The 115,343-nt window shown below is 53.8% G+C and carries 94 protein-coding genes, 2 pseudogenes and 1 riboswitch (2 of these 97 running past the window's edge); of the genes and pseudogenes, 58 read left to right on the top strand and 38 right to left on the bottom strand.

Annotated features, from left to right (window positions below; translation table 11 throughout):
• The 5 genes from ileS to dapB all read left to right on the top strand — a co-directional run.
• On the top strand, window positions 1-2,186 hold the 3' portion of the coding sequence (gene ileS, locus K6K13_RS18230) for an isoleucine--tRNA ligase (RefSeq protein ID WP_222158247.1). The gene continues 628 nt to the left of window position 1, outside the view; only the last 2,186 of its 2,814 coding nucleotides appear in the window; the start codon falls outside the window, past its left edge; the stop codon is at window positions 2,184-2,186.
• The gene (gene lspA, locus K6K13_RS18225; RefSeq protein WP_222158246.1) at window positions 2,186-2,698 is read left to right on the top strand and encodes a signal peptidase II; all 513 of its coding nucleotides are present in this window, start codon (window positions 2,186-2,188) and stop codon (window positions 2,696-2,698) included. The genes ileS and lspA overlap by 1 nt, the downstream gene beginning before the upstream one ends.
• A complete protein-coding gene (gene fkpB, locus K6K13_RS18220; protein WP_222158245.1) occupies window positions 2,695-3,168 on the top strand; it encodes an FKBP-type peptidyl-prolyl cis-trans isomerase in 474 nt (157 codons plus the stop codon). The genes lspA and fkpB overlap by 4 nt, the downstream gene beginning before the upstream one ends.
• Window positions 3,149-4,099, top strand: a complete 951-nt coding sequence (gene ispH, locus K6K13_RS18215; protein WP_222158244.1) for a 4-hydroxy-3-methylbut-2-enyl diphosphate reductase — start codon at window positions 3,149-3,151, stop codon at window positions 4,097-4,099. The genes fkpB and ispH overlap by 20 nt, the downstream gene beginning before the upstream one ends.
• 297 nt (window positions 4,100-4,396) lie before the next feature.
• On the top strand, window positions 4,397-5,215 hold the full coding sequence (gene dapB, locus K6K13_RS18210) for a 4-hydroxy-tetrahydrodipicolinate reductase (protein ID WP_222158243.1): 819 nt from the start codon (window positions 4,397-4,399) through the stop codon (window positions 5,213-5,215).
• A gap of 13 nt (window positions 5,216-5,228) precedes the next feature.
• Here dapB and K6K13_RS18205 read toward each other — a convergent pair whose 3' ends face one another.
• Window positions 5,229-5,528 (bottom strand): hypothetical protein, encoded by a 300-nt coding sequence (locus tag K6K13_RS18205; RefSeq protein ID WP_222158242.1) that lies wholly within the window; start codon window positions 5,526-5,528, stop codon window positions 5,229-5,231.
• Window positions 5,529-5,660: 132 nt separating this feature from the next.
• Between K6K13_RS18205 and carA the strand changes: the two genes are divergently transcribed.
• The 3 genes from carA (at window position 5,661) to K6K13_RS18190 (ending at window position 13,214) form a co-directional block, all read left to right on the top strand.
• Complete coding sequence (gene carA, locus K6K13_RS18200) at window positions 5,661-6,809, top strand: glutamine-hydrolyzing carbamoyl-phosphate synthase small subunit (protein ID WP_222158241.1); 1,149 nt, start codon at window positions 5,661-5,663, stop codon at window positions 6,807-6,809.
• Between the two features lie 14 nt (window positions 6,810-6,823).
• Window positions 6,824-10,048, top strand: coding sequence for a carbamoyl-phosphate synthase large subunit (carB, locus tag K6K13_RS18195; RefSeq protein WP_222158240.1), 3,225 nt, complete (start codon window positions 6,824-6,826; stop codon window positions 10,046-10,048).
• Window positions 10,049-10,259: 211 nt separating this feature from the next.
• Complete coding sequence (locus K6K13_RS18190) at window positions 10,260-13,214, top strand: OspG family effector kinase (RefSeq protein ID WP_222158239.1); 2,955 nt, start codon at window positions 10,260-10,262, stop codon at window positions 13,212-13,214.
• An 82-nt stretch (window positions 13,215-13,296) separates the two neighbouring features.
• Here K6K13_RS18190 and K6K13_RS18185 read toward each other — a convergent pair whose 3' ends face one another.
• Window positions 13,297-13,911 carry a LysE family translocator gene (locus tag K6K13_RS18185; protein ID WP_222158238.1) on the bottom strand — a complete coding sequence of 205 codons (615 nt, stop codon included), beginning with the start codon at window positions 13,909-13,911 and terminating at the stop codon, window positions 13,297-13,299.
• Between the two features lie 232 nt (window positions 13,912-14,143).
• Between K6K13_RS18185 and K6K13_RS18180 the strand changes: the two genes are divergently transcribed.
• The 3 genes from K6K13_RS18180 (at window position 14,144) to folA (ending at window position 15,969) form a co-directional block, all read left to right on the top strand.
• The gene (locus tag K6K13_RS18180) at window positions 14,144-14,920 is read left to right on the top strand and encodes a threonine/serine exporter family protein (protein WP_222158237.1); all 777 of its coding nucleotides are present in this window, start codon (window positions 14,144-14,146) and stop codon (window positions 14,918-14,920) included.
• Window positions 14,911-15,381 (top strand): threonine/serine exporter, encoded by a 471-nt coding sequence (locus K6K13_RS18175; RefSeq protein WP_222158236.1) that lies wholly within the window; start codon window positions 14,911-14,913, stop codon window positions 15,379-15,381. The genes K6K13_RS18180 and K6K13_RS18175 overlap by 10 nt, the downstream gene beginning before the upstream one ends.
• Before the next feature lie 108 nt (window positions 15,382-15,489).
• Window positions 15,490-15,969, top strand: coding sequence for a type 3 dihydrofolate reductase (folA, locus tag K6K13_RS18170; RefSeq protein ID WP_222161169.1), 480 nt, complete (start codon window positions 15,490-15,492; stop codon window positions 15,967-15,969).
• 45 nt (window positions 15,970-16,014) lie between these two features.
• Here the strand turns inward: folA and apaH are convergent, their stop codons facing one another.
• The 6 genes from apaH to lptD all read right to left on the bottom strand — a co-directional run bounded on the left by apaH (window position 16,015) and on the right by lptD (window position 22,835).
• Window positions 16,015-16,872 (bottom strand): bis(5'-nucleosyl)-tetraphosphatase (symmetrical) ApaH, encoded by an 858-nt coding sequence (gene apaH, locus K6K13_RS18165; RefSeq protein WP_222161168.1) that lies wholly within the window; start codon window positions 16,870-16,872, stop codon window positions 16,015-16,017.
• A gap of 2 nt (window positions 16,873-16,874) precedes the next feature.
• Window positions 16,875-17,252 (bottom strand): Co2+/Mg2+ efflux facilitator ApaG/CorD, encoded by a 378-nt coding sequence (gene apaG / locus K6K13_RS18160; RefSeq protein ID WP_222158235.1) that lies wholly within the window; start codon window positions 17,250-17,252, stop codon window positions 16,875-16,877.
• A gap of 14 nt (window positions 17,253-17,266) precedes the next feature.
• Window positions 17,267-18,085, bottom strand: a complete 819-nt coding sequence (rsmA, locus tag K6K13_RS18155; RefSeq protein WP_222158234.1) for a 16S rRNA (adenine(1518)-N(6)/adenine(1519)-N(6))-dimethyltransferase RsmA — start codon at window positions 18,083-18,085, stop codon at window positions 17,267-17,269.
• Window positions 18,085-19,086: a 4-hydroxythreonine-4-phosphate dehydrogenase PdxA gene (gene pdxA / locus K6K13_RS18150; RefSeq protein WP_222158233.1), complete on the bottom strand. Its 1,002-nt coding sequence runs from the start codon at window positions 19,084-19,086 to the stop codon at window positions 18,085-18,087. Before pdxA ends, rsmA begins: the two co-directional genes overlap by 1 nt.
• Window positions 19,083-20,390 carry a peptidylprolyl isomerase SurA gene (gene surA / locus K6K13_RS18145; protein WP_222158232.1) on the bottom strand — a complete coding sequence of 436 codons (1,308 nt, stop codon included), beginning with the start codon at window positions 20,388-20,390 and terminating at the stop codon, window positions 19,083-19,085. Before surA ends, pdxA begins: the two co-directional genes overlap by 4 nt.
• 78 nt (window positions 20,391-20,468) lie before the next feature.
• Window positions 20,469-22,835 carry an LPS assembly protein LptD gene (lptD, locus tag K6K13_RS18140; RefSeq protein WP_222158231.1) on the bottom strand — a complete coding sequence of 789 codons (2,367 nt, stop codon included), beginning with the start codon at window positions 22,833-22,835 and terminating at the stop codon, window positions 20,469-20,471.
• A gap of 185 nt (window positions 22,836-23,020) precedes the next feature.
• Between lptD and djlA the strand changes: the two genes are divergently transcribed.
• Window positions 23,021-23,926: a co-chaperone DjlA gene (gene djlA / locus K6K13_RS18135; RefSeq protein ID WP_222158230.1), complete on the top strand. Its 906-nt coding sequence runs from the start codon at window positions 23,021-23,023 to the stop codon at window positions 23,924-23,926.
• A 37-nt stretch (window positions 23,927-23,963) separates the two neighbouring features.
• Here djlA and rluA read toward each other — a convergent pair whose 3' ends face one another.
• From rluA to K6K13_RS18115, 4 genes and pseudogenes are all read right to left on the bottom strand, one after another.
• Complete coding sequence (rluA, locus tag K6K13_RS18130) at window positions 23,964-24,617, bottom strand: bifunctional tRNA pseudouridine(32) synthase/23S rRNA pseudouridine(746) synthase RluA (RefSeq protein WP_222158229.1); 654 nt, start codon at window positions 24,615-24,617, stop codon at window positions 23,964-23,966.
• 50 nt (window positions 24,618-24,667) lie between these two features.
• Window positions 24,668-27,572 (bottom strand): annotated as a pseudogene (rapA, locus tag K6K13_RS18125) (RNA polymerase-associated protein RapA).
• Window positions 27,573-27,734: 162 nt separating this feature from the next.
• Entirely contained in the window at window positions 27,735-30,122 is a 2,388-nt protein-coding gene (locus tag K6K13_RS18120) for a DNA polymerase II (protein ID WP_222158228.1), read from the bottom strand.
• Between the two features lie 85 nt (window positions 30,123-30,207).
• Window positions 30,208-31,782 carry a sensor domain-containing diguanylate cyclase gene (locus K6K13_RS18115; RefSeq protein WP_222158227.1) on the bottom strand — a complete coding sequence of 525 codons (1,575 nt, stop codon included), beginning with the start codon at window positions 31,780-31,782 and terminating at the stop codon, window positions 30,208-30,210.
• 818 nt (window positions 31,783-32,600) lie between these two features.
• On the opposite strand from K6K13_RS18115, the gene K6K13_RS18110 reads away from it, so the two are divergent.
• The 8 genes from K6K13_RS18110 to K6K13_RS18075 all read left to right on the top strand — a co-directional run bounded on the left by K6K13_RS18110 (window position 32,601) and on the right by K6K13_RS18075 (window position 40,731).
• Window positions 32,601-34,133, top strand: coding sequence for a carbohydrate porin (locus tag K6K13_RS18110; RefSeq protein ID WP_222158226.1), 1,533 nt, complete (start codon window positions 32,601-32,603; stop codon window positions 34,131-34,133).
• Window positions 34,134-34,756: 623 nt separating this feature from the next.
• Window positions 34,757-35,839: an ABC transporter substrate-binding protein gene (locus K6K13_RS18105; protein WP_434064618.1), complete on the top strand. Its 1,083-nt coding sequence runs from the start codon at window positions 34,757-34,759 to the stop codon at window positions 35,837-35,839.
• 24 nt (window positions 35,840-35,863) lie between these two features.
• The gene (locus tag K6K13_RS18100; RefSeq protein WP_222158224.1) at window positions 35,864-36,772 is read left to right on the top strand and encodes a branched-chain amino acid ABC transporter permease; all 909 of its coding nucleotides are present in this window, start codon (window positions 35,864-35,866) and stop codon (window positions 36,770-36,772) included.
• A complete protein-coding gene (locus K6K13_RS18095) occupies window positions 36,772-37,815 on the top strand; it encodes a branched-chain amino acid ABC transporter permease (RefSeq protein ID WP_222158223.1) in 1,044 nt (347 codons plus the stop codon). Before K6K13_RS18100 ends, K6K13_RS18095 begins: the two co-directional genes overlap by 1 nt.
• Window positions 37,805-38,584, top strand: a complete 780-nt coding sequence (locus tag K6K13_RS18090; protein WP_222158222.1) for an ABC transporter ATP-binding protein — start codon at window positions 37,805-37,807, stop codon at window positions 38,582-38,584. The genes K6K13_RS18095 and K6K13_RS18090 overlap by 11 nt, the downstream gene beginning before the upstream one ends.
• The gene (locus K6K13_RS18085) at window positions 38,577-39,272 is read left to right on the top strand and encodes an ABC transporter ATP-binding protein (protein WP_222158221.1); all 696 of its coding nucleotides are present in this window, start codon (window positions 38,577-38,579) and stop codon (window positions 39,270-39,272) included. Before K6K13_RS18090 ends, K6K13_RS18085 begins: the two co-directional genes overlap by 8 nt.
• Before the next feature lie 200 nt (window positions 39,273-39,472).
• Window positions 39,473-40,246 (top strand): DedA family protein, encoded by a 774-nt coding sequence (locus K6K13_RS18080; RefSeq protein WP_222158220.1) that lies wholly within the window; start codon window positions 39,473-39,475, stop codon window positions 40,244-40,246.
• Window positions 40,247-40,380: 134 nt separating this feature from the next.
• Complete coding sequence (locus K6K13_RS18075; RefSeq protein WP_222158219.1) at window positions 40,381-40,731, top strand: DUF2511 domain-containing protein; 351 nt, start codon at window positions 40,381-40,383, stop codon at window positions 40,729-40,731.
• Between the two features lie 64 nt (window positions 40,732-40,795).
• On the opposite strand, the gene ilvN (K6K13_RS18070) is transcribed toward K6K13_RS18075, so the two are convergent.
• The 7 genes from ilvN (K6K13_RS18070) to sgrR form a co-directional block, all read right to left on the bottom strand.
• Window positions 40,796-41,089 (bottom strand): acetolactate synthase small subunit, encoded by a 294-nt coding sequence (ilvN, locus tag K6K13_RS18070; protein ID WP_222158218.1) that lies wholly within the window; start codon window positions 41,087-41,089, stop codon window positions 40,796-40,798.
• Between the two features lie 4 nt (window positions 41,090-41,093).
• Complete coding sequence (ilvB, locus tag K6K13_RS18065) at window positions 41,094-42,758, bottom strand: acetolactate synthase large subunit (RefSeq protein ID WP_222158217.1); 1,665 nt, start codon at window positions 42,756-42,758, stop codon at window positions 41,094-41,096.
• 113 nt (window positions 42,759-42,871) lie between these two features.
• Window positions 42,872-42,952, bottom strand: coding sequence for an ilvB operon leader peptide IvbL (ivbL, locus tag K6K13_RS18060; protein WP_222161167.1), 81 nt, complete (start codon window positions 42,950-42,952; stop codon window positions 42,872-42,874).
• Window positions 42,953-43,074: 122 nt separating this feature from the next.
• On the bottom strand, window positions 43,075-43,824 hold the full coding sequence (gene thiQ / locus K6K13_RS18055; RefSeq protein ID WP_222158216.1) for a thiamine ABC transporter ATP-binding protein ThiQ: 750 nt from the start codon (window positions 43,822-43,824) through the stop codon (window positions 43,075-43,077).
• The gene (thiP, locus tag K6K13_RS18050; protein ID WP_222158215.1) at window positions 43,808-45,436 is read right to left on the bottom strand and encodes a thiamine/thiamine pyrophosphate ABC transporter permease ThiP; all 1,629 of its coding nucleotides are present in this window, start codon (window positions 45,434-45,436) and stop codon (window positions 43,808-43,810) included. Before thiP ends, thiQ begins: the two co-directional genes overlap by 17 nt.
• On the bottom strand, window positions 45,412-46,398 hold the full coding sequence (gene thiB / locus K6K13_RS18045) for a thiamine ABC transporter substrate binding subunit (protein WP_252120542.1): 987 nt from the start codon (window positions 46,396-46,398) through the stop codon (window positions 45,412-45,414). The genes thiP and thiB overlap by 25 nt, the downstream gene beginning before the upstream one ends.
• 71 nt (window positions 46,399-46,469) lie before the next feature.
• Window positions 46,470-46,599: riboswitch (TPP riboswitch) on the bottom strand.
• Between the two features lie 24 nt (window positions 46,600-46,623).
• Window positions 46,624-48,297, bottom strand: a complete 1,674-nt coding sequence (gene sgrR, locus K6K13_RS18040; RefSeq protein ID WP_222158213.1) for an HTH-type transcriptional regulator SgrR — start codon at window positions 48,295-48,297, stop codon at window positions 46,624-46,626.
• Window positions 48,298-48,387: 90 nt separating this feature from the next.
• Here sgrR and sgrT point away from each other — a divergent pair, with 90 nt between their 5' ends.
• Window positions 48,388-48,552 (top strand): glucose uptake inhibitor SgrT, encoded by a 165-nt coding sequence (gene sgrT, locus K6K13_RS18035; RefSeq protein ID WP_222158212.1) that lies wholly within the window; start codon window positions 48,388-48,390, stop codon window positions 48,550-48,552.
• Window positions 48,553-48,636: 84 nt separating this feature from the next.
• Here the strand turns inward: sgrT and K6K13_RS18030 are convergent, their stop codons facing one another.
• Window positions 48,637-49,266: an NADPH-dependent F420 reductase gene (locus tag K6K13_RS18030; RefSeq protein WP_222158211.1), complete on the bottom strand. Its 630-nt coding sequence runs from the start codon at window positions 49,264-49,266 to the stop codon at window positions 48,637-48,639.
• Between the two features lie 104 nt (window positions 49,267-49,370).
• Here K6K13_RS18030 and K6K13_RS18025 point away from each other — a divergent pair, with 104 nt between their 5' ends.
• Complete coding sequence (locus tag K6K13_RS18025) at window positions 49,371-50,273, top strand: LysR family transcriptional regulator (protein ID WP_222161166.1); 903 nt, start codon at window positions 49,371-49,373, stop codon at window positions 50,271-50,273.
• A gap of 33 nt (window positions 50,274-50,306) precedes the next feature.
• Here the strand turns inward: K6K13_RS18025 and leuD are convergent, their stop codons facing one another.
• Genes leuD through leuA form a run of 4 tightly spaced genes read right to left on the bottom strand, consistent with a single transcriptional unit; the run spans window position 50,307 to window position 55,010 of the window.
• Window positions 50,307-50,909 (bottom strand): 3-isopropylmalate dehydratase small subunit, encoded by a 603-nt coding sequence (gene leuD, locus K6K13_RS18020; RefSeq protein WP_222158210.1) that lies wholly within the window; start codon window positions 50,907-50,909, stop codon window positions 50,307-50,309.
• Window positions 50,910-50,923: 14 nt separating this feature from the next.
• The gene (leuC, locus tag K6K13_RS18015; RefSeq protein ID WP_222158209.1) at window positions 50,924-52,336 is read right to left on the bottom strand and encodes a 3-isopropylmalate dehydratase large subunit; all 1,413 of its coding nucleotides are present in this window, start codon (window positions 52,334-52,336) and stop codon (window positions 50,924-50,926) included.
• A gap of 2 nt (window positions 52,337-52,338) precedes the next feature.
• Window positions 52,339-53,433 (bottom strand): 3-isopropylmalate dehydrogenase, encoded by a 1,095-nt coding sequence (gene leuB / locus K6K13_RS18010; protein WP_195312045.1) that lies wholly within the window; start codon window positions 53,431-53,433, stop codon window positions 52,339-52,341.
• Window positions 53,433-55,010, bottom strand: a complete 1,578-nt coding sequence (leuA, locus tag K6K13_RS18005) for a 2-isopropylmalate synthase (protein ID WP_222158208.1) — start codon at window positions 55,008-55,010, stop codon at window positions 53,433-53,435. Before leuA ends, leuB begins: the two co-directional genes overlap by 1 nt.
• 278 nt (window positions 55,011-55,288) lie before the next feature.
• On the opposite strand from leuA, the gene K6K13_RS18000 reads away from it, so the two are divergent.
• The 5 genes and pseudogenes from K6K13_RS18000 to cra all read left to right on the top strand — a co-directional run bounded on the left by K6K13_RS18000 (window position 55,289) and on the right by cra (window position 61,020).
• Window positions 55,289-55,453 carry a hypothetical protein gene (locus K6K13_RS18000; protein ID WP_222158207.1) on the top strand — a complete coding sequence of 55 codons (165 nt, stop codon included), beginning with the start codon at window positions 55,289-55,291 and terminating at the stop codon, window positions 55,451-55,453.
• Window positions 55,454-55,509: 56 nt separating this feature from the next.
• Window positions 55,510-57,311 (top strand): annotated as a pseudogene (locus K6K13_RS17995) (AMP-dependent synthetase/ligase).
• A 313-nt stretch (window positions 57,312-57,624) separates the two neighbouring features.
• Window positions 57,625-59,343 (top strand): acetolactate synthase 3 large subunit, encoded by a 1,719-nt coding sequence (gene ilvI, locus K6K13_RS17990; RefSeq protein ID WP_222158206.1) that lies wholly within the window; start codon window positions 57,625-57,627, stop codon window positions 59,341-59,343.
• Window positions 59,344-59,345: 2 nt separating this feature from the next.
• Window positions 59,346-59,837, top strand: coding sequence for an acetolactate synthase small subunit (gene ilvN, locus K6K13_RS17985; RefSeq protein WP_195312050.1), 492 nt, complete (start codon window positions 59,346-59,348; stop codon window positions 59,835-59,837).
• A 190-nt stretch (window positions 59,838-60,027) separates the two neighbouring features.
• The gene (cra, locus tag K6K13_RS17980) at window positions 60,028-61,020 is read left to right on the top strand and encodes a catabolite repressor/activator (protein WP_222158205.1); all 993 of its coding nucleotides are present in this window, start codon (window positions 60,028-60,030) and stop codon (window positions 61,018-61,020) included.
• Window positions 61,021-61,112: 92 nt separating this feature from the next.
• Here cra and K6K13_RS17975 read toward each other — a convergent pair whose 3' ends face one another.
• Window positions 61,113-61,553: an L-alanine exporter AlaE gene (locus tag K6K13_RS17975; protein WP_222158204.1), complete on the bottom strand. Its 441-nt coding sequence runs from the start codon at window positions 61,551-61,553 to the stop codon at window positions 61,113-61,115.
• 857 nt (window positions 61,554-62,410) lie between these two features.
• Here K6K13_RS17975 and mraZ point away from each other — a divergent pair.
• The 16 genes from mraZ (at window position 62,411) to lpxC (ending at window position 80,280) form a co-directional block, all read left to right on the top strand.
• Window positions 62,411-62,869, top strand: coding sequence for a division/cell wall cluster transcriptional repressor MraZ (gene mraZ, locus K6K13_RS17970; protein ID WP_222158203.1), 459 nt, complete (start codon window positions 62,411-62,413; stop codon window positions 62,867-62,869).
• Window positions 62,870-62,887: 18 nt separating this feature from the next.
• Window positions 62,888-63,829, top strand: coding sequence for a 16S rRNA (cytosine(1402)-N(4))-methyltransferase RsmH (gene rsmH / locus K6K13_RS17965; protein WP_222158202.1), 942 nt, complete (start codon window positions 62,888-62,890; stop codon window positions 63,827-63,829).
• Window positions 63,826-64,146 carry a cell division protein FtsL gene (gene ftsL, locus K6K13_RS17960; protein WP_222158201.1) on the top strand — a complete coding sequence of 107 codons (321 nt, stop codon included), beginning with the start codon at window positions 63,826-63,828 and terminating at the stop codon, window positions 64,144-64,146. The genes rsmH and ftsL overlap by 4 nt, the downstream gene beginning before the upstream one ends.
• A gap of 37 nt (window positions 64,147-64,183) precedes the next feature.
• Complete coding sequence (locus K6K13_RS17955; protein ID WP_222158200.1) at window positions 64,184-65,947, top strand: peptidoglycan glycosyltransferase FtsI; 1,764 nt, start codon at window positions 64,184-64,186, stop codon at window positions 65,945-65,947.
• Window positions 65,934-67,421, top strand: a complete 1,488-nt coding sequence (gene murE, locus K6K13_RS17950) for a UDP-N-acetylmuramoyl-L-alanyl-D-glutamate--2,6-diaminopimelate ligase (RefSeq protein WP_222158199.1) — start codon at window positions 65,934-65,936, stop codon at window positions 67,419-67,421. The genes K6K13_RS17955 and murE overlap by 14 nt, the downstream gene beginning before the upstream one ends.
• A complete protein-coding gene (gene murF / locus K6K13_RS17945) occupies window positions 67,418-68,779 on the top strand; it encodes a UDP-N-acetylmuramoyl-tripeptide--D-alanyl-D-alanine ligase (RefSeq protein ID WP_222158198.1) in 1,362 nt (453 codons plus the stop codon). Before murE ends, murF begins: the two co-directional genes overlap by 4 nt.
• Window positions 68,773-69,855, top strand: a complete 1,083-nt coding sequence (mraY, locus tag K6K13_RS17940; protein WP_222158197.1) for a phospho-N-acetylmuramoyl-pentapeptide-transferase — start codon at window positions 68,773-68,775, stop codon at window positions 69,853-69,855. The genes murF and mraY overlap by 7 nt, the downstream gene beginning before the upstream one ends.
• A gap of 4 nt (window positions 69,856-69,859) precedes the next feature.
• Window positions 69,860-71,176, top strand: a complete 1,317-nt coding sequence (murD, locus tag K6K13_RS17935; RefSeq protein ID WP_222158196.1) for a UDP-N-acetylmuramoyl-L-alanine--D-glutamate ligase — start codon at window positions 69,860-69,862, stop codon at window positions 71,174-71,176.
• On the top strand, window positions 71,176-72,378 hold the full coding sequence (gene ftsW, locus K6K13_RS17930) for a cell division protein FtsW (protein WP_222158195.1): 1,203 nt from the start codon (window positions 71,176-71,178) through the stop codon (window positions 72,376-72,378). The genes murD and ftsW overlap by 1 nt, the downstream gene beginning before the upstream one ends.
• Complete coding sequence (gene murG, locus K6K13_RS17925; RefSeq protein WP_222158194.1) at window positions 72,375-73,439, top strand: undecaprenyldiphospho-muramoylpentapeptide beta-N-acetylglucosaminyltransferase; 1,065 nt, start codon at window positions 72,375-72,377, stop codon at window positions 73,437-73,439. The genes ftsW and murG overlap by 4 nt, the downstream gene beginning before the upstream one ends.
• Before the next feature lie 89 nt (window positions 73,440-73,528).
• Window positions 73,529-74,989 carry a UDP-N-acetylmuramate--L-alanine ligase gene (gene murC / locus K6K13_RS17920; protein ID WP_222158193.1) on the top strand — a complete coding sequence of 487 codons (1,461 nt, stop codon included), beginning with the start codon at window positions 73,529-73,531 and terminating at the stop codon, window positions 74,987-74,989.
• A gap of 2 nt (window positions 74,990-74,991) precedes the next feature.
• A complete protein-coding gene (locus tag K6K13_RS17915; RefSeq protein WP_222158192.1) occupies window positions 74,992-75,912 on the top strand; it encodes a D-alanine--D-alanine ligase in 921 nt (306 codons plus the stop codon).
• 1 nt (window position 75,913) lies between these two features.
• On the top strand, window positions 75,914-76,789 hold the full coding sequence (gene ftsQ / locus K6K13_RS17910) for a cell division protein FtsQ (protein WP_222158191.1): 876 nt from the start codon (window positions 75,914-75,916) through the stop codon (window positions 76,787-76,789).
• The gene (gene ftsA / locus K6K13_RS17905) at window positions 76,786-78,042 is read left to right on the top strand and encodes a cell division protein FtsA (RefSeq protein ID WP_222158190.1); all 1,257 of its coding nucleotides are present in this window, start codon (window positions 76,786-76,788) and stop codon (window positions 78,040-78,042) included. Before ftsQ ends, ftsA begins: the two co-directional genes overlap by 4 nt.
• A gap of 66 nt (window positions 78,043-78,108) precedes the next feature.
• On the top strand, window positions 78,109-79,260 hold the full coding sequence (ftsZ, locus tag K6K13_RS17900; RefSeq protein WP_222158189.1) for a cell division protein FtsZ: 1,152 nt from the start codon (window positions 78,109-78,111) through the stop codon (window positions 79,258-79,260).
• 102 nt (window positions 79,261-79,362) lie between these two features.
• Complete coding sequence (lpxC, locus tag K6K13_RS17895) at window positions 79,363-80,280, top strand: UDP-3-O-acyl-N-acetylglucosamine deacetylase (RefSeq protein ID WP_222158188.1); 918 nt, start codon at window positions 79,363-79,365, stop codon at window positions 80,278-80,280.
• A gap of 44 nt (window positions 80,281-80,324) precedes the next feature.
• On the opposite strand, the gene K6K13_RS17890 is transcribed toward lpxC, so the two are convergent.
• The gene (locus tag K6K13_RS17890) at window positions 80,325-80,855 is read right to left on the bottom strand and encodes a DUF721 domain-containing protein (protein ID WP_222158187.1); all 531 of its coding nucleotides are present in this window, start codon (window positions 80,853-80,855) and stop codon (window positions 80,325-80,327) included.
• 34 nt (window positions 80,856-80,889) lie between these two features.
• Here K6K13_RS17890 and secM point away from each other — a divergent pair, with 34 nt between their 5' ends.
• From secM to mutT, 3 genes are all read left to right on the top strand, one after another.
• Entirely contained in the window at window positions 80,890-81,402 is a 513-nt protein-coding gene (gene secM, locus K6K13_RS17885) for a secA translation cis-regulator SecM (RefSeq protein WP_222158186.1), read from the top strand.
• 176 nt (window positions 81,403-81,578) lie between these two features.
• Window positions 81,579-84,287, top strand: a complete 2,709-nt coding sequence (gene secA / locus K6K13_RS17880; protein ID WP_222158185.1) for a preprotein translocase subunit SecA — start codon at window positions 81,579-81,581, stop codon at window positions 84,285-84,287.
• A gap of 271 nt (window positions 84,288-84,558) precedes the next feature.
• Window positions 84,559-84,957: an 8-oxo-dGTP diphosphatase MutT gene (gene mutT / locus K6K13_RS17875; protein WP_222158184.1), complete on the top strand. Its 399-nt coding sequence runs from the start codon at window positions 84,559-84,561 to the stop codon at window positions 84,955-84,957.
• Window positions 84,958-84,993: 36 nt separating this feature from the next.
• On the opposite strand, the gene yacG is transcribed toward mutT, so the two are convergent.
• From yacG to coaE, 3 genes are read right to left on the bottom strand one after another with little or no spacing between them, the layout of a single operon-like run.
• Complete coding sequence (gene yacG, locus K6K13_RS17870) at window positions 84,994-85,194, bottom strand: DNA gyrase inhibitor YacG (RefSeq protein ID WP_222158183.1); 201 nt, start codon at window positions 85,192-85,194, stop codon at window positions 84,994-84,996.
• 24 nt (window positions 85,195-85,218) lie between these two features.
• Complete coding sequence (zapD, locus tag K6K13_RS17865; RefSeq protein ID WP_222158182.1) at window positions 85,219-85,971, bottom strand: cell division protein ZapD; 753 nt, start codon at window positions 85,969-85,971, stop codon at window positions 85,219-85,221.
• A gap of 2 nt (window positions 85,972-85,973) precedes the next feature.
• Window positions 85,974-86,591 (bottom strand): dephospho-CoA kinase, encoded by a 618-nt coding sequence (coaE, locus tag K6K13_RS17860; RefSeq protein WP_222158181.1) that lies wholly within the window; start codon window positions 86,589-86,591, stop codon window positions 85,974-85,976.
• A 185-nt stretch (window positions 86,592-86,776) separates the two neighbouring features.
• On the opposite strand from coaE, the gene K6K13_RS17855 reads away from it, so the two are divergent.
• The gene (locus tag K6K13_RS17855) at window positions 86,777-87,823 is read left to right on the top strand and encodes a GMP reductase (protein WP_222158180.1); all 1,047 of its coding nucleotides are present in this window, start codon (window positions 86,777-86,779) and stop codon (window positions 87,821-87,823) included.
• Between the two features lie 43 nt (window positions 87,824-87,866).
• On the opposite strand, the gene hofC is transcribed toward K6K13_RS17855, so the two are convergent.
• From hofC to ppdD, 3 genes are read right to left on the bottom strand one after another with little or no spacing between them, the layout of a single operon-like run.
• On the bottom strand, window positions 87,867-89,069 hold the full coding sequence (gene hofC, locus K6K13_RS17850) for a protein transport protein HofC (RefSeq protein ID WP_222158179.1): 1,203 nt from the start codon (window positions 89,067-89,069) through the stop codon (window positions 87,867-87,869).
• Between the two features lie 10 nt (window positions 89,070-89,079).
• Complete coding sequence (gene gspE / locus K6K13_RS17845; RefSeq protein WP_222158178.1) at window positions 89,080-90,513, bottom strand: type II secretion system protein GspE; 1,434 nt, start codon at window positions 90,511-90,513, stop codon at window positions 89,080-89,082.
• Window positions 90,514-90,515: 2 nt separating this feature from the next.
• Complete coding sequence (gene ppdD / locus K6K13_RS17840; protein WP_222158177.1) at window positions 90,516-90,962, bottom strand: prepilin peptidase-dependent pilin; 447 nt, start codon at window positions 90,960-90,962, stop codon at window positions 90,516-90,518.
• Between the two features lie 277 nt (window positions 90,963-91,239).
• Here ppdD and ampD point away from each other — a divergent pair, with 277 nt between their 5' ends.
• Together ampD and ampE are read left to right on the top strand one after the other, a co-directional pair.
• Window positions 91,240-91,815: a 1,6-anhydro-N-acetylmuramyl-L-alanine amidase AmpD gene (gene ampD, locus K6K13_RS17835; RefSeq protein WP_222158176.1), complete on the top strand. Its 576-nt coding sequence runs from the start codon at window positions 91,240-91,242 to the stop codon at window positions 91,813-91,815.
• Window positions 91,812-92,666 carry a beta-lactamase regulator AmpE gene (gene ampE, locus K6K13_RS17830; RefSeq protein WP_222158175.1) on the top strand — a complete coding sequence of 285 codons (855 nt, stop codon included), beginning with the start codon at window positions 91,812-91,814 and terminating at the stop codon, window positions 92,664-92,666. Before ampD ends, ampE begins: the two co-directional genes overlap by 4 nt.
• A gap of 108 nt (window positions 92,667-92,774) precedes the next feature.
• On the opposite strand, the gene K6K13_RS17825 is transcribed toward ampE, so the two are convergent.
• The gene (locus tag K6K13_RS17825; RefSeq protein WP_222158174.1) at window positions 92,775-93,566 is read right to left on the bottom strand and encodes a helix-turn-helix transcriptional regulator; all 792 of its coding nucleotides are present in this window, start codon (window positions 93,564-93,566) and stop codon (window positions 92,775-92,777) included.
• A 689-nt stretch (window positions 93,567-94,255) separates the two neighbouring features.
• Window positions 94,256-95,626 (bottom strand): amino acid permease, encoded by a 1,371-nt coding sequence (locus K6K13_RS17820; RefSeq protein WP_222158173.1) that lies wholly within the window; start codon window positions 95,624-95,626, stop codon window positions 94,256-94,258.
• A 460-nt stretch (window positions 95,627-96,086) separates the two neighbouring features.
• Here K6K13_RS17820 and K6K13_RS17815 point away from each other — a divergent pair, with 460 nt between their 5' ends.
• The 8 genes from K6K13_RS17815 (at window position 96,087) to K6K13_RS17780 (ending at window position 108,360) form a co-directional block, all read left to right on the top strand.
• On the top strand, window positions 96,087-97,190 hold the full coding sequence (locus K6K13_RS17815; RefSeq protein WP_222158172.1) for a hypothetical protein: 1,104 nt from the start codon (window positions 96,087-96,089) through the stop codon (window positions 97,188-97,190).
• Between the two features lie 425 nt (window positions 97,191-97,615).
• A complete protein-coding gene (pdhR, locus tag K6K13_RS17810) occupies window positions 97,616-98,380 on the top strand; it encodes a pyruvate dehydrogenase complex transcriptional repressor PdhR (protein ID WP_196907846.1) in 765 nt (254 codons plus the stop codon).
• A 133-nt stretch (window positions 98,381-98,513) separates the two neighbouring features.
• Window positions 98,514-101,177, top strand: coding sequence for a pyruvate dehydrogenase (acetyl-transferring), homodimeric type (gene aceE / locus K6K13_RS17805; RefSeq protein ID WP_222158171.1), 2,664 nt, complete (start codon window positions 98,514-98,516; stop codon window positions 101,175-101,177).
• Window positions 101,178-101,190: 13 nt separating this feature from the next.
• A complete protein-coding gene (aceF, locus tag K6K13_RS17800; RefSeq protein ID WP_222158170.1) occupies window positions 101,191-103,074 on the top strand; it encodes a pyruvate dehydrogenase complex dihydrolipoyllysine-residue acetyltransferase in 1,884 nt (627 codons plus the stop codon).
• 216 nt (window positions 103,075-103,290) lie between these two features.
• Window positions 103,291-104,715: a dihydrolipoyl dehydrogenase gene (gene lpdA / locus K6K13_RS17795; protein ID WP_222161165.1), complete on the top strand. Its 1,425-nt coding sequence runs from the start codon at window positions 103,291-103,293 to the stop codon at window positions 104,713-104,715.
• 305 nt (window positions 104,716-105,020) lie between these two features.
• Window positions 105,021-105,791, top strand: a complete 771-nt coding sequence (locus K6K13_RS17790) for a class I SAM-dependent methyltransferase (protein ID WP_222158169.1) — start codon at window positions 105,021-105,023, stop codon at window positions 105,789-105,791.
• Between the two features lie 334 nt (window positions 105,792-106,125).
• Window positions 106,126-107,109: a Gfo/Idh/MocA family protein gene (locus K6K13_RS17785; RefSeq protein WP_222158168.1), complete on the top strand. Its 984-nt coding sequence runs from the start codon at window positions 106,126-106,128 to the stop codon at window positions 107,107-107,109.
• Between the two features lie 117 nt (window positions 107,110-107,226).
• Entirely contained in the window at window positions 107,227-108,360 is a 1,134-nt protein-coding gene (locus K6K13_RS17780) for a dienelactone hydrolase family protein (RefSeq protein WP_252120540.1), read from the top strand.
• 49 nt (window positions 108,361-108,409) lie between these two features.
• Here the strand turns inward: K6K13_RS17780 and K6K13_RS17775 are convergent, their stop codons facing one another.
• Both K6K13_RS17775 and K6K13_RS17770 read right to left on the bottom strand, forming a co-directional pair.
• Window positions 108,410-109,741, bottom strand: coding sequence for an MmgE/PrpD family protein (locus K6K13_RS17775; protein WP_222158166.1), 1,332 nt, complete (start codon window positions 109,739-109,741; stop codon window positions 108,410-108,412).
• A 368-nt stretch (window positions 109,742-110,109) separates the two neighbouring features.
• Window positions 110,110-111,090, bottom strand: a complete 981-nt coding sequence (locus K6K13_RS17770; protein WP_222158165.1) for a helix-turn-helix transcriptional regulator — start codon at window positions 111,088-111,090, stop codon at window positions 110,110-110,112.
• A gap of 382 nt (window positions 111,091-111,472) precedes the next feature.
• Between K6K13_RS17770 and K6K13_RS17765 the strand changes: the two genes are divergently transcribed.
• A complete protein-coding gene (locus K6K13_RS17765; RefSeq protein ID WP_222158164.1) occupies window positions 111,473-113,767 on the top strand; it encodes a TonB-dependent siderophore receptor in 2,295 nt (764 codons plus the stop codon).
• 73 nt (window positions 113,768-113,840) lie between these two features.
• Here K6K13_RS17765 and K6K13_RS17760 read toward each other — a convergent pair whose 3' ends face one another.
• Both K6K13_RS17760 and K6K13_RS17755 read right to left on the bottom strand, forming a co-directional pair.
• Window positions 113,841-115,160 carry an anaerobic C4-dicarboxylate transporter family protein gene (locus tag K6K13_RS17760; protein ID WP_222158163.1) on the bottom strand — a complete coding sequence of 440 codons (1,320 nt, stop codon included), beginning with the start codon at window positions 115,158-115,160 and terminating at the stop codon, window positions 113,841-113,843.
• A 119-nt stretch (window positions 115,161-115,279) separates the two neighbouring features.
• Window positions 115,280-115,343 carry the final stretch of a fructoselysine 6-kinase gene (locus K6K13_RS17755; protein ID WP_222158162.1) on the bottom strand. 782 nt of this gene lie beyond the right edge of the window, so only the last 64 of its 846 coding nucleotides appear in the window; its start codon lies beyond the right edge, outside the window; it ends in the stop codon at window positions 115,280-115,282.

Raw genomic sequence — 115,343 nt, 5'->3', positions numbered from 1 at the left:
TTGATGTGGCTTTTACGGCCGTTGATGCGGCGGCGGTGGCGGCGAAATTCGGTGTCGCTTCTGTGGCAGGCCCGATTGCACTGGTTATCTGGACCACCACCCCATGGACGCTGCCCGCGAACCGTGCGATCTCGCTAAATGCTGATTTCGTTTACCAACTCGTACAGATCGAGGGTAAAGCTCTGATCCTGGCCGCTGAGTTGGTAGACAGCGTGATGGCGCGCCTGGGTGTCACCAACTGGACCGTGCTGGGCGACTGCAAGGGTTCCGACCTTGAACTGCTACGCTTCAATCACCCGTTCCTGAATTTCGATGTACCTGCAATTCTGGGCGACCATGTCACGCTGGATGCCGGTACCGGTGCGGTGCATACCGCGGGCGGTCACGGTCCGGATGACTACGTCATCAGCCAGAAATACCAGCTCGAAATCGCTAATCCGGTGGGACCGAACGGTTGCTATCTGCCGGGCACGCACCCGAATCTGGACGGCAAGTTCGTCTTTAAAGCCAATGACCTCATCGTTGAGATGCTGCGTGAACGCGGCGCGTTGCTGCATGTGGAAAAACTGCAACACAGCTATCCGTGCTGCTGGCGTCACAAATCGCCAATCATCTTCCGTGCCACGCCGCAGTGGTTCGTCAGCATGGACCAAAAAGGACTGCGTCAGCAGTCGCTGTCTGAAATCAAAGGCGTGCAGTGGATCCCCGATTGGGGTCAGGCACGCATCGAGTCCATGGTGGCCAACCGCCCAGACTGGTGTATCTCGCGCCAGCGTACCTGGGGCGTGCCGATGTCGCTGTTTGTCCACAAAGAGACCGAAGAACTGCACCCACGCACGCCGGAGCTGATCGAAGCGGTGGCTAAACGCGTTGAGCAGGACGGCATTCAGGCATGGTGGGATCTCGACCCGGCCGATCTGCTGGGCGCTGATGCTGCCAATTATGTCAAAGTGCCGGACACGCTGGATGTATGGTTCGATTCCGGATCGACCCACGCCTCCGTGGTGGATGTACGACCGGAATTTGCCGGGCATGCGGCCGATATGTATCTGGAAGGCTCTGACCAGCATCGCGGCTGGTTTATGTCTTCGCTGATGATCTCTACGGCGATCAAGGGTAAAGCCCCGTATCGTCAGGTGCTGACCCACGGCTTTACCGTTGATGGTCAGGGCCGCAAAATGTCCAAATCCATTGGCAACACCATTGCGCCGCAGGACGTGATGGACAAGCTGGGTGCGGATATTTTGCGTCTGTGGATCGGTTCCACCGACTATTCCGGCGAGATCGCGGTGTCCGATGAAATCCTCAAACGCTCTGCTGATGCCTATCGTCGTATCCGCAATACCGCGCGTTTCCTGCTGGCGAACCTGAATGGGTTCGATCCGGCGTTGCATAGCGTGAAACCGGAAGAGATGGTGGTGCTGGATCGTTGGGCGGTAGGCTGCGCGCAAGCCGCACAGCAAGAGATTGTTGAAGCCTATGAAAGTTACGATTTCCACCGTGTGGTGCAACGCCTGATGCAGTTCTGCTCCATCGAAATGGGGTCGTTCTATCTGGACATCATCAAGGATCGCCAGTACACCGCCAAGCATGACAGCGTGGCGCGCCGTAGCTGCCAGACTGCACTGTTCCACATTGTCGAAGCGCTGGTACGCTGGATGGCACCGATCATGTCCTTCACCGCCGATGAAGTCTGGGGCTACTTGCCGGGCGAACGCGCACAATACGTGTTTACCGAAGAGTGGTATGACGGCCTGTACGGACTGGCGGAAGAGGAAACCCTGAACGATGCGTTCTGGGCCGACATGCTGAAGGTGCGTGCCGAAGTGAACAAGGTGATTGAGCAAGCGCGTAACGACAAGCGTATTGGCGGTTCGCTGGAAGCAGCGGTAACGCTGTATGCCGATGCAGATCTGTCCGAGAAGCTGGGTCGTCTGCAACAGGAACTGCATTTTGCACTGCTGACCTCCAAGGCGCGGGTTGAACGCTATGAGGATGCTCCGGCGGATGCGCAAGCGAGTGAACTCTCTGGCCTGAAAATTGCCTTAAGCAAAGCGGATGGGCACAAGTGCCCGCGTTGCTGGCACTATGAGTCCGATATCGGTGTGGATGCTGCACACCCAGAGGTATGCGGACGCTGTGCCACGAATGTGGGCGGTAATGGCGAAGAGCGTAAATTTGTCTGATGAATAAATCGATCTGTTCAAGCGGGTTGCGCTGGCTGTGGCTGGTGCTGGTAGTGTTGGCGGTGGATCTTGGTGTCAAATACTGGGTGCTGGCGAATTTTGAACTGGGTGAGACCTGGGCGCTGTTTCCCTCGTTAAACCTACACTATGCCCGTAACTACGGTGCAGCATTTAGCTTCCTGGCAGATAAAGGCGGCTGGCAGCGCTGGTTCTTTGCCGGTGTCGCCATCATGATCGTGGTGGCGCTGCTGGTGATGATGTACCGTAATCGCGCCGATCAGAAGCTGAGCAATATCGCCTATGCACTGATTATTGGCGGTGCACTGGGGAACCTGTTTGACAGAACCTGGCACGGCTTTGTGGTCGATTACATTGACTTCTACGTCGGTAACTGGCACTTCGCGACGTTCAATCTGGCGGACACGGCTATCTGTATCGGGGCCGGTCTGGTGGTGTTGGAAGGCTTTCTGACACCTCACGACGCCTCGGCCAAGCCGAAGGGGCAGGCATGACGCAAAGCGTACAGAATACCAGTGCCGTATTGCTGCATTTTATGCTGACGCTGGAAGATGGTAGCGTTGCGGAATCGACCCGCGAACGGGGTAAACCTGCACTGTTTCGCCTGGGGGATGAGAGTCTGTCTCCCGCGCTGGAACAGCAACTCCTCGGCTTGCGCCGGGGCGATAAACACCGTTTCACGTTGCCCCCGGAATCGGCTTTCGGGCCGTCCAATCCGGATTTGATTCAGTTCTTTCTGCGTCGCGATTTTGCTGAAACTGGCGTACCTGACGTGGGCACTATCATGCTGTTCAGCGGCGTGGCAGGTAATGATATGCCCGGTGTGATTCGTGACGTGGCGGAAGAGTCGATTACGGTCGATTTCAATCATCCGCTGGCGGGTCATCACGTTAGTTTTGATGTTGAGGTAATGGATATCGATCCTGTCGCGCAGGAGGTTGAGCGTGCAAATCTTACTGGCTAACCCACGTGGTTTCTGTGCGGGCGTCGATCGCGCAATCAGCATTGTCGAGCGTGCGCTGGAAATTTATGGTACGCCGATTTATGTACGCCACGAAGTGGTGCATAACCGCTATGTGGTGGATGGCTTGCGTGACCGCGGTGCGATCTTTATTGAAGAGATTGGCGAAGTGCCTGACGGCGCAATCCTGATTTTTTCTGCGCACGGCGTGTCTCAGGCCGTGCGGGCAGAGGCGAAGAATCGCGATCTGACTGTCTTTGATGCCACTTGTCCGTTAGTGACCAAGGTCCATATGGAGGTGGCGCGTGCCAGCCGCAAAGGGGTAGAAGCTATCCTGATCGGTCATGCGGGCCACCCTGAAGTAGAAGGCACCATGGGGCAGTACAGCAACGATGACGGCGGCATGTATCTGGTGGAGTCGCCGGAGGATGTGTGGAATTTGCAGGTCAAAGATGAGGGTAACCTCTGCTTTATGACGCAAACCACGCTGTCGGTGGATGACACCTCTGCGGTGATCGATGCACTGCGTGAGCGTTTCCCACAAATTATCGGTCCGCGTAAAGACGATATCTGCTACGCCACCACGAACCGTCAGGAAGCGGTGCGTTATCTGGCGGAACGCGCCAACGTAGTGCTGGTGGTTGGGTCGAAAAACTCGTCCAACTCCAACCGGTTGGCTGAGCTGTCCCAGCGAGCGGGCATCCCCGCTTACCTTATCGACTCTGCGAATGATATTCAGGAGCGTTGGCTGACCGACGCCGCATGCGTGGGGGTGACGGCGGGTGCTTCTGCGCCGGATATTCTGGTTCAGCAGGTAATAGAACGCCTTAAATCCCTGGGGGGAAAAGTCGCGCTTGAGCTTGAAGGCCGTGAAGAGAATATTGTCTTTGAAGTACCGAAAGAGCTGCGCGTGGACGTGAAGCAGATCGATTGATACTGGAATGAGACAGGTAAAAATAGCAGGGTGATATCCCTGCTATTTTTTTGCCTGAATCTTCACCTTTTTCGAATGCATAAAAACTGCATGATTATGCGTCATTACCTCTCTGGCATATTCGGTTGAATTTGCCAGCCACTGTGCTTCGAACGCCTTCTGAGGGATAGCTTTTACTGATTATTCCTCCTTTTTGTCAGTAATTTCTAATCCTGTGTGAAATCCACTGGCAGCCGTCGCGTTGGATCGCTAACCTGAGAACGTTTTTACGGCGCAAGTGAAAAAAGAGAGATAACGATGAAGGATGCAATACGTGTAGCGATTGCCGGTGCCGGCGGTCGAATGGGGCGTCAACTGATCCAGGCTGTTTCGCAGATGGAGGGCGCTGTGCTCGGTGCGGCGTTGGAGCGTGAAGGCTCATCACTGGTTGGGGTCGACGCCGGAGAACTGGCTGGGCTGGGAACGTTGGGCGTTACCGTGCAGGATTCGCTGGATGCGGTGCGTGATGATTTTGATATCTTCGTCGATTTCACGCGCCCGGAAGGCACATTGGCGCATCTGGCATTCTGTCGCCAGCATGGCAAAGGCATGATTATCGGTACCACGGGTTTTGATGATGCAGGCAAAGCGGCTATTAGCGCTGCTGCTCAGGATATTGGCATTGTGTTTGCCGCCAATTTTAGTGTTGGTGTCAACGTGATGCTGAAATTGCTGGAGAAAGCGGCCACGGTGATGGGTGACTACACGGATATCGAGATTCTGGAAGCGCATCACCGTCATAAAGTGGATGCCCCGTCAGGAACGGCGTTGGCAATGGGCGAAGCCATTGCGGGCGCGTTAGGGCGCGATCTGAAAACCTGCGCGGTCTACGCGCGTGAAGGCCACACCGGTGAACGTGTGCCAAACAGTATTGGGTTTGCCAGCTTGCGTGCCGGGGATATCGTCGGTGAGCACACTGCCATGTTTGCGGATGTTGGCGAGCGCATTGAGATTAGCCACAAGGCTTCCAGCCGCATGACATTCGCTAATGGTGCGGTTAGGGCTGCAATTTGGTTGAGGGATAAGAAATCAGGTCTTTTTGATATGAGAGACGTGCTTTCTCTCAATGATCTTTGATTTTATCTTGTTTTTAACTTATTGAATTGGGTGGCTTATCCGCCATCCTTTTTCTATTTACTGTTGTTTTTGTTTTTATTGAGTTGTAATTGGTATAATTTGTATTTACCCTTCTTTTTAAAGCATTTGCTGACGTTTTTTTAACCGCGCATTGCCTTGTCAGGCACTCACTGGCCAAATATTTCCCTCTGGCTAATAATGTCACCAGGCAACCGTTTACTTTGCCTTTTTGATGGCTGTTTTTGTGGCTGTGGTAGGTCAGTGGCGCTGTAAGCCATAAAAAATGGAGAAAAATAGCGGTTGGAGTGGACAAGTTGAACGACCATCATTAAAATGCGCGCAATTTGCCAAAAGTTTACCGAAAAGGTAATTTTTGCATTGATTTGGAGTGGCAAATCTGAATTAATATGCAGATAACATGATTTTTTATTCCTTGGGGGGTGTTTTGATTAAGTCAGCGCTATTGGTTCTGGAAGACGGAACCCAATTCCACGGTCGTGCCATCGGGGCAGAGGGAACGGCAGTGGGGGAAGTGGTCTTCAATACGTCGATGACCGGTTATCAAGAAATCCTCACTGATCCTTCCTATTCTCGCCAGATTGTCACTCTCACTTATCCCCATATTGGTAATGTCGGCACTAACGCCAGCGACGAAGAATCCCCCTCTGTTCATGCTCAAGGCCTGGTTATTCGCGATCTGCCTCTGATTGCCAGCAACTACCGTAATGAAGAGAGCCTCTCGGATTATCTGAAACGCAATAACATCGTTGCCATCGCCGATATTGATACGCGTAAGCTGACGCGCTTGCTGCGTGAGAAAGGGGCGCAGAATGGCTGCATTATTGCTGGGGATGCGCCGGATGCGGCACTGGCTTTGGAAAAAGCCAAAGCGTTCCCTGGTCTGAAAGGCATGGATCTGGCAAAAGAAGTGACGACGCAGGAACGTTATGGCTGGACGCAAGGTAGCTGGACGTTGACCGGCGACCTGCCTGCTGCCAAAGCGGAAAGTGAATTGCCGTACCACGTGGTGGCTTACGACTACGGTGTGAAGCGCAACATTCTGCGTATGCTGGTCGATCGTGGCTGCCGCCTGACGGTTGTGCCTGCCCAGACGTCCGCAGAAGAGGTGCTCAAACTGAATCCGGACGGTATTTTCCTCTCCAACGGCCCTGGCGACCCGGAGCCGTGCGACTACGCCATCAAGGCAATCAAAGCCTTCTTGGAGACCGACATTCCGGTGTTTGGTATTTGTCTGGGTCACCAACTGCTGGCGCTGGCAAGCGGTGCTAAAACGGTCAAAATGAAATTTGGTCACCACGGTGGCAACCACCCGGTAAAAGATTTGGATGCCGACTGCGTGATGATCACCGCGCAGAACCACGGTTTCGCGGTGGATGAAAACTCACTGCCTGCGACGCTGCGCCCGACGCATAAATCGCTGTTTGACGGCTCCCTGCAAGGCATTCATCGCACGGATAAAGCGGCATTCAGTTTCCAGGGACACCCGGAAGCAAGCCCGGGTCCGCACGACGCGGCCCCTTTGTTCGATCACTTTATCGAACTGATTCAATCTTTTCGTGCCAATGGTAAATAATCGGGAGCAGAAAAATGGCAAAACGTACTGATATTAAAAGCATCCTGATCCTTGGTGCTGGCCCGATCGTTATCGGTCAGGCCTGTGAGTTCGACTACTCGGGTGCGCAAGCGTGTAAAGCGTTACGTGAAGAGGGGTATCGCGTCATCCTGGTGAATTCCAACCCAGCGACTATCATGACCGATCCGGAAATGGCCGATGCGACCTATATCGAGCCGATACACTGGGAAGTGGTGCGCAAAATCATCGAAAAAGAGCGCCCGGATGCGGTACTGCCGACCATGGGCGGTCAGACGGCGCTGAACTGTGCGCTCGAGCTTGAGCGTCAGGGTGTGCTGGCGGAATTTGGCGTTACCATGATCGGTGCCACCGCTGATGCTATCGATAAAGCGGAAGATCGTCGCCGTTTCGATATCGCCATGAAGAAAATTGGTCTGGAAACCGCGCGTTCCGGCATTGCACATACCATGGAAGAAGCGCTGGCCGTGGCCGCCGATGTGGGCTATCCCTGCATTATCCGTCCCTCCTTTACCATGGGCGGCAGCGGTGGTGGTATCGCGTATAACCGTGAAGAGTTTGAAGAAATTTGCGCACGCGGTCTGGATCTGTCACCGACCAAAGAGCTGCTGATTGATGAGTCCCTCATCGGTTGGAAAGAGTATGAAATGGAAGTGGTGCGCGATAAGAAAGACAACTGCATCATTGTCTGTTCCATCGAAAACCTGGATGCCATGGGGATCCACACTGGTGACTCTATCACCGTTGCGCCAGCGCAAACCCTGACGGACAAGGAATACCAAATCATGCGTAACGCCTCCATGGCGGTGCTGCGTGAAATTGGGGTAGAAACCGGCGGCTCTAACGTGCAATTTGCGGTTAACCCAAAAACCGGTCGCCTGATCATTATTGAAATGAACCCGCGTGTATCGCGCTCCTCGGCACTGGCTTCCAAAGCGACGGGCTTCCCGATTGCCAAAATTGCCGCCAAGCTGGCTGTGGGCTACACGCTGGATGAGCTGATGAACGACATCACCTGCGGTCGCACCCCGGCGTCGTTCGAGCCGTCCATTGACTATGTTGTTACCAAGATCCCGCGCTTTAACTTCGAAAAATTTGCCGGAGCTAACGATCGCCTGACCACCCAAATGAAATCGGTCGGTGAGGTGATGGCGATTGGCCGCACCCAGCAAGAGTCGCTGCAAAAAGCGCTGCGCGGTCTGGAAGTCGGTGCTACCGGCTTTGACCCAAAAGTGGATCTGGACGATCCGGAAGCGTTGACCAAAATCCGCCGCGAGCTGAAAGACGCGGGTGCTGAGCGTATCTGGTATGTGGCGGATGCTTTCCGCGCTGGCATGTCTGTGGATGGCGTGTTTAACCTGACCAACATCGATCGCTGGTTCCTGGTGCAGATTGAGGAACTGGTGCGTTTAGAAGAGCAGGTTGCTGAGAAGGGCGCGACGGCGCTGACGGCTGATTTCCTGCGTACCCTGAAACGCAAAGGCTTTGCCGATGCGCGTCTGGCGAAGCTGGCCGGTGTGTCTGAAAACGAAATTCGCAAACTGCGCGACAAATACGATCTGCACCCGGTCTACAAACGTGTGGATACCTGTGCGTCAGAGTTCGCTACCGATACCGCGTATATGTACTCCACCTATGATGAAGAGTGTGAGGCTAACCCGAATCAGGATCGCGACAAGATCATGGTGTTGGGTGGTGGGCCGAACCGTATCGGACAGGGCATTGAGTTTGACTATTGCTGTGTGCATGCGGCGCTGGCGCTGCGTGAAGACGGTTATGAAACCATCATGGTCAACTGTAACCCGGAAACGGTTTCAACCGATTACGATACCTCTGACCGCCTCTATTTCGAGCCCGTCACGTTGGAAGACGTGTTGGAAATCGTCCGTATTGAAAAACCGAAAGGCGTCATCGTGCAGTATGGTGGTCAAACACCGCTGAAACTGTCGCGTGCGCTGGAAGCTGCGGGTGTGCCGGTGATTGGCACCAGTCCGGATGCGATTGACCGTGCAGAAGACCGTGAGCGTTTCCAGCAGGCGGTGAATCGTCTGGGTCTGAAACAGCCGGAAAACGCCACCGTAACCTCCATCGAACAAGCGGTGGAAAAAGCGCGCGGCATCGGTTATCCGCTGGTGGTTCGTCCTTCCTACGTGCTGGGTGGCCGTGCGATGGAAATCGTCTACGACGAAATCGATTTGCGCCGTTACTTCCAGAATGCGGTCAGCGTGTCCAACGATGCGCCGGTGCTGCTGGACCGTTTCCTTGATGATGCCATTGAAGTGGACGTGGACGCTATCTGTGACGGCGAACGCGTGCTGATTGGCGGCATTATGGAGCACATCGAACAAGCAGGCGTGCACTCCGGTGACTCTGCCTGTTCATTGCCGGCTTATACGCTGAGCAAAGAAATTCAGGATGTGATGCGCCAGCAGGTAGAAAAACTGGCGTTCGAACTGAGCGTGCGTGGATTGATGAACGTGCAGTTCGCCGTGAAGAACAACGAAGTCTACCTGATTGAAGTGAACCCGCGTGCCGCGCGTACCGTTCCGTTTGTCTCCAAGGCGACCGGCGTACCGTTGGCGAAAGTGGCCGCACGCGTGATGGCGGGCAAGACACTGACGGAGCAGGGTGTCACCAAAGAGGTTATCCCACCGTATTACTCGGTGAAGGAAGTGGTGCTGCCGTTTAACAAGTTCCCCGGCGTTGACCCGATTTTAGGGCCAGAAATGCGCTCTACCGGCGAAGTGATGGGTGTGGGCCTTACCTTTGCCGAGGCGTTCGCCAAGGCGATGCTGGGCAGCAACTCACCGATGAAGAAATCCGGACGTGCCTTGCTTTCGGTTCGTGAAGGCGATAAAGCACGCGTTGTGGATCTGGCGGCCAAGTTGCTAAAACACGGCTTTGAGCTGGATGCGACGCACGGTACCGCCATTGAGTTGGGTGAAGCGGGCATCAACCCACGTCTGGTGAATAAGGTGCATGAAGGACGTCCGCACATCCAGGACCGTATCAAGAACGGCGAGTACACCTATATCGTCAACACGACCGCAGGGCGTCAGGCGATTGAAGATTCCAAGCTGATTCGCCGCAGTGCGTTGCAGTACAAGGTGCACTACGATACGACCATGAACGGTGGCTTTGCCACGGCGATGGCGCTCAATGCGGATCCGACCGAGAAGGTAACCTCGGTGCAGGAAATGCACGCGCAAATTAAAGGTTAATCTACGCTAACCCAGAAAAAGCCAGCGTGCGCGCTGGCTTTTTTATGGGCGGAAATAATAGAACTGTTCATATCTATATCGTATTATTAATAATAAGCCTATCTTAAAAGGAAGCGAGAAAATAGTCTGATTCCATCAGCGATGATTATTTTTTTATAACGATGGCATAAACGTGATGCCTATAGTCCATTCTTTTTGAATGGAGTCAAAAATGCCTGTTTCAGCTATACAGCATCGTCTATCTACAGCATGTTATCTTGATAAACCGTGCAAGAATAAGCGTGAGAAAGTTTTAGAATCAATTAATTCAAATTCCTCTGTAAGTGTTCATGATTTTAGTTCCCACATTAGCCACGTTCAAAACTCACCGAGAATTTTTAGCCCATCACCAGCCCCAGTTTTTGCCCGAAAAGGATCAATGGTAACGACCCTTCAACTCATGTTGTTGTTTAACGTTTTAAACCGAACTGGCGCTGCCTCTTTTGCTTATAAAGAGAATTTATTGTCCATTATGGATAATGACTCCGCACTTGCTAAACGTAATTATTTTATTGACAGCAATCCGGTTTCTGTGTCTTTTGCTGACGATGGGCCGGTTTCCTCTCGGTCCTTGTTGTTGCCAGAAATAGAACAGGAAAGGGCATCATATGCTAATAGCAATAGTATTGTTTTTATTAATCAAAATAGTCATATTCTCTTTGACGATCAAAAAAAGAATGCGCTGATTGCAGCCATTAAACACTATCTTGTGTCTGATGGGCAGTTAAGCCTTGAGGAAGGTCAGGACCTTGAACTGTCATTGCAGCAATGGGCAAAAGCCGGTCCAGTCTTTATTGCTCCACTAAGGGAGAGTACCGATAGAATAAAGCGAGCGTTACTGCCTGAGTTTGATCCTCGAACCGGAGAACATATAAAAGAACACTGCGCCTTTGAGGAAGAGATACTCAATGCTAGCGGTGAGAACGAAGGAAAACTGCTTTTATTTCAAGCCCAGAGAGCAGAGAACCCCTTTAGGATGATTTATGATGACACCGAGGGGGGACCGTTGCCTGAAGCCAGGGGCGCAGCTGCGGGATTAAATTTTGTAACCGATCTGCTGACGCTGGGGATAAAACCGTTAATTGGTAAGCTCATTGCGAATGCAAAACGCCGTGAGTACTATAAAAATCAAGGTGATGAAATTTGTGCCGAGCGGTTTCGTCGGTTGAACATTGCTGAGATAGCAACATCTCTTGATGTTGGTGGTATCTCGTTCAAATTCCGCGGTGTTACCCGAAAAGTGAAACCGACTGAATTGCTGCATACCACTCCGGGTCAGCAAAGAGCAGCTTATTATGTTCGCAATCCGCAAAACGGGATAAAGAAAGAAATTTTACTTGAACTTCAACCGGGTAATACCGCTATCCATACCGAAGGCCGAGAGATCTTCCTGAAACCAACGGATAAACCCAATGAATTTATGACATATCACCCTTATGCGATAAAGCCTGAGTTATTGCAGAGAAAGGTGATTGTCGATGAGGAGACGCTTGCGTGGCGATATGCTGACACTTTCGATACCGCCAACCTTAATGTTGAGGTGAGGGAAGGGAAAAAGCAGATACCGTTGTACGGCGAATATTACGATCTGAACAAAAATGGCGAGGGAAAGTTTGAGATCGTGCTAAGAAAAGCCTCAGGCTCCCACGAGTTTGTGCCGGTATACCTTGAACCATTATCCAACACCTGGCACATGCGTACGCATAACCAGCATCCAGTGTTTACCCACGAACAGGAAAATATAATTAACACGCTCCGCATCGAACCAGACAGGGGGTTCAACTATATTCCCTGCACCAATAATAACCCACGGTATTATGGTTCGGGAAAGATATATCGTGCAGAAAAAATTGACGACACTTCACATTACACCTGGGGACGGTATATTGAAATGAACGGAGACATTGTGCCGGTGAGAGAAGTCGTTTCTCCCGGGCGAGGCGTTCATTATGAGGTATACAACAGTCATTATCCGGATAAGGAACATTATTTGATATCCTGGGACGGTAGGCGCTGGGTATTTGAGCGTCCAACCTCTGTTCATGTATCCCGTTCGCTTGAAAAACAGATCACCGCAGATATGTTTACGCAGAATATTGATGTAACGCATCTCTCTTCTCCAGATAAGAATGGGTTGCTATGGAACGAGAGTAACCAGAGTTATTTGAATATCAACAGCCAATTTATTCGTGTCAAAAAGGTGGGCAATAACCGTTTTCTGCTGATTAAAGCGGTGCATGACCCTAAGATGGTTCTTCGACTGAAGAATAATACCTTTTACAAAGAGAATATCGCCGAAAGGTTGCAGAATATTATGGCGGTAGGTATGGGGGGGAGAAAAAGAAAAACGGCGCTCAGCGTACTTAAAGAGGTTGACGGCTTTAGCGAGGCTTCAGCGGAAAAATTACTCTCTGAGTATCGTTTTCAGGAGAAGGGGCTCTTTAATGACTATGCCTTTGCATTGGAGGTTGAACAAACGGGTAAGATTCCCCCTTGGGCTAAAAGGTTAAAAAAAGACTATCCGCCAGAGCCAGGGACTTCACAGGTTATGGATACCATTACCTTAATGAGGCCCGATTTCCCAGAGCTTAAAGTTGATTTTAATGTAGGTAAGCTCGTCGGTGAGGGGACCAACGGGGAAGTGTTTATTGATGCGGATGATAACGCATATCTGATAAAGGTTTACCTGGAAAATGAGGGGGAATCTATCGCAGAGGCCGTCAAACATGAGGCCGAGGTCTTTAGACGCTATTACGGGGAAGACGCCGCCATGCACCTGGTGGATGAGGAAGGCGTTTCTTATGTCAGAATGTATAAAATTCCTGGGGAAACACTGAGCGCCTTGCCTCCCGGTTCGTTACCGAATAATGCCGAGGAAAAGTTTGTCGATATGATAGAGAGGCTTAACAAGCTGGGCATTATGCATGATGACCTGCATTCTGAAAATGTGCTGTGGGATTCGAGCTCACAATCCTTTTTCCCGATAGATATCAATAATATTAAAGAAAAATTCTTCAAGTCAGATATCAATGAAAAAATAGCCATAAATAACTATGATGAAAAGAATTGGTCTTCAGTATTGAACGATATCGCGGCGAAGAAAAGAAAGCAGCGTAATGCGGAATAAGTGTGGGATGAGTGGATAGGCTATAAAAAAACCAGCGCTTGCACGCTGGTTTTTTTTACTGTCCGTTCGATGAGGGAATGTGTTACCCCAACGCTACCTTGATGCCGAGTGCAATCAGCACCGTACCCAGCAGTTTATCTACCAGTTTTTGCGCTTTTTCCAATGCACGGCGCACCGGGCCGCTTTGGAACAGCAGTACCAGCAGGGGCCACCATACCGCAGCCAGTCCCCAAATAATAAAGGCATACCACAGCTTTTCTCCCACGCTGGAGTGGGTACTCAGCACCTGAGTGAACATGGCTAGAAAGAACAGCGTGGCTTTGGGGTTAAGCAGGTTGCACAGGTAGCCTTGCAGGAAGGCCTTTTTCAAGCTGACTTCCTGGCGCGGGAGCGAAGCAACATTGAGCTTGCTGCCACCCCGAGAAAGTAATGCCTGAATACCGATCACGATCAAGTAAAGCGCGCCGGCATATTTTAAAATGTTAAACAGCCACGGTGTGGTGGTGATCACCACGGCTAATCCAGCGACGCAATAGGCCATATGCGTTGCGACACCGGTGATGACGCCCAACGCGGTCATCATGGCTGGCAGACGCGCATAGCGGGCCGCGTTTTTAATCACCAGAAAGAAGTCGGGGCCGGGCGAGAGCATACCCAGCGTCGCGATGGTGGCGACAAACAGTGAGGTTTCAAGCATCAACAGCGTCCAAATGGGTGACGAAGCGGAAAAGGGTATGTGGCCGATCTTAACGCGCTAACGCGCGTGATGCACTCATAAGATTTTATTCTTATCGGCAATATTGGCAATCAGAGCGCGTTGTGTTAACAAGTCTCCTTGCTTTATTTATGGTTATCTACCCGTAGGGTATATATCCATCATTATTTCAAATTATTCAGAGTCTCTTAATTTTATCAGTCAGGGTCTTCGTATGGTCAGCGAAACACCACAGCAGCGGGAAATTACCCGGCTGTGTATCCAATGCGCACTGATGCTGTTACAGCACGGTGCGGAGAGCACGGTAGTTGAGCAACTCTCTTCGCGCTTCGGGCTGGCGCTCGGGGTGGATAGCGTAGAAAGCTCCATTTCTGCCAACGCCATCGTCCTTACCACCATCATGAATGGACACTGCCTGACCTCGACGCGCAAGAACGTCGATCGTGGCATCAACATGCATGTGGTAACGGAAGTGCAGCATGTCGTGATCATGGCCGAGCACAAGCTGCTGGATGTGGCTGGCGTTGAGAAACGCCTGACGGGCATCAAGCCGCTGCGCTATCCGCGCTGGCTAGTGGTGACCATTGTTGCCCTCTCGTGTGGTTGCTTCAGTAAGCTCAACGGCGGCGGTTGGGATGCTTTTGTGGTCACCATGCTTGCCAGCGGTGTCGCAATGTATGTGCGTCAGGTATTGACCTCGCGCCATCTCAATCCCTTGATCAACTTCTGTATTACTGCTTTTGTCGCCACGTCGGTATCCGGGCTGCTGCTGCGCGTTCCCACTTTTCATCAAACCTCGACGGTGGCGATGGCGGCCAGTGTGTTGCTGCTGGTGCCCGGTTTTCCGCTGATTAATGCGGTAGCGGATATGTTTAAAGGGCATGTGAATACCGGACTGGCGCGCTGGGCGGTTGCCAGCCTATTGACGTTGGCAACCTGTATTGGCGTAGTGGCGGCAATGGCAATATGGGGGTTACGCACATGGGCTTAATGCTGCTGTGGGGGCTCTTGCAGGATATTTTGCTGGCGGCAGTGCCTGCGCTGGGCTTTGCTATGGTATTCAATGTACCGGTCAAGGCGTTGCCGTATTGCGCACTGCTGGGTGGCGTGGGGCACGGCGTGCGTTTCCTGTGCGTGCAAATGGGTATGCCCATCGAATGGGGATCGTTTCTGGCGGCCATATTGATCGGTGTGATCGGGATTCGTTGGTCGCGCTGGCTGTTGGCGCACCCGAAAGTGTTTACCGTTGCAGCGGTGATTCCGATGTTCCCCGGTATCTCAGCGTATACGGCGATGATCTCGTTGGTGGCGCTTTCCCATCAGGGCTACAGCGAAGCGTTGATGCGCGTGCTGATCACGCATTTCCTCAAGGCCTCTTTTATTGTTGGTGCACTGTCAATCGGGCTGTCGCTGCCGGGGATTTGGTTGTATCGCAAACGCCCCGGCGTGTAGCGGCATTAAGATTTTGCTTATTTTGTCCATCAGAAAATCGCCGTATCGACGTACCCATCACCTTTCCGTATAGTGTCTGCAATTTTTGAGCTATAGGGCTTTACCATGGTGATTAGTTTGATTGCAGCACTGGCGGTGGATCGTGTTATCGGCATGGAAAACGCCATGCCGTGGCATTTGCCTGCGGATCTGGCGTGGTTTAAGCGCCAGACGTTAAATAAGCCCATTATTATGGGACGTAACACGTTTCGCTCTATCGGCCAGCCATTGCCGGGGAGAAAAAATATTGTTGTCAGCAGCCGCGCTGGCGACGATGAGCGTGTGACCTGGGTGTCGACCTTGGAGGCGGCGCTTGAGGCTGCTTCAGACGCGGAAGAGGTGATGGTTATCGGTGGCGGCAGTATTTATCAGCAAATGCTGCCCCAGGCTTCCCGTATGTATCTGACGCATATTGATGCTGAAGTAGAAGGGGATACCCATTTCCCTGAGTACGAGCCGGATGCGTGGTCATCGGTATTCAGCGAGTTTCATGATGCGGATGAAAAGAATTCGCACAGCTATTGCTTTGAGATTCTCGAACGGCGTTAACCCAATAGATGCACGCGCGGCACAGTCAGGTCGCGCGTGCTTTATTTATTCTGCGCCGACGGCTGTCATGTCCTGCGCCAACGATGGCTGAGTGAAAACCTGCTTATCCTCCCAGCGCAACATTGTCAGTTCGCCTCCCCAGCAGCACCCCGTATCCAACGCATAAATGTTATCTGGCGTCCCTTTTCCTTCCAAAGAGGCCCAGTGGCCGAATGCGATGGCGTAGCCCGGTGTTTCAGCATTCCCTTCCACGATAGGGCTGGGCAAGTAAAACCACGGCTTGAGCAGTGAAGGCGCCTGAGAAGGGGCTTCTTTGCATATCATGTCTAGCTGTCCGCCAGAGAAGCAGTAACGCATACGGGTAAACACGTTGGTGCTAAAGCGCAGACGCGGTAAACCACTCAGCTCCGGGCTCCAGTGATTGGGCATATCACCGTACATCGCGTCCAAGAACAGCGGATAGCTGTCACTGCTGAGTATGGCTTCCACTTCACGTGCACACAGTTGTGCCGTCTCCAAATCCCACTGCGGCGTTACACCGGCATGGGCCATCACCAGTTTAAGATCGTTGTCGACCAGCATCACCGGTTGGCGACGCAGCCAGTTGATCAGGGTATCAACATCCCGTGCGTTCAGCAGATCGTTGAGCCTGTCTTTCGGCTTGTTCCTGCTGATGCCAGCATAAACCGCCAGCAAATGAAGATCGTGGTTGCCCAGTACCATCTGTGCAGCGGGGCCTAACGAACGCACATAGCGCAGCACCTCCAATGAGGCCGGACCGCGTGCTACCAGATCGCCGGTAAACCACAGTCTGTCGTGCGCCGGATTGAAAGAAACCTGTGCCAATAGCGCCATTAGCTCGTCAAAGCAGCCGTGAACATCGCCAATTAAGTAGGTAGACATCATCAATGTATCAGTGAGGGGATCGCTAAACGAAAAACAGAAATAGGAACCTGAAAGGCATCGCCCTGGTGATCGACCATGTGGTAATGGCCTTCCATGGTGCCCAACGGCGTTTCCAGCACCGTACCGCTGGTGTACTGAAATTCACTGCCAGGCTCGATCACCGGTTGTTCCCCGATCACGCCTTCGCCCTGAACTTCGGTTTGACGCCCGTTGGCGTTGGTGATCATCCAGTAACGCCCAATAAGTTGGACAGGATTACGCCCCAGATTGCGGATTGTGATGGTGTAAGCAAAGACAAAGCGGCTCTCATCGGGCTCGGACTGCGCTTCAACATAAAAACTCTGGACCTGAACACAAACACGGGGCGTATTAATCATCGCGACACTTCCAGTTATTCCTGCGTTGGCGGATGCTCAGACAGCCAGTTGGCCAGCCGGCAGTATTGCTCTACAGAGACATTTTCCGCACGGGCAGCGGGATCAATCTTTAACGCGACAAGCTGCTCGACGCTGAACACATTACCCAGGCTGTTGCGCAATGTTTTGCGGCGCTGGTTAAAGGCGGCTGTCGTAATACGGCTCAGTACGCGGACATCAGCAACAGGATAAGGCTGTACGGCATGAGGAACAAGACGTACGACAGCAGAATCCACTTTGGGCGGTGGTGTAAACGCGGTAGGTGGCACTTCAAGCACCGGGATCACCTGGCAGTAGTATTGTGCCATCACGCTTAACCGGCCATAGGCTTTGCTGTTCGGGCCAGCGACAAGGCGGTTCACCACTTCCTTTTGCAACATAAAGTGCATATCGCGAATAGCGTGAGTATAGCTAAACAGATGGAACATCAACGGCGTTGATATGTTGTAAGGTAAGTTACCAAAAACGCGTAAGGGCTGACCAATCTGCTGCGACAGCTCGGCAAAATTCACCGTCATGGCATCTTGCTGAATAACGGTAAGTTTATCTTTGAGTTGCGGATGCACCGTTAATCGAGCCGCCAGATCGCGGTCCAGTTCGACAACCGTAAACTGGGTAAGGTGCTCGGCAACGGGCAGCGTTAATGCGCCGAGGCCGGGACCAATCTCCACCATGGCGTGATCGGCCTGGGGATGAATGGCGGAGACAATACTTTCGATCACGAACTGATCGTTTAAAAAGTTCTGCCCGAAACGCTTACGGGCAAAGTGGCCTTGATGGACGCGATTATTCATTACGGTGTTTCGTTATGGTGTTGAGTCATGTTGATGGCAAGCTGCAATGCCGTGATAAAGCTGCCCGGTTCTGCGTCACCCGTTCCCGCGAGAGAGAGCGCGGTGCCGTGATCGACAGAGGTTCGGATAAAGGGTAAGCCTAGCGTAATGTTAACCGCTCGACCAAACCCCTGGTATTTTAATACCGGCAGCCCTTGATCGTGATACATCGCCAGTACGGCGTCTGCTTCTTTCAGGTATTTGGGTTGGAATAGCGTATCTGCGGGCAGTGGGCCCACCAGATTCATCCCCTGCGCGCGCAGTTCATCCAGCGCAGGAATGATGATATCCAACTCCTCTCGTCCCATATTGCCGCCTTCACCCGCATGGGGATTGAGCCCACACACGTAAATGCACGGCTGTGCCAGCCCGAATTTCTGCTGGAGGTCGCGCTGCAAAATCGTAAGCACCTCATGCAGACTGTCGCGGGTTATGGCACGGGAGACGTCGGCCAGCGGCAGGTGCGTGGTCGCCAGCGCCACCCGCAGTTCCTCGGTCGCCAGCATCATCACCACTTTTTCGCAGCCGCTGCGATCGGCGAAAAACTCGGTGTGTCCGCTAAAAGGCACACCGGCATCGTTGATGATACCTTTATGCACGGGGCCGGTCACGAGTGCGGCAAATTCACCGCTCAGGCAACCATCACAGGCGCGAGCTAGCGTGTTTACAACATACAAGCCGTTATCGACGTTAAGGTCGCCGGGGGAAACCTCTGCGGATAATGCAACCGGTAATATTGTCAACGAGCCGGCACGTTGCGCGCTCGCGGGGGGACCGGGTTGGTAGTCTCGCAGCGTTAGCGACAGGCCCAGCAATGTTGCTCGACTGCGCAACAACGCCGGGTCGGCGCATACCACCAATTCTACCGGCCAGTCGCGCTGGGCCAGTTGAATGATCAGGTCCGGACCAATCCCGGCGGGTTCGCCGGGGGTGATAACGATACGAGACGTGGCTGTGGTCATTGTGCTGAGCTGCTGTCGCTGCCGTTAACGATCTTCACGTAAGCGGCTGCACGTTGTTCCTGCATCCAGGTTTGCGCCTCTTCAGAGAATTTACGGTTAAACAGCATACGGTAAGCACGATCTTTCTGCGCCGCGTCGGTTTTGTCGACCTGGCGCGTGTCTAACAGTTGGATCAAGTGCCAGCCGAAGGAGGAGTGGACCGGGGCACTGATTTCCCCTTTGCGCAGTTTCATCAGTGCATCGCGGAATGACGGATCGTACATATCCGCCGTTGCCCATCCCAGATCGCCGCCCTGATTGGCCGAACCGGGATCTTGCGAAAGCTGTTTTGCCTGCGCCGCAAAATCGGTCGTTCCCTGTTTGATCTGTTGTGCTACTTCTTCCAGTTTTGCCTGTGCCTGACTGTCGTTCATCACGACGGACGGTTTCAACAGGATGTGGCGTGCATGTACTTCAGTAACGGAAACCGATTTGTCACTGCCGCGAATATCGTTAACGCGCAAAATGTGGAAACCCACACCGGAACGGATCGGGCCGACCACCTGGCCTTTTTGGGCTTGCGTCAGGCGTTCAGCGAACAGGGAAGGGATCTCCTGAAGTTTGCCCCAGCCCATTTGGCCGCCTTTCAGCGCCTGTGAATCCGCCGAGTGTGCGATCGCCAGCTTGGCGAAGTCGGCTCCACCTTTCAACTGTTGTACCAATGAGTTAGCCAGGTTTTCTGCATCGTCCACCTGCTGCTGCGACGGGTTTTCTCCGAGCGGGATCAGAATGTGGCTCAGATTCAGTTCAGCGTCTTCACCGGTCTGGTTGGCGATCTGTTTCGCCAGCGCGTCAACTTCCGGCGGCAGGACGGTGATGCGGCGACGCACTTCGTTATTACGGACTTCGGCAATGGTCATCTCTTTGCGAATCTGGTTGCGATAGGCGCTGTAGGTCAGATTCTCATAAGCCAACTGGCTTTTCAGCTGGTCGAGCGTCATGCGGTTTTGTGCCGCAATATTGTTGATGGCCTGATCCAACTGCGCGTCACCGATCTGGATATTCATCTTTTTTGCCATTTGCAAAATGATGTTATCCATAATCAGACGATCGAGGATCTGGTGGCGCAACGTACTTTCATCCGGTAACTGTTGTCCCGCTTGCTGCGCATTCATCTTCACGGACTGTAAAAGCGTGCTGACATCACTTTCAAGCACGACGCTGTTGTCCACGACGGCGGCGACTTTATCAACAACCTGTGGCGCGGCTACGGCTACATTGGCGCTGAGGGCCAGCCCGAGGATAAGCGTTTTCCAGTTCTTCATACCTTTCCCGTTAGTTTCACCCGCAAAGCGGATTAAAAGTTGATGTGTTACCGTTCATTCCACGCGCGCATGACCGCATCAGAAGGCGCGCTGATAAGGCAGAATACCTGAGCGCAGCATTTTTTGCGCACCCAACGTTTCATTGCTGCTTAAACCACGCAGCTCAATGTTGATCGAGAACTTGTTGTCATACTCACTGGATTGCCGATTGGTGTTCCAGTCGGTAATTTTCCGCTCGTAGCCCATATTGACGGCCCAGCAGCAGGTGTTGTATTGAAAGCCGATACGCTGATTGGCGGTTTGATTCGCTTTGGTATCGTAGTAATACGACCCGACCACGGACCAACGGTCGGCAATCGGCCAGGCGGCGGTGAACCCCACTTGCGAAATGCCCTGCTGATAGGCACGGCTTGCCAACAGATTCTGCACGGAGTTTTGAATATATTTCCTGCTGGCATAGCGGTAGTTCAGTTGCACCAGTTTCTCGCTATCCTGCCGGTATTCCAGCACGGCGTTGCCCTGAGAAATGCTCTCGAGGCGCGTGTCATATTGCAAACCGCCGCGCATGCCCCACAGATCGTTAATCTTCCAATAGCTGTCACCGGCCCACACCAGACTGCCGTTATTGTCGCTTTTGTCCATGACCGTGGTGCTGTCCCCGGTTCTTGGACGATCGAAGTAATAGATTTGACCGACGGAAGCATTAAAACGTTCCACCAAATTTTGATCATAAACGCGGGTGGTCAAACCGGTTGCAACCTGATTTGCCGACGCGATGCGATCCAGCCCGCTGTAGCTGCGGTCGCGGAACAGGCCGGTGTAGTCGTTTTGCAGCAGCGTAGAGTCATAGGTGTAAATGCTGCTCTGATCGCGGTAAGGCTCGTACAGGTACTGGACGCGCGGCTCCAGCGTTTGGGTAAAGGCGTTGGACCAATCCATTTCGCGTTCAAACACCTGTTTGCCGTCAACTTTGTACTGCGGCAAAACGCGATTGACCGAGTCTTTCAGCGCATCGCGCTTGATGTTACTGATTTGCGGGTTGGGATCGGCGCGGAAGCGTTGCAGATTGGTTTGTTGATAATGGGTCGCCATCACCTTCGCTTCGGTGTTCAGGCTACCCCACTGGTTGGTTAATGGCAGACTGATCGTCGGCTCAGCATGAAAACGCGTCGCTTCGGGACGGTTGTTGTTCATGTTGGTAAATTTTACCGCCTGCCCATAAAGATGCATATCGAACGGGCCGATATCCTCTCGGTAGTAGTTGAGATCGAGTTGGGGTTCGGCGCGGTAAACATCATTGTTGGTGTTGGCTGCCAGCAATTGGAACTGTTTATTGGATAACGTCGCGTCCCAATCCTGGTTGGCATAGCCGACGCTGAATTTTTGGTTCACGTAGCCGCTGGTCGTGGAGCCGTAAGAAGAATCGAGGTCTTTGAAATAGTTGATATCGCTGACCTTGGTGTAATCGCTGTTAAAGCGCCACACCTGATCCATGATACCGTCGTGCTGCCAGTGCAACAGCCTGCGCGTATCTTTGTCATCTTCATTGTCACGACGATAGGCTCTATCATTCGGCAGCCAGTCCAACTGCACCGTGCCGGTGCCCGGTGCGACCAGATAACGGAACTCGTTTTGCAACTGTACGCCGCGCTTGGTCAAAACGTGCGGTGTAATGGTCGCATCCATGTTGGGTGCGATATTCCAGTAGTAGGGCGTGATCAGTTCAAAACTGCTGCTGCCGCTGTAGCGGGCATTCGGGATCAAAAAGCCGGAACGGCGTTTGTCACCTACCGGCAGTTGCAGGTAAGGGCTGTAGAAGACCGGGACGTCGCCAATTTTGACGCGCGCATTCCAAATTTCAGCAACTTGCTCATCCCTGTCATGGATCACTTCCGAACCGACGACACTCCAGCTATCATCACCCGGCAGGCAAGTGGTGAAAGAACCGTTTTCCAGAATGGTATAGCGACTGTCACCGCGCATTTGCATTTTATCGGCATCGCCACGACCCTGACGGTCAACCATCTGGTAATCGCCCTGAAACACGTCGGTATCTCGCGTGTTCAGATTAGACCAGGCTTTGGGGCCTTTCAGGATGACCAGGTTGTCATCATAATTGACATTGCCGGTGGCGGTGATGGTGCGAACCGGGGCACCCGTGGCATCAGTGCCGGTCTGGCGCAGTTCAACCTGATCGGCCTGCAAGCGGCTGTTGCCTTGCTCAATGTTGACGTTACCCAGGAAACGGGCGTTATCCGGATAGTTAGCTTCGCTTTTGTCCGCCTGAATATGTACCGGGAGCGTATTAGGCTCGCCAGTGACCAGCGGCCGTGTGAACGTAGGAACGCCAAGCCGACACTGGGCGGCAAGATCGGCCAACGCATGTTGGCTGTAGAGCGCCGACCCAATCAAGGTGGCCAGCAGAGTTGGAAAACATTTTTTCATACGCGGTATCGGTGTTCCGTCATCAAGGGCATCATGCCGGCAAACGGTCAGAGACTATATCACTGGCTTACGTTGCGCCAGTGTAAATTCCCCACTGTTTCTCTGCTCTGCCGTTAGGTGCAACGCTAAATGACGGGTATGATAAAGCAATTTTTGGCCGACGGCATGAGGATTTGAGGAAGTATATGCGCTATTGGGGCAAGTTGCTGGGCTTGATACTGGGTATTATGTCCGGCGGCGGCGTGTGGGGTGTGATTACGGGCGTGCTGATGGGCCATATGGTTGACAGAACCAGGGCAGCGCGTCGTCGTGATTATTTCTCTGCACAGTCTACCCGACAGTCGCTGTTTTTTCTCACTACCTTCCAGGCTATGGGACACCTGAGCAAATCCAAAGGGCGCGTCACTGAAGCGGATATTCATGCTGCCACCTTGATGATGGACCGTCTGGAGCTGTTTGGTGAGGCTCGCTTGGCGGCTCAGCAGGCCTTTCGTGAAGGGAAATCAAATGCATTCCCGGTACGCACCAAACTGCGTAAGCTGCGCGATGCTTGCCTGGGCCGCTTCGATATGATCAGAATGTTTCTCGATATCCAGCTTCAGGTTGCGTTTAACGACGGTGCGCTGCACCCGAACGAACGGCGGTTGCTGTACGTGTTTGCCGATGAGTTGGGCGTGACGCGTGAACAGTTCGAATTTTTCATGCGTAATATGGAAGGGCAACAGCGCCAGTCTCAGCAACAGGGCCAATCGAAGCAACACCAATCAAAGCAGAATGGCAAATCCTACCAGCGCCGCAATCAATCCTACGGCGGCCAGTCATATGGTGGGCAATCGCAGGGTGGGCAGCGTCAGCAGGAGCCTTATACGCGGGGGCCTACGCTTGAGAGCGCCTGCCGCACGCTGGGCGTGCGCACCAGTGATGATGCGGCTACGGTAAAACGCGCTTATCGTAAACTGATGAATGAGCACCACCCTGATAAACTGGCGGGTAAGGGGCTCTCGCCGCGCATGATGGACATGGCAAAACGCAAGGCGCAAGACATTCAGGCCGCCTATGAGTTTTTGAAAAGCAGCCACGCCGCCAAATAACGTCCTTCCCCTTTTTCCCGCGTTTCTCCAGATTACCTTAAAAATCAGGCTCACAGCGAAAATGCATCGGCGTACCAAACGTGGGGTGCGTAATAGCCAGTTCCTGTGCGTGCAGCAGCAGACGCGGTGCCAAAGCTTTGGCTTCTGGATGGGCGTAAAAACCGTCACCGAGGATCGGGTGCCCGAGTGCGAGCAAGTGCACGCGCAATTGGTGTGAGCGCCCGGTAATGGGCATCAGCTTCACTCGCGTGGTGCCATCGGCTTCGCGTGCCAGTACCTCATACTGGGTTTGCGCCGGTTTTCCCTGCTCAAAACAGACCTTCTGTTTTGGGCGATTGGGCCAGTCGCAAATCAGTGGCAGATCGATCAACCCTTCATCGTGCTCCAGCCAGCCCCATACCCGTGCGATATAGGATTTTTTTGGCTCGCGTTCGCGAAATTGACGCTTCAACTCCCTTTCGGCCGCTTTGGTTAACGCGACGGCAATCACACCGCTGGTGGCCATATCGAGGCGATGCACGGATTCTGCGTGAGGAAAATCCCGCTGAATGCGGCTCATCGTGCTGTCGTGATGCTCAGGCGCTCTGCCGGGCACGGAGAGCAAGCCGCTGGGCTTGTTGACCACAATAATATGTTGATCCTGATACAACACGTGCAGCCAGGGATCGAGGGGCGGGTTATAGGGTTCCATGATGGCTCCTGCGGCGGCAACGGAGAGGCCGTTGCCGCCGGCATTATTGACTACTGGTGAGAGACCACCACCAAACGAATGGCATCCAGTCGCCAGTTGGCCTGATGCAGATTGAGCAATACCTGTTCCCGCTGTGTTTCCAGCGCTAGCAGTTCATCGTCGCGGATATTCGGGTTGACCGCTTTCAGGGCTTCCAGTCGTTCCCGTTCGCGACGCAGTTGCAGATCGGCCTGCTGTTGTGCGTCGATAATCAACTGCTGTGCCTGTGCGGCAATCAAGGGTTCGGCCTGCTGCAACATACTGTGAACGTCAGCTTGCACCGCATTCACCAATTTGCTGGAGGTGTGGCGGTTCACGGCATTGAGCTGGCGGTTAAAGCTTTCAAATTCCACCTGCGGAGCCAGATTCTTGCCTGTGCGAGCCATCAGTAAACGCAGCGGGGTAGGCGGCAGGAAGCGCGTCAACTGCAACTGCTTCGGTGCCTGTGCTTCGACCACGTAGACCAGTTCAGCCAGCAATGTCCCCACGGGCAGCGCTTTGTTTTTCAACAACGATACGGCACAGCTACCGGTATCACCGGACAAAATCAGATCCATACCGTTGCGGATCAACGGATGTTCCCAACTGACAAACTGTGCATCTTCCCGCGACAGCGCCTGCTCACTTTCGAAAGTGATGGTGCAGCCATCCTGCGGCAAGCCGGGAAAATCCGGCACCAGCATATGATCGGAAGGTGTCAGAATAATCAGATTATCGCTGCGGTCTTCCTGATTCACGCCGACGATGTCGAACAGATTCAGGGCGAAAGTGACCAGATTAACGTCGTTGTCCTGTTCCTCAATGGATTGAGCCAGCGCCTGCGCGGTTTCACCCCCGTTAGAGTGCATTTCCAGCAGGCGATCGCGGCCGAGTTCGAGCTGCGCTTTCAGCGCATCGTGCTGTTGACGGCATGCGCGAATAAATTCATCCAACCCATCGCTTTCTGTGGGAGCGCTCAGGCGTTCAATCAGCGTGCCATAATGGGCATCATAAATGGTACGGCCCGTTGGACAGGTATGTTCGAAGGCATCAAGCCCCTCGTGGTACCAGCGCACCAGCAGCGCTTGCGCGGTATTTTCCAGATAGGGCACCAGCACCTGAATTTCTTGCGTCTGTCCGATACGATCCAGACGTCCGATACGTTGCTCCAGTAGATCCGGATTAAACGGCAGATCGAACATGATCAGGTGGCTGGCGAACTGGAAGTTACGTCCTTCTGAACCGATCTCCGAACAGATCAACACCTGCGCGCCATCTTCTTCCGAGGCAAAATAGGGCGCCGCGCGATCGCGCTCAAGGATAGACAACCCTTCGTGGAATACGGCGGCGCGAATAGCTTCACGCGTGCGCAATACCTGCTCAAGCTGCAAGGCTGTGGCGGCTTTGGCGCAAATCACCAATATTTTTTTGTCGCGATTGGCCGTCAGATAGCCGAGCAGCCACTCAACGCGCGGATCGAAGTTCCACCAGGTGGCATCGTCCCCTTCCAGCATTTGATAAATCTGCTCCGGGTACAGCATGTCACGCGCGCGCGCTTCCGGCGTTTTACCGCCACTCATGATGCCGGAGACTTTAATGGCCGTCTGGTATTGCGCGGGCAGTGGTAACTTGATCTGGTGCAACACACGCTGCGGGAAGCCTTTCACACCTTGGCGCGTATTGCGGAACAGCACGCGGCTGGTGCCGTGTCTGTCCATCAGCATGGCAATCAGCTCCTGCCGTGCAGCGTGGCGATCGGCGGTGTCGCTATTGACAGCCTTGAGCAGCGGTTCGCAGTCTTGCTCGCTCAGCAATTCGGTGAGCAGGTTCATCTCATCTTTGCTGAGGTTTTCATCGGCAAGCAGTAGCGCAACGGCATCCGCCACCGGACGATACTGCTGCTGTTCTTTAACGAATTCACGGTAGTCGTGGAAACGGTTTGGATCTAACAGTCGTAAGCGAGCAAAGTGGCTCTCCTGACCGAGTTGCTCAGAGGTCGCCGTCAGTAACAGCACGGCAGGTATATGCTGCGCCAGTTGTTCAATCGCCTGATATTCAGGGCTTGGGGCAGCTTCGCTCCAGGCGAGATGGTGCGCTTCATCGACCACCAGCAAATCCCAATGGGCCGCGAGCAGTTGTTCAAAGCGCGCCGCATTTTTCTGAACAAAACCCAGGGAACAGATGATCAATTGCTCGGTTTCAAACGGGTTACTGCTGTCGAGTCGGGCCTCGGCATAGCGTTCATCATCAAACAGGGAGAACAGCAGGTTAAAGCGGCGCAGCATCTCCACCAGCCACTGATGTTGCAGGGTTTCCGGCACCACAATCAGCACACGTTCAGCGCGCCCAGCCAACAGTTGTTGGTGGATAATCATCCCGGCTTCAATGGTTTTGCCCAGACCCACTTCATCAGCCAGCAGCACGCGCGGCGCGTGGCTCTGACCGACTTCACGTGCAATGTGCAACTGGTGGGGGATCAGGCTGGCGCGCATACCACGCAGGCCCCCCCCACGGCTGCAAGGCTTGAGCCTGTTGGTGCAATCGCGTGCGATAGCGCAGGGCAAAGCGATCCATACGGTCGATCTGGCCGGCAAACAGGCGGTCTTGCGGCTTATTAAAGGTCAACTTACTGTCCAGCATCACTTCGCGCAGCTCTGCCGGTGTGCCGTCATCAAGGCGTTCACCGATATAAACGATCAGCCCGTTTTCGTCGCGGGTTTCAGTGACGCTGAGCTGCCAGCCTTCGTGACTGGTGACGGTATCGCCAGAATTAAACATGACACGGGTGATCGGAGCATCGCTTCTCGAATAGAGGCGATTTTCTCCGCTTGCAGGAAAAAGCAGTGTGACCATGCGTACATCCAGAGCAACAACCGTGCCCAGTCCCAGCTCGCTTTCCGTATCGCTGATCCAGCGTTGACCAAGTGTAAAAAGCATAAATTCGTAGCTCGATATTTGTCATTGTCGGACAGCGCAAAGCCTGTCGTTAATCCCTTTGGAGATGAATGAGTAGTGGTGGTACTGCATACCCGTTTTTAGTCAGGCATTAAAAGAGGGGTATGGTAATGGAAGGCGCGGCATTCGTCATCCATTCAACGCTTAAAATAATCCCATCTGGCCAGTAATCAGGTTGGAAAAATCATCCTGTAAAAACGGCAGAATAGCATCAGCCACCGGTTGCAGTTGGCGCTCTACGTAGTGAGTATAGTCCAGCGTCGAATGCCGGGTTTCCAAAGGCTCCGGGCCGCTCTGCGTCATTACATAGCTGATCCAACCGCCATTCTGGTATTGGAGTGGGCGACCTATCTGGCGGTTGTAGTCGTCAGCGAGTCGGGCGGCACGCACGTGTGGAGGTACGTTTTTTTGGTAATCACTCAGTGGACGACGCAGCCGTTTGCGGTAGACAAGCAGATTGTCAAACTCGCCGCTGAGGGTTTTTTCGACATATTCTCGCAGCCAGGCTTGATACGGTTGTTGGCGGAAAATCCGCGCATAAAGCTGTTGCTGGAACTGCTGCGCCAGTGGCGTCCAATCGGTGCGTACCGTTTCCAGCCCTTTGTAAACCATTTTTTCCCCGTCTGGCGTCTGCACCATTCCCGCATAGCGTTTCTTGCTGCCCTGTTCCGCGCCGCGAATGGTGGGCATCAAAAAGCGGCAGTAGTGGGTTTCAAATTGCAATTCGAGCGCGCTGGTCAGCCCTAAGGTTTGTTGCAGGTGGTTTTGCCACCAGCGATTGACCAACTGGGCCAGCTTGCGGCCTATCTCGATGGCGTCATCATTCTCGTGCGCGCGTTTCAGCCAGACGAAGGTGGAGTCGGTATCACCGTAGATCACCTGATAGCCCTGTGACTCAATCAAGGCGCGGGTTTGCTGCATAATCTCGTGACCGCGCAGGGTGATGGAGGAGGCCAGCCGCGGATCGAAGAAACGGCAGCCGCTGGCGCCTAGCACGCCATAGAACGCGTTCATGATGATTTTCAGCGCCTGCGACAGCGGTTTATTCCCCGCTCGCTTGGCGGCATCGCGTCCCTGCCAGATCTGCTCGACAATAGCAGGCAGGCAGTGCTGCTGGCGCGAGAAGTGGGCACCGCGAAAGCCGGGCACTGACGCGTCGTCATCCGGTTGCTGCATGCCGCAAATCAACCCTACCGGGTCGATAAGAAAGGTACGGATGATCGAGGGATACAGGCTTTTATAATCGAGCACCAACACCGAGTCGTACAGCCCAGGAGATGAATCCATCACAAAGCCGCCGGGGCTCGCCTCGACGGCAACCTCACCCAGATTAGGGGCGACGTAGCCAAGGCGATGCATGCGCGGCAGATACAGGTGGCTGAATGCGGCGACCGACCCGCCGCTGCGATCTGCCGCCAATCCGGTGACGGTGGCGCGTTCCAGCAAGAACGGCATCAGCTCGGTTTTTTCAAAAATACGCGTGACCAGCTCACAGTCCTGAAGGTTATAGCGGGCGAGGGCGGGTTTATCGTGTGCAAAGCGCTGCTCGATTTCATCCATGCGCTGGTAGGGATTATCTGACAGTTTGCCTTCACCCAGCAGCGTCTGGGACACGTACTCCAGACTGAACGAAGGAAAATTCCAGGTAGCGGATTTCAAGGCTTCAATGCCGTCTACGATCAGCCGCCCTGGCGTACTGGCAAAGAAATGTCCCTGTTTAAAACCGTGCTCGCGCCACTCTAACTCCTGATTACCCCGCCCCAAGCGCAGCGGGATGCGATAACGCTCGGCATGCTTTTGCAGTACGCGCAGGTCAAACTGCACCAGATTCCAACCGATGATGACATCGGGATCGTGCTCTGCAAACCAGGCGTTGAGTTTCTCCAGCAATTGCGGGCGACTGCTGACGTATTCCAGTGCAAATTCAGCGTCAGACGGCACACCATCTGGCTCTGGACCCAGCATATACACCTGACGCTGCCCACACCCTTCCAGCCCGATGCAATAAAGCTCACCGTGCCGGCTGGTTTCGATATCCAGCGATACCAGCTTTAATGGGGGTCGATAGTCAGGGCAGGGCTTCATCTGCGCGTGAACCACCGCGTTCGGCCCGGCAGGCTGACCGCTGAACCACACGGGGGCGGTGATGAAGCGCTCCATCAAATAACGATCGGGTGGGCGGATATCCGCTTCATAAACGGTAATGCCAGCTTCCTGTAACCGTTTTTCCAGCGCCAGCAGTTGGCGGTAATGGGAGCAATAGAGACCCAGCAGCGGCTGATGGTGAAAATCGCGCAAGGTCAGGGGGCGCAACGAGGGGGGGCGCTGCTTACGCGGTGCAGATGTATCGGCATTCAGCAGCACTTCAGCACGCGCCTGCTGCGGCGCGGGAATAAAAGCCACGGCTTGTTGAGGTGGCAAAGCAACCAGCACCGGCCCACCCTCGGTGGCGAGCCAGAGATCAATCTGAATGCCAGCGGGGGTGTCATGCCAGTGGCGGGTAAGAATAAACCCCTGAGACGCCTGCACCACGCGTGAATACCTCAGTCAAGAGAGAAGTATTAAGTATGGTTATATATACAGTTATGGTCTAGTGTTATCTTCACACCCGTTATCTTCAAACACCCGGGGCCAGCACCACGCGATTACGGCCTTCCTGCTTGGCGCGGTAGAGCGCTTTATCGGCCAATTTGAGCGCCTGATCAATGGTAAAATCACCGTTTTTGTCCGCGCGCCACAGGGAAACCCCCAGCGAAATGGTGATGTGGCCCGCAGGCGATGCCATCTCTGCGGTGCTGGTGCGCAGTCGTTCGGCTATCTGCTCGGCAATCTCCTGCGACGTTTCCGGGAGCAGCACTAAAAACTCTTCGCCGCCGCTGCGACACAAAATATCGCTGTCGCGAGAGCCGGTTCTTAACTGTTCCGCGATAAATTTGATGACCGCATCCCCGGTATCATGACCGAAGGTGTCGTTAACCCGTTTAAAATGGTCAATATCCAGCGCGATAATGGCGAAATCACGGTGCAAGGTATGCCAATACTTGAGAATGGTATCCAGCCCACGGCGGTTGTACAGGCCGGTCATCGGGTCGGTTTGCGCTTCGAAACGCAGTTTGCCAATCTTTTGCTGTAGCAGATTGATGCCAATCAGCATGGCCTGTTTGAGCTGTGTCGCCTCAAAATACCAGGAGGGGATCTTGTCGATATCCTCGGAAATATCGTTGGCATCCATCTTATTGGCGCTGCGTGCCAGCAGCCACAGCGGCTGGGCAATCAGACGTGCCAGCAGCCATACGCACAGAATGGTCAGCAGTGCCAATGGCAGCGTGTGGCGCAGAACGTTGAGCATCAGCCCCTCGAGTGGTTTAAGCGTCTCTAACGTTGGTCGCAGCGCGACAACTTCCCAACCCGTGGCGGGAACGATGGCAAAGCCTGCCAGCATCTTCTCGCCAACGTAATTCACCATCTGCTGGCTGCCGTTCGTCGGGCCTTGATGAGGAACCACCAGATTATTGGTTTCCGTTTGCCCGATACGCCCGTTGTCTTTGTGATAGAGCATGCGCCGCTGGCTGTCGGTGACGTAGATATAAGAGCCATCACGGTAGTAGTGTTGTCCGAGCAGGGTATTCAGGATGCTGTTTTTTTTCAGATAGATAGAACCACCGACGAATCCCAGATAGCGAGCGGACCGATCGAAAATGGGGCTGGATATCAAAACAATCAGATTTTCTGCCGCAGAGATGTAGGGTTGGCTGATCAGTGGCACGCGCGCTTTAAGTGCTGCCAGTGCGCCATCGGTCGTCAGTTTCTGCCCGATAAGCTGGAAGGTATCCGGCGACGTGGCGCGCACCACCCCTTTGGCATCTGCCACTAGCACGGAATTAAAACTGTGGGTTTGCAAACGTAGCCGATCGGCTTCTTGTACCAGGTTAACCGTGTCATTAAAGTCTTCTGCCAAAACGGTGGCGCTGTAGGCCAACTGCTGTTGCGCATTCTCAAAAAAGGTCTGCGTTTCGGCGGCCAGCTTGCTGGCGTAAACCCGGTTTGATTCCAGCGTATTAGTAATCAACAGTTCGCGCTGCACGCGATAGGTAGCATAAAAGCTATTTGCAAGCGTGATCAGAGCGCTCATTACCGCTAATAGCAGGATTAAACGGCGTAATCCGACATGATGAAATACGCTAGAAGACATAAAGAGTGACAAAGAGCCTGACGAAAAGGTTATTCATGATAAGGGTTGTTGACTATTATGTATACCTTCATATTTTATGGGACGGTCGCATTATTGTTGTCTTTTTTTACCGTTAACCCTTTTTGGCGATGCGCGTGTGAAGTGTTTTTTTTCATTAAAAATCTGTCAGATAGGAAATAATAAGGCGTGTATTAATTGGGTTTTTCTCAGTAGATAAAAAATGGTGCAAGTGCGTCATTTATCAGTAGCAAACGTAACACTTTTTGCACATATCGAGGGATAAAAATAATATATACAAACACATACTTGTATTGAAAAAGTTATTACGTCGTGCCTTGCATTATTTCATTTATTCCCCCTCTCTTGTTGGTATTGTGATTTTTATCACAATATTAGGCCATGCTGTCCCCAGCACGTGCTTGCTATCTCCCCGTTAACCCCCTCGTTCTGATGGCTGCGTCACGTACAACGCTGGGAAGAGGAACGGTTGTTTATATCCGGCCGCGGCGGCGTACCCCATAGTAAGGTCAGGCTTGTGCAGGAAAATGGCATCAGACTGCTGTTGGGCATTTAGGGTAAATGTCTGGCGATTGCAGCAAAAAGCGCAATGAGTGCGCTGCCTGATTGGTAACCCCCTTCATCAACAATTCCCCTGAGGCCTCCCCTCTCTGATCGGCATTTTTCGGCCAGCCTGGTCATGACTGAACCGGTTTATCTGATTGATTAGACGGTAAACATCACCTTCCCGATGCTTTCAGCCTTAACCGGGTTAGCCAATTAATCTACCGACACATCGGCTTCCTTAGAGAGACACAATAATGAAAAAAAGTACGCTTACCCTTATCCTCAGTGTGTTAATGGGCTCCGCGAGTGCAATGGCGGATGCTGGCAAGAGCAGCATTGAAGCGCGTTTGATGGCGCTGGAACAGCGCCTTCAGGCTGCGGAACAGCGCGCGAGCATGGCGGAAGAGCGGGCGGATGCGGCAGAAAAGCAGACGCGTGAGAGGGTGGCCGCGCAGCAGAAAACGCAAACCACCGCGATGCCGGTTGAACCACGCACCGCAACGTTGGAGCAGAAGGTCAGTGATAACCATGGTTTTGAGTTTCACGGCTATGCGCGATCCGGTCTGTTGATGAACTCTTCAGCGGCAAAATCCCAGGGTGGGCCTGCCGTGACGCCAGCAGGGGAAACGGGCGGTAACGTCGGGCGTCTGGGTAATGAGCCGGATACCTATGTTGAAGTGAACCTTGAGCATAAACAGACGCTGGCGAGCGGAGCCACCACGCGTTTCAAGGTGATGCTGGCCGATGGGCAGCGCAGCTATAACGACTGGACCGCATCCAGTAGCGATCTCAATATACGCCAGGCGTTTACTGAACTGGGTCATTTGCCCACGTTCACGGGGATGTTTAAAGACAGCACCGTGTGGGCAGGGAAACGCTTTGATCGCGATAACTTCGATATCCATTGGATTGATAGTGACGTGGTATTTCTCGCCGGGACCGGTGCCGGTATCTACGATATGCGCTGGGATGATAACGCCCACAGCAATGTCTCTGCCTATGGACGGACGTTCGGGGATACGGAGAACCGTGAAAACACCGCGCAGAACTACATTCTCAGCCTCAATCATTTCCAAGGACCGTGGCAACTGATGGTGAGTGGTATACGCGCCAAGGATAACGATGCACGGCGCGATGTGGATAACCATCTGGTGAAGGGGGATGCTGCTAACAACGGGGTCCACGCCCTGTTTGGACTTCACAGTGACAGTTTTTATGGTATGCGCGCAGGGACATCCAAAACGGCGCTGCTGTATGGGCACGGGTTAGGGGCTGAAGTGAAGTCGATAGGTTCTGACGGTGCGCTATTGCCCGATGCAGGTACCTGGCGATTGGCGAGCTACGGCATCACGCCGCTGGGCGGTGGCTGGCACATTGCGCCTGCACTGCTGGCACAAACCAGCAAGGATCGCTACGTAAAAGGAGATAGCTACGCGTGGGCAACCCTTAATCTGCGGTTGATTCAGGAAATCACCCGTAACGTTGAGATGCAATACGAGGGCAGCTATCAATATATGGATCTGCGGCCACAGGGCTACAACAGCCGCAATGGGGTAAGCGGTAACTTCTATAAACTTACCGTCGCACCGACGTTAAAAGCGGGCGACATTGGTGAATTCCTCAAACGCCCAGAGATTCGCCTGTTTGCTACCTGGATGAATTGGGATCGTCGGCTGGATAACTACGCCAACCGTACTAACGGTGGCAACAGCGACGGTTTTGGTAGCAATGGCTTTGTCGCCGGTGGCGAGTGGAATTTTGGCGTGCAGATGGAAACCTGGTTCTAAAACTTTCCCCCTGGTAGAGGCCACTTTGCCAGGGTACAAACAGCGGTAATGACGAAAAGGCAACCTGCGGCGCGATAACGCCTTGGTGTCAGGACGCGGAAAATAAAAATAGGGATTAACCGCATTTTCGCAGCATTAAACATTTTAAAACGCGAAAAATACCACCAGCGCTTATCGGTAAGCGCGATCGCCCATTAGCGCAGACCTAAAAGATAGGTATTTCCAGAATAAAGCGAAAGGGCGTTCTCTGGATAAAGGTTAATTGATTTTTAATAAAAAGTTATATTTTGGCTGGCTGCACTTTTAGCTGGCACGCGCGAATCGAATTGGTGCAACCGACTCAACGGTGCTTTTTTAATTGCCTATCACTTTGCATTCCTTCACTTGTTTTATCCATGATAATCAATCAATTGATTGCTGCTTTTTACTTCTGGCACATTTGTTGCTGATTCTTTCTCCGCTAACAGAATATATCCCTGTGGCACGCTAACTGATCGACGCACTGGGCCAACTCTGTGGCTCCATTCTACTAAAGGGACGTAATCTCTTATTACTGATGAGGCGATGATATGAATCACAAACTGGTCAAACTGACGGTAGCAGCAGCATTGGTTTCCTCTGTCATGGGTGCCGCCAACGTAATGGCGGAAGAAATTAAAATTGGCGTCGTGTTACCGTTAAGCGACCCGCTCAGCGGATATGGTCAGCCCTCGCAGAAAGGCGTTGAGCTGGTAAATAGCATGGAGCCGACGCTGAAAAATGGCGATACCGTCAAACTGATCATTATCGATGACAAAAGCGACAAGGTAGAAGCGGCTAACGCCATGCAGCGTCTGGTCTCGAGCGATAAAGTCGATGCGGTGATCGGTGAAGTGACCTCCACCAACACGCTGGCGATGACCAAAATGGCGGAAGACACCAAAACGCCGCTGGTTTCTCCCACTGCCACCAATGACCGCGTCACCCGTGGTCGTCAATATGTGAGCCGCGTGTGCTTCTCTGACAGCTTCCAGGGCATCGTCGGCGCTAATCTGGCATCGCGCGATCTGGGTGCCAAAACCGCGGCGATTATGTATGACAGCAGCAACGACTACTCCGTGGGTCTCGCCAAAGCCTTCCGTACTCAGTTCCTGAAAAATGGCGGCACCATACCTATCGAAGTGCAGGCACCGGGTGGCAGCAAAGATTTCAAAGCCCAACTCTCCTCGGTTAAAGCCAAGAATGTCGACATGATTTATATGCCGATCTACTACACCGAAGGCGCGCTGATTGCGGTACAGGCCAAACAACTGGGCTTGAACGTACCGGTCGTCGGCGGTGACGGTCTGGCGGCGGATCCGGTGTTCTTCAAACTGGGTCAGGACGCGGTAGAAGGCTACATGACCACCGATTACTACTCACCGAATGCCAAAGAGCAAACGCCGGAAGGGGAGAAATTCATCAAAGCCTGGACGGAAAAATACAGCGAACCGACTCATACCTGGGGCGCGATGACGGCAGATGCCTACAAGATGATCATCAATGCCATGAACCAGTGTGATAACCCGAAAGATCGTGTCTGCGTCAATGACAAAATCCGTGCTACCAGCGGCTTCACCGGTATCACCGGTACGCTGACGCTGAAAGATGGCGATGCTATCCGCAGCGCGGTGATCAACGAAGTGAAAAACGGCGAACTGGCGTTCAAAACGGTGGTAAACCCGTAATCGCGGGAAAATAAGGATTAAAAAATGGATGCAGCCATTTTCTTCCAACAGGTCGTTAACGGCATGAGTTTGGGCAGTATGTACGCGCTAATCGCCATCGGTTATACCATGGTGTATGGCGTGCTGCGTCTGATCAACTTTGCTCATGCAGATATCATGATGGTGGGGGCATTTCTTGCCCTGTTTGGTACCACCTATTTTGCGCTGCCCTTCGGGGCAGCAATTCTGTTCGCTGTGCTGTTTTCTGCGCTGCTCGGGGTCTGTATCGATCAGATTGCCTATCGGCCACTGCGCGGCGCGTCAAAAATCTCCATGCTGATCACCGCCATCGGTGTCAGCTTCTTTTTGGAAAACCTGTTCGCTGTGCTGTTTGGCGGCAGCCCGCGTTTCTTTGAAACGCCGCCGTTTTTCAACCGCACTATCACCTTCGGTAGCATCATCATCACCAACGTGGCCTGGATTGTGCCGCTGGTGACGCTGGTGACGCTGGTGTTGCTGGCCGGGATCTTGTTCATTCTCTACCGCACCCGTCAAGGCATGGCGATCCGCGCCGTGGCCTTTGATGTCAACACCGTGCGCCTGATGGGGATCGATGCCAACCATATCATTGCGTTTGTGTTTGCGCTCGGCAGCTCACTGGCGGCGCTCGGCGGGATCTTTTACGCCACCAGCTATCCCACCATCGATCCGCTAATGGGCGTTCTGATCGGCCTGAAAGCCTTTGCCGCTGCGGTGCTCGGCGGGATCGGCAGCGTCACCGGTGCGGTGATCGGCGGCTTCATTCTGGGGTTCACCGAAGTGGTGGCAGTTGCCGCGGTGCCGGAACTGGGGGGCTATAAAGACGCCTTTGCATTTATGTTTTTGATTTTGGTTTTGTTATTCAGACCGGTCGGCATTATGGGCGACGAACGGTTGGAAAGGAGTCGCTTCTGATGAAAATGCCAGCCACGTCTCTCTCTCAGCTTTTTTGTTATGCTGCGCTGCTGGTTGTCAGTGTGTTGATGCTGAGCGTTTTCCAAAATCTGTTTAACGACTACATCATCCGCATTATCTGCAACATCTTCATTTTTATGATCTTGGCGGTGAGCTACAACCTGATTAACGGCGTCACCGGGCAGCTCTCGCTGGAGCCAAACGGCTTTGTTGCGGTCGGGGCTTACGTGACCGCGATTTTGCTGTTAACGGCCGATGCCAAAACCAACATGTACGAAATGGCTGCGCCCAGCCCGTTCATTTTGGCTATTCATACCTCGTTTTTACCGGCGCTGTTGATAAGCGGCCTGTGCGCTGCGGTGCTGGCGGTGTGTCTCTCGTTTCCGGTGTTCCGGGTGCGCGGAGACTACCTGGCGATTGTGACCCTGGGTTTTGGCTTTATTATCAAAATTCTGGCGATCAATAACCCGCAAATCACCAACGGTGCCATCGGCATCAATGAGATCCCACAGGCCAGTAATATGCTGTTCTGGTGTGGGTTGGTAGCGCTGGCTGCCATCGTGCTGGTGTTGCAGGTGGTGTATTCCAAATACGGCCGTGCCATGAAAGCGGTGCGTGATGATGAAGATGCGGCGATCGCCATGGGCATCAACACCTTCCGCATGAAAACCTATGCCTTTGCCACCATTGCCTTTTTCGAAGGTATCGGCGGTGGCCTGCTGGCGTCGTTGCTGACCATTATTTCGCCCGACCTGTTTGACTTCATGCTGACGTTCCAACTGCTGATCATCATTGTACTGGGCGGTTTGGGCAGCACCACGGGGGCTATTCTTGGCACCATCATTGTGATTGGTAGCGGTGAATGGCTGCGCTTCCTCGATCAGCCGCTTAATCTGTTTGGTCAGGATCTGGGCTCACACCCCGGCTTGCGTATGGTGGTGTTCTCCCTGGTGTTGCTGATCATCATGCTGTTTGCCCGCGAAGGGCTGCTGGGGAAACAGGAGATTTGGGAAATCAACAGGAAGCGCCGTCATGGAAAATAAAACGGTTCTTAACGTCGACAACATTGTGATGCAGTTTGGCGGACTGCGCGCGATTGACGGCGTCAGTTTCAGCATCAATGAAGCCGAGATCTTTGGCCTTATCGGTCCGAACGGTGCAGGCAAAACCACCATGTTTAATGTGATCACCTCGAACTACAAGCCGACCTCGGGCTGCGTCAGTTTAGGGGATATCACCATCACCGGGCTAAAACCCAACGTGGTGGTCAACAAAGGGATTGCGCGCACGTTTCAAAATATCCGTCTGTTCGGCTCCATGACGGTGCTGGAGAACGTCTTGATCGGTTTCGATCGTGCGATTCATTACTCCTTTCTTGAAGCGGCACTGCACGTGGGGCGTTTTTTTTCGGCAGAACGCAAAGCCAAAGAAGAAGCGATGAAGATTCTGGAGTATATCGGTATCGCCCAGCATGCCAATGCCCTGGCCACTAACCTCAGCTACGGCAATCAGCGCAAGGTGGAGATTGCCCGTGCACTGGCGACCTCGCCGTCTTTGCTGCTGCTGGATGAGCCCGCCGCCGGCATGAACCCGAAAGAGACCAGTGAACTGGCGCAGCTGATTTTCAAAATGCGTGATGACTTCAAACTGACGGTGCTGTTGATCGAACATGACATGTCGTTTGTGAATACGCTGTGTGAACGCGTCATGGTGCTGGACTACGGCAAACCGTTATTTAGCGGGAAGACTCAGGACGCGATCAACGACAAAACGGTGATCGCCGCCTATCTGGGGGACATCGATTATGCTTAAGGCCGAAAATCTACAAGTGTTTTACGGGTTGATTCAGGGACGGAAAGGCGTCGATATCGAGGTCAACAACAGCGAAATCGTTACCCTGATCGGCAGTAACGGCGCAGGCAAAACCTCAGCGCTGAGCGGCATTCTCAACATGGTGAAATCGTCGGGCACCGTCACCTTCCTCAATGAAGAGGTCACACACAGCCAAACGCACCAGATTGTGCGCAAAGGGCTGGCGCTGGTGCCGGAAGGGCGCAAGGTGTTCACCAACCTGACGATTGAAGAAAACCTGGAAATGGGGGCGTACAACAACCCGGTCAATTTCCATTATCTGTGTGAAAAGATGTACGCCCTGTTTCCACGCTTAAAAGAGCGCCGTCATCAGATGGCGGGCACCATGAGCGGCGGCGAACAACAGATGCTGGCGATTGCGCGCGCCCTGATGAGCGAGCCTGTCTTGCTGATGCTGGATGAACCCAGCCTCGGGCTGGCACCGAAGATTGTGGGGGAGGTGTTCAATATCATCAAGCAGCTACAGAAGGAGAACATCACCATTCTGCTGGTGGAACAGAATGCGACGGCGGCATTGAAAATCGCCGACCGTGCTTATGTGCTGGAGAATGGCAATATTGTGCTGCACGGTGCGGCGGCGGATATTCTCGCCAACCCTGAGGTGAAACGGATGTATCTCGGGGGGTGATCCCGCGCGTGTGCCTGTTTACTCATGATTTCCGCGTGAGCGGAGATCATGAGATTGCCCGTAATTCTTGGTATAGAAAAACCCGCCATTGACGCCGTCTGCTATGATCCTGACAATGCTCTCCCTTTTATCCAACGTACTGTTTATTGAATACGCTGTTTAGTAAACCAACGGTGCCGTTGATAACCCGGTAGGACTTTATGGAAGCGTGGCTGGATCATTTTGTGACCCAATCTGTCACCTATTCGCTGATTGCGGTGATGTTAGTGGCTTTTTTGGAATCGCTGGCGCTGGTGGGGCTGTTGCTGCCCGGCACGGTGATGATGGCGACGTTGGGCGCGCTCATCGGTAGCGGGCAACTGAGCCTGTACGCAGCGTGGGGGGCCGGGTTGGTGGGCTGCCTGCTGGTAGATTGGATATCCTATTTCATCGGTTGGAAATTCAAAACCCCGCTGCACAACTGGTCGTTTTTAAACAGACACCAGACCTTGCTGCGCCGCACGGAACACGCCTTGCACCAACACCCGATGCCCACCATCATCATCGGGCGCTTCGTTGGCCCAACCCGACCGTTAATCCCGATGGTAGCAGGGATGCTGGCGCTGCCACCCGCGCGCTTTGCGCTGCCGAATATCATTGGCTGCGTTGTCTGGCCACCGGTCTATTTTCTGCCGGGTATTCTGGCGGGCGTCGCGTATGACATTCCGTCCGGTGGCAACAGCGCGTCATTCCGCTGGTTGCTGCTGGGGGTGGCAATCGTGGTGTGGCTTGCCGGATGGCTAAGCTGGCGCTGGTGGAACAGCCGAAAGCAAACCAAAAGCCGCAAACGCTTGGCGTGGTTGACCGTGGTGCATTTACGCTGGCTGGCGCCGTTGACCACGGCGGCCGCTGTCGCGGGTGTGGTGATGTTACTTCAACACCCGATGATGCCGGTGTACAGCCATCTGCTAGGGAAAGTGGTGTTGCGGGGATAATGCACCGCGTTGATGCGCCACGACGCTAGACCTGTTTGAAACGTTGTTTTACTATCGTCCCCGCGTGAAGGCAGCGGCAGTCCACTGGATTGCCGTTGTTCACGTTACTCTCATAACCAATGGATGGAAAAACAATGAAAAAGATCGTGATTACGGCGCTGGTGCTGTTGATGAGCGCAGGGGCTTATGCCGCTGGGGATAAAAGCAAAACGATTACGGCGAAAAGCTACGGAGATAAGTGGCCGTTCACCTTTGAAAAAGGGGAACTCATCTGTTCGACCGGCATCGTGGTGCTGAAAAACAGTAAAGATGGCAAGGTTTATGCGCTTAATGGTATGGCAAATGCACTGGCTGATTCAGGCCGTAAATTGGGCAAGTCACCCATTTTGAATAATAAAGCCGTGACCAAACACGATCCGCAAGTGGCCGGTTATCAGATGTCTACCGTTGATATCATGATGGAAGGCCGCGAACTCTGTAATTAATCGCGATGTGCGCGCTAGCAGGATGACTCAGCGCATCCTGCTAAGTGCGGTAACGCGCAGAACGTTAGCGATAAAACTCAGCCACCTGATCAAAAATGCGCATGTCGGCACCGTGGCGGCGCACCTGTAGCACATCTTCCAGCTTTTCGACCTGACTGATCATCTGCGGTAGCCGGCTGTCTTCCTGCACCAGAAGCCAGATGCGGCTCTCTTTGCCTCCGGCTAGCGGCATACACAGAATGCCTTCCACGTTATAAGCGCGACGGGCGAACAGTCCACACACATGAGACATGACGCCAGGGTGGTTGCGTACCGCCAGTTCTAGCGTTACGTGAGACGAAGTTGATTGATTTTGCATGGTGTCAGTCTCCAATCATATCGGTGTTGGCCCCGCCCGGCGGCACCATCGGGTATACTTTCTCGTTGGCATCGATAGCCGCATGAATCAGAGCCGGGCCCGGCGTGTGCAGGGCGTCTGCCAGCATGGCGGCCGGATCGTCTGCGTTATTCAGGTCATAGGCCGCGAAGCCGAAGCCGCGAGCGATGCTGATAAAATCGGTTTGGTAGCGGTAGTCAGCGGCGAAGATGCGCTGTCCATAGAACAGGTCTTGCTGCTGGTGCACCAACCCTAATGCCTGATTGTTCATCAGGATGATCTTAACATTAAGCCCCTCTTCGGCCGCCGTTGCCATCTCTTGAATGTTCATCATGATGCTGCCGTCGCCGGAAAAGCACACCACAATTTTGTCGGGTTCTGCCAGTGCGGCACCCATTGCCGCGGGCAAGCCAAATCCCATGGTGCCGAGGCCGCCGGAGGTTAACCATTGGCGCGGCCGACGCAGCGGGTAGCTCTGTGCCACCCACATCTGATGCTGACCCACGTCGGTGGCGATGATGGCATCGTCCGTCAGCGCCTGCGCGGTGGCTTGTACCAGCCCATAATGGCTCAAGGGGTCGTCAGCGCCCGGCATGCGCAACGGATAGGTGTGCTGTAACGCCGATACTGCCTGATGCCATTTTTCCCGTTTTTGCGGTTCAATCAACGGCAACAACAGTGTCAGCGCTTCACCCACATCGGCATGCAGCCCAACGTGCGCCTGGCGAATTTTTCCCAGTTCCGCTGCATCGATATCGATATGGATGATGCTGGCATCCGGGCAGAATTGCTCTGCTTTACCGATAGCACGATCGTCAAAGCGCGCGCCCAGTACGATAAGCAAGTCAGACTGCTGCAAAATCAGGTTAGTGGAACGGGCGGCGTGCATGCCTAACATGCCGAGTGACAGCGGGTGATCGGTCGGCATGGCACCGAGCGCCATCAGCGTCATGGTGGTCGGCAGGTTGGCGCGCTCGGCGAGTTCAATTGCCTGTTGGTGGGCCTCGGCGCTGATGATGCCACCGCCCAAATAGAGGATGGGGCGCTCGGCCGCATTGATCATTGCGGCGGCCTGCGCGATGGCTTGTGTATCGATGGCGGGGGTGAAATCGGGTTCAGCGCTGGTTGGTAGTTCGGACAATTCGATGGTGGCGGTTTGAATATCTTTCGGAATATCGATCCACACCGGACCGGGACGCCCTGATTGCGCGATGCGAAACGCGTCTGAAATCACGCGTGGCAGTTCGTTGATGTCCCGCACCAGATAGTTATGTTTGGTGACGGGGATGGAAATGCCATAGGTATCCACTTCCTGAAAGGCATCGGTGCCGATCATGGTCGAGGAGACCTGACCAGTAATGCACACCAGAGGGATGGAATCGAGTTTCGCATCGGCAATCGCGGTAAGCAGGTTAGTGGCCCCCGGGCCGCTGGAAGCCAGACAAACGGCGGCTTTGCCGCTGGCACGCGCCATGCCCTGCGCGATAAATCCTGCCCCTTGCTCATGGCGGGCGAGAATATGGCGAATGGTTTTGCTCTGCCCCAGCGCATCGTACAGCGGCAGTGCCGCCCCGCCGGGAATGCCCGCTACCGTGGTGATGCCCTGCTGTTCCAACAGCCGGACGATCAACTGTGCTCCGGTATAACGCATAGTAATATCCTTCATCTGGGCCGGTGCGTTTTCGGAGCGGGGAGGTAAAAACAAGAAACCCCGCTCGGCTTGCGCCGGCGGGGTTTGGGAATCGTGCTGTGATTCGGAACCCGTTACGGCGCGTCGCCGACGACGACCACGCGCACGACGACGACCGCGTCAACATGCGCGGTGTGTAGTAGTGCAGAAGTCATAGCAGCGGAGTGTCTCACGGGGATCCTGTCAATCAGTCAGTTAGTTAGCCGTTTTATATAAGCACGGGCGTTGCAACAGGCGCAATACCCACAAGGAATAAAAAGTGAAAATTTTATTCAGCTCACAAAATACTCTGTGTTGAGTCGCAACCCGGTGTAGACAATCCGTCACGCGCTGCACGGATCCCCAGTATCCGCGCCGCTTCACTGCTACCGTCACACAGTGACGTCGTGGGGCCATCGTAGGCGATGCTCCCATCGACCAGCAGCAGACTGCGTGGCGCTATACGTAACGCGTCATCCAGATTGTGCGTGACCATCAGCAGCGTAAGTTGCTGCTCTGCACACACCGTATCAACCAGCGTGAGCATATCCTGGCGCAGCGCCGGATCGAGCGCGGAGAACGGTTCATCCAGCAGCAGGATAGGGCGTTGGCGCAGCAGGCAGCGGGCTAAGGCAGCGCGCTGGCGTTGACCGCCAGACACCTGCGCGGGCAGGCGTTGCATCAGGCTACTTAAGCCCACGTGTTCGGCAATGGCGTGCAATGCCTGACGCTGTGCTGACGTGAGACGCAAACCGGGGTGCAGGCCAAGCGCAATATTTTGCTCCAGCGTCAGGTGCGGGAACAGGTTGTTTTCCTGAAACAGAATCGATACTGGACGCTCGGCGGGCGGCGTATGGCGATGATCGTCGCCATTGAGCATCAGTTCGCCGCTGTTCGCTAATAAAAACCCGGCAATCAGGCTGAGCAGCGTGCTTTTACCCGCACCGCTTGGCCCTAATAAGGCAACGCGCTCTCCCGCAGCGATGCTGACATCGAACTGCATGGGGGCCTGTTGATAGAGATAAGTGAGTTTATTCAACGACAGCATGTCGGCCCGCCCGTTTTTGCCACAGGGTCAATGTCTCCATCACGCTAAACAACGTGAAACAGAGCAGCATCAGCAGCAGTGCGGTTACCGCACCGTCTGCGCTGCGATAAGCGCCAATTTGTTGGTAAAGATAGAAGGGCAGCGTGCGGAACTGCTCATTGCCAAACAACGCGATAATGCCGAAATCCCCCACCGAGAGTACGCAGGCAAACGCCATCGCCTGCGCGATCGGTTGTTGCAGCGCGCGCAGTTCAATCAGACGTAAACGATGCCAGCCGCGAATATCCAGCGACTGACACAGCAGATTATAGCGCTGAGAGATGTCGAGCATCGGGTTCTCCAATACCTTGAGCGCGTAGGGGATAGCCATCAGCGCGTTAGTAGCAACCACCAGCCCATAGGGTGATGTCGGTAGCCCGATGGTATTGTTGAGCACAAGAAAGAAACCCGTTGCCAACACAATGCCCGGCATCGCCAGAATCAGCAGGCCGCTGATATCCATCAACTGTCCGGCCAGCCGCTGCTGACGCAGCTTCAGCTCACGGCTGCTCCACAGCAGCATCAGGGTCAGGATAACGCAAAGCACACCCGCGCCGAGTGCGATGCGCAGGGATGTCCACAGCGTTTGCCACAGTGCGGGTTGTTTTAGCACCGTCAACATCGCCGGACTGAGACCGTCCAGCACCACCGCCAGCAACGGTGGCAAGAGTAATAACAGCGCAGCAACGATAATCACGGTATCGCCCAGCCGTTCAGCCAGTGAATCCTGAGGGTTGCGCCAGCACAATTGCTGGGTATTGCCCACGGCAAACCACGAGCCGAGTCGTTGGCTCAGTAACACCAACCCCAGACAGAAAACCATCTGGATCAGCGCCAATCCTGCCGCGCGCGCAGGATCGTAATCAAAGCTCAATGCCTGATAGATAGCCAGTTCAATTGTGGTGGCGCGTGGGCCTCCGCCGAGTGAGAGTACCGTGGCAAAACTGGCGAAGCAGAGCATGAAAATCAGTGCCGCACTGGGCAGGATCTGACGCCGTAACCACGGCCATTCAATGAGATAAAAGGTTTGCCAGGCATTCATGCCCAACTGTGCCGCTAACTGGCGCTGTTCCGTGGAAATGGACTCCAGAGCTTGCAACAGCAGGCGTGTCGCCAGCGGTAAATTGAAGAACACGTGAGCCAGCAGAATCCCTTGCAGGCCATAGGGGGAAAAGGTGTAGTCGATGCCGAGCGCGCTTAACCCTTGCGCCAGCCAGCCTTGTCGCCCGTAGACGCGCAGTATGCCAAATACCGCCACCAACACCGGTAGCACCAGCGTCATGGCGCACAGGCGCAGCAGCCAGGTTCTGCCAGGGAAATGGCGGCGGTAAAGGGCGCGCGCCAGCACAATGGCGGGCAGCGTGGAGAGTAGCGCCGAAAGCAATGCCTGCCAAAAGGTAAAGCGTACTACGTACCACACATAGCTATCACCCCACAGCGTCTGCCATGGGGTATCAGGCGCCTGATGCCAGAGAGCGCCAAACGCGAGCAGGGCAACGCCTGCCAACACTGCCGCGGTAAACAGCCCTGGCAAGAGCCAGTGTGGGATCAGCGGCTGACGGCGCGTTGCCATGCCTGAATCCACTGCCCACGCAGGTCCGCCACCTGTTGTGCGCTAAACGACAGCGCTTTTTCCGGGCGCGCCAGCGACTGGAACCCTTCCGGCAGCGCCACGTCGGTGACCGGATACATCCAGTTGGTGGTCGGGATCAGGCTTTGGAACGTTGGGCTGAGGATAAACTGCATAAAGCGGTTAGCCAGCTCCGGCTGCTTGCTGGCGGTCAGCTGCCCGGCAACCTCAACTTGCATATAATGGCCTTCGCTGAACAGCGCCGCCGCGTAGTTAGTCTTTTTCTCTTCGATAATATGATAGGCCGGAGAGGTGGTATAGCTCAGCACCATATCCGCTTCGCCCTTGAGGAACAGGCCGTAAGCCTCACTCCATCCTTTGGTGACGGTGACGGTGTTGCGCGCCAGTTTTTGCCAGGCATCGGGCGCTTTATCGCCATACACCTTTTGCATCCACAGTAGCAGGCCCAGCCCCGGCGTGCTGGTGCGCGGGTCTTGATAAATCACCTTCAGCGGCTGCTCGCTGTTGATCAAGGCATCAAGACTGGTCGGCGGATTTTTCAGCGTGTCTTTGTTGTAGACGAACGCAAAATAGCCGTAATCGTAAGGCAGGAAGGTGGCATTATCCCAACCGCCGGGCAGCGTCAACGCGTCGGTTTTCACCTGGTGGGCCGTAAACAGCCCGGTATCCACAGCCGCTTTGAGCAGGTTGTTATCCAGCCCCAGCACGATATCCGCTTTGCTGTTTTTGCCTTCCATGCGCAAGCGGTTCAACAGGGCAACGCCATCTTCCAGCGCGACAAAATTCAATTCACACTCGCACTCTTTTTCGAAGGCTTTTTTAATCGCCGGGCCGGGGCCCCATTCAGACGCGAAGGAATCGTAGGTGTAAACGGTCAATGCAGGCTTGGTATTAGCGGCAGCAGAGCCAAACAGCACGGCAGAGAGACCGAGTACGGGAAGCAATAAACGGGGTAATAGCGACTGTAACACTTTGCACTCCTGGGTATATTAGGGTGGCAAAGGACTTTGAGGCAGGCGAATGCACTCTCAAATCCCTTCGCCGGTATTAACCGGATCAGGTTCGACGGGTATTTTCTCAGCATAAATACCGTGCGTTGACAATGCGATATCATCAACAAACGGCCTGCACCCCGTTGAGAACGTCATTATTGTAAAGGGTTTGTAGCATCATGGAAAGTCGGCGTCGTGCTCCGGCGGTACAAACCAGGCGGATTTAAAGTCAAACCAGCCCAACATGTTCATACGCACGCCGCGCATACTGCGCTGCCCCTGCAACTGTAACCAGTGGTGAAACAGCGGGTGAATCTCACCGCTTTCAATCAAACGTTGGCTGAAGTCGGCGATAGAGAGCGTTTGACTGTGCCAGCGCTGCGCGTCTTCTTGGAGCGAGCCGCTCAGGCAGTGACGCAGCAGCGGTAACTCATAGAGCAGGGCGAACAGTGAAAACTCCAGCGGTGGATAGCAGTTGACACTGCTCAACCAGATGTCACTTTCTGCTTCTCCCAGATACCATTGCTCGTAGTCGACTTTCTGTATATGCAGCGTCACGCCCTGCTGCGCCAGAAGGTTATGCATTATCTCGCCAATGATGCGGTATTCGGGGTGCTCCTGATAAAACGTTAGCGTCACGTCTGTCAGCCCAGCGGGTTTGGGCTGTAGGTTGACGAGACGCTGGTGGTGCCAGCGTGGTAGCAGACTGTACGCCGGTGACCAGTCATAACGGCGCGTATTGTCGGTCTGGCCGAGCAGGGCAATGGGGTGGAAAACCTGACTAATCCAGCGGCGTACCTCGCTGTTCGCGCTCTGCGTGGAGCGGGTATCAAACAACAGGAAATAGCACCCTTCCTCCATGCGGCTTTCCAACTCGTCGCGCATGGTGGTGTCGCTTTGTACCTGAATGGATACCGGCAGTTCCTCGGAGGCGTCAGGCAGTACCCAGATATTGACCTCATCGATCAGTGCCCGGTAGCCGAAATAGTCATCAAAGGCTTTTATTTTCAACTGGCTGTCGCTGTTTTTCTCCACTGCATAGGGGCCGGTGCCGACAGGGTGGCGCGCGAAATCAGCCTGTGCCTGCCAGTCGTGGGGCAGGATCATGGCATGTGCACTGCCGAGCAGCCAAGGGAGCCAACCATCAGGTTCGCTCAATTCAACATCAATCACAAAGGGGATGGGGGACGTCACGCGTGTGATGTGTGAGAACAATGCCTGCGACGTCAATCGCATCACTGAGACGATAACATCCTTCATCACCAACTCGCGCCCATCGTGGAAGCGGATCGCCGGGCGTAAATAAAAACGCCAGCGTTGTGGCGTAATTTGCTGCCAGTGGTGTGCGAGGTCCGGTGCGATTTCCCCGTTTTCCTCATTTATCTTGGTTAACCCGCTGAAGATCTGCCTGACGATATGCATCTCAGAGCGTCGCAGTGCAGAACCGGGCAGCAGGTTGCGCAGCGGACGATAATAGAGCACGCGCAGCAGATGTTTCCCCTGACGAAAACGGCGACCCAGATGGGAAAGCAACATCTGGCGTACCGTCTCTTTATCACCGATCAACTGGATCAGTTGTTCGACGCGCTCCTGCTCCAGCAGGTCTTCTGCGCGCTGTTGTTGCAGCGTTAAGCCGGTATAGATAAAACTGAGACGGGAGCGTTTTCCACGTCCCGCTTCCGCTTGCCACAGCAGCCATCCCTCTTTTTGCATGGCCCCGAGCAGTGAACGGATATGACGGCGTGAGCAGAGTAATACTCCGGCCAGCTCTTCAAGCGTAGTGTCGGTATCCTGCCCCTGAAAGCGCTGCCAGAGGCGGACAAACTGCTGTTGCAAACGTGTCGACGACATAAAAGAGGAACTCCGCGAACCAAAGTCATCAATTTATCTTTCCCTATATTACGGTGATACTGCACAACAAGGAAAGCACGGAGGTGGCTAATGGCGATTTCACGGCTCAATCAATTTTACCGGCACTACTTCTTGCATTGCCCTGGCTGCTGGCTGAGGAGGATCAGCGCTCAGCAAAAGCTGGCGTTGTTACAGCAAGTGACACAATGGCATACCGATGAAATGTCGGAAGAAGAGTACCGGCAATGGCTCTAGTGCTGTTCTGGTAGTAGAGAAACTTCTGAGTAATGGTGCTTTTCACCAGCCAGCGGCCTGCGCCGCTGGCATTTTTATTGCCCGTTAGTGGTGTTGCACGCTGTCCAGCGCCGCCAGCAACGCCTCTTTGGTCATACGTACACAGTAGGCCGGTGTGCCCCGTTCAAAGCGCCACCCTTCCGCGAGTGCGCCAACGTCGATGGCATCAAAGCCAAAGGCTTCATACAATTCATGGGCAATCTGCTTGCCCTGCGTATTGTCCCCGGCCAGTGGCAATGCGCGACGGTTGGGGCTGCCAGCCGGTAAACCATCGCTTTCCAACTGGGTCATCTGAATGGCATTAAACGCCTTGGTGATGATGGCACCGGGTAAATGGCGCGCCAGCAGTTCGCTGGTGGTGGTTTGCCCACTGTCGAGCACATCAACCTGGCCATCGCGCTCCGGGTAATAATTGACAGCATCAAGTACCTGCTTGCCCGCCAGCAGCGTGGCAGGCAACTGATCGATTGGCGTCAGCGGAACGGCTATCACCACCACATCACCAAACTGAATGGCCTGTTCCACCGTTCCTGCCTGACAGCCCACCATCGAGCGGAAGCTGAACAGCGTTTGTGGGCCGCGTGAGTTACTGAGCATTACCTGATGCCCGGTGTTAACCGCAAGCGTGGCAATCGTTCGTCCGACAAAGCCTGCGCCAATAATGCCTATTTTCATGCTGATCTCCTGTTGGGTCATTCATCAATAAGGAGCGTAATTCACCACGAAAATAAGATAAAATCACAAATGGAACTTAGATAAACAACCCATTGGAGTGAATGATGGACAGGCTGACCAGTATGCACATCTTTGTTAAAGCGGCTGAACTGGGCTCTTTTGCCGAAGTGGCAGAGGCGTTGCGTCTTTCCCCGCAAGGGGTGGCGAAGCATGTGGCCTGGTTAGAGGCGCGTCTCGGCGCTCGACTGCTCAACCGCACTACGCGGCGTCAAAGCTTGACCGATATCGGCCGCAGCTATTATGAACGCTGCAAGATAGTGTTGGCGGAAGTTGATGCGGCAGAGGCGATTGCGCTGGAGATGAAAGCCACGCCGTCAGGAACCATTCGGGTTAATGCGCCCGTCACCTTTGGTGCTTATGCGCTTGCGCCCTTTATTACCCGCTATCTCGATCGTTATCCGGATACGCAGATCGAACTGACGCTTAACGATCGTATGGTCGATCCGATTGAGGAAGGTTTTGAAGTGATCGTACGTATCGGTGAACTGGCCGACAGTTCGATGATCGCCTGGCCGTTAAGGCCCTATCGGCTGATTGCCTGCGCCTCACCTACCTATGTAGCGCGCGAGGGTTTCCCTGAGAAACCCAGTGATTTGGCGCATCACGCGTGTCTGGTGTACGGCGAATGGACGCCCACTGTGCCGTGCCGCTGGTTGTTCCAGCGTGATGGTCAGAGCGAAGAAGTCAGGCCAACCGGACGGTTTCGCGCCAATGACTGGAAAGCACTGTTGTATGCGGCTATCGAAGGTTATGGCGTTACCTTGGGGCCCGCCGATGTGTTGGGCAAAGAGATTGACGCCGGACGTTTGGTTCAGGTTGTGCCGGACTATGAAGGACCCGCCCGCCCGATGCATGTGCTGGTGCCTGCGGCACGGCGGCAAACGGTCAAGATTCGCTGTTTTGTCGAGGCGCTGAGAGAGGCGTTTGGCGAGGGTATGGGGCTGTAAAATAGAAGGCACCGCAGCGCGGTGCCTTATGACTTAACGCAAAAAGACCGGTTGCTGCTGTTCGTAGCGAGCAATCGCCTCTTCGTGTTGTAACGTCAAGCCGATACTGTCCAGCCCGTTAATCATGCAGTGGCGGCGGAAGCTGTCGATCTCAAACGGGTAGGTTTTCCCGCCTGCATTGACCGTTTGTGCTTCCAGATCCACCGTAAAGGTAATGCCTGGTGTAGCATCGACCCGTTTGAACAGGTCGTCGATATCGGTATCACTCAGTTTTACCGGCAGCAACTGGTTGTTAAACGCGTTACCGTAGAAAATATCCGCAAAGCTTGGGGCGATCACCACGTGAAAACCGTAGTCGGTCAGTGCCCAGGGAGCATGCTCACGGGAGGAGCCACAGCCGAAGTTTTCACGCGCCAGCAGGATGGTGGCTCCTTTATAACGCGGTTGATTCAGCACAAACTCCGGATTAGGCTGCTGCCCCGCGTCATCCAGAAAACGCCAGTCGTGAAACAGGTGTTGGCCGAAACCGGTACGCGTTACCTTCTGCAAAAACTGCTTGGGGATGATCGCATCGGTGTCCACGTTGGCGGCATCCAGCGGCACGACCAGCCCGGTATGTTGGGTAAATTTAGCCATCAGGCGTCTCCTTATTAATTCGCGGACGAAGGTAATTCGCGGATATCGGCGAAATGCCCTGTCACGGCGGCGGCGGCAGCCATCGCCGGGCTGACCAGGTGAGTACGACCCGCACGTCCCTGACGGCCTTCAAAGTTACGGTTGCTGGTGGATGCACAGCGCTCACCGGGGTTCAGGCGGTCATTGTTCATTGCCAGACACATGGAACAGCCCGGCAGACGCCATTCAAACCCGGCGTCGATAAACACTTTATCCAGACCTTCCAACTCGGCCATGGTTTTCACCGGGCCAGAGCCGGGTACCACGATAGCCTGCACGCCAGTGGCCACTTTACGCCCTTTGGCGATAGCGGCGGCAGCGCGCAAATCTTCGATACGCGAGTTGGTACAGGAACCGATAAACACTTTGTCGATGGCGACATCGGTCAGCTTGATGCCCGGTTGCAGATCCATATACGCCAGCGCTTTGGCGGCAGAAGCGCGCTCAACCGGATCGCTAAAGGATTCAGGATCGGGGATATTCTGGTTCACGGCGATAACCTGGCCGGGGTTAGTACCCCAGGTTACCTGCGGCGCGATATCGGCGGCATCCAGGGTGACGACGGTATCAAACACGGCATCTGCATCGGATTTCAACGTGCTCCAGTACGCCACGCCAGCATCCCAATCAGCCCCTTTCGGCGCGAACTGACGGCCTTTCAGGTAGGCAAACGTGGTTTCATCCGGCGCGACTAAACCGGCTTTTGCACCCATTTCAATCGCCATGTTACACAGCGTCATGCGGCCTTCCATGCTCAACGCGCGGATGGCGTCGCCACAGAATTCCACCACGTGACCGGTACCGCCCGCGCTGCCGGTTTTACCGATAATCGCCAGCACGATATCTTTCGCGGTGATTCCGGGCGCGGCCTGGCCTGTGACTTCAATTTTCATGGCTTTGGCGCGACCCTGCTTCAGGGTTTGCGTCGCCATCACATGCTCCACTTCGGAGGTGCCGATACCAAACGCCAGTGATCCAAAGGCGCCGTGGGTAGCGGTATGGGAATCGCCGCACACAATGGTCATGCCCGGCAGGGTCATGCCCTGTTCCGGCCCGATAACGTGGACGATGCCTTGATACGGGTGGTTCAGATCGTACAGCTGCACGCCAAACTCGGCGCAGTTCTTGATCAACTCCTGCATCTGAATACGCGCCATTTCACCGCAGGCATTGATGTCTTTGGTCTGGGTGGACACGTTGTGATCCATGGTGGCAAACGTTTTGCCCGGTTGGCGCAGTTTGCGCCCCATGGCACGCAGGCCATCAAAGGCTTGCGGGGAAGTGACTTCATGCACCAGATGGCGGTCGATATACAGCAGCGGCGTTTCATTCTGCGCTTCGAACACCACGTGGGCATCAAACAACTTCTGGTATAAGGTCTTGCTCATGGTTACACCCCTTGCGCCACAAAGCGGGCAATGGCGTCGCCCATTTCGTCGGTGCTGATGGCTTTGCCGTCACGGCTCGCCAGATCGCCAGTGCGGTAGCCTTCGGCCAGCGCGGTGTTTACCGCGTTTTCGATGGCGTTGGCCGCGTCATCGGCTTCCAGACTGTAACGCAGCAGCAGGGCCAGTGACAGGATCTGTGCGATCGGGTTGGCGATGTTTTTGCCCGCGATATCCGGCGCAGAACCGCCTGCCGGTTCGTACAGACCGAAACCTTGTTCGTTCAGGCTGGCGGAAGGCAGCATCCCCATCGAGCCGGTGATCATCGCACATTCGTCAGACAGGATGTCACCAAACAGGTTGGAGCACAGCATCACATCGAACTGGGACGGGTCTTTGATCAACTGCATGGTGGCGTTGTCGATGTACAGGTGCGCCAGCGTCACGTCCGGGTAGTCTTTGCTGACTTCGGTGACGATTTCACGCCACAGGATCGAGCTTTGCAGCACGTTAGCTTTATCGATGGAGGTAACTTTGCTGCGACGCTTGCGCGCCGACTCAAAGGCAATGCGGGCGATACGCTCGATCTCGAAACGGTGGTACACCTCGGTGTCGAACGCACGCTCGTGCTGACCGCTGCCTTCACGGCCTTTCGGCTGGCCAAAGTAGATACCGCCGGTCAGTTCGCGCACGCACAGAATGTCGAAACCGTTGGCGGCGATATCGCTGCGCAGAGGACAAAACGCTTCCAGCCCTTGATACAGACGTGCCGGGCGCAGGTTGCAGAACAGGCGGAAGTGCTTACGCAGTGGCAGCAGCGCGCCGCGCTCCGGTTGCTCAGCCGGCGGCAAATGTTCCCATTTCGGGCCGCCAACCGAGCCGAACAGAATGGCGTCAGCCTGCTCGCAACCGGCGACGGTGGCGGGGGGCAACGGTGTGCCCTGACGGTCGATGGCGATGCCGCCGACGTCATATTCGCTGGTGGTGATACGCAAGCCGAAACGCTGGCGAACCGCGTCTAACACTTTATGGGCTTGCGCCATGACTTCCGGGCCGATGCCGTCACCGGGTAAGACGGCGATATGGTAACTCTTTGTCATCACACTGTTTCCTGGCTATTTTGTTGTTTGTTGTGGTGCTGCAAACGCTGAATTTCTTGTTCTACCAACTGTGCGCGTTTGATGTTGTTCAATACGTTGACCATCGCCTTGGCGGAGGATTCGACGATATCGGTCGCCAGACCCACGCCGTGGAAGCGACGGCCTTGATAAGCAGCGACGATATCCACTTGCCCCAATGCATCGCGCCCCTGGCCTTTGGCGGACAACTGGTATTTCACCAGTTCAATGCCGTAGCCCGTGATGCGGTTAATCGCCTGATAAACGGCATCGACTGGCCCGTTTCCGGTAGCGGCTTCAGCTTGCACTTCGCCACCACAGGCCAACTGCACTGAGGCGGTGGCAATGGTGTTGGAGCCAGACTGCACGTTGAAAGCATCCAGACGATAGAACTCTTCGTCTTCCTGCTGGCTATTAATAAAGGCCAATGCCTCCAAATCGTAGTCGAAAACCTGGCCTTTTTTGTCGGCCAGCTTCAGGAAATCGGTGTACAACTGGTCCAGATTAAAATCGCTTTCTTGATAGCCCATCTCTTCCATGCGGTGTTTCACCGCCGCGCGGCCAGAACGGGAGGTCAGATTCAACTGCACTTCTTTCAGGCCGATGGATTCCGGCGTCATGATTTCGTAGTTGGAGCGGTTTTTCAGCACGCCGTCCTGATGGATACCGGAAGAGTGATCGAAGGCGTTAGAACCGATAATCGCTTTGTTGCCGGGGATCGGCATGTTGCAAATCTGGCTCACCAACTGGCTGGTGCGGTAAATTTCCTGATGATTGATATTGGTGTGGACATTCAGCAGATCCTGACGGGTTTTGATCGCCATGATCACTTCTTCCAGCGCGGTGTTGCCTGCGCGCTCACCCAGACCGTTTAACGTACCTTCTACCTGACGTGCGCCAGCCTGTAACGCAGTGATGGAGTTGGCGACCGACATTCCCAGATCGTCATGGCAGTGCACGGAGATAATCGCTTTGTCGATGTTCGGCACGCGATCGTACAGCGTGGTGATAATGCCGCCGAACTGATACGGCGTGGTGTAACCCACGGTATCAGGGATGTTGATGGTGGTAGCACCGGCGTTAATTGCGGCTTCAACGATACGGCACAGGTTATCGATAGGCGTACGGCCAGCATCTTCGCAGGAGAACTCTACGTCGTCGGTGTAGTTACGCGCCCGTTTGACGGAGTGAACCGCTTTCTCAATCACCTGCTCGAACGACAAACGCAGTTTGGATTCGATGTGCAGGGTGGAAGTGGCCAGGAATACGTGAATACGGAAGGCTTCGGCAACGCGCAGCGCCTCGGCGGCGACATCGATATCTTTATCGACGCAGCGGGCCAAACCACACACCCGGCTGTTTTTAATATGACGTGCAATGGTCTGTACCGATTCGAAATCGCCCGGAGAAGAGACCGGGAAGCCGACTTCCATCACGTCCACGCCCAATCTTTCCAGCGCGTAGGCCACTTGCAGCTTCTCTTTTACACTCAGACTGGCTTGTAATGCCTGCTCACCATCACGCAATGTGGTATCGAAAATAATGACCTGCTGGCTCATTGGAAAGATTCCTTATCGTGTTTATTCGAGCGCCGAACGGGTAAAAAAAAACCCGCGCATCGGCGCGGGTTCTTCGTTCTGTGTAACGTGAAATCAGCTCTGACTTTCACCCACAGGCATACCGCGCAATGTTGATGCGTGTAGTAGTAGGCCTAGTAGGAAAGTGTGTTTGAACATGATATCTCGTCTGATCCGTTTAGCTGCAAAATTTGCCACACACCGCTTAGCGGCGGGAATGGCATCGCTCGTGCTATTATTGGTACTTGATTCTTGTGGGTATGTCAAGCATTTGTGGCTGTGGTGTTGCGCCCACATCCTGCGGCTACGAAACCGTTTGCGTTGCCATCATCATGCCGGAGGCGCAATCGGGGCAGATGTGCGTGGCGTCAACCTTCCGTGATGCCAACGTGAAAGATCGTTGCGGTTTCTGGCAAGATCAGTAGACTGCGCCAAAATAATAAACAGTTGTACGCTGAAATTTCCCAGGCTCATTTTTATTATGTCTACCCATTTGTCGCAATACCATTTGGTTGAACGCATCCAACACCAGATTGCTCATTGTTCCGGCCGTACCGCACTGCGTGAATGGTCTGCCTCTGGCGAAACGCAGCTCACCTGGTTCCAGGCCGGTGTGCGTATCCGTCGCATTGCCTGTGCACTGCTCTCATTGGGGATTGATGCCCAAGAGCGTGTCGCGTTGTTCTCTCATAATTCGCTCAACTGGTCGCTGGCCGATCTCGCCACGCTGTACGTGCGTGGCGTAACCGTACCGATCTATGCCACCAACACGGCGACACAGGCGGCGTTTATTATCAATGATGCTGACATCCGCACCCTGTTTGTCGGTTCTCAGCCGCAGTATGATGCGGTATTGGCGCTGCTGCCGGAGTGCCCGCAGCTTAAGCGCATCATCGTGCTCGATGACAATGTGAATCTGCATCACTGCCCGTTGGCGCTGACGCTGGCGGCGTTTGAAGCCGATGTGGATGACGCCTACTGGCAGCCGGCCCTGCAACAGCGCATTGATGCGCGTAATCTGGACGATCTTTTCACCTTGATCTACACCTCCGGCACCACCGGTGAGCCGAAAGGGGTGATGCTGGATTACGCCAATATGGCGATGGTGCTGAAGTTGCACGATGAGCGTCTGTGCGTGTCGCAGGACGATATCTCTTTGAGTTTCCTGCCGCTGTCTCACGTGTTTGAGCGCGCCTGGTCGTTTTACATGATGCACACCGGTGCGCAAAACGTCTATCTGACCGACACCAATCTGGTACGTAATGCCATGCAGGCCGTTTCGCCGACGGTGATGTGTGCGGTGCCGCGTTTCTACGAGAAAGTGTATAGCGCCATTCACGAAAAAGTCGCGCAGGCCCCCTGGCATCGTCGTACGCTGTTTAATTGGGCCATCGCGCAGGGGCGCAAGGCGTTTCTGGCACGTATTTCGGATAAACCACGCTCACCGTTGCAGACGTTACTGCATCGCGTCGCCGATCGGTTGGTACTGACCAAGCTGCGTCACCTGCTGGGCGGTAAGATTCGCTTTATGCCTGCGGCTGGCGCGCATCTGGACGAGAATATCATTTTGTTTTTCCAGTCGATGGGGGTGCGCGTTATTTACGGTTACGGCATGACGGAAACCTGCGCCACGGTATCGTGCTGGGAAGCGAATAACGTACGGCTGGGCTCGATCGGTACACCGTTGCCTGGCATTGAAGTGCGCATTGGTGACGAAAACGAAATACAGGTGCGCGGTGCAACGCTGATGCGCGGTTATTTTCGCCGTCCTCAGGAAACTGCTGAAGCCTTCACCGCCGATGGCTGGCTGAAAACTGGCGATGCCGGGAAACTGGATGCCGAGGGTAACCTGTATATCACCGAGCGTCTGAAAGACCTGATGAAAACCTCCGGCGGAAAATATATTGCGCCGCAGCACCTGGAAGGCACCTTAGGTCAGGACCGCTTTATCGAGCAGGTGGCGGTGATTGCCGACGCGCGCAAATACGTGTCTGCGTTGATTGTGCCTTGCTTTGAAGCGCTGGAAGAGTACGCAGCATCGGCCAACCTCAAGTATCACGACAGGCTCGAACTGTTACGTCACAGTCACATTATTGCGCTGTTTGAACAGCGCCTGCGCGAGATGCAAAAGAGCTGTCGCGCGTCGAACAGGTCAAGCGTTTTACCCTGCTGGCGACCCCTTTCTCCATGGAGAGCGGGGAGTTGACGCCAACATTGAAACTGCGACGTAAGATCATTGCCCAGCGCTATCAGCCGGAAATTGATGCCATGTATGGCGAATAACCCGAACAACTTTTCACGGGTGCTACACGAAGTTTTAACTTTTTTGCTGAAAATTTCCCGCTACCATTGACCGTCATCGCGGAATAATCACTATCCGCGATGACGCCGTTTAGCGTTTTATCTCAGTCGAATCCCTTCTGGCGGTGTAAACCCGTTTCCGCTGGTTTGTTCCTTGCTTCACCCTTGTTTGCCTGTGCCATCTTCTAACGTTATGGTAATCGGCTATATTCAAATTCTGGATAAGACAATGACGCGTGTCGCGCTGTGATGCCAGCGCCGCGATGCCGCTCTCAGAACGAAAAGAGGCAATCCCATGGAGATGTTGTCAGGCGCCGAGATGGTGGTTCGATCGTTGATCGATCAGGGCGTGAAATATGTGTTCGGGTATCCGGGCGGGGCAGTATTGGATATTTACGATGCGCTACACACCGTGGGCGGCATTGACCATATTCTGGTGCGCCACGAGCAAGGTGCGGTGCATATGGCAGATGGTTACGCGCGCGCCACCGGCGATGTCGGCGTGGTGCTGGTCACCTCCGGCCCCGGTGCCACCAATGCCATTACCGGGATTGCCACCGCCTATATGGACTCCATCCCGATGGTGGTGTTGTCTGGGCAGGTAGCTACCTCGCTTATCGGTTACGACGCGTTTCAGGAATGCGACATGGTCGGCATTTCTCGTCCGGTGGTGAAGCACAGCTTCTTGGTCAAGCAGGCCGAAGATGTGCCCACGGTGCTGAAAAAGGCGTTCTATCTGGCATCAAGCGGGCGTCCCGGTCCGGTGGTGGTGGATTTACCGAAAGATGTGATGAGCCCGGCCAACAAACTGCCGTACCTCTATCCTGACGCGGTCACCCTGCGTTCCTACAACCCGACGATTCAAGGGCATAAGGGGCAAATTCGCCGTGCGCTGCAAACCCTGTTAAGTGCTCAATCCCCGATCATTTACGCGGGGGGCGGGGTTATCAATGCGGAGTGCCATGATGAACTGCGCCAACTGGCCGAACGTTTGAACCTGCCGGTCACCAACTCTCTGATGGGATTGGGCGGTTTTCCGGGCACGCACCGTCAGTGTCTGGGCATGCTCGGTATGCACGGCACTTACGAAGCCAACATGGCGATGCACAATGCCGATGTGATCTTCGCCGTCGGCGTGCGTTTTGACGATCGCACGACTAACAATCTGGCGAAGTACTGCCCGAATGCCACGGTGCTGCATATCGATATCGATCCGGCCTCCATTTCGAAAACGGTGAATGCGGATATCCCCATTGTGGGTGATGCGCGGCAGGTGCTTGCGCTGATGCTCGAACTGTTGGATCAGGGTGAAACGCAGCAGAATTTTGACGCGCTGCGCGACTGGTGGCAGCGTATTGAGCAGTGGCGTGCGCGTCAATGCCTGAAATATCCGTTAGACAGTGACAAGATCAAGCCGCAGGCGGTGATTGAAACCTTGCACCGGTTGACCGACGGTAAAGCCTATGTGGCATCGGACGTGGGACAGCATCAGATGTTCGCTGCGCTTTACTATCCGTTCGATCTGCCGCGTCGCTGGGTGAACTCAGGTGGCCTCGGCACCATGGGCTTTGGTCTGCCAGCGGCACTCGGTATCAAACTGGCATTGCCGGAAGAGACGGTGATTTGCGTGACGGGTGATGGCAGTATCCAGATGAACATTCAGGAGCTGTCCACGGCGTTGCAGTATGATTTGCCAGTCGTGGTGATTAACCTCAACAACCGCTTCCTCGGCATGGTGAAGCAGTGGCAGGACATGATCTACTCCGGAAGGCATTCCAACTCCTACATGGAATCACTGCCGGATTTCGTCAAACTGGCGGAAGCATACGGACATGTTGGTATTGCCATCACGTCGCCGCAGGAATTGGAAAGCAAGCTGAGCGAAGCGTTGGCGGTGAAGAATCGTCTGGTGTTTGTGGATATCACTATCGACAGCAGTGAACACGTTTATCCTATGCAGGTGCGCGGCGGCGGCATGGATGAAATGTGGTTAAGCAAAACGGAGAGGACCTGATCATGCGCCGGATTTTATCTGTACTATTGGAAAACGAATCTGGGGCATTGTCGCGCGTTGTCGGCCTGTTTTCCCAGCGTGGGTATAATATCGAAAGCCTGACGGTGGCACCGACCGACGATCCAACGCTGTCGCGTATGACCATTCAGACGGTAGGCGATGCCAAGGTTATCGAACAGATTGAGAAGCAACTGCACAAGCTGGTTGACGTGCTGCGCGTGAGCGAACTGGGGCAGGGTTCGCACGTTGAGCGTGAAATCATGCTGGTGAAATTGCAGGCCACGGGTTATGGCCGGGAAGAAGTGAAACGCAGCACGGAAATTTTTCGTGGGCAGATTGTGGATGTCACGGCAACGCTCTACACCGTGCAACTGGCGGGCACCAGTGACAAACTGGATGCGTTTTTGAGCGCGGTGCGTGACGTGGCAGAAATTGTCGAGGTAGCGCGTTCGGGTATTGTCGGCGTATCACGCGGCGATAAGATTATGCGCTAAATTCCCCTGTGTTGATCTATGATAAAGAGGCTCGTCGTATCGGCGGGCCTTTTATTTTTCTCTCTATAGCCCTGAACAACAATAAAGCGGTTGCTGATTACCAGCTTCTGCGGTTAGATCTATACGATATCCATGCTTAAAATATGGACATCCTTATTTTTTATTTTCCAGCTTATTTAAAGGGGCTAACGTGAAACTGGATGAAATCGCGCGCCTTGCGGGCGTTTCACGCACTACCGCCAGCTACGTTATCAATGGCAAGGCCAAACAATACCGCGTCAGTGATAAAACCGTAGAAAAAGTGATGTCGGTGGTACGTGAGCATAATTATCATCCCAATGCGGTGGCTGCTGGATTACGCGCTGGGCGTACCCGTTCTATCGGGCTGGTGATTCCGGATCTGGAAAACACCAGCTACACCAAAATTGCCAATTATCTGGAGCGTCAGGCGCGTCAGCGCGGTTATCAACTGCTGATTGCCTGTTCTGAAGATCAGCCGGATAACGAGATGCGTTGCATTGAGCATCTGCTGCAACGTCAGGTCGATGCCATTATCGTGTCGACGGCGCTGCCTCCGGAGCATCCGTTCTACCAGCGTTGGGCGGGGGATAGCTTGCCGATTATCGCGCTGGACCGCGCGTTGGATCGCGAACACTTCACCAGCGTAGTGGGTGCCGATTGTGAGGATGCGGAAATGCTGGCGCAGGAACTGCGCAAGATCCCGGCGGAATCGGTGCTCTATCTCGGCGCGCTGCCGGAGCTTTCGGTGAGTTTCCTGCGCGAACAGGGGTTTCGTATGGCATGGGCAGAGGATCCGCGTCAGGTGAATTTCCTCTATGCCAACAGCTACGAACGCTCAGCGGCGGCGACGGCGTTTGAAGAGTATTTGCAGCATCACCCGATGCCGCAGGCGCTATTCACCACCTCGTTTCCGTTGTTGCAAGGGGTGATGGATATTACCCTGAAGCAGAGCGGACGGCTGCCGAACAATTTGGCGATTGCCACCTTTGGTGACAACGAGCTGCTCGATTTTCTCGAGTGTCCGGTGCTTTCCGTGGCACAGCGCCATCGCGAAGTGGCTGAGCGGGTGCTGGCAAGCCTGGATGAACCTAAGAAGCCCAAGGCGGGTTTGACGCGTATTCGGCGCAGTCTCTATCGGCGCGGTTCACTCAGTCGTCGTTGATTTGGGATTATTCCTAATAAAAAAGCCATCCGGTATCAGGATGGCTTTTTTGTTGCCGGTATTTAGCGATAATGGCGGTGTCGGCCTGAACGTCAGCCCGGTACGGCGACGCGAAACAGACGGCGGCAGTAATCGAGAAAATAACCGTAAGCGACACCCATTACCATAGATATCAACACATTGCTGGTTACCGCTGCGACGATCTGCTGCGGGTTGGCACCAATAAACCACAGGATGGCAACATACACCGGCGATTGAAAGCTGACGTAGGCAAACAGGTCTGCCAGATTTTTTACCCAGGTACCGTGCGTTACGTAGCGCTGAGACAGTCGCAGGATACGATCGCGGTACAGGCCGTAAGGCCAAGCAATCACAATATTAACGGGGATCGACACCAGTAGCGAAGAGAGCGACTGCTGGAAGCTCATGCCAGACAGCAAGATCTCAATTAGCATACCCGTTATAAAACAGTAGATTACCATAGCGACTGTGTCCGCTACCGCACTACGCAATCGGGATTCAGGGGAGAACATGCAGAGATACTCCGTTATACAGTTAATGAGGTTAAATGCAGTTAATTATGTTGGTTTATTTTATTTGCGTAGTGTACTTCACTGGATGTTTAAGTTTTAAATAGCGATAAATTTTTATTTTTTCATGCTTTTTTCTTATGGGCGCTACTTTATAGAAGAAAGGTGGCATGGCGGTTTATTAAGCGCGGCAGTCAGAAAAATTATGTTTATAAACAATTGGTTGTGTTTTTGCGCTTGGCAGCTATTTTTCGGTGGGCAAAAAGTCCCCTTTCAACCCAAATAACAGCGCGCAACACGTGGGTTTTAGGAATACTCTTATAATATAATAATTAACCGGCGAACTTAGTGGTTAACGGTAAAAGACCTCAATTGTTTTTCGTAACCTTAAATAAAGAAAAATTGGCAGCATCATTGCCTGAAAGAAATTAGAATAGCGGCCAGAGATTGTTGTAAGCGTGGAATGAGATGAACGGTATTATTGGGTAAAAATGTGACCGGTATCGGTCCGGAGCGTGCTGCGGACAAGCGCCGGAGGCAGGTGATGGAGGAGGAATACGGCGACGATTTCATAAGCGTTTTATGATTAATGGTAAATTTAAGTAAAAATGAGAAATTATTACTTTTTCTTTCTGATTGTTTATCCAGAAATAATTTTTCCTCAAATTTTCATGGCGTTAATCCCCCTTAATTTCCGTCTGTTATTCCATTTTATGCCATTCATGTTCGTCTTGAGGCAGAAATAATTCCAAAGCGCGTCCGCTCTGGCTTGACAAGGTTTTCATACCCTCCGTAAACTCATCAATGTGGGAATTTGTGGGATAAAGTGGTGAAAAGGGTCATGAAGGGGTAACTCGAGCATGTTTCGTGGGGCTACGCTGATTAACCTCGACAGTAAAGGTCGGCTCGCCGTTCCTACCCGTTATCGGGAAACGCTGTCAGAGATATCGCAAGGTCAGATGGTTTGCACCATTGACCTCCATCAGCCCTGTCTGCTGCTTTACCCCCTGCCTGAGTGGGAAATCATTGAACAAAAATTGTCGCGTCTGTCGAGCATGAATCCCGCAGAGCGCCGCGTGCAGCGGTTGCTGTTGGGTCATGCCAGTGAGTGTCAGATGGACAATGCCGGGCGTCTGCTGATTGCCAGTACGCTACGGCAACATGCGAGCCTGACGAAAGAAGTGATGCTGGTCGGTCAGTTCAACAAGTTTGAACTGTGGGATGAACAGGCCTGGTATCAACAAGTCAAGGACGATATTGACGCTGAGCAATCCTCTGACGCTCCGTTGTCCGAGAGATTGCAGGATTTATCACTGTAGTCATGCTGAAAGAAATACATGCCAGAAAATTATAATCACACCACTGTGCTGTTGGACGAAGCGGTTAATGGCCTCAATATCCGCGCTGATGGCACATACATCGATGGCACGTTTGGCCGTGGCGGTCATTCGCGGCTGATCCTTTCCCGTCTTGGGCCGGAAGGACGTCTTGTGGCTATCGATCGCGATCCTCAAGCGATTGCAGCTGCTGAGGCGATTCAGGATTCACGCTTTTCTATTGTTCACGTACCGTTTTCCGCGCTGGCCAGTTACGTGGAGACCCTGGGGTTAACCGGACGTATCGATGGCGTGCTGCTTGATTTGGGCGTCTCTTCGCCACAATTGGACGATCCTGAACGCGGTTTTTCTTTTATGCGCGATGGCCCGTTGGACATGCGTATGGACCCGACGCGTGGGCAGTCAGCGGCGCAATGGTTGCAAACGGCAGAGGTCGACGATATTGCCTGGGTGTTGAAAACCTTTGGCGAAGAAAGATTTGCCAAGCGCATTGCTCGCGCCATTGTGGAACGCAATAGCACAGAACCGATGACGCGCACGCGCGAGTTGGCATCGCTGATTGCGGCGGCCAGCCCGATGAAAGAGCGGCATAAACACCCGGCAACCCGCAGCTTTCAGGCGATCCGTATCTATATCAACAGTGAACTGGATGAGATCGAGCAGGCGTTGAACGGCGCGCTGACGGCACTCGCCCCACAGGGACGTTTGTCGATCATTAGTTTTCATTCGCTGGAAGATCGTATTGTGAAGCGCTTTATGCGCCATCACAGCCGTGGGCCACAGGTGCCCGCCGGAATACCGTTAACCGAAGCGCAACTGCGTGCGCAAGGCGGTCAAACGCTGAAAACGGTGGGCAAGATGATGCCGCCGGAAGCCGAAGTGGCAGAAAACCCGAGAGCGCGTAGCTCCGTGTTACGTATCGCGGAACGGCTAGCGGAATGATAAGCAACGAGCGGCACAGCCTGGCGGGTATTATCGGCCAGGACATTCTTCGTCACGGCAAATTGCCACTGCTGCTGCTGATCGGTGCGTTGGTTTCTGCGGTGCTGGTGGTGACGACCGCACACAAGACGCGCTTGCTGACCGCCCAGCGCGAGCAGTTGTTGTTGGAGCGTGATGCGTTGGATATCGAATGGCGCAACCTGATTCTGGAAGAGAACGCTTTGGGCGATCACAGTCGGGTAGAGCGTATTGCAACGGAAAAGCTGCACATGGGGCACGTGGACCCGGCGCAGGAAAATATCGTAGTCAAACAGTGAGTCTGGTTGAGCATGAGAACATAGGTACTCATTTGGCATGAAAGCAGCGCGCACAGGAAAGTTGAAACGACAGGAAGATAAGGCCAGCTTTGTAAGCTGGCGTTTTGCGTTGCTCTGTTCAGGCATACTGTTGGCGATGGTGGGGCTAATGTTACGCACCGCCTATTTGCAGGTGATCAACCCGGACCAACTGGTGCGTGAAGGGGATATGCGTTCCCTGCGCGTGCAGGAGGTGCCTACCGCGCGCGGCATGATCAGCGATCGCGCCGGGCGTCCGTTGGCGGTCAGCGTGCCGGTTAATGCCATCTGGGCCGATCCCAAAGAGTTGAATGAACACGGCGGTGTGTCGCTCGATACCCGCTGGAAAGCGCTTTCTGATGCGTTGGATTTACCGCTCGATCAGATGTCGGCGAAAATCAACGCGAATCCGAAAGGGCGCTTTGTCTATCTGGCGCGTCAGGTGAACCCTGCTATCGGTGAATACGTCCACAAACTCAAGCTGCCGGGCATCTATTTGCGTCAGGAATCACGCCGTTACTATCCTGCGGGTCAGGTAACGTCTCACCTGATTGGTTTCACCAATATTGATGGTCAGGGCATTGAGGGCGTTGAGAAAAGCTTCGATCGCTGGCTGACCGGGCAACCGGGTGAGCGCACGGTGCGTAAAGACCGTTTTGGTCGCGTGATTGAGGATATCTCCTCGGTTGACAGTCAGGCGGCACACAACTTGATGTTGAGCATTGACGAGCGCCTGCAAGCGTTGGTTTATCGCGAACTGAACAATGCCGTGGCCTTCAATAATGCGGAAGCGGGTACCGCCGTGCTGGTGGATGTCAACACCGGTGAAGTGCTGGCGATGGCCAACAGCCCTTCCTACAATCCGAACAACCTGGCGGGCACGCCGATGGACGTTATGCGTAACCGCGCCATTACCGACATTTTTGAACCGGGTTCAACGGTAAAACCGATGGTGGTGATGACGGCGCTGCAACGTAACGTGGTGAAAGAAAACAGCCTGCTCAATACCTTGCCTTATTACATCAACGGTCATGAGATCAAAGACGTTGCCCGCTATGCGGAGCTTACGTTGACCGGGGTATTACAGAAGTCGAGTAACGTCGGTGTTTCACGACTGGCGTTAGCGATGCCCTCCTCAGCGCTGGTAGACACTTACTCGCGTTTTGGTTTGGGAAAAGCGACCAATTTGGGGTTGGTCGGAGAAAGCAGTGGCTTATACCCTCAAAAACAACGGTGGTCTGACATAGAGAGGGCCACCTTTTCTTTCGGCTATGGATTGATGGTAACGCCGCTGCAACTGGCGCGCGTTTACGCCACTATCGGTAGCTATGGTATCTATCGTCCGCTCTCCATTACCAAAGTCGATCCGCCGGTGCCGGGGGAGCGCATTTTCGCCGAGCCCATCGTGCGCACGGTGGTACACATGATGGAAAGCGTTGCGCTGCCCGGTGGCGGCGGAACCAAAGCGGCGATCAAAGGATACCGTGTTGCCATCAAAACCGGTACGGCGAAAAAAGTCGGACCGGATGGCAAATACATCAACAAATACATTGCCTACACCGCAGGTGTCGCACCTGCCAGCAACCCGCGCTTTGCGCTGGTGGTGGTGATTAACGATCCCAAAGCAGGCAATTACTACGGTGGCTCCGTTTCCGCGCCGGTGTTCGGCGCCATCATGGGCGGCGTATTGCGCACCATGAACGTTGAGCCGGATGCGCTGCCCGTCGGCGATAAAAATGATTTTGTGATTAACCATAAAGAGGTTTCAGGTGGCAGATCGTAATCTGTGCGATTTACTGGCACCGTGGGTGCAAGATGTCCCACCGCGCCAACTGCGGGAAATGACGCTGGACAGCCGTGTTGCGGCAGCAGGCGATCTGTTTGTGGCCGTGGTTGGCTACAGCGCGGATGGGCGTCGCTATATTCCCCAGGCTATTGCACAAGGCGTGGCGGCCGTGATTGCAGAGGCAGACGGTGAAGCTGCTGATGGCACGGTACGCGAAATGCACGGCGTTCCGGTTGTATATCTGAGTAACTTGAGTCAACGGCTGTCGGCGTTGGCGGGGCGTTTTTATCAGCAGCCTGCGGAAAAATTACGGTTGGTCGGTGTGACCGGCACCAACGGTAAAACCACGATTACCCAATTGCTGGCCCAATGGAGCCAACTGCTGGGCGACACCAGCGCGGTGATGGGCACTGTGGGTAATGGTTTGTTAGGGCACGTCAATCCTACGGCGAACACCACCGGCTCGGCAGTCGATGTACAGCACGTTCTGAATCAGTTGGTTGAACAAGGCGCCACCTTTGCCGCGATGGAGGTTTCTTCGCACGGCTTGGTACAGCATCGCGTTGCAGCGTTGCCGTTCGCAGCGGCAGTGTTCACCAACCTGAGCCGCGATCATCTGGATTATCACGGTGATATGGAAAGCTATGAGGCTGCCAAGTGGTCTCTGTTTTCAGAACATAAAGTGGGTCAGGCTGTCATTAACGCCGACGATGAAGTGGGGCGGCGCTGGCTGGCGCAGTTGCCGGATGCCGTAGCGGTAACGTTGCACAATAATCTGGTGCCAGGCTGCCGTGGCCGCTGGCTGAAAGCCACTGCCGTGGATTATCACGACGAAGGTGCATCGATCGCCTTTGACGCTATGTGGGGTAGTGGTCGCATAGAAAGTCGCCTTATGGGTGAATTTAACGTCAGCAATCTGCTAATGGCGCTGGCAACGTTACTTTCCCTTGGCTATCCGCTGGATAGATTAATGGAAACCGGCGCACAATTGCAGCCGGTTTGCGGCCGCATGGAAGTGTTTAAAGCGCCGGGTAAACCTACCGTGATTGTCGACTACGCCCACACGCCGGATGCGCTGGAAAAAGCGCTGGCGGCGGCGCGTCCGCATTGCTCCGGTCAACTGTGGTGTGTATTCGGTTGCGGCGGCGATCGCGACAAAGGTAAGCGCCCACTTATGGGGGCGATCGCGGAACAACTGGCCGATCGCGTTGTGGTGACGGACGATAATCCCAGGAGCGAAGAGCCGCAGGCTATCGTGAAAGATATTCTTGCCGGTCTGGTGGATGCCGGACGGGTACAAGCGGTGCACGGTCGCGCTGAAGCCGTGACCAGCGCCATTATGCAGGCGAAAGTGGACGATATTGTGTTGATTGCAGGTAAAGGGCATGAAGATTATCAACTGGTGGGCAATCAGCGTCTCGATTATTCCGATCGCGTGACTGCCGCGCGTCTGCTGGGGGTTATCGCATGATTCGCGTTACGTTGCAGCAACTGGCCACGGCGTTAAATGCCACGCTCCTCGGCGAGGATGTGGCGGTGGAAACAGTGTGCACCGATACCCGAAAATTGACGCCGGGCTGTCTGTTTATCGCCCTGCGCGGTGAAAAGTTTGATGCTCATGATTATGCCCATCAGGCGGTACGCGGCGGCGCGGCGGCTCTGTTGGTCAGTAAGCACTTACCTATCGACGTGCCGCAACTGCTGGTGGGGGATACCCGTCTGGCGTTAGGCGAACTGGGTGCCTGGATGCGCCGTCAATCCTCTGCGCGCGTGGTGGCATTGACCGGTTCTTCTGGCAAAACCTCCGTCAAAGAGATGACGGCAGCGATTTTGCGCCAGTGTGGCGACGTGCTTTACACCGATGGCAATTTCAATAACGACATTGGTGTGCCCTTAACGCTGCTGCGCCTCACCCTTGATCATCGCTTTGCGGTGATTGAGCTGGGGGCCAACCACATTGGTGAGATTGCCTATGCCACTAATCTGGTGCGTCCGGATAGCGCGCTGGTGAACAACCTGGCGGCCGCACATCTGGAAGGGTTTGGGTCGTTGGAAGGCGTGGCACGAGCCAAAGGAGAGATCTTCAACGGTTTGCCCACCAAAGGTATTGCGGTGATTAACGCCGACAGCAATGACCTGACGCGTTGGCACGACGTGCTGCGCGACAAAACGGTATGGCAATTTTCGCCGCAGCACGGTGAGAACACCGATTACTACGCCAGCGATATTCGCCATGCAGACGGGGGCACGCTGTTTGAACTCCATACGCCGTTTGGCTCGCAGGAGGTCAACGTGCCGCTGCCGGGTCGACATAACGTGGCAAACGCGCTGGCGGCTGCCGCACTGGCGATGTCAGTCGGCGCAGGGTTGCAGCAGGTGAAAGACGGGCTGGCGCAGCTCAAGGCCGTGCCGGGACGCTTGTTCCCCATCATGCTGGCGGCAAACAAGCTGCTGTTGGATGACAGTTACAACGCCAATGTGGGGTCGATGACTGCGGCGGTGCACACGCTGGCGGAGATGCCGGGCTACCGTGTGCTGGTGGTGGGTGACATGGGAGAACTTGGGGAGGATGCCGAGGCGTGTCATCAGCAGGTGGGCGAAGTGGCGCGTGACGCCGGCATTGATGTGGTATTGAGCATTGGCACCCTGAGTCAGGCCATCAGCCTCAACAGTGAACGTGGTGAACATTTTTCCGATCGGGCCGCACTGATAGCGCGTTTGCAAACGTTGCTCTCTACGCATGGCACGATCAGCATTTTGGTTAAAGGCTCCCGGAGCTCTGCGATGGAGCATGTGGTACACGCATTACAGGAGAATGCAGCATGTTAGTGTGGCTGGCCGAACATCTGGTCAAATTCTATTCCGGCTTTAACGTCTTCTCGTATTTGACGTTTCGCGCAATTGTCAGCCTGCTGACCGCGTTAGTGATCTCCTTGTGGATGGGACCGCACCTGATTGCCTGGCTGCAAAAATTGCAGATTGGGCAAGTGGTGCGCAACGAAGGGCCTGAATCTCACTTCAGCAAACGCGGCACGCCGACCATGGGCGGTGTCATGATTCTGGCTGCAATCATTGTTTCGGTGCTGCTGTGGTCCAACTTGTCCAACCCCTATGTGTGGTGTGTGCTGCTGGTGCTGCTGGGCTACGGCATCGTCGGCTTTGTCGATGATTACCGCAAAGTGGTGCGTAAAGACACTAAGGGATTGATTGCAAGCTGGAAATATTTCTGGCAGTCGGTGATTGCGCTGGCGGTGGCATTTACCATGTATGCCATCGGCAAAGGCACACCGGCGACGCAACTGGTGGTGCCGTTCTTTAAAGATGTTATGCCGCAGCTGGGCCTGCTCTACATTTTGTTGACCTACTTTGTCATCGTCGGCACCAGCAACGCGGTCAACCTTACTGACGGGTTGGATGGTTTGGCGATTATGCCGACTGTGTTTGTCGCCGCCGGTTTCGCGCTGGTGGCGTGGGCGACGGGTAACATGAATTTTGCCGGTTATCTGCATATCCCTTACATTCGCCACGCCAGTGAACTGGTTATCGTCTGTACGGCGATCGTCGGCGCAGGGCTGGGTTTCCTGTGGTTTAACACCTATCCGGCTCAGGTGTTTATGGGCGATGTCGGCTCACTGGCGCTCGGCGGCGCGTTAGGCACCATCGCTGTTCTGCTGCGTCAGGAATTCTTGCTGGTGATTATGGGCGGGGTGTTCGTGGTTGAAACCCTGTCGGTGATCCTTCAGGTCGGTTCATTCAAGCTACGCGGACAGCGTATCTTCCGCATGGCACCGATTCACCATCACTATGAACTCAAAGGGTGGCCAGAGCCGCGCGTGATTGTGCGTTTTTGGATTATTTCGCTGATGCTGGTGCTGATTGGCCTGGCAACGCTGAAGGTACGGTAACACTATGATGGACTATCAGGGTAAAAACGTTGTCATTATTGGCCTGGGGATCACCGGGCTTTCCTGCGTTGATTTCTTCCTGACGCGCGGTGTGACGCCGCGCGTAGTGGATACCCGTGTTAGTCCACCTGGTCTGGATAAGTTGCCTGCCGAGGTTGATCGCCACCTTGGTTCATTAAACGAGGACTGGCTGTTAGCGGCCGATCTGATTGTTGCCAGCCCCGGTATTGCACTGGCAACGCCCGCGCTGGCCGATGCGGCCGCCGCAGGCGTAGAGATTGTGGGCGATATCGAGCTGTTCTGCCGAGAAGCGCAGGCACCGATTGTCGCGATTACCGGCTCCAATGGTAAAAGTACGGTCACTACGCTGGTCGGTGAAATGGCTAAGGCGGCCGGTTGGTCGGTCGGGGTTGGTGGGAATATTGGCCTGCCTGCGCTGACGCTACTCAAACAGCCGTGCCAACTGTACGTGCTTGAGCTGTCGAGTTTCCAGTTGGAAACCACCTCCAGCCTGCACGCTGCCGCTGCCACCATCCTCAACGTCACGGAAGATCATACCAACCGCTATCCGTTTGGTATCCAACAGTATCGTGCTGCCAAGTTGCGTGTCTATGACCATGCGCAGGTGTGTGTGGTGAACGCCGATGACGCGCTGACCATGCCTATCAAAGGCGCTGATGCGCGCTGTGTCAGCTTTGGCGTTGATGTGGGCGACTATCACCTCAACACCCAGCAGGGTGAAACCTGGCTGCGCGTGAAAGGCGAGCGCGTTTTGAATACCAAAGAGATTTCTTTGGTGGGGCAACATAACCACACCAATGCGCTGGCGGCACTGGCATTGGCGGATGCGGTGGGGATTCCTCGCGCGCCCGCGTTAACGGCACTCACCACCTTTACCGGTTTGCCGCACCGTTTCCAGTGCGTGTGGCAGCGTAATGGCGTGCGTTGGATTAATGATTCTAAAGCCACCAACGTTGGCAGCACCGAAGCGGCGCTCAGCGGGTTGCAGGTTAAAGGTACGCTGCATTTGCTGTTAGGCGGCGACGGCAAGTCGGCCGATTTTTCGCCGCTGTTGCGTTATGTCCAAGGCGACAATATTCGCCTGTATTGCTTCGGGCGTGATGGTGCCCAATTGGCGGCGTTGCGCCCAGAAATAGCCGAGCAGACTGAGACGATGGAGCAAACCCTGCGGGTGATTGCTACCCGCGTAGTGCCCGGCGATCTGGTGCTGCTGTCTCCCGCGTGTGCCAGTCTCGATCAGTTTAAAAGCTTCGAACAGCGCGGCGATGAGTTCGCCCGATTAGCGGAGGAGCTTGGCTGATGCGTTTTATTGGACTGCCAGTGATTGAACGACTGAAAGGCTGGGTCATGGGGACGCGGGAAAGCGATGTGCAGAGCATCGTGATGTATGACCGCACCCTGCTCTGGCTGACGTTCGGGCTGGCCGTCATCGGGTTCGTGATGGTGACATCGGCATCCATGCCGGTGGGGCAGCGCCTGACCAGCGACCCGTTCTTTTTTGCCAAGCGTGACGCGTTCTACCTGGGTCTGGCCTTTGCGCTGGCGTTGATCACCATGCGTGTGCCGATGGAAGTCTGGCAGCGTTACAGCCCGATATTGTTGTTACTCACACTGGTGCTGTTGCTGGTAGTGCTGGTGGTCGGCAGTTCGGTAAACGGTGCTTCGCGCTGGATTGCGCTGGGGCCGCTGCGCGTGCAGCCCGCAGAATTGTCGAAGCTGGCGCTGTTTTGTTACCTCTCCAGCTACATGGTGCGCAAGGTAGAGGAAGTCCGTAACAACTTCTGGGGCTTTTGCAAACCGATGGGCGTGATGGTGGTGCTGGCCGTTCTGTTGCTGGCACAGCCCGATCTGGGCACGGTGGTCGTGCTGTTTATCACCACGCTGGCGATGCTGTTTCTGGCCGGTGCCAAACTGTGGCAGTTTCTCGCCATCATTGGCTGCGGCATGTTTGCCGTCGGTTTGCTGATTGTGGCGGAACCTTACCGCATGCGCCGCGTGACGTCGTTCTGGAATCCGTGGGAAGATCCGTTCGGCAGTGGCTACCAGCTAACCCAGTCGCTGATGGCATTTGGCCGCGGCGAGCTGTGGGGGCAAGGATTAGGAAACTCGGTGCAGAAACTGGAGTATTTACCGGAAGCGCACACCGACTTTATTTTTTCCATTTTAGGCGAAGAGCTCGGCTATATCGGTGTGGTTTTGGCGTTGTTAATGATATTCTTCGTCGCTTTTCGGGCCATGTCCATCGGCAAGCGTGCGTTGGAGATCGATCAGCGATTTTCCGGCTTTTTGGCGTGTTCTATCGGCATCTGGTTTAGTTTCCAAACGCTGGTAAACGTCGGCGCTGCTGCGGGAATGTTACCCACCAAAGGGCTGACGCTGCCGTTAATCAGTTACGGTGGCTCGAGTTTGATCATCATGTCGACCGCCATTGTGTTGCTGTTGCGGATCGATTTTGAGACGCGTCTGACCAAGGCGCAGGCGTTCACGAGGAGTGCCAAATGAGTGGCGAAGGTAAGCGCTTGATGGTGATGGCAGGCGGTACCGGAGGACATGTGTTCCCGGGGCTGGCGGTCGCGCATCATTTGATGGCGCAGGGTTGGCAGGTTCGTTGGCTGGGAACTGCCGATCGCATGGAAGCCGATTTGGTGCCAAAAAACGGCATTGAGATTGATTTTATTCGTATTTCCGGTTTGCGCGGTAAAGGCATTGCGGCGCAACTGTGTGCGCCAGTGCGGATTTATCGCGCGGTGCGTCAGGCGCAAGCGATCATGAAACGCTACCAGCCGGACGTGGTGCTGGGCATGGGCGGCTATGTGTCCGGACCGGGCGGTCTGGCCGCGTGGTTATGCGGTATCCCGGTGGTGCTGCATGAGCAAAACGGCATTGCGGGGTTAACCAACCGCTGGCTGTCGCGCATTGCGCGCAAGGTCTTACAGGCTTTTCCCGGCGCGTTTCCCAACGCTGATGTGGTGGGCAACCCGGTTCGTACCGATGTCTTGGCGTTGCCTACACCCGATGAACGTTTGGCCGGGCGTGAAGGCCCAATCCGTGTGCTGGTGGTGGGTGGAAGCCAAGGGGCTCGGGTGTTAAACCGGACGTTGCCGGACGTCGCCGCGCGACTCGGTGCTAACGTCACTGTCTGGCACCAGACTGGCAAAGGCGCGTTGGCCGAGGTGCAGCAGGCTTATGCCGCGGCAGGTGTGCCGCAGCACAACGTCACCGAATTTATTGATGACATGGCGCAAGCCTATAGCTGGGCCGACGTAGTGGTGTGCCGCTCCGGTGCGCTTACCGTCAGTGAGATTGCCGCCGCCGGTTTGCCTGCGCTGTTTGTGCCCTTTCAGCATAAAGACCGGCAGCAATATTGGAATGCGCTGCCGCTGGAACAGGCGGGGGCCGCCAAAATTATTGAGCAGTCGGCGCTGACGGTTGATGCCGTGAGCGATGTGCTGTCCGGTTGGGATCGCGCCACGTTGCGCGATATGGCACAGCGTGCCCGTTCCGTGGCGATGCCAGATGCCACTGAACGCGTGGCATCTGAAGTGGCCGCCGCCGCGCAGTAAGGTGCGGTTGACAGAATAGAATGCATGGGGCAGGTGGTTTCCCCATGACAAGTGAATGAAGTACAAGTGAAAAGGTAGCGGTAGAAAAAGTGAATACACAGCAATTGGCAAAACTGCGTTCCATCGTGCCCGAAATGCATTGCGTGCGGCACATCCATTTTGTCGGCATCGGCGGTGCTGGCATGGGCGGTATTGCCGAAGTGTTAGCGAACGAAGGATACCACATCAGCGGCTCCGACCTGGCACCGAACGCGGTGACGCAGCAGTTGGCGGCGCTGGGGGCGCAGATCTATTTTCATCACCGCCCTGAGAACGTGAAAGACGCCAGTGTGGTGGTGGTATCCAGTGCTATTAGCGCGGATAACCCGGAAATCGTTGCGGCCCACGAGGCGCGTATTCCGGTGATCCGCCGCGCCGAAATGCTGGCCGAATTAATGCGTTTTCGCCACGGTATCGCGATTGCCGGAACCCACGGCAAAACCACGACCACCGCGATGGTCGCCAGTATTTATGCCGAGGCCGGCCTGGACCCGACCTTTGTCAACGGCGGGTTGGTAAAAGCGGCAGGTGTGCATGCGCGCCTGGGCTCCAGTCGTTACCTGATTGCGGAAGCGGACGAGAGTGATGCGTCCTTCCTGCATCTGCAACCGATGGTGGCGATTGTCACCAATATCGAGGCAGATCATATGGATACCTATCAGGGCGATTTTGAAAATTTAAAGCAGACGTTCATCAACTTTTTGCACAATCTGCCGTTTTATGGCCGTGCGGTGATGTGCGTGGACGATGCGGTGATTCGTGAATTGCTGCCGCGTGTGGGGCGTCATATCACCACCTACGGTTTTAGCGATGATGCCGATGTGCGCGTGGCAGAGTACCGTCAGTCCGGTGCGCAGGGGCACTTTACACTGGCGCGCCAAGGTAAGCCGCTGTTGCAGGTTACGCTGAACGCACCGGGCCGCCATAACGCGTTGAACGCGGCGGCAGCGGTTGCTGTGGCGACGGAAGACGGCATTGATGACGCGGCAATCCTGCGTGCGCTCTCCAGTTTTCAGGGAACCGGACGCCGTTTCGATTTCCTGGGGGAATTCCCGCTGGATGCGGTAAATGGCAACGCAGGCAGTGTGATGTTGGTGGATGACTACGGCCACCACCCGACAGAAGTGGATGCGACGATCAAAGCCGCTCGTGCCGGTTGGCCGGATAAACGCGTGGTGATGGTATTTCAGCCGCACCGTTACACGCGCACGCGCGACTTGTATGACGATTTTGCCCACGTGTTGTCGCAAGTGGATGTGTTGCTGATGCTGGATGTGTACTCGGCGGGAGAAAGCCCCATCCCAGGTGCTGATAGCCGCTCGCTGTGTCGTACTATTCGCGGACGCGGCAAGGTCGATCCGATTCTGGTTACCGATCCGGATATGCTGGCAACGCTGCTGGCACCGACGTTACAGGATGGCGATCTGGTGCTGATTCAAGGCGCGGGCAATGTGGGCAAGCTGGCGCGTAAACTGGCGGATACCCGCTTACAACCTCTGGTTACGGAGTGAGTATGGCGGAAAAAGTGGCAGTGCTGCTGGGAGGAACATCGGCGGAGCGTGACGTGTCACTGCGCTCCGGGCAGGCGGTGGTTGCCGGGCTCAAAGAGGCGGGAATTGATGCCCACGCCGTTGACCCCCGCGATGTCCCAGTCACTCGCCTGAAAGAGGTCGGGTTCGACAAAGTGTTTATCGCCCTGCACGGTCGGGGGGGGGAAGACGGCACGCTGCAAGGGGTATTGGAGTTTTTGCAATTACCTTACACCGGCAGCGGTGTGATGGCGTCGGCGCTGACCATGGACAAATGGCGCACCAAGCTGGTGTGGCAGTCGTTAGGATTGCCGATAGCCCCTTATGTCGCGTTGACGCGGGCACAGTATAATGCGTTAACGCCTGAGCAGTTGCAGTCAGCCTGTGTGCACCTTGGGTTGCCGCTGATCGTGAAGCCGAGCCGTGAAGGTTCCAGCGTCGGCATGAGCAAAGTGACGCAGCAAGAGGAACTGGCGACGGCACTGGACACCGCTTTTGAGCATGACGACGATGTGCTGGTTGAGAAGTGGCTGAGTGGACCGGAATATACGGTGGCGCTGTTAGGCGAGACGGTTCTGCCCTCGATTCGTATTCAGGCTGCGGGCGCGTTTTACGATTATGACGCGAAGTACCTTTCGGACGAGACGCAGTATTTTTGTCCCAGCGGACTGCTGGCAGAGCAGGAGCAGGCCATCGGTGCACTGGCGCAAGCAGCCTTTGCGGCATTGGGATGTCGCGGTTGGGGCCGTGTTGATCTGATGTTGGATAGCGACGGTGCGTTTTACCTGTTGGAAGTGAATACGTCGCCTGGTATGACGGATCACCGTCTGGTGCCGATGGCTGCCCGGCAGCACGGGATGAGCTTCTCGCAGCTCGTCGCGCAGATCCTGGCCTCGGCTGTTTGATATGTCGCAGGCGGCGCGGAATTTGCGCGGACGCGACGAGGAGCCAAAAGGCGGGCGTCGCAGTAACGGTGGGCAATTGGCCGGATTGTTGTTCCTGCTGATGGTGCTGGGCACTATCCTGTGGGGCGGCTGGATGGTGTTGCAATGGATGAAGGATGCCAGTCGGTTGCCGCTGTCGCGTTTGGTGGTCACCGGTGAGCGGCACTACACCACCCATGATGATATTCGCCAGGCGATATTGTCGCTGGGCGCGCCGGGCACCTTTATGACGCAAGATGTGGATGTTATCCAGCAGCAGATTGAACGTCTGCCGTGGATCAAACAGGCCAGCGTGCGTAAGCAGTGGCCTGACGAATTAAAGATTCATCTGGTTGAATATGTGCCCGTAGCGCGGTGGAATGACCAACTGATGGTGGATGCAGAAGGCAATTCCTTCAGCGTGCCCGTCGAACGGGTCGGTAATCGCAAAATGCCGCTGCTGTACGGGCCAGAAGGCAGTGAAAACGATGTGCTGGAAGGCTACCACACCATGAGTCAGGTGTTGGCGAGCAGTAAGCTGACATTAAAAATGGTGGCGATGAGTGCGCGGCATTCGTGGCAGTTAGGGCTGGAAGATGACATCCGCCTGGAATTGGGGCGTGATGAGCGAGCCCGGCGTTTGGAACGTTTTCTAGAGCTTTACCCGCTGTTGCAGCGGCAGGCGCAGAATGACAACAAACGTGTTAGCTACGTGGACTTACGTTATGACACCGGTGCCGCGGTAGGGTGGGCACCGCCTCTGCTGGATCAGCAGCAGGGAAATGCTCAGCGAAAAGACGTTGATCAAAAACTGAACGGTAATCAGCAACAGAATCAGGCACAGGCTAAACAACAATGATCAAGTCGACGGACAGAAAACTGGTAGTTGGGCTGGAAATCGGTACAGCAAAAGTGGCTGCACTGGTAGGGGAAGTTCTGCCCGATGGCATGGTCAATATCATCGGCGTGGGCAGTTGTCCGTCACGCGGGATGGATAAAGGCGGCGTTAACGATTTGGAGTCCGTTGTAAAATGTGTACAGCGGACCATTGACCAGGCTGAACTGATGGCGGATTGTCAAATCTCTTCCGTCTATCTGGCGCTGTCGGGCAAACACATCAGTTGCCAAAATGAAATCGGTATCGTGCCGATTTCGGAAGAAGAAGTGACGCAGGATGACGTCGAGAGCGTGGTGCACACGGCGAAATCCGTGCGTGTGCGCGATGAACACCGCATTTTGCATGTGATTCCGCAAGAATACGCCATTGATTACCAGGAAGGGATCAAGAACCCGATTGGTCTCTCCGGTGTGCGCATGCAGGCAAAGGTGCATTTGATCACCTGCCATAATGATATGGCGAAAAACATTGTCAAAGCCGTAGAGCGCTGCGGTTTGAAAGTGGACCAACTGATTTTCGCTGGTCTGGCTTCCAGCTACGCTGTGCTGACGGAAGATGAGCGTGAGTTGGGCGTTTGCGTGGTGGATATCGGCGGTGGCACCATGGATATCGCGGTGTATACCGGCGGTGCGCTGCGCCACACCAAGGTGATTCCTTACGCGGGCAATGTGGTGACCAGCGACATCGCTTATGCGTTTGGCACGCCGCCCACGGACGCGGAAGCCATCAAGGTACGTCACGGTTGCGCATTAGGTGCGATCGTCAGCAAAGACGAAAACCTGGAAGTGCCGAGCGTTGGCGGTCGGCCGCCACGCAGTCTGCAACGGCAGACGCTGGCTGAAGTGATTGAACCGCGTTACACCGAATTGCTCAATTTGGTGAACGATGAAATTTTGCAATTGCAGGAGCAACTCCGTCAGCAGGGCGTGAAACACCATTTGGCCGCCGGCATTGTGCTGACGGGCGGTGCCGCTCAGATCGACGGGCTGGTTGATTGCGCCAAGCGCGTATTCCACACGCAGGTGCGTATCGGTCAGCCACTGAATATAACAGGCTTAACGGATTATGCGCAGGAGCCCTTCTACTCAACGGCGGTTGGTCTGCTGCATTACGGCAAAGAGTCTCACCTGGGCGGTGAGCACGAAGTAGAAAAACGTGGCTCAGTGGGCAATTGGTTTAAACGCATCAGTAGCTGGCTGAGAAAGGAATTTTAATGTTTATCAGAGATCGTGTGGCACACTTGACGGTCTCGCGGTACAGGCACAAAACGGAGAGAAATTATGTTTGAACCAATGGAGTTAACCAACGACGCGGTGATTAAAGTCATCGGCGTCGGCGGTGGCGGCGGTAACGCCGTCGAACATATGGTGCGCGAGCGCATCGAAGGCGTCGAATTCTTCGCAGTGAACACCGATGCGCAGGCACTGCGCAAGACGGCGGTGGGTCAGACTATTCAGATTGGTAGCGGCATCACCAAAGGGCTGGGTGCAGGCGCCAACCCGGAAGTGGGCCGTAACTCGGCGGAAGAAGACCGTGAAGCGCTGCGTGCTGCGCTTGATGGCGCTGACATGGTGTTTATCGCTGCCGGTATGGGCGGTGGTACCGGTACCGGTGCAGCACCCGTAGTAGCTGAAGTGGCAAAGGATCTCGGTATCCTGACGGTTGCGGTTGTGACCAAGCCCTTCAACTTCGAAGGCAAAAAGCGCATGGCGTTTGCCGAGCAGGGGATTGCCGAGCTGTCCAAGCATGTGGATTCGCTGATCACCATTCCTAACGACAAACTGCTGAAAGTGCTGGGTCGCGGCATTTCTTTACTGGATGCATTCGGTGCAGCGAACGATGTACTGAAAGGCGCTGTCCAAGGTATTGCCGAACTGATTACCCGTCCTGGTTTGATGAACGTTGACTTTGCAGACGTGCGCACCGTGATGTCAGAAATGGGTTATGCCATGATGGGCTCCGGCGTGGCGCGCGGTGAAGACCGTGCCGAAGAAGCGGCTGAAATGGCGATTTCCAGCCCGCTGTTGGAAGATATCGACCTGTCTGGCGCGCGCGGCGTTCTGGTTAACATCACGGCGGGCTTTGACCTGCGTCTGGATGAGTTCGAAACTGTGGGTAACACTATCCGTGCGTTCTCCTCCGACAATGCCACCGTGGTGATTGGTACCTCGTTGGATCCGGACATGAACGACGAACTGCGCGTCACCGTGGTGGCGACCGGTATCGGCATGGACAAGCGCCCGGAAATTACGCTGGTGACCAACAAACAAGCCAGCCAGCTGGTTATGGATCACCGTTACCAGCAGCACGGTATGACGCCGCTGACGCAGGAAAAACCGGCGGCCAAGGTGGTGAATGACCAAACGGTACAAACCAACAAAGAGCCTGACTATTTGGATATTCCCGCATTTTTGCGCAAACAAGCGGACTAACCTCCGCCTTGTGATTGGAATCTCCGCTCTTTGTGCTAAACTGTCCCGCCGATCCTGGTGTAAGCTAGGACGGTTGGTTCAGTAACATTGCGAGATAATACGATGATCAAACAACGTACATTAAAGCGTATCGTACAGGCGACGGGCGTCGGTTTGCATACCGGCAAGAAAGTCACGCTGACGATGCGACCTGCACCGGCGAATACCGGGGTCATCTATCGCCGCACTGACTTGAATCCACCGGTTGATTTTCCGGCTGATGCCAAATCCGTGCGTGATACCATGCTCTGTACTTGCCTGGTAAACGAGCATGACGTGCGTATTTCAACGGTGGAACACCTGAACGCCGCCTTGGCGGGGTTGGGTATCGATAACATCGTCATTGATGTTGATGCCCCGGAAATTCCAATTATGGATGGCAGTGCCAGCCCGTTCGTCTACCTGCTGCTTGATGCCGGTATTGAAGAGCTGAACTGCGCCAAAAAGTTTGTTCGCATCAAACAGGCTGTGCGGGTTGAAGACGGTGATAAATGGGCAGAACTGACGCCGTATAACGGTTTCAGCCTTGATTTTACTATCGATTTTAACCACCCGGCGATTGATGCAGGTTCACAGCGCTATTGTCTGGATTTCTCAGCCGATGCGTTTATTCGCCAGATCAGCCGAGCCCGTACTTTCGGCTTTATGCGCGATATCGAATACCTGCAATCCCGCGGCCTGTGCCTGGGCGGCAGTATGGATTGCGCAATCGTGGTAGACGATTATCGTGTGCTGAATGAAGATGGCCTGCGTTTTGAAGACGAATTTGTGCGTCACAAAATGCTGGATGCTATCGGCGACCTGTTCATGTGTGGTTATAACATCATTGGTGCGTTCTCTGCGTTCAAATCTGGCCATGCGCTAAACAACAAGCTGTTGCAGGCGGTGTTGGCTAAACAGGAAGCGTGGGAATACGTCACCTTTGAAAACGAGCGCGAAGTGCCGTTGGCGTTCAAAGCCCCTTCTACGGTGCTGGCGTAACCGACATCGGTCGTTAGCGTCGTCGTTCAGGCGAATGTGACAGGTTATTTTTTCTGTTGGCTGGTTTTACTCGTACCCTCTCCGGCGAGTGAAGCCAGCCTTTCTAATATCTTCCTCAATTTCTCCGGACTGTGGCTGGCTAAATGCCGGAGCGTCTCGGCGCTTTGTTCGCTCAGTTGACGGTGCGGCGTGTCTGAATTTTTGTTTTCTGCGTTTAAATTATCCTTTCCCGATACAGTTTCATCCCCTTTTGCGGCCAGCGCGGGATTAATCCTGATGTCGATCGATGCCAATGATGGTAATATCTGAGCGCGCAATGCTGAGAGTAACGAGGGTTGCTCATAACGTAACCGCATTAACCAGCTTGCATTGGCAGTTTCCAGAATCAGGTGACCTTGTCGGTAATTCGCGACGCGACACCACGGGTGCAGTTGAGAAGGCAGTAAGCCTTTCACGGCCCGATTAAGTTTTAACAAGGCGATAGCGCGCTGTTGGACATCGTGCAAGGGGCCTTTATTTCCCCCTGACACGTTATCGAACAGAGACTCCAGCGATTGGGGGCGACTATCACGCATAGGTATCAGGCTCCGGTGGGCAAATAAACTCGTCATGGGTATTCTAAATCGTTGGCGACAATTTGGCAGACGTTATTTTTGGCCACATCTCCTGTTGGGGATGGTGGCGGCCAGCCTTGGTCTGCCGACCAGCCTTAACGACACCAACGAGCATGCTTCTGCGTCCAACGCGACGGCCAGTATCAGTCGCCAGAACCCTGTCGCTTTCAGCCTGACCGAACTGGCCAGTTTGAAAGAGGTGCATCGCCGCACGTCGTTTGGTATCGATTATTGGCATCAACATGCCATTCGCACGGTTATTCGCCATCTCTCCTTCGCGTTGACGGTGCCTCAGGCACACGTATTGCCGGAGGCTGAGGCGGCGTTAAGTGCGCACCCGCTGGTGATTCTGGATACGCTCAATGCGTTGTTGACGCTGCCGGAAACGCCCTCGGCGTTACCCCCCTTACTGCACGGCACTCTGGTTTTTGCCGCTTCTCCTTACCGCACCGGGCTATGGTTGTCTCAAGTCCGTGGCATCCGCGCTGGGCCAGCACGCTCTGCCTGACACGCCGTTTCACTCGCGTTTTCCTGGCGTATAACAATGAACATAGACAATGTCACTGTTCTGAATGCAAACGCGAACACCGCTTCTCTCGTCGATCCCCGGATCGCGATGAAAGGAATTATGAGTAGCTATCGTATCGTCGCTGAAACAGCGGCCTACGCGAGAATAAAATCATTATGTTAACCAGTATCCTGACTAAAGTTTTTGGCAGCCGTAACGATCGTACGCTGCGCCGTATGCGTAAAGTGGTTGAAGTGATCAGCCGTATGGAACCGGCCATCGAAGCGCTGTCGGATAATGAATTGAAGGCAAAAACCGCGGAATTCCGCGCGCGTCTTGAGAAAGGGGAAACCCTTGAAGCGTTGCTGCCTGAAGCGTTTGCGGTGGTACGTGAAGCCAGTAAGCGTGTGTTTGGCATGCGCCACTTTGACGTTCAGTTGATGGGCGGCATGGTGCTGAACGAACGCTGCATCGCAGAAATGCGTACTGGTGAAGGTAAGACCCTGACCGCAACGCTGCCAGCCTACCTCAATGCCCTGACGGGCCGTGGCGTGCACGTGGTGACCGTGAACGACTACCTGGCACAGCGTGACGCGGAAAACAACCGCCCGCTGTTTGAATATCTCGGCCTCACCGTTGGTATTAACCTGCCGGGCATGCCTGCACCGGCTAAACGTGAAGCCTATGCGGCTGATATCACCTACGGTACCAACAACGAATACGGCTTTGACTATCTGCGCGATAACATGGCATTCAGCCCAGAAGAGCGTGTGCAGCGTAAGCTTTACTATGCGCTGGTGGATGAGGTGGACTCCATCCTGATCGATGAAGCGCGTACCCCGTTGATCATTTCCGGTCCGGCGGAAGACAGTTCCGATCTCTATATTCGCGTGAACAAAATCATTCCGCACCTGATTCGTCAGGAAAAAGAAGATTCAGATACCTTCCACGGTGAAGGGCACTTCTCGGTGGATGAAAAAGCGCGTCAGGTGAACCTGACCGAGCGCGGCCTGGTGCTAGTGGAAGAACTGCTGGTGAAACAAGGCATCATGGATGAGGGCGAATCACTTTACTCGCCAACCAATATCATGTTAATGCACCACGTTACCGCAGCGCTGCGTGCGCACGTGCTGTTCACCCGTGATGTTGACTACATCGTGAAAGACGGCGAAGTGATCATCGTGGATGAGCACACCGGCCGTACCATGCAGGGGCGTCGCTGGTCTGATGGTTTGCATCAGGCGGTGGAAGCCAAAGAGAATGTGAAGATCCAGAACGAAAACCAGACGCTGGCATCGATCACCTTCCAGAACTACTTCCGCCTGTATGAAAAGTTGGCCGGGATGACCGGTACTGCCGATACCGAAGCGTTCGAATTCAGCTCCATCTACAAGCTCGATACCATTGTAGTGCCGACCAACCGCCCGATGATCCGTAAAGATTTACCCGATCTGGTCTATATGACCGAGCAGGAAAAGATCGACGCGATCATCGAAGACATTAAAGAGCGCAGTGTGAAGGGCCAGCCGGTGTTGGTGGGGACTATCTCCATCGAAAAATCGGAAGTGGTGTCAGAAGCGCTGACGAAAGCAGGCATCACGCACAACGTCCTGAACGCCAAATTCCACGCCAAAGAAGCGGATATCGTTGCGCAGGCCGGCCAGGCGGGTGCTGTGACCATCGCCACCAACATGGCAGGCCGTGGTACCGATATCGTGCTGGGTGGGAGCTTACAGGCCGATTTATCGCTGCTGGACGATCCCGATGACGCGGCGATTGCCGAGGCCAAAGCGGCGTGGCAAGTGCGTCATGATGCGGTACTGGCTGCCGGTGGCTTGCACATTATCGGTACGGAACGTCATGAGTCACGCCGTATTGATAACCAGCTGCGTGGCCGTTCTGGTCGTCAGGGGGATGCAGGTTCTTCCCGTTTTTACCTGTCGATGGAAGATGCGCTGATGCGTATTTTTGCGTCCGATCGCGTCTCCAACATGATGCGTAAACTGGGGATGAAACCCGGTGAGGCCATTGAGCACCCGTGGGTGACTAAAGCGATTGCTAACGCCCAACGTAAGGTGGAAAGCCGCAACTTTGATATTCGTAAGCAGTTGCTGGAATATGATGATGTGGCTAACGATCAGCGCCGCGCCATTTACACCCAGCGTAATGAATTGCTGGACGTGGCGGATATCAGTGAAACCATCAACAGCATCCGTGAAGACGTGTTTAAGCTGGCAATTGATAACCACATTCCGCCGCAGTCGCTGGAAGAGCAATGGGATATCGAAGGGCTGGAGCAGCGCCTGAAAAACGATTTCGACCTCGAGCTGCCGATCTCAGCCTGGTTGGATGAAGAGCACACGCTGCATGAAGAAACCTTGCGTGAGCGTATCCTGCAACAAGCCGTCGATGTTTATCAGCGCAAAGAAGAAGTGGTTGGTGTCGATGTGATGCGCAACTTCGAGAAAGGCGTGATGCTGCAAACGTTGGATTCCCTGTGGAAAGAGCATCTGGCGGCGATGGATTATCTGCGTCAGGGGATTCACCTGCGTGGCTATGCGCAGAAAGATCCGAAGCAGGAGTACAAGCGCGAATCCTTCTCCATGTTTGCCAACATGCTGGAGTCTTTGAAGTATGAAGTGATCAGCACGCTGAGCAAGGTGCAGGTCAGAATGCCGGAAGAAGTTGAAGCGCTGGAACAGCAGCGCCGCGAAGAGGCGGAGCGCCTGGCGCGCCAGCAACAGCTGAGCCACCAGAGCGACGATCAAATCAGCGCGGCGGCCGCGGCCGCTGGACAGGGCGATCGCAAAGTTGGTCGTAACGATCCGTGCCCGTGTGGTTCTGGTAAAAAGTACAAGCAGTGTCATGGCCGTTTGCAGCACTAATGGCTCGCTCACTGAGATATATACCCTAAATAATTCGAGTTGCAGGACAAAACGTTTACGTTTTGAACAGCGCTTGCGCTGGCCCTTTAGGGCGAGGCTCATTTATGCGTCTCGTAACGCGGCAAGTGCGTGAATCCCGATAAGCATACTCAGGTAAGTGATTCGGGTGAGCGAACGCATCCAACACACCTGCAACTTGAAGTATGACGGGTATAACGAAGAGGCGGTCAATGACCGCCTCTTATTTGGCTGGAATCTGGAGGAGTAAGTCGTGCGCAAACACCTGAACGTTGCGGTAGGCATTATTCGTAATGCGCAACGCGAATTTTTTATTGCACGTCGCCCTCAGGGCGTGCACATGGGCGGGATGTGGGAGTTTCCCGGCGGAAAAGTGGAGCCGGGAGAAACCGCTGAGCAGGCGCTGATTCGCGAACTGCGTGAAGAGGCAGGGATTGAAGCGCTGGCACCGATAGCGCTAAACAGCAAAACCGTGGAAACCGATGAGCGCATCATTACGCTGCATTTCTTTATGGTTGAACGCTGGCAGGGAGAACCCTATGGGCTTGAGGGGCAGCCTTCTCGCTGGCTGGATGCCGCGTCGCTGCTGGAAGATGAATTCCCTCCCGCCAACGCCGAGATGATCCGCTGGCTGAAGGAAACGCATTGCTAAATCGGTGCAATAACCCCGCTGATTAATCGTCAGGCGTTAATGGCGAGGTTCTTCGCTCCACTCGTCACTGTCCGAAATATCTTCATTGCTCGGGATGCGCTTTTCTTCATCAGCCCATTCTCCGAGCTCGATAAGCTGGCAGCGTTTGCTGCAAAAGGGGCGATAAGGGCTATGTTCTCCCCACTCCACCGATTTTTTACAGGTGGGGCAGCTAACAGTGAAGGTTTCGTTATCCATGTTTTTTTCCTACAGCAATATCGGTTAACAACAGGCTAGCTCAAATGACAGGCGCGCGGGCACGTGGCCATTTTCGCTGTCTAATGGCAAAAAGCGAATCGCAAAGCGTGATTTATGGCCTGATACCTGAGGGTAGAGCTGATGCTCGATAGCTAATTGCAAACGAATCAGGTCGGCATCCACCGCGTTGTCTTGAAAGAATCCGTTCAAACTGGTTTGCGCCCGAAAAGTCCCCGAGTGACGTATCAGCTCCAGCACCTGATCGAGGGAGTTCTTTAACGGTGACAGTGAGTGTAGCCAGGTGTCTATTACCTGTTGCTTCTGCGCCTGCGGCTGATGCAGCCACAGATGCAGGGTTGGCACATCAAAACTGCAACAACCGCCTGGAATGCTCAGGCGCTGCCGTACCATGCCAATCAGCTTGTCCTCGCGCAAAAATTGCCCCATGCGCGGCGCGGACATCAGCACAGCCGCGAGTTGCTTCAAACGCTGGCGCAACGCATGGATGCGGTCATGATCGACGCCGGGTACATCGCTCCATTGCAGCAGCTTTTGTTGCTGACGTTCCAGCTCTTTAAGCAGTTCTGTGCGAATGTCTCCACGTTCTAGCACGTCGAGCAAATCGACCACGGCGCGGAAGAAAGCAAGCGCACTGCCCATGTCTGCCCAACTGTGATTTTCATGCAACTGTTGCAGCAGCGTTTCCAAACGTAGCCAGGTACGCGTCTTTTCATTGAGTGGGTATTCAAACAACACGGTGGAAAGGGCATCGCTCATTGTTACTTGTCCTGTCGGTCGTTGTCGGCAGCAAGGGCGAGGTAGCGTTGATGTAACGCGGCAACCTGCTCCATCCACGCCCCTGGACGACCGTTGTTATCAATAATGTCATCTGCACAGGCCAAACGCTGTTCACGCGTTGCCTGTGCCGCGAGTATGTTCTCTGCCTGCTGGTGATTTACCTTGTCGCGAGCAAGCAGGCGTTCTAATTGCGTGTCTCTTTCCACATCAACCACGGCTACGCGCTGCGCCAGGGATTGCAACCCATTCTCCACCAACAGCGGCACCACCCACAGCACATAGGGACCTGTTGCCTGCTGCCATTGTCGCCGTGTTTCTGCATGAATCAAGGGATGCAAGAGGGCATTTAGCCACGTTTTATCCTCTGTTGAGGAAAAGATGCGCTGGCGGAGCATGGCACGATTCAAAGTGCCATCACGGTTCAACATATCGTTACCAAAATGCGCCTGAATAGCCGATAACGCTGGCGCACCGGGTTCTACCACCTGACGAGCGATGACATCGGCATCGACAACCGGGATCCCGAAGGCGGCGAAGGCATCGGCAACTGTGCTTTTGCCGCTGCCGATGCCACCGGTTAAGGCTACGATATAGGTCATAATGCGTTGTGTGAAAATGAGCAGGTAAATTTATGGGATTCTAGCCCAAATAAAGGGAAATTCGCAGTCTTGTTGTTGCATTATTACTGCGTATGATGAGGTAACTGGGAATGGCCTTCCCCCGTTGTACTTTACGTGGCCGCATTGCTGGCATACTCGCCGCTATAACCAGGAAGATAACCGTCATGCGTATTGAAGAAGATCTGAAGCTCGGTTTCAAAGATGTCCTTATTCGCCCCAAGCGTTCTACCTTGAAAAGTCGTTCTGACGTTGAATTGGAACGCCAATTCACCTTCCTTCATGCTCAGACCACTTGGTCTGGTGTACCGGTGATTGCTGCCAATATGGATACCGTAGGCACCTTTCGCATGGCGCGTGCGCTGGCGGAGTTTGACGTGCTGACTGCGGTGCATAAGCACTACAGCGTGGAGCAGTGGGCGCAGTTCGTCAAAGAAGCCCCTGAAACGGTATTGCGCCATGTGATGGTGTCCACCGGTACCTCGGAGGCGGATTTCGTCAAAGTGAAGCAGATTTTGGCACTGTCGGCTGAACTCAAATTCATCTGCATCGACGTTGCCAACGGTTATTCCGAGCACTTCGTTAATTTTCTGCAAAAAGCGCGTGAAGCCTGGCCGGATAAAGTCATTTGCGCCGGAAACGTCGTGACGGGCGAAATGGTAGAAGAGCTGATTCTCTCTGGCGCAGATATCGTCAAGGTGGGAATCGGTCCTGGTTCCGTGTGCACCACGCGCGTCAAAACCGGTGTGGGCTACCCGCAACTCTCTGCCGTGATCGAGTGCGCGGATGCCGCACACGGTTTGGGTGGACAGATCGTCAGTGACGGTGGTTGCTCGATGCCGGGGGATGTGGCAAAAGCCTTTGGCGGCGGCGCTGATTTTGTGATGCTCGGCGGCATGCTGGCGGGTCATGATGAGTGTGAAGGCCGGGTGGTGGAAGAGAACGGCGAGAAAATGATGCTGTTTTACGGCATGAGTTCTGCCTCTGCGATGGAACGCCATTCCGGCGGTGTCGCGGAGTATCGCGCCGCAGAAGGGAAAACGGTCAAACTGCCGCTGCGTGGCCCGGTTGATAATACGGTACGTGATATTCTGGGCGGTTTGCGCTCGGCATGCACTTACGTTGGTGCTTCTCGTCTGAAAGAACTCACCAAACGCACCACGTTTATTCGTGTGGCTGAGCAGGAAAACCGCATCTATAACGGCAACGCCTAGCGCTATCACACGCGGTGCAGACTGCGCGAAGATGGCGAAGCGATTACGCATTCGCCATCACATTTCCAAATTGGAAGATGGGCAGGTACATGGCGATCAGCAGCGTACCAATAATGCCTCCAATCAGCACGATCAGCAGTGGCTCCAGCGTGTGGGTTAGCGTTTCTGTGCGCTGTGCAGTCTGCTGTTGATGCCATTGCGCTAACTGATCGAACATATTGTCCAGCGCGCCGGTTTCTTCTCCTACGCGAATCAGTTGTGCGCAAGGGGCTGGGAATAACGTGCTATACGGTGTCATCGATTGTTGCAGCGAATTCCCCTGCTCTATATTCCGCAGAATCGAACTTAGCGCTTCCTGATAGGCAAAATACGGAAGGGTGGCAGCGGCTGTTAGACCGGCAGGCAGTGTCAGCCCTGCGCGTTGTGTCAAGGCGAGCAGCGTGAAAAGATAGCTCAATGCCTCTCCTCGTAGCAATGCGCCGAGGAGCGGGATCTTCAGTAAAACGCGTTCTTCCTGCCGTCGTAGGGCCATCGAACGGGCGCGACACACCGGATACCCCAGTACGATGCTCACGGGTAGCGTAAATAACAGCAGTGCGTGATGTGTAACTCTCTCTGCCAGTGCCAGAACGTGCTGTGTCAGCGGCGGTAGCGGTGTTTCGAATGACGCATACAAGCTGGCAAATTCGGGCAATACCGCTATCAGCATGATGATACTCACCGTAATGCTCACGCCCAGAACAAAACCAGGATAGCGCAACGCTTGTTTCACTCTCTTTTGCAATTGAAGTTGCTGCTCTTGCTGCATCGCTAACTGTTGGCAACACACATCCAGTTTACCGGTCATCTCCCCGACGGCGACCAGGGTGGGGTAGAGCCCAGGAAACACTTGCGGGTAGCGGCGCAGGACATCGGAAAAAGAGTCGCCTTCGGCAATGTCATCGGCCAATGCGTTAATCAGGCATCGCCATCCCGGCCGTTCATGTTGTTCGGCCAGCAGTCGCAGTGCATTCAGCAGCGGCAGGCCAGCCTGTAGCAAGGCGGCAACCTGCTTAAACAAGGCGATACGGGCCACTGCTTTCCAGTAACGCTGCGTGAGCGTCTGCCGGTATCGTACACGTAACGGCTGATACCCCCTTTGGGCCAGGCCTAGATAGATGTGCTGACGCGCATTGCCGATGCTTTCCCCGCGCTGTAATTCGCCATCTGATGTGAGAGCAAGCCAGGAGTAGAGTTTTTGTGGCATGGCCGCAGGCTCAATGAGAGTGTGGTGATGCGCCAATGACGCGATACATTTCGGCGGCGGATGTCTCCCCTTGGGAAACCCGTTGTAACGCCGACATGAATAGCGTGTCATAACCCGTTTCGTTGGCCAGAACCACGAGGTCTTGCATGCTGGCACCACGACTCAATGCGTGTCGCAGCGCTGGAGTGAGCGGTAGCAGCTCGTAGAGGGCGGTTCTACCATAATACCCCTTCACGCAGTGTTCGCAGCCTTGCGCCTCCCAGTGCGGAACGGGGGCTGGCCAAAGCTTATCGGGGAAGGTCAAGGGCGGGGAAGCCGGTGTTTTGCAGTGCGGACAGAGACGCCGTACCAGACGCTGGACAATGAGTAGCGTCAGCGCACCCGCCAGCAAATAGCCGGGAATACCCAAATGCCCCAGTCGAGTCAGGGTTTCAATCGCGGAATTGGTATGTAGCGTCGATAATACCAGGTGACCGGTTTGCGCCGCTTTCACGGCAATTTCCGCTGTTTCGCTATCACGTATTTCGCCAATCATAACGACATCAGGATCTTGACGCAGCAACGCACGTAAAATGCGGCTGAAATCCAGCTCGGCTTTAAGGTTTAATGCGGTTTGATTGATGCCCGGCAACGGGATTTCCACCGGATCTTCCACACTGCAAATGTTGCGCTGACTCTCATTGAGCCAGCATATTGCGCTATAAAGCGTCACGGTTTTGCCACTTCCGGTTGGACCGGTCACCAGGATCATGCCCTGTGGCTGCTGTAACGCCTGTGTCAGGCAGGTGTATGCCATCGGCGATAAGCCCAGGCTATCGAGAGTCAGCATCTGTTGGTAGGTCTGCAATACGCGCAGTACGACTTTTTCGCCTTCCAGTACGGGCAGTGTGGCGATTCGCAGCGAATGTGATTGCGTATTGAGCGCAAACGAGAACTGACCGTCTTGCGGCAGACGGCGCTCTGCAATATCCAGTTGCCCCATGATTTTCAGGCGTGCGGTAAGGCGCGCCGCCCAGTCCCCCGGGGGGGATGAGCAAATATGTAGCACGCCATCAATACGCATGCGAACGCGATAGTTATCCGCCATGGGCTCAAAATGGATATCTGACGCCCGCCGCTGGAAGGCCTGCGCCAGCGTTTGATTGATATAGTGGATAACGGACGTCTCTTCGTCTGTTGGCTCGGTGGTGGGCGTCACGCTGAACGCCGCGTCGCTTTCTGCCACCTGTGGTATGGGGTGGAAAGCCTGCTCCAGTCTCGCTTGTGACCAGCGTTCCACCACAATACGGCGATTACTGGAAAATTTTAGCGCTGTCAGCAATGCAGGCATTGCATCATCGGTGACGGCGATAGTGACGGTTTGTTCATCTATTATCAGCAGCCGTGCCTGATAGCGGTGGCACAGGTGCTTGATCTCTTGATCCAACGGGGTGTATGTGTGCATGTTTACTCCGAAGCATCATCGAAACGAAACACCCGCTCGCAAGCGACTGTCAAGCTCTCCGCCTGCGAGGCTGCCTGGCAGTGTCGGCGCCAAATGACGGAACTGCTGCCGCTATCCCAATAGGGTATTAAGGTCACGTGCAATCCTTGCAAGGCAGACTGTCCGGTCAAACTGATGACACCTTGTGTTACGCTGAGATTGCTGACATAGCGTGAGCCTCTCGCGGCGGGAATGCCTTGGCTTCCGGCGTTACAAGGCGTAACGCTGCTGTTTTCTAACGCGCACAAATTGACCGCCGTTTGATAAGGTGCCAGCGATTGCAGCGCATCGGTCATGGCAGCCTTTTGCAGGTATCCCTGATAAGCGGGGATGCCAATGGAGGCGAGAATGGCAACAATCGCGATAACGATCATCAACTCAACCAAGGTGAATCCGCGTTCTGTGTTCATCGTCGTCCTTTTCAGTCAGCAGGTTTGGCATAAAGGTAGAAGAGCTAAAGCGGAAGGACGAGCACAGAAGTGGATAACTGGAAGGCCGACTCGCAAACAATCGCGCGGGTTTCATGATTCTTTTAATATCTGGAATCAATATCGCAGAAAATAAATGGATTTTAATAAAATTATTATATTTTAATGAGTTAATGGTTATTTTAAGCATGTCCTTGCTAGGAAAATAACCAAAGCTGAGTAATAATGGTACGACGCCATTTTTTGGGGAGCATGTGGTATGCAGTTGGAAGCGGGTTGGTTAACAGGCGTAAAACGGGTGCCTTCTCCCCATTGTGATGCGCGCCCTGACGCAGAGCTTCCTTCATTGCTGGTGATACACAATATCAGCTTACCGCCGGGAAAGTTTGGCGGCCCCTATATCGACCAACTGTTCACGGCGACGCTCGATCCCCAGGCGCATCCCTATTTTCAGGACATCAGCCATTTGCGGGTGTCGGCACACTGCCTGATTCGTCGTGATGGCGGTATTGTGCAATATGTCCCTTTTGATAAACGCGCCTGGCATGCCGGGGTATCTCAGTTTGCCGGCCGTGAGCGGTGTAACGATTTCTCCATTGGTATCGAACTGGAAGGCACCGATACGCTACCTTTTACTCAGGAGCAATACCAACAGCTGGCCTGTATTACTCGGTTGTTGTTGAACCATTACCCTATTACGCCACAGTGCATTACCGGGCACAGTGATATAGCCCCTCAGCGTAAAACTGATCCCGGTCCGGCCTTTGACTGGCAGCACTATCACCAATTGATCTCGGTGCCGGAAATTGACGATAAGAGGAATGTGCGCTCATGACCCTGTTTACCTTGCTACTGGCCCTGACGTGGGAGCGTTTGTTTAAAAAAAACGATCGCTGGCAGATAGACACCCATCTGGAAATGATTTTTCGCCGCCTCTCTGCCCCCTCTTTGTTGCAGACGTTGCTGTTAGCCATGTTGGGAATGGCTGTAACCGCTGCGCTGCTGTGGCTGGCGAAGGGGGTCTTATTTGGGCTGGTGGGGCTGTTGCTCTGGATTGCTATCGTACTGTTGTGCATTGGTGCTGGTGAGGTGCGGCAGCATTACCAGAATTACCTTGGCGCAGCACAACGGGGCGAACAGGATGCGATGCAGGCGCTGGCAGAAGAGCTGGCGCTGATTCATGGTTTACCGCTGGATGCCACCGAGCGCGAAAAACTGAGTGAATTGCAGAATGCGCTGCTGTGGCTCAACTTTCGTTTTTATCTGGCCCCGCTGTTCTGGTTTGTAGTCGCTGGGCCATACGGGCCGATAGCGCTGGTTGGTTATGCCATTTTACGCGCTCGCCAAACCTGCCTGGCGCGGCATCATACGCCTTTGGTGCGTGCCCAATCAGGCGTAGATGCCGTGTTGCGCTGGTTGGATTGGATCCCAGCACGTTTGGCGGGGATCACCTATGCGCTGTTAGGCCATGGCGAAAAAGCGCTTCCTGCCTGGCTAGCATCGTTGGGCGATTTGCACCATTCTCCCTATTGGGTTGTTACGCAATTGGCGCAATTTTCTCTGGTTCGGGAATCTCACACCGACCCCATTGATGCGCCGCGCGCCGCGGTAATACTCGCGAAAAAGGTCTCTGTGGTGATGGTCGTGGTGGTGGCTGCGCTCACGATTTATGGTACGTTGCTTTGAGTTGCGTCTGAGGGGGGTACCACAATGTGCCTGGCATTGATGAGGCACATTCCCGGGGGTATCCTCCCAGACGCCTAAATCTTGTTCAACGCGGTTTCAAACAGGTTTTCACTCACTTGATGCCCTCTTTAAACCCGAATTATAAAGGGGGGGGGAGCTATTGTGAGAGTGCGAAATAGGTCTAATGAGTTTTAATTCAACGCCTCGCCTTATTGCGTGCTTGGCATTATTAACACCCAGTTTTTTTACGGCATTACCCATATGGTATTTTACTGTAGTGAGTTTTATTGCAAGAATAATAGCGATTTCTTGATATGATTTCCCAATGCTTGCCCAATATAATATTTCATTTTCTCTATTAGAGAAGACTTTTTTTGATGGCAATGTATTGATGCTGTCTAGATTATTTTCTTTATGATAAAAACCCATCAATTTATCATGCGTCGTCAATAACAACATTTGGATATCGTTCTTATAATCCGTTATGGTGTTTTCCATAGTATGATCATGGTGCTTATCCATGATGATTGATAGGACTGCAAGATGGTCACAATGATCGTGAAGTAAAAAGGTATATCCATCAACTATGTTATAGTGCTTCGCCATGTGGAAAATAATATTTTCTCTTGCATCTTTAATCGTTGTTCTGCTTTCATGCCAAGAAAATGGTGTGACCCTCGATAATGCAGTCATGAGGATGGGATCGATAAATTGATAATTATGTTGAGTATAGAATGAAGCCAACGCTGTCTTATTCGATATTACTGCAAAGTCGGTTGGGTCTTTTTTGTTCATTACCGCATAAGCAAAATTGATGCGGTGATATTCACCTAATTCTTTTTCTAAATGGTTTCTGATTGAAACGTTGATTTCAGTATTATTACAGAAAACAGTTGACATGTGTTTTCTCCATTGACGAATAAAATTCTTGATAATCTATATCATAGACTAAGAATATGTTATTACGGGGATTAAACGGAATACCTTTGGCTGAACACGTAGACATTACCTTGCCGTGAGGTATGTCTATCAAAAGAAGGGATCTCTATGAAATTTGAATATTTAGATGGGTATTATTTCAGTATGAAACTGTTGAGTATGAAATTTTTTTGCTACTTTTCAAAGTAAATGGAGTGTATCTAAATTCCTAATTGATTTCACTGAGCATGGTCAATGATTGACAACATATCTGTTGTTCGCAATAATATGCAAAATTTTTCCCTGGTGTTGGCCAATTTGGCGTATGATCCTCTTCTGGAGGATCACTTTTTTTGACTCAGTTCCCCCATTCGTATATGCCAACCATAATTCTTTTCATTTATTAATACCAGATGTACTAAAGTACAGTCTTACCCTGTACTTTTGATTGCAGTGATACCTATTCATGTATTGTCACTCATATCCACAGCCCCTTCAAAACAGCCCGTTTTTTCGAGGATAAATCTGGCGCTGGCAAACGATGAGGAATCAAGCCACATACCGGAGGTTGGGATGGCGCAGTGGCATGCCGCCAGCGTCGCCCTTGATGCACTTATCGGAAATGTATCATCAGATTAAAACGGCACCCGAAGGTACCGTTGTCATATCGCTTAGCGGGTGGTTGCGACCCGTTGTTTTTTCTGTTTCATGGCATAACCGATGCCAAGCACGACCAGCCAGACGGGAATCAGCAGTACCGAAATCTGAATTCCCGGTGTCATGAACATGATCACTAAAATACCCGTCAGGAACAGCAGGCAAATATAATTGCCCAGCGGATAGAGCAGCGCCTTGAATTTGGTCTGCACGCCTTCCTGCGCTTTGGCTTTGCGGAATTTCAAGTGCGCCAGGCTGATCATGGCCCAGTTTATCACCAGCGCCGACACCACTAATGCCATCAGGAGCTCGAACGCTTTCCCCGGAATCAGGTAATTGATCAGAACGCACAGCGCAGTGGCGGCGGCAGAAATACCGATGGCAATAACGGGCACGCCGCGTTTATCAACGGTTAGCAGAGCTTTCGGACCATTACCTTGCTTGGCAAGGCCGTAAAGCATACTGCTGTTACAGTACACGCAGCTGTTATAAACCGATAATGCTGCCGTCAACACCACAATGTTCAGTATGGTTGCTACAACATTACTGTCTAGGTTGTGGAAAATCATGACAAACGGGCTCCCCCCTTCCACGACTTTTCCCCAAGGGTAGAGCGACAGCAGAATGGCCAACGAGCCTATATAAAAGATCAGGATACGGTAGATAACCTGATTGGTCGCACGCGGGATGCTGGTTTCCGGGTTATCCGCTTCTGCTGCGGTGATCCCCACCAGTTCCAGGCCACCAAACGAGAACATGATGACCGCCATCGCCATCACCAGACCGTTGATGCCATTCGGGAAAAATCCGCCTTGCGCCCACAGGTTGGTCACTGTGGCTTTCGGCCCGCCCTGACCGCTTAACAGCAGCCAGCCACCAAACACGATCATGCCGATTATGGCCACGACCTTGATGATGGCAAACCAGAACTCCATCTCACCGTACACTTTGACATTGGCGAGGTTAATGGCATTAATCACCAGGAAAAAGACGGCGGCAGAAACCCAGGTGGGAATATCAGGCCACCAGTACTGCACATAGATGCCCACAGCTGTCAATTCAGCCATGGCGACCAGCACGTAGAGCACCCAATAGTTCCAGCCGGAAGCAAACCCGGCAAAATCACCCCAATATTTATAGGCAAAATGGCTAAAAGAACCTGCAACAGGTTCTTCGACGACCATCTCTCCCAATTGACGCATGATGAGAAACGCGATAATACCGCCGATGGCATAGCCCAGCAGTACAGAAGGACCTGCCATTTTGATGGTGACAGCAATCCCTAAAAACAGCCCGGTGCCGACGGCACCACCCAGGGCAATCAACTGAATATGACGGTTTTTTAAGCCGCGTTTCAGCGTCCCGTCGTGTTGTTGACCATCCATTAATGTAACCCTCTGTCAGAGCGCAGCAGACACGATGCGGATGCTCGTGTCATTTTACGTTTGTGTAATGTTATTTTTACGGCATTCATTAGATGAAAATAGGCGGATGACTACCGTTTGTCAGAGAATAGTGGTAAGCGAAACAGATTGCACTGATTTCTTGTCGCGATTTGTCGATCGGCCCCACGAAAATACAGTCTGTGTACATTTTTAGACCAGCAGCAAAACGGATTATGCTGTCTCTGACACTTGGTCGATGTGTCACAACATCTGTCACTGACAACACGTCGAAGGGGGATGTCTGCGGGGTGATAATCGGGTGTCTTTCATCGGCGTCATTAATGGGTATATTGCTATAGATAAATGATGAATTTAATGAACGCTTTATGGAATACAATGCAGCGATAACATTACATCATGGCTTTTTAAACTCTATTTTTTACAGGAATGTATCGCCGCTATGCCTATTAAATTTAAACCGGTGGATGTTGATGGATTTATGATTACCTATTGCAACCTTGCTAGCCAGAAAAGAATAAGCTATGAGGCATTAAACAAAATGGGAAAAGTAGCGAAAGGATTAGAGTTTGCTACTAATGGTGTGCATTTATTCAAAAGAATGAACATTAAAGAACGACACGATGTTGATAGAAAGTTTGCACCTTTGTATGAAATGCTCTCGAAACAGAATTCTAAACATTATGACAAGAAAAAAGAGAAAATAACTGAAATATCAGAGGCATTTAAGCAGCTAATCAACAAGGATCCCAACGTGAGAGAGCATTACATCAATCACTATAAGCATAATCAAAATAAGATAAAAAATGAAAAAGTATTAATTGAAAAAGAAATTTTAAAGCATGCCGGGATCAGAACCATTAATATAGATAACGCTGAATTATATAAGCATAAAAGTGAGGCGTGTCGTTTGCAGTTAAACATATTGCGTGATGATGATGCTGAGGCGGTAATAAAGAAAGCTACCAATAATTTGTCAGAAACCAAGAAAAAAATTGCTTCCCTTTATAATCAACTTGGTGAAATTAAGCACCATGCGCAAAAAAGGATGTCTGACCTGGATTATATTCTGAGTTTGGCGGTGGAAAACAAAATTTACAGCACCAAAGATATTGGGTGTGGACCCACCACATGGAAAAGTCATCTTACTGCGGATGCTTACGCAAAAAAATACTTTGGCACTCAACGTGTTTATGGCCGAAGAAAACACATCAACAGGGAAATACCCAGCCTCTATGGAAAGCAATGGCAGACCACCCTCATCGACTATTGTCATGCGCATGATGCATTGAAAGCGTATCAAAAGGCCTTGAAAAAAGAGACCCGTGATGGGGTGTCTCTGGCCGAACGGTGCCGAACGACGTTGATGACCGATACCATCCATTCTATTGACGCGCATCATGCAAGGTACAGAACGTACACCAAGCGGGCAGAAAAGACGGCCGATCACATCACCAATCTCAAGATGAGAACAATGGCCTATGATGTGGCGATTGAGGATGTTAATCGTCAAATCGAGAGAGTAAAATTGGTGGCTGATAGCTGATTTTGATCGGCAAAAGTGAGGAGGGTGGTGATGTTGTGTATCGGTTTTTGTTGCTGAAAATATCACCATTCGGAAAAGGAAGAATGTTAACAATACGTATCATCCGTTCTAGCCTCATGACCTTATTTTGATTTTTAATTTAATAAATGTGAATTTTTATTCGTTTTATTGCAGGTTGAACGGTTCAGCATCGACTGTTTTTCGTTTCATAAAAGTTAAAACATTTATAGGGTTGAAGCCGCTACTTCCTAGTGAGTATAGGGTTTTGACCTAATCGAATCGTGCAAATGTTAAAATCTGGTGGGGAACATGATTTAGCGCAACGTCCGTATGGACAGAAGGTGAATACTTTGTTACTTTAGCGTCACGTTTTTGAAATTGGTATTACCAATTGACTCCGCGCACTTCGCAGAGAAACCCTTACCATGGCCTATAGCAAGATCCGTCAGCCCAAACTGTCAGATGTGATTGAACAACAGCTGGAGTTTTTGATCCTCGAAGGAACCTTGCGCCCCGGCGAGAAACTCCCCCCGGAGCGCGAACTGGCGAAACAGTTTGATGTCTCCCGTCCTTCTTTGCGAGAAGCCATCCAACGTCTGGAGGCAAAAGGCCTGCTGCTGCGTCGTCAGGGTGGGGGAACCTTTGTCCAGAACAATCTGTGGCAAAGCGTGAGTGATCCGTTGTCTGAACTGCTGAGCACCCATCCTGAATCTCAATTTGATCTGCTGGAAACCCGTCATGCGCTAGAAGGCATTGCTGCCTACTACGCGGCGTTACGTGGGACGGAAGAAGATTTTCAGCGCATCCGTGAGTGCCATACCCAGATTGAGCAGGCGCGCGCCTCGGGCGATCTGGTCGCGGAGTCAGAAGCCGTTATGCATTATCAAGTGGCTGTCACAGAAGCAACGCACAATGTGGTTTTGCTACATTTGCTACGCTGTATGGGACCGTTACTGGAACAGAACGTGCGGCAGAATTTTGAATTGTTATACCTGAGCCGAGAAGTTCTGGCCCAGGTAAGCAGTCATCGCGCCGGGATTTTTGAGGCGATTGTCGCTCGCGAACCTGAAAAGGCACGTGAAGCGTCGCATCGTCATCTGGCGTTTATTGAGGAAGTACTGCTGGATCTTAACCGGGAACATAGCCGAAGAGAGCGTTCGCTACGTCGGCTCCAGCAACGCAAGGATTGAGCGCTCTAATTGGGGCGTTGAACGCGTAAATGACGAGATTGGACCTGTCTTACTGTGCTTTGACAACGGTGTCAGAGCATAGCAAGACAGGCTCCAGAAAATTAACTGATTAGAAACAGATAAGGAATACACCATGTCAGAACGTTTGAATAATGACGTGGATCCGATCGAAACTCGCGACTGGCTACAGGCGATCGAATCGGTTATCCGTGAAGAGGGTGTTGAACGTGCGCAGTACCTGATCGATCAGGTATTGTCAGAAGCGCGCAAGGGTGGCGTAAACGTAGGGGCAGGCAGCGCCGTTAGCAACTACGTCAACACCATTGCTGTGGAAGACGAACCCGCCTATCCGGGTAACCTGGACCTTGAGCGCCGCATTCGTTCCGCTATTCGTTGGAACGCCATTATGACCGTGCTGCGCGCGTCCAAGAAGGATCTGGATCTGGGGGGCCACATGGCATCCTACCAGTCTTCTGCGACCTTCTACGAAGTGTGCTTTAACCATTTCTTCCGTGCACGCAGTGCACAAGATGGCGGCGATCTGGTGTATTTCCAGGGCCATATCTCTCCGGGTATCTACGCGCGTGCCTTCCTGGAAGGGCGTCTGACTGAAGAGCAGATGAACAACTTCCGTCAGGAAGTACACGGTCAGGGGCTCTCCTCTTACCCGCACCCGAAATTGATGCCGACCTTCTGGCAGTTCCCGACCGTCTCCATGGGGCTGGGCCCGATCGGCGCCATTTATCAGGCTAAATTCCTGAAGTATCTCGGAAACCGTGGTCTGAAAGACACCTCCAAACAAACCGTTTATGCCTTCCTGGGCGACGGTGAAATGGATGAGCCGGAATCCAAGGGTGCTATCACCATCGCGACCCGCGAGAAACTGGACAACCTGGTCTTCGTTATCAACTGTAACCTGCAACGTCTGGACGGACCGGTTACCGGTAATGGCAAGATCATCAACGAGCTGGAAGGCATCTTCGGCGGTGCTGGCTGGCAAGTGATCAAAGTGATGTGGGGCGAACGTTGGGACGAACTGCTGCGTAAAGACACCAGCGGTAAACTGGTCCAACTGATGAACGAAACCGTTGACGGTGACTATCAGACGTTCAAATCCAAAAACGGTGCCTACGTGCGTGAGCACTTCTTTGGAAAATACCCGGAAACGGCTGCGTTGGTTGCTGACTGGAGCGACGATCAGATTTGGGCCCTCAACCGCGGTGGTCACGATCCGAAGAAAGTCTTTGCTGCACTGAAAAAAGCGCAAGACACCAAAGGCAAACCGACCGTTATTCTGGCGCACACCATCAAAGGTTATGGTATGGGTGATGCGGCAGAAGGCAAAAACATTGCTCACCAGGTCAAGAAAGTTAACATGGACGGCGTGCGTTACTTCCGCGACCGCTTCAATGTGCCGGTAGCGGATGCAGACATCGAAAAACTGCCGCTCATCACTTTCGACAAAGATTCTGATGAATACAAATACCTGCATGAGCGCCGTCAGGCTCTGGGTGGTTACCTGCCGTCTCGTCAGCCGAACTTCGACGAGAAGCTGGAACTGCCGACGCTGGAAGACTTCAGCTCTCTGCTGGAAGAACAAACCAAAGAAATCTCCACCACCATCGCCTTTGTGCGTGCCCTGAACGTGATGTTGAAGAACAAGTCGATCAAAGATCGTCTGGTTCCGATCATCGCTGACGAAGCGCGTACCTTCGGTATGGAAGGTCTGTTCCGCCAGATCGGTATCTACAGCCCGAACGGCCAGCAATACACCCCGCAGGACCGTGAGCAGGTGGCGTACTACAAAGAAGACCTGAAGGGTCAGATCTTGCAGGAAGGCATCAACGAACTGGGTGCAGGCTCATCCTGGCTGGCGGCGGCAACGTCTTACAGCACCAACAACCTGCCGATGATCCCGTTCTACATCTACTACTCCATGTTCGGGTTCCAACGTATTGGCGACCTGTGCTGGGCAGCGGGTGACCAACAGGCACGCGGCTTCCTGGTCGGCGGGACTTCTGGCCGTACCACGCTGAACGGCGAAGGTTTGCAGCACGAAGACGGTCACAGCCACATTCAGTCGCTGACTATCCCGAACTGCATTTCCTACGATCCGTCCTTCGCTTACGAAGTGGCTGTGATCATGCATGACGGTCTGGAGCGCATGTACGGTGAAGCGCAGGAAAACGTCTACTATTACATCACCACACTCAACGAAAACTACCACATGCCAGCCATGCCGCAAGGCGCGGAAGAAGGTATCCGTAAGGGTATCTACAAACTGGAAACGGTAGCGGGCGCGAAAGGCAAGGTTCAATTGCTGGGCTCGGGTTCTATCCTGCGTCACGTTCGCGAAGCGGCACAGATTCTGGCCAACGACTACGGCATCGGTTCCGATGTATACAGCGTAACCTCCTTCACGGAGCTGGCGCGCGATGGCCAAGACTGCGAACGCTGGAACATGCTGCACCCGACCGACGCACCGCGCGTACCGTACATCGCTCAGGTGATGAACGATGCACCGGCTGTTGCGTCCACTGACTACATGAAACTGTTTGCCGAGCAGGTACGTACTTACGTTCCGGCCAGCGATTACCGCGTACTGGGTACTGATGGCTTCGGTCGTTCCGACAGCCGTGAAAACCTGCGTCACCACTTTGAAGTGGACGCTTCCTACGTAGTAGTTGCCGCACTGGGCGAATTGGCTAAACGCGGTGACGTTGACGCTTCTGTGGTGGCTGAAGCCATCAAGAAATTCAACATCGATCCTGAAAAAGTTAACCCGCGCTTGGCATAAGAGGGAAAGAGTAATGGCTATCGAAATCAACGTACCGGATATCGGTGCAGATGAAGTTGAAGTCACCGAAGTGATGGTGAAGGTGGGCGACAAGGTAGAAGCTGAACAGTCGCTGATCACCGTGGAAGGCGACAAAGCCTCCATGGAAGTGCCTTCTCCTCAGGCTGGCGTGGTGAAAGAGATTAAAGTGGCTGTCGGCGATAAAGTGGCGACGGGCAAACTGATCATGGTCTTCGAAGCCGAGGGTGCAGCTGCTGCTGCACCGGCTCCGGCGGAAACCAAAGCTGCTGCGCCTGCCCCTGCAGCAGCCGCGAGCGCGGCGAAAGAAGTGGCCGTGCCGGATATCGGCGGCGACGAAGTTGAAGTTACTGAAATCATGGTTAAAGTGGGTGACAGCGTGAGCGCTGAGCAGTCGCTGATCACGGTGGAAGGTGACAAGGCTTCCATGGAAGTGCCAGCACCGTTCGCGGGCGTGGTGAAAGCGATCAACATCAACACCGGCGACAAAGTGAAAACCGGCTCGCTGATCATGGTTTTTGAAGTCGCAGGCGCTGCTGGTGCGGCGGCTCCGGCCCAGCAAGCGGCTGCTGCTCCTGCCGCTGCGGCGTCTGGTCCGAAAGAAGTTAACGTACCGGATATCGGTGGCGACGAAGTTGAAGTCACTGAAGTGATGGTGAAAGTCGGCGACAAAATTGCCGCTGAACAATCTCTGATCACCGTAGAAGGCGACAAGGCTTCTATGGAAGTTCCGGCACCGTTCGCGGGCACCGTGAAAGAGATCAAAGTCAGCACTGGCGACAAAGTGAAAACCGGCTCGCTGATCATGGTGTTTGAAGTGGAAGGCGCTGCGCCTGCTGCTCCGGCCGCCAAACAAGAAGCCGCTCCGGCAGCGCAACCGGCGAAAGCCGCTGCACCTGCACCGGCTGCTGCCAAGGCAGACGCTAAAGGCGAATTCGCTGAAAACGATGCTTACGTTCACGCAACGCCTGTCATCCGCCGTCTGGCGCGTGAGTTCGGCGTAAACCTGGCGAAAGTGAAGGGCAGCGGCCGTAAAGGTCGTATCCTGCGTGAAGACATCCAGGCTTATGTGAAAGACGCGGTTAAACGCGCTGAATCCGCACCTGCTGCGGGCGCTGCGACCGGTGGCTCTCTGCCGGGTCTGTTGCCGTGGCCGAAAATCGACTTCAGCAAGTTCGGTGAAGTGGAAGAAGTTGAACTGGGCCGTATCCAGAAGATCTCTGGTGCCAACCTGAGCCGTAACTGGGTGGTTATCCCGCACGTTACGCACTTCGACAAAACGGATATCACCGATCTGGAAGCGTTCCGTAAACAGCAGAACGTGGAAGCGGAAAAACGCAAACTGGATGTGAAGATCACCCCTGTGGTGTTCATCATGAAAGCCGTTGCGACTGCGCTTGAGCAGATGCCGCGTTTCAACAGCTCGCTGTCTGAAGATGCTCAACGTCTGACGCTGAAGAAATACATCAACATCGGTGTTGCCGTTGATACGCCGAATGGTCTGGTGGTTCCGGTGTTTAAAGACGTGAACAAGAAAGGCATCATCGAGCTGTCTCGCGAGCTGATGGCTATCTCCAAGAAAGCCCGTGATGGCAAGCTGACTGCGGGCGAAATGCAGGGTGGTTGCTTCACCATCTCCAGCATTGGTGGCCTCGGCACCACGCACTTCGCGCCGATCGTCAATGCGCCGGAAGTGGCTATCCTGGGTGTGTCCAAGTCTGCGATGGAACCGGTCTGGAATGGTAAAGAGTTTACGCCGCGTCTGATGATGCCGATCTCTCTGTCCTTCGACCACCGTGTCATTGACGGTGCTGATGGTGCTCGCTTTATCACCATCATCAACAACACTTTGTCTGACATCCGCCGCCTGGTGATGTAATCGAAAAAGCCGGCCTTGCGGTCGGCTTTTTTCTGATAAGCTGTTATTTGCTACAGCTGTCAGTGATTAAGGACACATCGTGAGTCGCTTGTTGTTTCAAAATTGTTAACGATTTTGTAAACTACAGCGGCAAAAGACACGTCCCGGTGGAAGAGGGCGTTAAGACTCAATAATAATGACGTCACAGACCCGCCGGAAATCAATTAAGAGGTCATGATGAGTACAGAAATTAAAGCTCAGGTAGTGGTACTGGGTGCTGGCCCTGCGGGTTACTCTGCGGCGTTTCGCTGCGCGGACCTGGGGCTGGAAACCGTACTGGTAGAGCGCTACTCCACGCTGGGTGGTGTGTGTCTGAACGTGGGCTGTATCCCTTCTAAAGCGCTGCTGCACGTAGCAAAAGTTATCGAAGAAGCAAAAGCGCTGGCGGAGCACGGTATCGTGTTTGGCGAACCGCAAACCGACATCGACAAGATTCGTCTGTGGAAAGAGAAAGTTATCACCCAGTTGACGGGCGGTCTGGCCGGTATGGCGAAAGGCCGTAAAGTGAAAGTGGTCAACGGTCTGGGCAAATTTACCGGTGCGAATACCCTGGAAGTTGATGGTGCTGAAGGCAAAACCGTGATCAACTTTGATAACGCGATCATTGCCGCCGGTTCTCGTCCGATTCAGCTGCCGTTTATTCCTCATGATGACCCGCGCGTGTGGGATTCTACCGATGCGCTGGAACTGAAAAACGTACCGGGGCGTCTGCTGGTCATGGGCGGCGGTATTATCGGTCTGGAAATGGGCACCGTGTACCATGCGCTGGGTTCTCAGATCGATGTGGTTGAAATGTTCGATCAGGTGATCCCGGCGGCGGATAAAGACATCGTTAAAGTCTTCACCAAACGCATCAGCAAGAAATTCAACCTGATGCTCGAAACCAAAGTCACGGCGGTAGAAGCCAAAGAAGACGGTATCTACGTCTCGATGGAAGGCAAGAAAGCCCCTGCTGAACCGCAGCGTTATGACGCGGTACTGGTGGCTATCGGCCGTGTGCCGAACGGTAAAAACCTCGATGCCGCTAAAGCAGGAGTGGAAGTTGACGAGCGTGGCTTTATCCACGTTGACAAACAATTGCGCACCAACGTGCCGCACATCTATGCTATCGGCGATATCGTCGGTCAGCCGATGCTGGCGCACAAAGGCGTGCATGAAGGTCACGTGGCCGCTGAAGTTATCGCGGGCAAAAAACACTACTTCGATCCGAAAGTGATCCCGTCCATCGCCTACACCGAACCGGAAGTGGCATGGGTGGGTCTGACAGAGAAAGAAGCGAAAGAGAAAGGTATCAGCTTCGAAACGGCGACCTTCCCGTGGGCGGCGTCTGGCCGTGCCATCGCTTCTGACTGCGCGGACGGCATGACCAAGCTGATTTTCGACAAAGAAACGCACCGTGTTATCGGTGGCGCGATTGTCGGTACCAACGGCGGTGAACTGCTGGGTGAAATCGGTCTGGCGATCGAAATGGGCTGTGATGCTGAAGACATTGCGCTGACCATTCACGCTCACCCGACGCTGCACGAATCTGTTGGCCTGGCGGCTGAAGTGTTTGAAGGCAGCATCACCGACCTGCCGAACCCGAAAGCGAAGAAAAAATAAGTTTTCAGGCTTGCAGGCATAAAAATCCGGCGCTTAGGCGCCGGATTTTTTTTATCGGTCTTTATCTCCTCGCCCCTAACCACGTAATCTATTGTTATAAAAGCTTCTATTCTCTCCAAATATCTATTTTTAGCAAAATGCTTGCTAATTTTTTCGCTAAAACTATACATAAAGCATATCGCTAGAGTTTCAGTGGTCGTTTTCTTTAATGGCTTAGCCTCCTTTGTATTCACTGTCTTATTAGCGCGATGCGAACGCGGCGGTGATTGAGATAATTGGCTGATAGGTATGAAGGACGCTTTTCAATGAAAAATAAAATAATGCCACACGCTGATTTACCGCCAGCAGCACACCATTTCGATGTGACAACGTTTGATGACTACGCCGAGCTTTATGAGAATTTGTTCTTATTGCCATATCGTCATGAGCTTGAACTTCCTACATTGGAGAAATTGCTGGGCAATCTCACCGGATTAACCGTTCTGGATTTTGGTTGTGGATCCGGCATTATTACTCGCTGGCTTCATGAAAAAGGTGCCGCAAAGGTTTTTGGTTATGATATATCCGAGGGGATGCTACGCTTTGCAAAAAAGAAAGAAGAGGAAACCGGTAAAGGAATAACGTATCTTTCAGCGATAGATGAAAGCCACTATGAAAAATTCGATATCGTCTTGGCTATCTATGTTATCCCTTATATTCCGGATAAATCGACGCTGCTTGAACTGGCAAAGACGATGGCCCATCTACTGAAGTCCGGTGGCCGTGTGATAACCTTACCGATACATCCACATTTTAATCCAAATCCTGAATATTATCGTCAATATGGATTTCGCCTTACAGAAAAAGGGCCGCGTTCAGACGGTAGTCTTATTGATCTACACCTTTGCTTCCCGCCCTATAACGTGAATATTGAGGCGCGTTATTGGTCAGAAGAAACGTTAAATAACATTTTATGCCAAGCGGGTCTTAAGGCTATCCGCTGGCAAAAATTGTTGCCGCCTGATCCCCCAAATAGCGAACTCGACGATTATCTCAACGCCCCCCATGCGGCGATTATCGAAGCGACGAAAGACTAAGAATATCGCGAGTCGTTTGTTAAAAATCGCATTGAGCTGATAGGGAACTAAACGCAGGCTTCTGACTTCAGAATGGCTGTGCAACGCTTATTAATCTCACAACGCAGAGCGGCTCCGCCCTTGGCAACGCAGTGCCACACGCTGGGGAGCCACCACGTCATCGCATCAACTGTGCCCCAGCATTGTAGCAAGGGTAATGCTGAGATGAGCAGGGTTATGAAGGCGCTTTAACCATGGTTAAACACTAGCACGCTAACACTTTTTACTTTTCCTGCTATACATCGAAAATCAAAACGGTATTTTAAAAACAGGTCAGGTCGATTGAGGAAAAGAGATGGCAACCATCAAATGGGCAATCATGGGCACCGGCACTATTGCGAAAAGCTTCGCACAGGGGTTGGACTCGTTAGCGGATGCAGAGCTTTATGCCGTGGGTTCGCGTTATTTGCAACATGCCGAACAGTTTGGCGAGCGTTTTCCCGCGCAGAAATACTACTGCAGCTATGAGGCGTTGGCCTGCGATCCCGATGTTGACGTGGTGTATATCGCCACGCCCAACAGCGCCCATAAAGACAATATCTTGTTATGCCTGAATCACGGTAAGTCAGTGCTCTGTGAGAAGCCCTTTACCTTGAATCGTCATGAAACCGCAGAGGTCATCCGCGTCGCGCGTGAAAAAAATCTTTTTCTGATGGAAGGCATGTGGACGCGCTTCTTTCCGGTTTACCGACAAGTCCGTGAATGGCTTGATGCTGAGGCTATCGGCCCGGTGCGTATGGTGAGCGCCGATTTCGGTTTTCGTCGTGAAGGACCTGCCGAAGATCGCAAAGTGGGCTTGCATCGTGGCGGCGGCGCATTGATGGATGTCGGGGTTTACCCCATCTCATTTGCATCCTGGGTTTTCCGGCAGGCTCCATCCACGATCACCGGCGTTGCCAGCCTGTACGAAACCGGTGTGGATGACCTGTCTGCCATGACGCTGCTCTATCCGGATGGGCAAGTGGCGGTGTTGTCCTGCTCGATCAACACCCCGACGCAAAAAGAAGCGCGGATCATCGGTAATAAGGGGACCATCGTTATTCCCGAATTCTCCAAAGCGATCTCCGCCACGCTGGCGGTGATTGGCGAAGCACCCGTCACGGTAACCTTTCCGCTTGAAGGCAATGGCTATAACTATCAGGCAGCCGCTGTCATGGCATGTTTGCGCGCAGGAAAAACCGAATGCGAACTGATGCCGCTCGATGAGAGCCTGGCGATTATGGCGCAGATGGATGAACTGCGGCGGCAGTGGGGGGTTGTGTTTCCGGGGGAGAGATAACCTTCTCATATTGTGGGGCATGCACGTTTATTTCTTCTCTTCGCTTTTACTATCAATGCATAAAAAGAAACGGTGTTTTATTTTAAGGACTATTATCATGCGCATTCCGGTACGCTTCTGGCGGCGTGTTTCTGTAGTGCTTCAGTGATGGCGAACGACATGACTTACCAAACGTCTGCGGTAACCGAAGAGGGGTTGCCGGTGTTCTATCCCGAACTCAAACAGCAGCTCACCTATCCGGGAGCCTGGCTGTCAGGCAATGAGAAGGATTTTGCTGTTTGGAAAACCGAGGCACGCCAGAAACTGCGAGCGATGTTGCTGACGCCGGATTCACACCGTGATTTTGCACCCGCGACGATTGAACGCGAAGAGCGAGATGGCTATGTCGCCGAGAAAGTGGCATTCAATATTACCGATCAAAGCCGGGTAGCAGGGCTGCTGTTAACACCCAAAACGCCGGGGCCGCATCCGGCGATCATCTTGTTGCACGATCACGGCTCAAAGTTTGATATCGGCAAAGAGAAGATGATCAAGCCGTGGGGCAATGCCGAGAAACTGGCATCGGCACAGGCGTGGGCCGATAAATTTTTCACTGGCCGTTTTGTCGGTGACGAGTTGGCGAAACGCGGCTATGTAGTGTTGGCGGTGGATGCTATCGGTTGGGGAGATCGCGGTCCGCTGAAGTATGAGCAGCAACAAGCGCTGGCGAGCAACTTCTTTAATCTGGGTCGCTCACTGGCGGGCGAGATGGCGTATGAAGATATGCGCGCTACGGATTTTCTTGCGTCGCTTAAACAGGTGGATGCCAAACGTGTTGGCGTCGTCGGGTTCTCGATGGGGGCTTACCGCGCCTGGCAGTTGGCGGCGCTTTCTGACAAGGTGGCAGCAACGGCCGCTGTTTCATGGATTGGCACCTACGATGGGCTAATGACACCGGGCAATAACGTGCTGCGCGGTCAGTCTGCCTTCTATATGTTGCACCCCGGTTTGCCTGCACAATTTGATTTCCCCGATGTGGCAAGCGTCGCGGCTCCTAATCCCATGCTGTTCTTCAATGGCGGCAAAGATAAGCTGTTTCCGGAAAGCGCGGTACAAGGTGCCTACGATAAGATGCACCGCGTGTGGAAATCACAAAATGCCGACAACAGGCTGGAAACCAAAATGTGGCCAGAGTTAGGGCATGTGTTCTATCAGGAACAGCAGGCGGAAGTGTTTGATTGGCTGGATCGTTACTTGATGCCAAAACCGTAATAGCGCAGGCGCGGGGTAGATCACCGCGCCTGTGGTTATGTGTTTGCGGTTAGTTGAGTAACAGCTGGTTCAGATAGGCGATATCGCCCGGTTTATGTAGCGCACAGCTTGCCTGAATCCGCGCAACATCCAGCTGCGCCAGCGACTGGAGGTTTTGTCGCAGTTTGGCGATAAGATCTGTTTTGTGGGCCACAGTTTGTTGGCGAGTGACCGTCACGGTAAGGCTTTCACCGTCTGTCAGATGCAGCGTCACGCGGTGAAAACGCGCGTCAGGGTTGAGTTCATCCGGCGGTGCGCTCTGATCCGGCTGACGCGTTACTTTATCTGCCAGCGCCGCGATAACTTCATCAACCGGGCCTTCAGCAAAACGCGCCAGCGTCAGTTCTCCTTCCAGCAGACCCGCTGCAATCACATACTCCAGACTAAAGCGTCCCTCCATGCCGGTAGCGGCTTTATGAATAAAGGGTGCAACGTCTCCGCCGGGGGGGAACGCAACGGTAATGTTCTCAACGCGAGCGATCAGCGAAGGGATATCACCGTGCTGCGCCAGCCATTGCTGGCGTAATGCAAAAGCGGCTTCCCCAGCGCTGTGCGTGCCGCCACAGGTGGGATAGCTTTTAAATTCCAGACCGGGCGTGACAATGCGCCAAGGCGTACCCCAGTTTTCACTCAATTTCTCCGGGTGCTGCTGCCCGTCGCCGTGTGATGACAGAAAATCATCCAGTACCTGCGTGGCGTTTCCACTAAACCCTGCCAATGCCAGCTTGGTGGCGGTTAACCCGGCGCGTGCAGACAGCCCGGCGTGCAGCGGTTTTACTGCCGAGCCAAACTGCGCGCGCAGCCCTGCGGCCTGCGTTGCCGCCAGTCCTAGGATGTTCTGTGTTTGTGTCACCGAGACACCGATCAAACGTGCCGCCGCCGCAGCGGCGGCAATCGCCCCCAGCGTCGCGGTATTGTGATAGCCGAGGCCGTAGTGGCGTGCGCCCGCCGCGAGCCCGATGCGCCCGGCAACTTCTACGCCAATCACATAGGCGGCGAGAAAATCCGCTTCACGCAAACGCGTGTCTTCGGCGCTCAGCGCAAATAATGCCGGCAGAATTACCGTGCTAGGATGGCCGCGAAAAGCGGGGTGGTAGTCATCAAAATCAAGTGCGTGCCCCACATAGCCCAATATCACACTGCGCGTCAGGCTGTCCGAGGCGGAAAACACCTGACGCAGTGGCGTCAGATTGCTGTCGTGAATGGCACCTTGGGCAATGGGGAGGGAAGTGGCGACAAAATCCATCACGCCGTCGCGCGCGACGTTGAGCGCGGCAGTATCCGGTAGGGTGTTAACGATGTGATGAGCGAGTGTGGCGGTGATATCGTGCGATGTGGTCATTTGAAAAGGCAATCAAGTAAATACATGAATGCCTATAGGTATAATTGAAAGCACCGTACGCTGTATAGCGCAAATTTTGCATTATACCCGTCATACTTCAAGTTGCAGGTGCGTTGGCTGCCCTCGTTATTCGGCCCATCCCTGGGCCTCACCTCTTACGAGGCCGCCGCACGCGGCGTTCAAATCTGCTCCCGGCAGATTTGTCACCCGAATCACTTACCTGAGTAAGCTCATCGGGATTCATTCGCTTGCCGCGTTACGAGACGCATAAATGAGCCTCGCCCTAGAGGGTCAGCGCAAGCGCTGTTCAAAACGTAAACGTTTTGTCCTGCAACTCGAATTATTTTGGGTATAGCAGTGCATCACGTTTAGAAACGGTCTTTGAGCTGCCCCGGTGTGATGCCAAAGGCGCGGCGAAATGCCGTAGAGAAATTGGCCGGGCTGTTATAACCCGCGATATGGGCGGCCTGCGCGATACCTAGTCCCTCTTTTTGCATGGCGACCATGGCGCGTTGCAGCCGGTTGCGGCGCAGGTACTCAAACACGCTCATACTAAACGCCTGACGAAAATGGCGCTGTAAGGTGCTTTCACTCATGTTGACCTGTTTGGCGATCTCTTCCATTGACAGTTGATCCGCCGCGCCGCTTTCCAGTATATCGCGCACTTCCTGCACCCGATGGTAGATACGCAGCGGTACACGCGCATTTTTTTCCTGTGCGGTGCTCAGCAATGAGCTGAAGGCTTCAACGATCAGGCTCAGGCATTGGGATTCCAATTGCAAACGCTGCAATGGTGTCGAGCAGGGATCGGAATTGAGGATCTGCATGGCGATCGCCATCGCCTGGCGCGACGGCATCCAGTGATGCACGGCTAAATGCGTCTGGGTGAAGTCATAGAGGGGGCGCCACTCATCAACGGAGTCCAAAAGATTACCGTACAACCACTCGCGGCTAAAGGTGAGCGACAGGGTGCGTTCGTACTCATCGCGCTTGCCGGTGCGGGTAAATAATACCGGAGACATCAGTGACACCAGCGAGGCGGGCTGCGCCTTATTGAGATGCAACTGCTGGTGGTCATAGCTGACCTGCGCCTGCCCGTTGACCACGATAGCCAGTTTGATCGCATCTTCCAACTGACCCTGGGTTTTCATGTTGTGCAAATTGATCACATCAGCGGTGTGCAAAATCAGGTGGCGATTGAGCGGCATCACGCTAAAGCTGCCGTACAGCACCGGTGTTTCATCAATCAATCGCGGCCCGACAAAGCGGTACTGGTTTGAGACCAGACTGGATTGTTGAACGATATGATCTTTGTAAATCGCCTTGGAGGATGGAACGCTGCTGTGCACGAGTCTCTATCACCTATGGTTAACGTGGTTTTTTACCATCCATATTGGCGCTTATGCAAAAGACTTTGCGTCTGGCGCAAACCCTTTCCAGAAGCACAAATGTAACAATGTCCGCGTCAAATTGGTAATGCAAATACTTCTCAGTAGCATTTTTCGTCTTTATGATATCGGACGGCTGCAATGAGAGTGGCGCATACCTGACAAGCGGAGAGGGTAACGCCATACAGAAGACCATGACGCACTGCGCACCTTCCCGATAAACCGCCGCTCCCGCCGGTTTTCTCTCCGACTTCGACAACTATTTTCCGATGCCACCCATGAGCACATTTGCCATGGTCGAGGGCATTTTTCTTACTTATGACAGCATTACAGGGCGACTCTGATGAAAAAACGATTTTCCCGCCATACTCTGGCGACCTTGATCGGTGACAGCTGTGGCGCTGCGTCTTTGCTGGTTTCAGCGCAGGCGGCAACCCCCACTGAGGTTGAACAAAACAGCGGTGATACCATGGTGGTGACGGCGGCGGAACAAACCCGTCAGGCACCGGGCGTGTCAGTCATCACCCGGGAAGATATCCAACGTCGTCCGCCAGCGAACGATCTCTCAGAGATCATCCGTACCATGCCGGGCGTCAACCTGACCGGTAACTCGAACAGCGGCTCGCGCGGCAACAACCGCCAGATCGACATTCGTGGCATGGGGCCAGAGAACACCCTGATTCTGATCGATGGCAAACCGGTTTCCAGCCGTTCATCCGTGCGTTACGGTTGGCGCGGTGAGCGCGATACGCGCGGCGACACCAACTGGGTGCCGAGCAACATGGTTGAGCGCATCGAAGTGCTGCGTGGCCCGGCGGCGGCTCGCTATGGCAACGGTGCTGCGGGTGGCGTGGTGAATATTATCACCAAGCAGCCTACCGATGAATGGCACGGTGCGTGGAACAGCTATATGAACTTCCCTGAGCACAAATCGGAAGGCGCGACCAAGCGTACCGATTTTAACCTGATGGGCGGCCTGACCGATACCCTGAGCATGCGTCTGTACGGTAACTACAGCAAAACGCAGGCCGATGCCTGGGATATCAACAATGGTCATCAGCTATCGCCGAAAGCGGCTATTCCCGCTGGGCGTGAAGGGGTGCGTAACAAAGATATTAACGGCTTGCTGCGCTGGGAGTTTATGCCACAGCAAACGCTGGAATTTGAAATGGGAGCCAGCCGCCAGGGTAATATTTATGCGGGTGACTCTGAGAACAATAACGGTAATGCACAGAATCAGGCATTGTTTGGGCAAGAAACCAACCGTATGTATCGCCAAAAGTATGCGCTGACCCATCGTGGTTACTGGGACAGTGGTGTTAGCGCCTTGTCCTACTTCCAATATGAAAGAACTGACAACTCACGTATATTTGAACCGTTAGCGGGAGGCCCTGCAGGGCGCCCAACGGGTGGTTATTACACTGATATCACGCTGGATGCTTACGCGGCGCATAGTGAAGTCAATATCCCGTTTGAACTTTTGTTTAATCAAACGGCGACTATTGGTGCGGAATGGGTAGAGCAGAAAATGCACGATCCTTCTTCCAACACACAAACCACGGATGAAGGCGGAAGCATCGGTACTATTGCGGATATTAACCGCAGCCAGGATATTTCTGCCCGTATCGCTTCAGTGTTCGTTGAAGACAACATCGAAGTCACTGACAGCACCATGCTGACACCAGCACTGCGCCTCGATCATCACAGCATTGTGGGAACCAACTGGAGCCCATCGCTGAATCTGTCACAGCAATTGGGCGAGGACTTCACCCTTAAAATGGGCATCGCGCGTGCCTATAAAGCGCCGAACCTTTATCAACTGAACCCTAATTATCTGCTGTATAGCCGTGGTAATGGCTGTAATGGCGATCACTCTTTCTACTTGATGGGGCGTGATGACCTTAAAGCTGAAACCAGCGTTAATAAAGAAATTGGCCTTGAGTTTAAACGTAATGGCTACCAAGCGGGTGTGACCTATTTCCGTAATGATTACCGTAATAAGATTGAATCTGGTGTTACCAAACTTGGTACTGCTGTCGGTGGAAGTACGACAGGTAGCACCGCAAAGTATGCCAATGCCAACATTTTCCAATGGGAAAACGTACCTAAAGCGCTGGTGGAAGGGCTGGAAGGTTCTTTGACAGTACCTGTTACGGAAACCATTAGTTGGAATAACAACATTACTTGGATGCTGCGTTTGGAAAACAAAACGACCGGGGAATACCTGTCGATTACGCCAGAATTTACGCTGAACTCCTCTGTTAGTTGGCAGGCCACTGACGATCTCTCTTTCCTGGGCAAAATGACCTGGTATGGACGTCAGAAACCGAAGAAATACAACTATCAGGGTACGCCAGTGGCTTCGATTCCGCTGACTGCTGCGTATGATACTAATGAAGTCAGCCCCTATGCGGTCTTCGGTTTAAGTTCAACCTATAAAGTGAATAAGAATTTGAGCATTACGGGTGGAGTGGATAATCTGCTCGATAAACGTCAATTCCGTAAAGGTAATGCGCAATCACTGACCAGCACGAATGATACTACGGGTATCACTTCCATCAGTACCTACGGCGCAGGTGCTGCTACCTTTAACGAACCGGGTCGTACTTTCTATGTAAGCGTCAACACCTCGTTCTAAGCAGTATAAAAATCAAACCCCCTGTGCGTGCGAAACGCGCAGGGGGTTTTTTTATGAATTATAGAATCGCAGATTAACCGATAATCAGCTTGCCCAGCGTCAGCCCAACCACCACGGAAACCACCACGTTGACCAACCCAGGTCGCATAAAGCTGTGGTTTAGCACGTACTTGCCGATGCGAGTGGTGCCGGTGTCATCAAAGGCCAGCGCGGCGAGGCACTGTCCGGCAACCGGAATAAAGAAATAACCGTTTACCGCGGGCCAGGAGCCAATCAGCGCATAGGCCGGTAACCCCAGCGCCAACCCGAGCGGCAGCAGGATCAGCGTGGTTGCCGCCTGGCTGCTGACCATGGCTGAAACAAAGAACATCATGATGGCGATAAGCCAGGTGTGGGACTGAAGCAGGGTCTGCACTTCCGCTTTGATCAGCCCAATATGACTGCTGACAAAGGTTTCGCTCATCCAGGCCAGGCCAAACGCACACACGATAGCCAGCGCACCGGCACGAAACACGGTACCGCTCAGGATGTTATCAATCGGTGGGCGACACAGCAGCACGATGATACAGGAGAAGCTCAGCATCACCATTTGAATGGTGGCGGACATCGACAGCGGCTGAAGGCCCTTGGCGGTTTCCACCAGCGGGCGCAAGCCGGGGATCAGGCCAAGCAGCACAATCACTACCGCACCGGTCAGAAACAGCAGCACTGACAGCTTGGCATGCGGTGCGATTTCGACGCTTTTCTGCGTGTGTTCGACAGGTTTAAGCAAGCCAGCCGCCAATCGGCGCTGATATTCCGGGTCATCCGCCAGTTCTTTGCCCTTGTTGAAGGTGGCGACTGCGCCAGCCGCGACGCCGATCAACGTGGCGGGTACGCAAATCATCATAATGGTGGCGATAGAAACGCCCAGCGGCGCCATCAAACCGATCATGGCTGCCATCGCGGCCGAGATCGGGCTGGCGGTAATGGCCTGCTGCGAAGCGATCACGGAAATCGACAGTGGGCGTTCCGGGCGGATCCCTGAACCGCGGGCAACTTCAGCAATCACGGGAAGCAGGCTATACACCACGTGCCCGGTGCCTGACATAAAGGTGAAGAGGTAGCAGATAAAGGGGGCCAGCAGGGTAATGTGGCGCGGGTGACGGCGTAGCATTTTTTCCGCTAACCGCACCAGAAGATCCAACCCGCCGGAGGCCTGCAATGAGGAGGCGGCCAGCACCACGGCGAGGATAATTAAAATCACGTCAATCGGGGGCGAAGAGGGTGTCAGGCCAAAAACAAACACCAGCACGGCGACGCCGAGACCGCCCACCATCCCTAAAAATACCCCTCCGACCCTGGCACCAAAAACCAGAGCAACAAGAATAAAGGCTAATTCCGTCCAAAACATACCTACCCCCAGATTATTACGGGCTGAATGCCAGACATTGCTACCCTTCATACGGCTCGTGGCAGGTGTGTTGGCTGCGACACGGGCTATTAAGGGCAAATGATATGAAGCGCCTGTTATTATTCGGAATACGGTTTTCCGAACCCAAAGGCACCATAGTGATTAAGCACGTGACGTGCTGCT

Origin of the sequence: Symbiopectobacterium purcellii, from assembly GCF_019797845.1 — a bacterium.
GTDB lineage: Bacteria > Pseudomonadota > Gammaproteobacteria > Enterobacterales > Enterobacteriaceae > Symbiopectobacterium > Symbiopectobacterium purcellii.
Note: the sequence above shows the minus strand (reverse complement) of the source record. Positions and strands in the feature narration are given on the sequence as shown.

Bases quoted from the DNA above. Each gene is read 5' to 3' on its own strand.
- lspA (WP_222158246.1), top strand. From the start codon at position 2,186: ATGAATAAATCGATCTGTTCAAGCGGGTTGCGCTGGCTGTGGCTGGTG.
- fkpB (WP_222158245.1), top strand. From the start codon at position 2,695: ATGACGCAAAGCGTACAGAATACCAGTGCCGTATTGCTGCATTTTATG.
- dapB (WP_222158243.1), top strand. From the start codon at position 4,397: ATGAAGGATGCAATACGTGTAGCGATTGCCGGTGCCGGCGGTCGAATG.
- carB (WP_222158240.1), top strand. From the start codon at position 6,824: ATGGCAAAACGTACTGATATTAAAAGCATCCTGATCCTTGGTGCTGGC.
- K6K13_RS18190 (WP_222158239.1), top strand. From the start codon at position 10,260: ATGCCTGTTTCAGCTATACAGCATCGTCTATCTACAGCATGTTATCTT.
- K6K13_RS18185 (WP_222158238.1), bottom strand. From the start codon at position 13,911: ATGCTTGAAACCTCACTGTTTGTCGCCACCATCGCGACGCTGGGTATG.
- K6K13_RS18180 (WP_222158237.1), top strand. From the start codon at position 14,144: ATGGTCAGCGAAACACCACAGCAGCGGGAAATTACCCGGCTGTGTATC.
- K6K13_RS18175 (WP_222158236.1), top strand. From the start codon at position 14,911: ATGGGCTTAATGCTGCTGTGGGGGCTCTTGCAGGATATTTTGCTGGCG.
- apaH (WP_222161168.1), bottom strand. From the start codon at position 16,872: ATGTCTACCTACTTAATTGGCGATGTTCACGGCTGCTTTGACGAGCTA.
- apaG (WP_222158235.1), bottom strand. From the start codon at position 17,252: ATGATTAATACGCCCCGTGTTTGTGTTCAGGTCCAGAGTTTTTATGTT.
- rsmA (WP_222158234.1), bottom strand. From the start codon at position 18,085: ATGAATAATCGCGTCCATCAAGGCCACTTTGCCCGTAAGCGTTTCGGG.
- pdxA (WP_222158233.1), bottom strand. From the start codon at position 19,086: ATGACCACAGCCACGTCTCGTATCGTTATCACCCCCGGCGAACCCGCC.
- surA (WP_222158232.1), bottom strand. From the start codon at position 20,390: ATGAAGAACTGGAAAACGCTTATCCTCGGGCTGGCCCTCAGCGCCAAT.
- lptD (WP_222158231.1), bottom strand. From the start codon at position 22,835: ATGAAAAAATGTTTTCCAACTCTGCTGGCCACCTTGATTGGGTCGGCG.
- djlA (WP_222158230.1), top strand. From the start codon at position 23,021: ATGCGCTATTGGGGCAAGTTGCTGGGCTTGATACTGGGTATTATGTCC.
- rluA (WP_222158229.1), bottom strand. From the start codon at position 24,617: ATGGAACCCTATAACCCGCCCCTCGATCCCTGGCTGCACGTGTTGTAT.
- K6K13_RS18115 (WP_222158227.1), bottom strand. From the start codon at position 31,782: ATGTCTTCTAGCGTATTTCATCATGTCGGATTACGCCGTTTAATCCTG.
- K6K13_RS18110 (WP_222158226.1), top strand. From the start codon at position 32,601: ATGAAAAAAAGTACGCTTACCCTTATCCTCAGTGTGTTAATGGGCTCC.
- K6K13_RS18105 (WP_434064618.1), top strand. From the start codon at position 34,757: ATGGGTGCCGCCAACGTAATGGCGGAAGAAATTAAAATTGGCGTCGTG.
- K6K13_RS18100 (WP_222158224.1), top strand. From the start codon at position 35,864: ATGGATGCAGCCATTTTCTTCCAACAGGTCGTTAACGGCATGAGTTTG.
- K6K13_RS18095 (WP_222158223.1), top strand. From the start codon at position 36,772: ATGAAAATGCCAGCCACGTCTCTCTCTCAGCTTTTTTGTTATGCTGCG.
- K6K13_RS18090 (WP_222158222.1), top strand. From the start codon at position 37,805: ATGGAAAATAAAACGGTTCTTAACGTCGACAACATTGTGATGCAGTTT.
- K6K13_RS18085 (WP_222158221.1), top strand. From the start codon at position 38,577: ATGCTTAAGGCCGAAAATCTACAAGTGTTTTACGGGTTGATTCAGGGA.
- K6K13_RS18080 (WP_222158220.1), top strand. From the start codon at position 39,473: ATGGAAGCGTGGCTGGATCATTTTGTGACCCAATCTGTCACCTATTCG.
- K6K13_RS18075 (WP_222158219.1), top strand. From the start codon at position 40,381: ATGAAAAAGATCGTGATTACGGCGCTGGTGCTGTTGATGAGCGCAGGG.
- ilvN (WP_222158218.1), bottom strand. From the start codon at position 41,089: ATGCAAAATCAATCAACTTCGTCTCACGTAACGCTAGAACTGGCGGTA.
- ilvB (WP_222158217.1), bottom strand. From the start codon at position 42,758: ATGCGTTATACCGGAGCACAGTTGATCGTCCGGCTGTTGGAACAGCAG.
- ivbL (WP_222161167.1), bottom strand. From the start codon at position 42,952: ATGACTTCTGCACTACTACACACCGCGCATGTTGACGCGGTCGTCGTC.
- thiQ (WP_222158216.1), bottom strand. From the start codon at position 43,824: ATGCTGTCGTTGAATAAACTCACTTATCTCTATCAACAGGCCCCCATG.
- thiP (WP_222158215.1), bottom strand. From the start codon at position 45,436: ATGGCAACGCGCCGTCAGCCGCTGATCCCACACTGGCTCTTGCCAGGG.
- sgrR (WP_222158213.1), bottom strand. From the start codon at position 48,297: ATGTCGTCGACACGTTTGCAACAGCAGTTTGTCCGCCTCTGGCAGCGC.
- sgrT (WP_222158212.1), top strand. From the start codon at position 48,388: ATGGCGATTTCACGGCTCAATCAATTTTACCGGCACTACTTCTTGCAT.
- K6K13_RS18030 (WP_222158211.1), bottom strand. From the start codon at position 49,266: ATGAAAATAGGCATTATTGGCGCAGGCTTTGTCGGACGAACGATTGCC.
- K6K13_RS18025 (WP_222161166.1), top strand. From the start codon at position 49,371: ATGGACAGGCTGACCAGTATGCACATCTTTGTTAAAGCGGCTGAACTG.
- leuD (WP_222158210.1), bottom strand. From the start codon at position 50,909: ATGGCTAAATTTACCCAACATACCGGGCTGGTCGTGCCGCTGGATGCC.
- leuC (WP_222158209.1), bottom strand. From the start codon at position 52,336: ATGAGCAAGACCTTATACCAGAAGTTGTTTGATGCCCACGTGGTGTTC.
- leuB (WP_195312045.1), bottom strand. From the start codon at position 53,433: ATGACAAAGAGTTACCATATCGCCGTCTTACCCGGTGACGGCATCGGC.
- leuA (WP_222158208.1), bottom strand. From the start codon at position 55,010: ATGAGCCAGCAGGTCATTATTTTCGATACCACATTGCGTGATGGTGAG.
- K6K13_RS18000 (WP_222158207.1), top strand. From the start codon at position 55,289: ATGTCAAGCATTTGTGGCTGTGGTGTTGCGCCCACATCCTGCGGCTAC.
- ilvI (WP_222158206.1), top strand. From the start codon at position 57,625: ATGGAGATGTTGTCAGGCGCCGAGATGGTGGTTCGATCGTTGATCGAT.
- ilvN (WP_195312050.1), top strand. From the start codon at position 59,346: ATGCGCCGGATTTTATCTGTACTATTGGAAAACGAATCTGGGGCATTG.
- K6K13_RS17975 (WP_222158204.1), bottom strand. From the start codon at position 61,553: ATGTTCTCCCCTGAATCCCGATTGCGTAGTGCGGTAGCGGACACAGTC.
- mraZ (WP_222158203.1), top strand. From the start codon at position 62,411: ATGTTTCGTGGGGCTACGCTGATTAACCTCGACAGTAAAGGTCGGCTC.
- rsmH (WP_222158202.1), top strand. From the start codon at position 62,888: ATGCCAGAAAATTATAATCACACCACTGTGCTGTTGGACGAAGCGGTT.
- ftsL (WP_222158201.1), top strand. From the start codon at position 63,826: ATGATAAGCAACGAGCGGCACAGCCTGGCGGGTATTATCGGCCAGGAC.
- K6K13_RS17955 (WP_222158200.1), top strand. From the start codon at position 64,184: ATGAAAGCAGCGCGCACAGGAAAGTTGAAACGACAGGAAGATAAGGCC.
- murF (WP_222158198.1), top strand. From the start codon at position 67,418: ATGATTCGCGTTACGTTGCAGCAACTGGCCACGGCGTTAAATGCCACG.
- mraY (WP_222158197.1), top strand. From the start codon at position 68,773: ATGTTAGTGTGGCTGGCCGAACATCTGGTCAAATTCTATTCCGGCTTT.
- murD (WP_222158196.1), top strand. From the start codon at position 69,860: ATGATGGACTATCAGGGTAAAAACGTTGTCATTATTGGCCTGGGGATC.
- ftsW (WP_222158195.1), top strand. From the start codon at position 71,176: ATGCGTTTTATTGGACTGCCAGTGATTGAACGACTGAAAGGCTGGGTC.
- murG (WP_222158194.1), top strand. From the start codon at position 72,375: ATGAGTGGCGAAGGTAAGCGCTTGATGGTGATGGCAGGCGGTACCGGA.
- K6K13_RS17915 (WP_222158192.1), top strand. From the start codon at position 74,992: ATGGCGGAAAAAGTGGCAGTGCTGCTGGGAGGAACATCGGCGGAGCGT.
- ftsQ (WP_222158191.1), top strand. From the start codon at position 75,914: ATGTCGCAGGCGGCGCGGAATTTGCGCGGACGCGACGAGGAGCCAAAA.
- ftsA (WP_222158190.1), top strand. From the start codon at position 76,786: ATGATCAAGTCGACGGACAGAAAACTGGTAGTTGGGCTGGAAATCGGT.
- ftsZ (WP_222158189.1), top strand. From the start codon at position 78,109: ATGTTTGAACCAATGGAGTTAACCAACGACGCGGTGATTAAAGTCATC.
- lpxC (WP_222158188.1), top strand. From the start codon at position 79,363: ATGATCAAACAACGTACATTAAAGCGTATCGTACAGGCGACGGGCGTC.
- K6K13_RS17890 (WP_222158187.1), bottom strand. From the start codon at position 80,855: ATGCGTGATAGTCGCCCCCAATCGCTGGAGTCTCTGTTCGATAACGTG.
- secM (WP_222158186.1), top strand. From the start codon at position 80,890: ATGGGTATTCTAAATCGTTGGCGACAATTTGGCAGACGTTATTTTTGG.
- secA (WP_222158185.1), top strand. From the start codon at position 81,579: ATGTTAACCAGTATCCTGACTAAAGTTTTTGGCAGCCGTAACGATCGT.
- yacG (WP_222158183.1), bottom strand. From the start codon at position 85,194: ATGGATAACGAAACCTTCACTGTTAGCTGCCCCACCTGTAAAAAATCG.
- zapD (WP_222158182.1), bottom strand. From the start codon at position 85,971: ATGAGCGATGCCCTTTCCACCGTGTTGTTTGAATACCCACTCAATGAA.
- coaE (WP_222158181.1), bottom strand. From the start codon at position 86,591: ATGACCTATATCGTAGCCTTAACCGGTGGCATCGGCAGCGGCAAAAGC.
- K6K13_RS17855 (WP_222158180.1), top strand. From the start codon at position 86,777: ATGCGTATTGAAGAAGATCTGAAGCTCGGTTTCAAAGATGTCCTTATT.
- hofC (WP_222158179.1), bottom strand. From the start codon at position 89,069: ATGCCACAAAAACTCTACTCCTGGCTTGCTCTCACATCAGATGGCGAA.
- gspE (WP_222158178.1), bottom strand. From the start codon at position 90,513: ATGCACACATACACCCCGTTGGATCAAGAGATCAAGCACCTGTGCCAC.
- ppdD (WP_222158177.1), bottom strand. From the start codon at position 90,962: ATGAACACAGAACGCGGATTCACCTTGGTTGAGTTGATGATCGTTATC.
- ampD (WP_222158176.1), top strand. From the start codon at position 91,240: ATGCAGTTGGAAGCGGGTTGGTTAACAGGCGTAAAACGGGTGCCTTCT.
- ampE (WP_222158175.1), top strand. From the start codon at position 91,812: ATGACCCTGTTTACCTTGCTACTGGCCCTGACGTGGGAGCGTTTGTTT.
- K6K13_RS17825 (WP_222158174.1), bottom strand. From the start codon at position 93,566: ATGTCAACTGTTTTCTGTAATAATACTGAAATCAACGTTTCAATCAGA.
- K6K13_RS17820 (WP_222158173.1), bottom strand. From the start codon at position 95,626: ATGGATGGTCAACAACACGACGGGACGCTGAAACGCGGCTTAAAAAAC.
- K6K13_RS17815 (WP_222158172.1), top strand. From the start codon at position 96,087: ATGCCTATTAAATTTAAACCGGTGGATGTTGATGGATTTATGATTACC.
- pdhR (WP_196907846.1), top strand. From the start codon at position 97,616: ATGGCCTATAGCAAGATCCGTCAGCCCAAACTGTCAGATGTGATTGAA.
- aceE (WP_222158171.1), top strand. From the start codon at position 98,514: ATGTCAGAACGTTTGAATAATGACGTGGATCCGATCGAAACTCGCGAC.
- aceF (WP_222158170.1), top strand. From the start codon at position 101,191: ATGGCTATCGAAATCAACGTACCGGATATCGGTGCAGATGAAGTTGAA.
- lpdA (WP_222161165.1), top strand. From the start codon at position 103,291: ATGAGTACAGAAATTAAAGCTCAGGTAGTGGTACTGGGTGCTGGCCCT.
- K6K13_RS17790 (WP_222158169.1), top strand. From the start codon at position 105,021: ATGAAAAATAAAATAATGCCACACGCTGATTTACCGCCAGCAGCACAC.
- K6K13_RS17785 (WP_222158168.1), top strand. From the start codon at position 106,126: ATGGCAACCATCAAATGGGCAATCATGGGCACCGGCACTATTGCGAAA.
- K6K13_RS17775 (WP_222158166.1), bottom strand. From the start codon at position 109,741: ATGACCACATCGCACGATATCACCGCCACACTCGCTCATCACATCGTT.
- K6K13_RS17765 (WP_222158164.1), top strand. From the start codon at position 111,473: ATGAAAAAACGATTTTCCCGCCATACTCTGGCGACCTTGATCGGTGAC.
- K6K13_RS17760 (WP_222158163.1), bottom strand. From the start codon at position 115,160: ATGTTTTGGACGGAATTAGCCTTTATTCTTGTTGCTCTGGTTTTTGGT.